General features: G+C 46.2%; 98 protein-coding genes (2 of these 98 cut by a window edge). 37 read left to right on the forward strand and 61 right to left on the reverse strand.

All coding sequences use genetic code 11. From position 1 onward, the window contains the following. Together RIF36_RS06225 and RIF36_RS06230 are read left to right on the forward strand one after the other, a co-directional pair. Positions 1 to 1,022, forward strand: partial view of a helix-turn-helix domain-containing protein gene (locus RIF36_RS06225; protein WP_350126382.1) — the 3' portion only. Its footprint begins 124 nt before the window's first position; only the last 1,022 of its 1,146 coding nucleotides appear in the window; its start codon lies beyond the left edge, outside the window; it ends in the stop codon at positions 1,020 to 1,022. Between the two features lie 158 nt (positions 1,023 to 1,180). Then, positions 1,181 to 2,788: a nitrilase-related carbon-nitrogen hydrolase gene (locus tag RIF36_RS06230; RefSeq protein ID WP_350126385.1), complete on the forward strand. Its 1,608-nt coding sequence runs from the start codon at positions 1,181 to 1,183 to the stop codon at positions 2,786 to 2,788. Here the strand turns inward: RIF36_RS06230 and RIF36_RS06235 are convergent. The 8 genes from RIF36_RS06235 to RIF36_RS06270 all read right to left on the reverse strand — a co-directional run bounded on the left by RIF36_RS06235 (position 2,756) and on the right by RIF36_RS06270 (position 16,695). Then, positions 2,756 to 3,421 (reverse strand): hypothetical protein, encoded by a 666-nt coding sequence (locus tag RIF36_RS06235; RefSeq protein ID WP_350126388.1) that lies wholly within the window; start codon positions 3,419 to 3,421, stop codon positions 2,756 to 2,758. The genes RIF36_RS06230 and RIF36_RS06235 overlap by 33 nt on opposite strands. Positions 3,422 to 3,501: 80 nt before the next feature. Further along, positions 3,502 to 4,071 (reverse strand): Crp/Fnr family transcriptional regulator, encoded by a 570-nt coding sequence (locus RIF36_RS06240; RefSeq protein WP_350126391.1) that lies wholly within the window; start codon positions 4,069 to 4,071, stop codon positions 3,502 to 3,504. A 501-nt stretch (positions 4,072 to 4,572) separates the two neighbouring features. Continuing rightward, complete coding sequence (locus RIF36_RS06245; RefSeq protein ID WP_350126394.1) at positions 4,573 to 7,404, reverse strand: M16 family metallopeptidase; 2,832 nt, start codon at positions 7,402 to 7,404, stop codon at positions 4,573 to 4,575. Between the two features lie 98 nt (positions 7,405 to 7,502). Continuing rightward, entirely contained in the window at positions 7,503 to 8,537 is a 1,035-nt protein-coding gene (locus RIF36_RS06250) for a DUF697 domain-containing protein (protein ID WP_350126397.1), read from the reverse strand. Positions 8,538 to 8,735: 198 nt separating this feature from the next. Continuing rightward, complete coding sequence (locus tag RIF36_RS06255) at positions 8,736 to 9,410, reverse strand: lipoprotein signal peptidase (RefSeq protein ID WP_350126400.1); 675 nt, start codon at positions 9,408 to 9,410, stop codon at positions 8,736 to 8,738. 48 nt (positions 9,411 to 9,458) lie between these two features. Beyond that, positions 9,459 to 12,827 (reverse strand): isoleucine--tRNA ligase, encoded by a 3,369-nt coding sequence (gene ileS / locus RIF36_RS06260; protein WP_350126403.1) that lies wholly within the window; start codon positions 12,825 to 12,827, stop codon positions 9,459 to 9,461. Between the two features lie 31 nt (positions 12,828 to 12,858). Continuing rightward, positions 12,859 to 15,282 carry an efflux RND transporter permease subunit gene (locus RIF36_RS06265; protein ID WP_350126406.1) on the reverse strand — a complete coding sequence of 808 codons (2,424 nt, stop codon included), beginning with the start codon at positions 15,280 to 15,282 and terminating at the stop codon, positions 12,859 to 12,861. Between the two features lie 72 nt (positions 15,283 to 15,354). Next, on the reverse strand, positions 15,355 to 16,695 hold the full coding sequence (locus tag RIF36_RS06270; protein ID WP_350126409.1) for a deoxyguanosinetriphosphate triphosphohydrolase: 1,341 nt from the start codon (positions 16,693 to 16,695) through the stop codon (positions 15,355 to 15,357). Positions 16,696 to 16,783: 88 nt separating this feature from the next. On the opposite strand from RIF36_RS06270, the gene RIF36_RS06275 reads away from it, so the two are divergent. Further along, positions 16,784 to 17,686, forward strand: a complete 903-nt coding sequence (locus RIF36_RS06275; protein WP_350126412.1) for a dioxygenase family protein — start codon at positions 16,784 to 16,786, stop codon at positions 17,684 to 17,686. A gap of 124 nt (positions 17,687 to 17,810) precedes the next feature. Here the strand turns inward: RIF36_RS06275 and RIF36_RS06280 are convergent, their stop codons facing one another. Further along, the gene (locus RIF36_RS06280; protein ID WP_350126415.1) at positions 17,811 to 18,608 is read right to left on the reverse strand and encodes a zinc-dependent peptidase; all 798 of its coding nucleotides are present in this window, start codon (positions 18,606 to 18,608) and stop codon (positions 17,811 to 17,813) included. A 60-nt stretch (positions 18,609 to 18,668) separates the two neighbouring features. Between RIF36_RS06280 and RIF36_RS06285 the strand changes: the two genes are divergently transcribed. Continuing rightward, entirely contained in the window at positions 18,669 to 20,027 is a 1,359-nt protein-coding gene (locus RIF36_RS06285; RefSeq protein WP_350126418.1) for a Fic family protein, read from the forward strand. Positions 20,028 to 20,044: 17 nt separating this feature from the next. Here RIF36_RS06285 and RIF36_RS06290 read toward each other — a convergent pair whose 3' ends face one another. Both RIF36_RS06290 and RIF36_RS06295 read right to left on the reverse strand, forming a co-directional pair. Next, the gene (locus RIF36_RS06290) at positions 20,045 to 21,526 is read right to left on the reverse strand and encodes a glycine--tRNA ligase (protein ID WP_350126421.1); all 1,482 of its coding nucleotides are present in this window, start codon (positions 21,524 to 21,526) and stop codon (positions 20,045 to 20,047) included. A 135-nt stretch (positions 21,527 to 21,661) separates the two neighbouring features. Continuing rightward, positions 21,662 to 23,569 carry a cation:proton antiporter domain-containing protein gene (locus RIF36_RS06295; protein ID WP_350126424.1) on the reverse strand — a complete coding sequence of 636 codons (1,908 nt, stop codon included), beginning with the start codon at positions 23,567 to 23,569 and terminating at the stop codon, positions 21,662 to 21,664. Positions 23,570 to 23,832: 263 nt separating this feature from the next. Here RIF36_RS06295 and RIF36_RS06300 point away from each other — a divergent pair, with 263 nt between their 5' ends. Then, entirely contained in the window at positions 23,833 to 24,600 is a 768-nt protein-coding gene (locus RIF36_RS06300) for a DUF547 domain-containing protein (RefSeq protein WP_350126427.1), read from the forward strand. 31 nt (positions 24,601 to 24,631) lie between these two features. On the opposite strand, the gene RIF36_RS06305 is transcribed toward RIF36_RS06300, so the two are convergent. Beyond that, positions 24,632 to 29,776 (reverse strand): PKD domain-containing protein, encoded by a 5,145-nt coding sequence (locus tag RIF36_RS06305; protein WP_350126430.1) that lies wholly within the window; start codon positions 29,774 to 29,776, stop codon positions 24,632 to 24,634. A 119-nt stretch (positions 29,777 to 29,895) separates the two neighbouring features. Here RIF36_RS06305 and RIF36_RS06310 point away from each other — a divergent pair, with 119 nt between their 5' ends. Continuing rightward, entirely contained in the window at positions 29,896 to 30,480 is a 585-nt protein-coding gene (locus RIF36_RS06310; protein ID WP_350126433.1) for an LOG family protein, read from the forward strand. Positions 30,481 to 30,484: 4 nt separating this feature from the next. Here RIF36_RS06310 and thrC read toward each other — a convergent pair whose 3' ends face one another. The 3 genes from thrC to thrA are packed head-to-tail and all read right to left on the reverse strand — an operon-like array spanning position 30,485 to position 35,200. Beyond that, positions 30,485 to 31,780, reverse strand: coding sequence for a threonine synthase (thrC, locus tag RIF36_RS06315; protein ID WP_350126436.1), 1,296 nt, complete (start codon positions 31,778 to 31,780; stop codon positions 30,485 to 30,487). Between the two features lie 2 nt (positions 31,781 to 31,782). Then, positions 31,783 to 32,718: a homoserine kinase gene (locus RIF36_RS06320; protein ID WP_350126439.1), complete on the reverse strand. Its 936-nt coding sequence runs from the start codon at positions 32,716 to 32,718 to the stop codon at positions 31,783 to 31,785. Then, positions 32,708 to 35,200, reverse strand: coding sequence for a bifunctional aspartate kinase/homoserine dehydrogenase I (thrA, locus tag RIF36_RS06325; protein WP_350126442.1), 2,493 nt, complete (start codon positions 35,198 to 35,200; stop codon positions 32,708 to 32,710). Before thrA ends, RIF36_RS06320 begins: the two co-directional genes overlap by 11 nt. Before the next feature lie 332 nt (positions 35,201 to 35,532). On the opposite strand from thrA, the gene RIF36_RS06330 reads away from it, so the two are divergent. From RIF36_RS06330 to RIF36_RS06340, 3 genes are read left to right on the forward strand one after another with little or no spacing between them, the layout of a single operon-like run. Continuing rightward, the gene (locus RIF36_RS06330; RefSeq protein WP_350126445.1) at positions 35,533 to 36,636 is read left to right on the forward strand and encodes a DUF4249 domain-containing protein; all 1,104 of its coding nucleotides are present in this window, start codon (positions 35,533 to 35,535) and stop codon (positions 36,634 to 36,636) included. Between the two features lie 59 nt (positions 36,637 to 36,695). Next, complete coding sequence (locus RIF36_RS06335; RefSeq protein WP_350126448.1) at positions 36,696 to 37,877, forward strand: DUF4249 domain-containing protein; 1,182 nt, start codon at positions 36,696 to 36,698, stop codon at positions 37,875 to 37,877. A gap of 30 nt (positions 37,878 to 37,907) precedes the next feature. Then, entirely contained in the window at positions 37,908 to 38,621 is a 714-nt protein-coding gene (locus tag RIF36_RS06340; RefSeq protein ID WP_350126451.1) for a DUF6503 family protein, read from the forward strand. Positions 38,622 to 38,637: 16 nt separating this feature from the next. Here the strand turns inward: RIF36_RS06340 and RIF36_RS06345 are convergent, their stop codons facing one another. The 7 genes from RIF36_RS06345 to RIF36_RS06375 all read right to left on the reverse strand — a co-directional run bounded on the left by RIF36_RS06345 (position 38,638) and on the right by RIF36_RS06375 (position 45,609). Then, the gene (locus RIF36_RS06345; protein WP_350126454.1) at positions 38,638 to 39,225 is read right to left on the reverse strand and encodes an LURP-one-related family protein; all 588 of its coding nucleotides are present in this window, start codon (positions 39,223 to 39,225) and stop codon (positions 38,638 to 38,640) included. A 75-nt stretch (positions 39,226 to 39,300) separates the two neighbouring features. Beyond that, on the reverse strand, positions 39,301 to 39,567 hold the full coding sequence (locus RIF36_RS06350; protein WP_152001696.1) for a Txe/YoeB family addiction module toxin: 267 nt from the start codon (positions 39,565 to 39,567) through the stop codon (positions 39,301 to 39,303). Further along, positions 39,564 to 39,806: a type II toxin-antitoxin system Phd/YefM family antitoxin gene (locus RIF36_RS06355; protein ID WP_152001695.1), complete on the reverse strand. Its 243-nt coding sequence runs from the start codon at positions 39,804 to 39,806 to the stop codon at positions 39,564 to 39,566. The genes RIF36_RS06350 and RIF36_RS06355 overlap by 4 nt, the downstream gene beginning before the upstream one ends. Positions 39,807 to 40,023: 217 nt before the next feature. Next, positions 40,024 to 42,120: a T9SS type A sorting domain-containing protein gene (locus RIF36_RS06360; protein ID WP_350126457.1), complete on the reverse strand. Its 2,097-nt coding sequence runs from the start codon at positions 42,118 to 42,120 to the stop codon at positions 40,024 to 40,026. 90 nt (positions 42,121 to 42,210) lie between these two features. Next, positions 42,211 to 43,401 carry a sodium ion-translocating decarboxylase subunit beta gene (locus RIF36_RS06365; RefSeq protein WP_350126460.1) on the reverse strand — a complete coding sequence of 397 codons (1,191 nt, stop codon included), beginning with the start codon at positions 43,399 to 43,401 and terminating at the stop codon, positions 42,211 to 42,213. A gap of 54 nt (positions 43,402 to 43,455) precedes the next feature. Beyond that, positions 43,456 to 45,330: a biotin/lipoyl-containing protein gene (locus RIF36_RS06370; RefSeq protein ID WP_350126463.1), complete on the reverse strand. Its 1,875-nt coding sequence runs from the start codon at positions 45,328 to 45,330 to the stop codon at positions 43,456 to 43,458. 18 nt (positions 45,331 to 45,348) lie between these two features. Then, positions 45,349 to 45,609 (reverse strand): OadG family transporter subunit, encoded by a 261-nt coding sequence (locus tag RIF36_RS06375; protein ID WP_350126466.1) that lies wholly within the window; start codon positions 45,607 to 45,609, stop codon positions 45,349 to 45,351. Positions 45,610 to 45,791: 182 nt separating this feature from the next. On the opposite strand from RIF36_RS06375, the gene RIF36_RS06380 reads away from it, so the two are divergent. From RIF36_RS06380 to RIF36_RS06390, 3 genes are all read left to right on the forward strand, one after another. Then, positions 45,792 to 47,297, forward strand: coding sequence for an ATP-binding cassette domain-containing protein (locus RIF36_RS06380; protein ID WP_350126469.1), 1,506 nt, complete (start codon positions 45,792 to 45,794; stop codon positions 47,295 to 47,297). 174 nt (positions 47,298 to 47,471) lie between these two features. Next, on the forward strand, positions 47,472 to 48,536 hold the full coding sequence (gene rsgA / locus RIF36_RS06385) for a ribosome small subunit-dependent GTPase A (RefSeq protein WP_350126472.1): 1,065 nt from the start codon (positions 47,472 to 47,474) through the stop codon (positions 48,534 to 48,536). A 135-nt stretch (positions 48,537 to 48,671) separates the two neighbouring features. Next, complete coding sequence (locus RIF36_RS06390) at positions 48,672 to 49,556, forward strand: gluconolaconase (RefSeq protein ID WP_350086985.1); 885 nt, start codon at positions 48,672 to 48,674, stop codon at positions 49,554 to 49,556. Between the two features lie 311 nt (positions 49,557 to 49,867). Here RIF36_RS06390 and RIF36_RS06395 read toward each other — a convergent pair whose 3' ends face one another. From RIF36_RS06395 to RIF36_RS06425, 7 genes are all read right to left on the reverse strand, one after another. After that, complete coding sequence (locus RIF36_RS06395; protein ID WP_350126475.1) at positions 49,868 to 50,494, reverse strand: hypothetical protein; 627 nt, start codon at positions 50,492 to 50,494, stop codon at positions 49,868 to 49,870. Between the two features lie 9 nt (positions 50,495 to 50,503). Beyond that, a complete protein-coding gene (locus RIF36_RS06400) occupies positions 50,504 to 51,043 on the reverse strand; it encodes a hypothetical protein (RefSeq protein WP_350119522.1) in 540 nt (179 codons plus the stop codon). 8 nt (positions 51,044 to 51,051) lie between these two features. Beyond that, entirely contained in the window at positions 51,052 to 52,200 is a 1,149-nt protein-coding gene (locus RIF36_RS06405; RefSeq protein ID WP_350126478.1) for a hypothetical protein, read from the reverse strand. Further along, positions 52,169 to 52,720, reverse strand: a complete 552-nt coding sequence (locus RIF36_RS06410; protein WP_350126481.1) for a hypothetical protein — start codon at positions 52,718 to 52,720, stop codon at positions 52,169 to 52,171. Before RIF36_RS06410 ends, RIF36_RS06405 begins: the two co-directional genes overlap by 32 nt. Next, entirely contained in the window at positions 52,717 to 53,280 is a 564-nt protein-coding gene (locus tag RIF36_RS06415) for an RNA polymerase sigma factor (RefSeq protein WP_350126484.1), read from the reverse strand. The genes RIF36_RS06410 and RIF36_RS06415 overlap by 4 nt, the downstream gene beginning before the upstream one ends. Positions 53,281 to 53,358: 78 nt before the next feature. After that, the gene (locus tag RIF36_RS06420; protein ID WP_350126487.1) at positions 53,359 to 53,979 is read right to left on the reverse strand and encodes a methyltransferase domain-containing protein; all 621 of its coding nucleotides are present in this window, start codon (positions 53,977 to 53,979) and stop codon (positions 53,359 to 53,361) included. A 1-nt stretch (position 53,980) separates the two neighbouring features. Beyond that, a complete protein-coding gene (locus tag RIF36_RS06425) occupies positions 53,981 to 54,787 on the reverse strand; it encodes a UbiA prenyltransferase family protein (RefSeq protein WP_350126490.1) in 807 nt (268 codons plus the stop codon). A 272-nt stretch (positions 54,788 to 55,059) separates the two neighbouring features. Between RIF36_RS06425 and RIF36_RS06430 the strand changes: the two genes are divergently transcribed. Together RIF36_RS06430 and RIF36_RS06435 are read left to right on the forward strand one after the other, a co-directional pair. Beyond that, the gene (locus RIF36_RS06430; RefSeq protein WP_350126493.1) at positions 55,060 to 55,875 is read left to right on the forward strand and encodes a hypothetical protein; all 816 of its coding nucleotides are present in this window, start codon (positions 55,060 to 55,062) and stop codon (positions 55,873 to 55,875) included. Beyond that, the gene (locus tag RIF36_RS06435) at positions 55,875 to 57,695 is read left to right on the forward strand and encodes a hypothetical protein (protein WP_350126495.1); all 1,821 of its coding nucleotides are present in this window, start codon (positions 55,875 to 55,877) and stop codon (positions 57,693 to 57,695) included. The genes RIF36_RS06430 and RIF36_RS06435 overlap by 1 nt, the downstream gene beginning before the upstream one ends. Positions 57,696 to 57,799: 104 nt before the next feature. Here the strand turns inward: RIF36_RS06435 and atpG are convergent, their stop codons facing one another. From atpG to RIF36_RS06485, 10 genes are all read right to left on the reverse strand, one after another. Then, on the reverse strand, positions 57,800 to 58,693 hold the full coding sequence (gene atpG / locus RIF36_RS06440; protein ID WP_350078585.1) for an ATP synthase F1 subunit gamma: 894 nt from the start codon (positions 58,691 to 58,693) through the stop codon (positions 57,800 to 57,802). Positions 58,694 to 58,741: 48 nt separating this feature from the next. After that, positions 58,742 to 60,322, reverse strand: a complete 1,581-nt coding sequence (atpA, locus tag RIF36_RS06445; protein ID WP_152001674.1) for a F0F1 ATP synthase subunit alpha — start codon at positions 60,320 to 60,322, stop codon at positions 58,742 to 58,744. Positions 60,323 to 60,343: 21 nt separating this feature from the next. Continuing rightward, entirely contained in the window at positions 60,344 to 60,901 is a 558-nt protein-coding gene (atpH, locus tag RIF36_RS06450; RefSeq protein WP_350078587.1) for an ATP synthase F1 subunit delta, read from the reverse strand. 1 nt (position 60,902) lies between these two features. Then, positions 60,903 to 61,397, reverse strand: a complete 495-nt coding sequence (gene atpF, locus RIF36_RS06455) for a F0F1 ATP synthase subunit B (RefSeq protein WP_350078589.1) — start codon at positions 61,395 to 61,397, stop codon at positions 60,903 to 60,905. Between the two features lie 66 nt (positions 61,398 to 61,463). Beyond that, positions 61,464 to 61,709 (reverse strand): ATP synthase F0 subunit C, encoded by a 246-nt coding sequence (gene atpE / locus RIF36_RS06460; RefSeq protein WP_152001671.1) that lies wholly within the window; start codon positions 61,707 to 61,709, stop codon positions 61,464 to 61,466. Between the two features lie 35 nt (positions 61,710 to 61,744). Next, entirely contained in the window at positions 61,745 to 62,782 is a 1,038-nt protein-coding gene (gene atpB, locus RIF36_RS06465; protein WP_350086952.1) for a F0F1 ATP synthase subunit A, read from the reverse strand. After that, positions 62,775 to 63,167: a hypothetical protein gene (locus RIF36_RS06470; RefSeq protein WP_350086949.1), complete on the reverse strand. Its 393-nt coding sequence runs from the start codon at positions 63,165 to 63,167 to the stop codon at positions 62,775 to 62,777. Before RIF36_RS06470 ends, atpB begins: the two co-directional genes overlap by 8 nt. Next, entirely contained in the window at positions 63,167 to 63,442 is a 276-nt protein-coding gene (locus RIF36_RS06475) for an AtpZ/AtpI family protein (RefSeq protein WP_350126498.1), read from the reverse strand. The genes RIF36_RS06470 and RIF36_RS06475 overlap by 1 nt, the downstream gene beginning before the upstream one ends. After that, complete coding sequence (locus RIF36_RS06480; protein ID WP_226940635.1) at positions 63,393 to 63,821, reverse strand: bactofilin family protein; 429 nt, start codon at positions 63,819 to 63,821, stop codon at positions 63,393 to 63,395. Before RIF36_RS06480 ends, RIF36_RS06475 begins: the two co-directional genes overlap by 50 nt. A gap of 10 nt (positions 63,822 to 63,831) precedes the next feature. Continuing rightward, positions 63,832 to 64,707 (reverse strand): M23 family metallopeptidase, encoded by an 876-nt coding sequence (locus tag RIF36_RS06485; RefSeq protein ID WP_152001667.1) that lies wholly within the window; start codon positions 64,705 to 64,707, stop codon positions 63,832 to 63,834. A 107-nt stretch (positions 64,708 to 64,814) separates the two neighbouring features. Between RIF36_RS06485 and porW the strand changes: the two genes are divergently transcribed. From porW to uvrC, 3 genes are read left to right on the forward strand one after another with little or no spacing between them, the layout of a single operon-like run. Next, positions 64,815 to 67,385, forward strand: coding sequence for a type IX secretion system periplasmic lipoprotein PorW/SprE (gene porW / locus RIF36_RS06490; RefSeq protein ID WP_350149323.1), 2,571 nt, complete (start codon positions 64,815 to 64,817; stop codon positions 67,383 to 67,385). Next, entirely contained in the window at positions 67,385 to 69,661 is a 2,277-nt protein-coding gene (locus RIF36_RS06495) for a penicillin-binding protein 1A (protein ID WP_350126503.1), read from the forward strand. Before porW ends, RIF36_RS06495 begins: the two co-directional genes overlap by 1 nt. 3 nt (positions 69,662 to 69,664) lie before the next feature. Further along, the gene (uvrC, locus tag RIF36_RS06500) at positions 69,665 to 71,497 is read left to right on the forward strand and encodes an excinuclease ABC subunit UvrC (protein ID WP_350126506.1); all 1,833 of its coding nucleotides are present in this window, start codon (positions 69,665 to 69,667) and stop codon (positions 71,495 to 71,497) included. A 27-nt stretch (positions 71,498 to 71,524) separates the two neighbouring features. On the opposite strand, the gene porN is transcribed toward uvrC, so the two are convergent. The 8 genes from porN to RIF36_RS06540 all read right to left on the reverse strand — a co-directional run bounded on the left by porN (position 71,525) and on the right by RIF36_RS06540 (position 80,896). Next, entirely contained in the window at positions 71,525 to 72,412 is an 888-nt protein-coding gene (gene porN / locus RIF36_RS06505) for a type IX secretion system ring subunit PorN/GldN (protein ID WP_350078600.1), read from the reverse strand. 11 nt (positions 72,413 to 72,423) lie between these two features. Then, complete coding sequence (gene porM / locus RIF36_RS06510) at positions 72,424 to 74,007, reverse strand: type IX secretion system motor protein PorM/GldM (protein ID WP_350126509.1); 1,584 nt, start codon at positions 74,005 to 74,007, stop codon at positions 72,424 to 72,426. A 32-nt stretch (positions 74,008 to 74,039) separates the two neighbouring features. Beyond that, positions 74,040 to 74,846, reverse strand: coding sequence for a type IX secretion system motor protein PorL/GldL (gene porL, locus RIF36_RS06515; protein ID WP_226940634.1), 807 nt, complete (start codon positions 74,844 to 74,846; stop codon positions 74,040 to 74,042). A gap of 43 nt (positions 74,847 to 74,889) precedes the next feature. Continuing rightward, positions 74,890 to 75,930 carry a T9SS ring complex lipoprotein PorK/GldK gene (porK, locus tag RIF36_RS06520; protein WP_152001661.1) on the reverse strand — a complete coding sequence of 347 codons (1,041 nt, stop codon included), beginning with the start codon at positions 75,928 to 75,930 and terminating at the stop codon, positions 74,890 to 74,892. 191 nt (positions 75,931 to 76,121) lie between these two features. Then, the gene (locus RIF36_RS06525; protein WP_350126511.1) at positions 76,122 to 77,078 is read right to left on the reverse strand and encodes a PorP/SprF family type IX secretion system membrane protein; all 957 of its coding nucleotides are present in this window, start codon (positions 77,076 to 77,078) and stop codon (positions 76,122 to 76,124) included. A gap of 93 nt (positions 77,079 to 77,171) precedes the next feature. Then, positions 77,172 to 77,948, reverse strand: coding sequence for a uroporphyrinogen-III synthase (locus RIF36_RS06530; protein WP_152001659.1), 777 nt, complete (start codon positions 77,946 to 77,948; stop codon positions 77,172 to 77,174). 42 nt (positions 77,949 to 77,990) lie between these two features. Beyond that, entirely contained in the window at positions 77,991 to 79,109 is a 1,119-nt protein-coding gene (locus RIF36_RS06535) for a DUF4271 domain-containing protein (protein WP_350126514.1), read from the reverse strand. An 89-nt stretch (positions 79,110 to 79,198) separates the two neighbouring features. After that, positions 79,199 to 80,896 (reverse strand): BamA/TamA family outer membrane protein, encoded by a 1,698-nt coding sequence (locus RIF36_RS06540; protein WP_350126517.1) that lies wholly within the window; start codon positions 80,894 to 80,896, stop codon positions 79,199 to 79,201. A 36-nt stretch (positions 80,897 to 80,932) separates the two neighbouring features. On the opposite strand from RIF36_RS06540, the gene hemW reads away from it, so the two are divergent. Together hemW and RIF36_RS06550 are read left to right on the forward strand one after the other, a co-directional pair. After that, a complete protein-coding gene (gene hemW / locus RIF36_RS06545; RefSeq protein ID WP_350078611.1) occupies positions 80,933 to 82,057 on the forward strand; it encodes a radical SAM family heme chaperone HemW in 1,125 nt (374 codons plus the stop codon). A 42-nt stretch (positions 82,058 to 82,099) separates the two neighbouring features. Beyond that, entirely contained in the window at positions 82,100 to 82,465 is a 366-nt protein-coding gene (locus RIF36_RS06550; protein WP_152001655.1) for a hypothetical protein, read from the forward strand. A gap of 1 nt (position 82,466) precedes the next feature. Here the strand turns inward: RIF36_RS06550 and RIF36_RS06555 are convergent, their stop codons facing one another. From RIF36_RS06555 to RIF36_RS06565, 3 genes are all read right to left on the reverse strand, one after another. Continuing rightward, positions 82,467 to 83,195, reverse strand: coding sequence for a LytR/AlgR family response regulator transcription factor (locus RIF36_RS06555; RefSeq protein ID WP_350086907.1), 729 nt, complete (start codon positions 83,193 to 83,195; stop codon positions 82,467 to 82,469). A 21-nt stretch (positions 83,196 to 83,216) separates the two neighbouring features. After that, a complete protein-coding gene (locus tag RIF36_RS06560; protein ID WP_350126520.1) occupies positions 83,217 to 84,245 on the reverse strand; it encodes a sensor histidine kinase in 1,029 nt (342 codons plus the stop codon). 93 nt (positions 84,246 to 84,338) lie between these two features. Beyond that, on the reverse strand, positions 84,339 to 85,688 hold the full coding sequence (locus RIF36_RS06565) for an NAD(P)/FAD-dependent oxidoreductase (RefSeq protein WP_350126523.1): 1,350 nt from the start codon (positions 85,686 to 85,688) through the stop codon (positions 84,339 to 84,341). A 385-nt stretch (positions 85,689 to 86,073) separates the two neighbouring features. Between RIF36_RS06565 and RIF36_RS06570 the strand changes: the two genes are divergently transcribed. Continuing rightward, the gene (locus tag RIF36_RS06570; protein WP_350078617.1) at positions 86,074 to 86,400 is read left to right on the forward strand and encodes a hypothetical protein; all 327 of its coding nucleotides are present in this window, start codon (positions 86,074 to 86,076) and stop codon (positions 86,398 to 86,400) included. A 112-nt stretch (positions 86,401 to 86,512) separates the two neighbouring features. Here the strand turns inward: RIF36_RS06570 and uvrA are convergent, their stop codons facing one another. From uvrA to RIF36_RS06585, 3 genes are all read right to left on the reverse strand, one after another. Further along, a complete protein-coding gene (gene uvrA, locus RIF36_RS06575) occupies positions 86,513 to 89,404 on the reverse strand; it encodes an excinuclease ABC subunit UvrA (RefSeq protein ID WP_350086901.1) in 2,892 nt (963 codons plus the stop codon). Positions 89,405 to 89,437: 33 nt separating this feature from the next. Further along, positions 89,438 to 90,430 (reverse strand): lytic transglycosylase domain-containing protein, encoded by a 993-nt coding sequence (locus RIF36_RS06580; protein ID WP_350086898.1) that lies wholly within the window; start codon positions 90,428 to 90,430, stop codon positions 89,438 to 89,440. Positions 90,431 to 90,542: 112 nt separating this feature from the next. Next, positions 90,543 to 91,466: a TIGR01777 family oxidoreductase gene (locus tag RIF36_RS06585; RefSeq protein WP_350126526.1), complete on the reverse strand. Its 924-nt coding sequence runs from the start codon at positions 91,464 to 91,466 to the stop codon at positions 90,543 to 90,545. Positions 91,467 to 91,573: 107 nt separating this feature from the next. On the opposite strand from RIF36_RS06585, the gene RIF36_RS06590 reads away from it, so the two are divergent. The 4 genes from RIF36_RS06590 (at position 91,574) to RIF36_RS06605 (ending at position 94,704) form a co-directional block, all read left to right on the forward strand. Then, positions 91,574 to 92,317 (forward strand): hypothetical protein, encoded by a 744-nt coding sequence (locus RIF36_RS06590; RefSeq protein ID WP_350126528.1) that lies wholly within the window; start codon positions 91,574 to 91,576, stop codon positions 92,315 to 92,317. 129 nt (positions 92,318 to 92,446) lie between these two features. Continuing rightward, positions 92,447 to 94,048 carry a peptide chain release factor 3 gene (locus RIF36_RS06595; protein WP_350078625.1) on the forward strand — a complete coding sequence of 534 codons (1,602 nt, stop codon included), beginning with the start codon at positions 92,447 to 92,449 and terminating at the stop codon, positions 94,046 to 94,048. 100 nt (positions 94,049 to 94,148) lie between these two features. Then, entirely contained in the window at positions 94,149 to 94,403 is a 255-nt protein-coding gene (locus RIF36_RS06600) for a DUF6922 domain-containing protein (RefSeq protein WP_350126531.1), read from the forward strand. Next, complete coding sequence (locus RIF36_RS06605; protein WP_350126534.1) at positions 94,393 to 94,704, forward strand: hypothetical protein; 312 nt, start codon at positions 94,393 to 94,395, stop codon at positions 94,702 to 94,704. Before RIF36_RS06600 ends, RIF36_RS06605 begins: the two co-directional genes overlap by 11 nt. 536 nt (positions 94,705 to 95,240) lie before the next feature. On the opposite strand, the gene sigZ is transcribed toward RIF36_RS06605, so the two are convergent. The 4 genes from sigZ to RIF36_RS06625 form a co-directional block, all read right to left on the reverse strand. Continuing rightward, a complete protein-coding gene (gene sigZ / locus RIF36_RS06610) occupies positions 95,241 to 95,792 on the reverse strand; it encodes an RNA polymerase sigma factor SigZ (protein ID WP_350078631.1) in 552 nt (183 codons plus the stop codon). Next, positions 95,783 to 96,919, reverse strand: coding sequence for an MFS transporter (locus RIF36_RS06615; RefSeq protein ID WP_350126537.1), 1,137 nt, complete (start codon positions 96,917 to 96,919; stop codon positions 95,783 to 95,785). Before RIF36_RS06615 ends, sigZ begins: the two co-directional genes overlap by 10 nt. Beyond that, a complete protein-coding gene (locus tag RIF36_RS06620) occupies positions 96,916 to 98,265 on the reverse strand; it encodes an NAD(P)-binding domain-containing protein (RefSeq protein WP_350126540.1) in 1,350 nt (449 codons plus the stop codon). Before RIF36_RS06620 ends, RIF36_RS06615 begins: the two co-directional genes overlap by 4 nt. Positions 98,266 to 98,509: 244 nt before the next feature. Beyond that, entirely contained in the window at positions 98,510 to 98,965 is a 456-nt protein-coding gene (locus RIF36_RS06625; protein ID WP_350126543.1) for a DinB family protein, read from the reverse strand. Between the two features lie 100 nt (positions 98,966 to 99,065). On the opposite strand from RIF36_RS06625, the gene RIF36_RS06630 reads away from it, so the two are divergent. The 5 genes from RIF36_RS06630 to RIF36_RS06650 all read left to right on the forward strand — a co-directional run bounded on the left by RIF36_RS06630 (position 99,066) and on the right by RIF36_RS06650 (position 102,559). Next, complete coding sequence (locus RIF36_RS06630; RefSeq protein WP_350078639.1) at positions 99,066 to 99,386, forward strand: ArsR/SmtB family transcription factor; 321 nt, start codon at positions 99,066 to 99,068, stop codon at positions 99,384 to 99,386. A gap of 48 nt (positions 99,387 to 99,434) precedes the next feature. Then, positions 99,435 to 100,319: an arsenite methyltransferase gene (locus RIF36_RS06635; protein WP_350126546.1), complete on the forward strand. Its 885-nt coding sequence runs from the start codon at positions 99,435 to 99,437 to the stop codon at positions 100,317 to 100,319. 24 nt (positions 100,320 to 100,343) lie between these two features. Beyond that, a complete protein-coding gene (locus RIF36_RS06640; RefSeq protein ID WP_350119608.1) occupies positions 100,344 to 100,955 on the forward strand; it encodes a low molecular weight phosphatase family protein in 612 nt (203 codons plus the stop codon). A 4-nt stretch (positions 100,956 to 100,959) separates the two neighbouring features. Then, the gene (gene arsB, locus RIF36_RS06645) at positions 100,960 to 102,021 is read left to right on the forward strand and encodes an ACR3 family arsenite efflux transporter (RefSeq protein WP_350149324.1); all 1,062 of its coding nucleotides are present in this window, start codon (positions 100,960 to 100,962) and stop codon (positions 102,019 to 102,021) included. Between the two features lie 85 nt (positions 102,022 to 102,106). Next, on the forward strand, positions 102,107 to 102,559 hold the full coding sequence (locus tag RIF36_RS06650) for a hypothetical protein (RefSeq protein ID WP_350126553.1): 453 nt from the start codon (positions 102,107 to 102,109) through the stop codon (positions 102,557 to 102,559). A gap of 124 nt (positions 102,560 to 102,683) precedes the next feature. Here RIF36_RS06650 and RIF36_RS06655 read toward each other — a convergent pair whose 3' ends face one another. The 3 genes from RIF36_RS06655 to RIF36_RS06665 form a co-directional block, all read right to left on the reverse strand. Beyond that, positions 102,684 to 105,494: a TonB-dependent receptor domain-containing protein gene (locus RIF36_RS06655; RefSeq protein WP_350078647.1), complete on the reverse strand. Its 2,811-nt coding sequence runs from the start codon at positions 105,492 to 105,494 to the stop codon at positions 102,684 to 102,686. A gap of 246 nt (positions 105,495 to 105,740) precedes the next feature. Then, a complete protein-coding gene (locus RIF36_RS06660; protein ID WP_350126556.1) occupies positions 105,741 to 107,012 on the reverse strand; it encodes a beta-helix domain-containing protein in 1,272 nt (423 codons plus the stop codon). A gap of 195 nt (positions 107,013 to 107,207) precedes the next feature. Continuing rightward, positions 107,208 to 108,194, reverse strand: a complete 987-nt coding sequence (locus tag RIF36_RS06665; RefSeq protein WP_350078651.1) for an AAA family ATPase — start codon at positions 108,192 to 108,194, stop codon at positions 107,208 to 107,210. 275 nt (positions 108,195 to 108,469) lie between these two features. Between RIF36_RS06665 and RIF36_RS06670 the strand changes: the two genes are divergently transcribed. From RIF36_RS06670 to RIF36_RS06680, 3 genes are all read left to right on the forward strand, one after another. Further along, positions 108,470 to 108,757: a hypothetical protein gene (locus RIF36_RS06670; RefSeq protein WP_350078653.1), complete on the forward strand. Its 288-nt coding sequence runs from the start codon at positions 108,470 to 108,472 to the stop codon at positions 108,755 to 108,757. A 2-nt stretch (positions 108,758 to 108,759) separates the two neighbouring features. Continuing rightward, complete coding sequence (locus RIF36_RS06675) at positions 108,760 to 109,284, forward strand: GNAT family N-acetyltransferase (RefSeq protein ID WP_350126559.1); 525 nt, start codon at positions 108,760 to 108,762, stop codon at positions 109,282 to 109,284. An 88-nt stretch (positions 109,285 to 109,372) separates the two neighbouring features. Beyond that, a complete protein-coding gene (locus tag RIF36_RS06680) occupies positions 109,373 to 109,897 on the forward strand; it encodes a DinB family protein (RefSeq protein WP_152001633.1) in 525 nt (174 codons plus the stop codon). A gap of 43 nt (positions 109,898 to 109,940) precedes the next feature. Here RIF36_RS06680 and RIF36_RS06685 read toward each other — a convergent pair whose 3' ends face one another. Further along, complete coding sequence (locus tag RIF36_RS06685) at positions 109,941 to 110,696, reverse strand: NUDIX hydrolase (RefSeq protein ID WP_350126562.1); 756 nt, start codon at positions 110,694 to 110,696, stop codon at positions 109,941 to 109,943. A gap of 109 nt (positions 110,697 to 110,805) precedes the next feature. On the opposite strand from RIF36_RS06685, the gene RIF36_RS06690 reads away from it, so the two are divergent. From RIF36_RS06690 to RIF36_RS06710, 5 genes are all read left to right on the forward strand, one after another. Further along, a complete protein-coding gene (locus tag RIF36_RS06690; RefSeq protein ID WP_350126565.1) occupies positions 110,806 to 112,695 on the forward strand; it encodes a glycoside hydrolase family 3 protein in 1,890 nt (629 codons plus the stop codon). A 3-nt stretch (positions 112,696 to 112,698) separates the two neighbouring features. Further along, on the forward strand, positions 112,699 to 113,478 hold the full coding sequence (locus tag RIF36_RS06695) for a carboxylesterase family protein (RefSeq protein WP_350126568.1): 780 nt from the start codon (positions 112,699 to 112,701) through the stop codon (positions 113,476 to 113,478). Between the two features lie 95 nt (positions 113,479 to 113,573). Beyond that, complete coding sequence (locus tag RIF36_RS06700; protein WP_350126571.1) at positions 113,574 to 115,058, forward strand: acyl-CoA synthetase; 1,485 nt, start codon at positions 113,574 to 113,576, stop codon at positions 115,056 to 115,058. 9 nt (positions 115,059 to 115,067) lie between these two features. Beyond that, positions 115,068 to 115,193 carry a hypothetical protein gene (locus RIF36_RS06705; RefSeq protein ID WP_339785459.1) on the forward strand — a complete coding sequence of 42 codons (126 nt, stop codon included), beginning with the start codon at positions 115,068 to 115,070 and terminating at the stop codon, positions 115,191 to 115,193. Between the two features lie 5 nt (positions 115,194 to 115,198). Then, positions 115,199 to 115,343: the beginning of a sodium:solute symporter family protein gene (locus tag RIF36_RS06710; RefSeq protein ID WP_350126574.1), read on the forward strand. 1,373 nt of this gene lie beyond the right edge of the window; 145 of the gene's 1,518 nt are visible here — the first part of the coding sequence; the start codon lies at positions 115,199 to 115,201; its stop codon lies beyond the right edge, outside the window.

The raw sequence follows: 115,343 nt of genomic DNA on the forward strand, positions 1-115,343 counted from the left end.
TGTTTTTGGGGATCAACTTTTCAGATGGGCTTATCGGACTGACCGGCTTTTACCAGCAATACCCAGCCATTGCCCACCTCGAAGACGGTTTTGCCTTATTACTTGGTCCCTTGCTGTTATTTTACACCAGATCAGTGGTTTATGAAGGATTTCAACTAAAAACTTCCCACCTGCTTCATCTCCTTCCTTTTATAATTATCACAATTACTTTTCAGGTCTTTTATCATTCCTACAGCCAGGAAGAGCAACTTTTCATACAAAAATCTATCACCGACCGGCAGCTGCCTCCGGGTTTCTATTTTTCGGTGGCTTTGGTTTATGGTCATGTTTTAACCTACTTTTTTCTGGCGCTGAAAGAAATCAGGTTCTATCAGCAGCGAATCAAAGACCTTTTTTCATCAACTGAAAAAATCAGCCTTGCCTGGCTACGCTTCCTAATATTGACCATGACAGGCATTCTCCTGTTTTCCCTCGTGAATGTGATGGCTCCCTATGCTGGCCTCGATGCCTGGTTTCAACCCACCTTTGCCATTGTAGTTGGGCTCTTTTTTCTTTTCGTGAATGCTATCGTTTTCAAAGGCTTACAACAACCTGAAATATTTACAGGGCTCGAGCAAAAGGACTCTGCCAAATACACAAGCTCATCTCTTGGAAGCGAAGAAAAGCAAGCGCTGAAGGATAAACTGACTCAGCTAATGGAAAATGAAAAGCCATACCTGGATCCCGAAATAAGCCTTGAGCAGCTATGCGCAAAACTGGAAGTGGCACCCAAAAAGCTTTCTCAGGTACTCAATGAGCAGCTAGGTCAGAACTACTACGACTTCATCAATTCATACCGGATCAATGAGGCGATGACCATCCTGTCCAATTCACCCGACTCAAAGCTTACTGTGCTGGAAGTTCTCTACGAGGTCGGTTTCAATTCCAAGTCGTCGTTCAACACCATCTTCAAAGAAAAGACTGGAACCACTCCTTCTGCCTTTAGGAAAGAAGCTCTTCAGAAACTGGCCGCTTCAACCTGAATAAAAAAGCTTCGGATTTATGTCCCGGTAGAAAAACATTTAGTAGCCTGGCAGTGGGAGTAACCTTTTGCAATTTTTTTGAAAAAGCGTTCGACTTCCGGCAGTCGGTCGTGGGAGTGAGTACAATATGTCTCCTTTGTTCAAAAAACAGAGACACTATGAAAACTTTCACGAACACAAAAACTACCACACTTTGGCTGTTGGCAACTATCAGCTTCTCACTACTATCAGTTAAATGGATGTTTGCTCCGGCTGCCTGGGTGGCTCCGGCTTTCCTTATTTTGTTGATGAAAGAATACAAGCCGTGGAAAAGCTTGCTTGTGGGGTTGTCGGTCCTTTACGTTTCGTCGTTGATTGGCAGTTACAAAGTAATGCCTTTCCCAACCATCGTATTTGTGGTGATCGCACTGATTGGTGCCTTGAAGCACGTGATTCCCTTCTTTCTTTTCCGCTTGCTTTCAAAAAGAGTTGCGGGATGGTATGCTACCCTGCTGTTTCCTTGCCTCTATGTTGCCTACGACTACCTCAATGGTTTCGATGGCGGCGGCACCTGGGGGTCGATGGGTTATACCCAGGTGAACAATGATGCGCTGATGCAGCTGGTTGCCGTCACTGGCTTATGGGGAGTTACCTTTCTCATCGCCTGGGCTTCGGCACTTTTGGCGGCAGGGTATTCTAATGGTCTTAGTTTTTTCTCAATAAAAAAGCCAGCCATTGTATTCTCATCGATATATGCAGTTATCCTAATTGGCGGAAACATAAGAATCAACTCGCTGTGGCAGGAAGAAACAACTACAGTAAGGGTGGCCGGCATCACGGGGCAAAATCTTGAGCTGCTTCAGGTAACCTATGAAGCTGTGTTTGGAAGTAGACTGGATATTGATCTATCGAAGCTTACCCAAACCTCGCCAGCACTTCAGGAGTTAAACAAAGGTTTGGTGAAGTTTATTGAAAACCCAGGTGACCCAATTTTCGGCGCTTCTCATCGACAAATGGAAGCCTTTCAGGACAGCATGCTCTCTGTCGCTAAAAAGGAAGCAATTGCCGGGGCCAGGATTGTCTCTTTTTCGGAAGGGCTCCTTTTCACCACCAAAGCCACGGAAGGCAAGCTTATTGCCAAAGCCAGGAGTCTGGCCAATGAAAACCAATTCTATCTGCTGTTAACAATGGCCTCTATTATCCCGGGCGAAGTCACCATGGGCTCGAAGTACCTGGAGAACAAGGCTTTGCTTATTGGCCCTGATGGGCAAGTGCTCAACACCTTTTTCAAAAATAAGCCTGTGCCGCTGGTAGAGCCCAGTATACAAGGCGACGGCAAGATTCCAGTCATTGAGACACCTTTTGGACGCATTGCTATTTCCATTTGCTACGACGCCGACTTCCCCTACCTGATGAGGCAGGCAGGGCAGCAAAATGCTGACATAATGCTGCTGCCTTCAGGTGACTGGAAAGAAATTGCCCCTTACCACGCTTATATGGCCAAAGTGAGGGCGATAGAAAACGGCTTTTCACTGCTGCGGCCCGTGAGCAATGCTACATCCATTGCCTCAGACTACCATGGAAAGGTGCTGGGCTCTAATGACTTTAGCTCAGCTGGCGAGCATGTGGTGGTGAGTCATCTGGCAACAAAAGGAGTTACAACTATCTATTCGAAGATGGGAGATTGGTTGGCTTGGGCGTGTTTGGTTACTGTGGTTGCTTTTCTTGGAGACTTCCTTGTTGCCGCACGAAGATCAAACAGAGTCAGCATTTTTCCTGGCAAATAACATCATGAGCAAAGGCATAAATATGGAAAACGCAAGCAATCCAAATTTCAGTGTCGTGATCAACCCTAAATAATTGCCAAGGAATTCACTTTGATTAGGGAGAGCATCTAAGATTTTGAATATGACCGCATTTTCAATTAAGTCAGAGGCAAACCAAAAAAAAGGAAATCCAATTAAGATGTTTCTTACAGGCTTCGAGATTTTTCGACGTTCCGAAACGAAGGAGGCGAAGGTCCAAAGAAAGGCAAAAAATGAAGCGGGAAACAGAACATCAATAGTGTAGGTGAAGCGCTTGTAGGCAACGACTCCTGCCCGGCTGAAGAGGTTTATGCGTTCGTATACTTCGGTACTCGAAAAAACAGGTCGCTTGTCAAATATTTCATGCCCCCCAAGCAGTTGGCTTACCACTTTCGACCCAAACGGAATTGGAAACATGTGTGTGATGACAAATACAATCAGAAATATTGAAAAAGTTTGAAGTAACCTTTTTCCGGAAGTCTGGTAGCAAAAAGGCGCATTTGAGTCAATTATTGCATTTGACATCTTGCCTTTTGCCCTTTCATTGATCATGGTGCCAAACACTAGCCCAAGCAAGAAGATTGTGGGAATGTACAGTAGGTGTTGAATTGTCATATGGAAGTCCCTTTTTAAGTGATACTGAAGGCCACAAAATTCAGAAATCACATGGAAAGGAATCTTGGTCTAGACCAACACTAAAATTTCACCGAATTAAACAGTTTACTAAAGTTAGTGGGGTCTATGGCCAGGTAAGCGGCAATGTATTTGTGAGGGACAAGCTGTAATAAATGCGGGCTCCTTTGGCAAAACGATTTAAATCTTTCCTCGATGGTTGTGGATCGCAATTCGATTTGTCGATTGATTAACCCAACTGTGACTGCTTCGGATAGTTTTCTGAACAGTCTCTCAATCTGCTGAGATTTATCAAATAGGTGCTGTAGTTTTTCGAAGGACAAATAATCTAACTCGCTATCTATTAAGCAGGTGAGGTAATACCTGGCCGGCTTCTGTAAAAGGAAAGATTCCGGAATGGCACAAAAGTTTGGTGGGTAGGCAAACCCCAGAATATTGAGTTTCTCAAAAGCCTCAAAGTGATACATTTGAACACCACTCCTAACGAAAAATATCCGCCTCTCAATCTGACCTGGTTGCGTGATATGCTCCCCTTTTTTAAACTGCCTGGTTTTGAGGTCTTTGGTTAGTAGCTGGTAATCGCCCTCATTGATGCTGTGAATTGATTTAATAAAGTCGAATAGCTCAGTCATTCCAATAATTTGATGCCTGGTTTGTCCAATCTTTTTGATGGCAAAACAGGGCGTTGTGTTTTGGTGTAGGAGTTTTATGCATTTCCGTTGCAGTCCCCTAGCCATGTCTGCCAACGGGCTGTGGTATGCTGATGGTAAATTTAAGTTTTGCGGAGGGGATTCCAAGAGGGCCTCAGTCTGGTTACATGCAAGCCCAGTGCATGGTTGCCATCATCAAAATTCGCTCCTTCGAGATCAGGTTATAGCCCTGATCTCAGTATTTGGCAGTGCAGATGTACTCACAGCAGGGTTTGAAAACATGCTGGATGTTGTCGTTGGTGCTTATTCGGTTAGTATCTCAAAGAACAGATTCGAATTCCTTTTATGGCTTCGCACAACTCAGTAGCATACGACTACGTGGCCAAGGGAGCACATACTTCATAAAAATTTGGGCAATTCTAAAAAATGAAGACAAAAGCGGGGGCATAACTAAGCCATGCCCCACAATGGTTTTTCCACAGCTTACTCCCCCTCCGGCATCAACACCAACTTGATGAACTTCTCAGGATCGATATATTTCTTAGCCGCTTCCTGCATGTCCTTAGAAGTAAGGGTTTCGATCCTTTCTTTCGCTTTCAGGATACCTTCAGAATCCCAGCCCTGATAGTAATAACTGCGCAGAGTATTTGCCCAGAAACTATTGTCTTTCAAACTAACCTCCAGTTGCCGACGTTGGCCTTCCTTAATTTTTTTCAAGTCTTCAGCACTCACGCCTTCCTTCTGGAGCTTCTTCAGCTCATCCAGGGTAGCCGTCACCAGCTCCTCAACATTTTCTGGTCCGCAAGGGAAGCTTACCTGGAAGGTATAGTGGTCGTAAGGCATGTTCTCAGCATTGGCATTGGCCCCTACGCCGTACACACCACCTTTTTCCTCACGAAGTAACTCAACCAGCTTAATGGTCATTACCTCCCCAAAGCTTGACAGATAATATGACTGTTTCCTATCAAACTCCTGCTCTGTATCCCAATACATGATTACCTGGCTCTTTTGATCGACTCCTTTCTTCACTATTTTCTCCAAAGGCGCCTTTGGCGGGCGGGGACTAACGTCCTTCCATTCATCTTTTCTTCCCGAAGCAGGTAGGCTGGCAATGTACTGCTCCAGCATGGGCTTGATCTCGTCTACTTTAAATGCTCCGACAAAGAAGAAAGTGAAGTCGCTCACATCGCTAAACCTGTCCTGGTAAAAGGCGAACGCTTTGTCCAGATCGATTTTATCCAGATCGGCCTCTGTCGGGAAGCCGCCTCCTCTGATGCTGTTGTTGGAAAGCGTACGTTGCACCTGATCCACAAAATAGTACTGTGGATTGGCCATCACATTCGACAAAATGGACTTGTTCTTTGTGATAAATGACTGGAACGCTTTTTCGTCCTTTCTTGGGGCTGTGAAATACATATTCGTCAGCTGGAAGAACGTTTCCATGTCGGCTGGGGTGGTACTGCCCTGCACGCCTTCGCTCAACTCTCTGATGAACGGCGTAACTCCAAAGCTCTTGCCTGAGAGTACTTTTTGCAGAGTGGTAATGTCATAGTCGGCAATGCCGCCCTGATCCACCAAAGAGGCCGCATTGGAAGCAGACTGGTAGTCGGCATCGGAAGCAAGACTGTGTCCGCCCGGACTCCAGGTGGTCATTACAATTTCGTCGTTTTTAAAATCCGTTTGTTTCAGAAACACTTTTACCCCGTTCGAAAGATCAAGCTCTGTAATCCCCAGTGCTTCATTCTTTTTCTCTGATACGATGCTGCCTGGCTTGGGCAAAGTAGTCATCAGACTCTCACCAAAATCCTCGTCCTCGTAAGCATCCACCTTGAGTATCCTAATCTTGTTGAGCACGCCTTTCACTTCATCCTCAGTCGGCAGCACCACGCCCTCCTTGTCAGGTGCGGTGATCACCACTACCCTATTTTCCTTGGTGATCCATTTTTCGATCAGGGCATTTACCTCATCAAGACCTATTCCTTCAACATACTCTTTTGCGAAGTTGTATTCCCACTCAATGCCTGGTATTGGCTCCTTTTCGAGGAAGTTGTTGACATATTCGTCTACATAGTTCTCCGACTCCGACTTGTCTCTTTCATTGTACGCTACCTCGTACGATTTCAAAAGGTCGAGTTTATAGCGCTTTAACTCGCCTGGAGTAAACCCATGCCGACGAACCCGCTCCAGCTCGGTAATCATGGCCTGTAGTCCACCTTTTATGTCTTTTTCGTTTGCCACCGCAAATGCCTGAAACGCATCTTTCGTTCTTGCCCAGGTGCCACCATGGCTGGTGCTTGCGTATACAAATGGTGGCTCAGCTTCCCTGGTCAATTCCTGTAGCCGCTTATTCAACATGCCGGTGAAAGCTCTTTCCACCAGGAAATCCCTGTAGTCACTGGCTTTTGTTTCCTCTTCCGGGTCGGTTTTGAAATATAGGCGAACCTGAGCGAATGTAGCTTCTTTGTCAGCCAGCACCGAAACATAGGTGTCGGAATGGTCTGGCACCTTAAACTCTTCTCTCTTCTTTGGGCTTTTAGCAGCAGGTATCCTTCCGAAGTACTTTTGAATCTTGGCTTCCATCTCTGCCACATCGATATCGCCCACGGCTACCACAGCCATCAGGTCAGGACGGTACCAGTCTTTGTAAAACCGCTTGATCGCTTCATGCGGGAAGGTCTCCAGGTTCTCTTTGGTGCCTATTGGAAGACGCTCCGCATACCTCGAATCCTTATAAATAACCGGCAGGTATTTGTCGAGCATGCGCCGCTCACCACTTTGGCCAAGCCTCCACTCCTCAATCACCACCCCCCTCTCTTTGTCTATTTCTTCGCCCTCAAAAGTGAGATTGTGTGCCCAGTCTTCCAGAATTTGAAGACCCTGATTGACAATTTTTTCATCGTCGGTGGGTATCGGCAGGATATAGACCGTTTCATCAAAGCTGGTGTAAGCGTTGAGGTCAGCACCGAACTGCACACCTATAGATTGCAGGTAATTGACGATTTCGTTTTTCTTGAAATTCTTTGTGCCATTGAAGGCCATGTGCTCCGTGAAATGCGCAAGGCCGAGTTGGCTTGGGTCTTCCAAAATAGATCCGGCATTTACCACCAACCTCAACTCCACCCGGTCTTCGGGACGGTCGTTGTGGCGGATGTAGTATTTCATCCCATTTTTCAGCGTGCCGATTTTCACATTTTTATCAACAGGAATCTGGGAGGTTAAATCAACTGATGGGTCTTGCGCCAGAAGTGAGGGCAATACCCCTAAAAGCAAGAAAAAGATAGCCTTTATAGCCCTTTTTTTTAAAGATGTTTTCATGGATTAAGTTCCTGGTTTATTGAATAGGTTGAATCAACTGAAAATAGGCCTTCAAAATACATCGAAGCTATGTGCCGTCCAAAGCATGCTAGCTATTTCTATTGATCCACTTCTTCGCTTTCGAACTTTCCTTTTCCGAAAGGATTTACCTTTCTGGCAGCGGAAGAAACTCCTTCAGTGATTTTAACGCCGGCTTTCACTATGGCCTGGCCACCCGATTTAATGGATTGAAATCCAGCATTTTTGGCTGCCTTCAGAATCCCGCCCACAACTTTTGTCGATCCCTGAGTCACAATTTGGCTCAACATTTTTCCGGCATCAAGAGTAGCGTTTTTTCTGGCCTTTTTGCTGTCCCAGGTGGTCACACAGCTACAGTATTGCCTGGCGATCATGCCCACCCGCAGGGTAAGAAAGGCATTGGTGGAGCCTTCGAAAAGTGAATCCATCACCAGCGTGGCTGTGGGGCCTACCACCGGAATAGACGAGAATGAGGTGCTTTTTGTCACGCCCGACAGCAGCGACTCAAGCTGTAGACTGATGTCGAGGTCTTCGATTTCGGATACGAGAAAAGTGGTGGCACCAATGTTTGCGTACAGGTGCATCAAGTCTCTTATACCCGGCCGCTGGTGGTACAAATGGCAAATTTTCCATACCATGCGTGAGTGGGTAAAAAGGATGGTGAAGGCATCAAGTCGACCGTTTTGAGAGATGGACGTGGTGAGAAAAACCGACAGCGCCGTTTGCTTGATGATCTTATCTGCTTCCTCGTTGAGTCGGGTCAGCGAAGCCTCCAATTGATCCTCAGAGGCGGGAACAAGACCTTCGGCGATCAACAATTTATTCTTTCTAAGCCGCTTGAACACCCTCCTTTTATGAGATGGAATTTGTTCTTCCGCCTGCGGCGGAGTAAGCGTTTGTGGTAGCCTTAAAAAGAGGAAAACAGGCAACAGCAGAATGCCAGCGGAAATGGCTATCAGTGCAACAAGTACCACCCTTCCGAAAGTCTCGTTTACACCAAGCGCCAGGTGATAAATCTGATAAACCTGGTTGACCAGAAAAAGGGCTGTGAGGAAAACGATAATGGCAGAAAGCCAGACCGCAATAAGTTTGATCTCTTTTGAAAAGCTCGACATACCTGTATTAACGTTACGTTGCTTTGACAGGTTGGGGAAGACTGAAGTTACAGATTTCTGAAATATGATTAACTAAAAAAACAAAAAATCCAAGCCTAACCCGGCTGGGCGAAACACATTGAACCAGTTTTTTGCCACCTATTTCGAGTAATAAAGTGCCTATCTGCAAGCAGCAAGCAGTGCGATTTTTAGAAACAACTACCCGACCGACTGGGCATTTCTTGTTTCGTCGTCATCGGAAGGGATATGTTCTGCAATGGAAGGGGAAGCCTCGATGGCATCATCCTCTTCATGCTCGGCTTCTTTGAAAAATGACTTTTGGAATATGATAATAATCGCCACACCAACAAAAATTGAAGCATCTGCCACATTGAAAACGGGCCAAAGCGCTGTGTAGTCTCCACCGAACAAAGGCACCCACTCAGGGATCCTGCCTTCCCAGATGTCGATGTAAAACATGTCAATTACCTGGCCGTGAAACCATGGGTTGGGGGCATCGTAAGGAGCGTTGTTAAGAAAAACGCCGTAGAAAATACTATCAATCAGGTTGCCAATGGCACCACCAAGTATCAGCGCACCGCACCACAAAAGGCCTGTGTGTACTTCCTTTTTAGCTAATCTATAGAGATAAACAGCAATCACAACCATGGCTATCAGCCTGATAACAGTAAGGATAAGCTTACCGTTTTCGCTGCCCAGCTGCATGCCAAAGGCCATACCAGGGTTGGTGAGATAGTGAAGCTTAAATACGTCGCCAAGGAGATAAATTTGCCCGGCCACGCCCATTTCCATATTGAAGTGTACTGCCAACTTAACTACCTGATCCAAAATGATCATTGCAATGGCCAGTAGGTAATATTTGAAATACTTCACTTTGTCCTTAGTTTACAATGTTAGTGTTGGCTTCGGCGATTGATCTCTTTAAACGGTTACTTTGACTTCGAGGTTAAACTCATCCATATCCAAAACAACTGCGTCAGTCAAATCTCCAACCATTTCAAGCGAAAGAGCCTGAGTCTCGCTGCAAATATAGTCTTTGAAACTAATCAAAGCCTCATTTACCATTTTTTCACTTTCTTTAACAGACAGCCTGATTTTGTCCTGTACCTCAAGCCCCATGTCTTTCCTCAGGTTTTGCACCCTGTTCACAAGGTCACGGGCGATCCCTTCCTTCTTCAGATCATCGGTAATTGTGATGTCGAGGGCTACAGTTAGCCCATTTTCACTCGCCACCAACCAGCCGGGGATATCCTCTGAAGAAATCTCAAAGTCTTCCGGAGAAAGCTCTATGTCTCCCTTGGCAGTTTTCAGCAAGAATTTGCCGGAAGCCTCCAGGCTAACAATATCCTCCTGTGTCATTTGCTTTACCGCAGCGGTAATGTCCTTCATGATCGGGCCATGGTGCTGACCCAGCTTTCTGAAGTTCGGCTTGATACTCTTTACCAGGATACCAGATGTATCGTCGATGTACTCTATCGCCTTCACATTGACTTCTGACAAAATAAGGTCTTCCACGGCTTCGATATAATGCCTGGTAGAAGCATTCAGTACAGGAATAAGAATTCTCGACAATGGCTGACGCACCTTGATCATCTGCTTCTTGCGTAATGAGTGTATCAACGACGATACCTCCTGCGCCAGGGCCATCTTCGTTTCCAACTCTTTGTCAATGGCCGACTCGTCTGCCATAGGGAAAGCTGCCAGGTGCACCGACTCTTCGGTTTCCTTTCCGGATACCTTGTTGAGGTCAGCGAAAATGCGCTCCATATAAAACGGAGCAATGGGCGCTGCGAGGCGAGCTACCGTCTCCAGGCAGTCGTACAACGTTTGGTAAGCGGCTTTCTTGTCTTCGTTGTACTCACCTTTCCAGAAACGCTTCCTGTTCAGGCGCACATACCAGTTGGACATATCGTCCACAACAAAATTCTGAATCAACCGACCGGCCTTCGTTGGCTCGTACTCGTCATAGGCTTCTGCTACCTGCTTTTTCACTGTATTCAGGCGTGAGGTAATCCATCGGTCGCTCTCTGTTCTCCTACTCAAAGGAACAGCCGCCTCACTATAGTTGAAGCCATCCAAATTGGCGTAAAGCGCAAAGAAATTGTAGGTATTGTACAGGGTTCCAAAGAAACGGCGCTGTACTTCTACTATTCCATCGATATCAAATTTCAGGTTGTCCCATGGGTTGGCATTGGTGATCATGTACCAACGGGTGGGGTCGGCGCCGTACTTCTCCAATGTAACGAAGGGGTCGGCGGCATTGCCCAGACGCTTCGACATTTTATTGCCGTTTTTGTCCAGCACCAAGCCGTTGGCAATTACATTTTTGAAAGCCACACTATCGAACAACATCCCTGCTATAGCGTGAAGTGTGAAAAACCAGCCACGGGTTTGGTCTACACCTTCGGCGATATAATCCGCAGGATAGTTGGCTTCAAATACCTCCTTGTTTTCAAATGGGTAGTGCCACTGTGCGTAAGGCATAGCGCCTGAGTCAAACCAAACGTCGATCAGGTCAGTCTCCCGGCGCATGGGACGGCCGCTGTCGCTTACCAAAACCACATCATCCACGAAAGGCCTGTGCAGATCCATGTCATCAGCGACAGGCGCTTTCATTAGTCCTGCCTTTACAGCCTTTTCTGATTCGGCTTTTAGCTCAGCAAATGAGCCAATGCATTTCATTTCCGACCTGTCGTCTGTTGCCCAGATAGGCAAAGGCGTGCCCCAGAAACGGCTGCGGCTCAGGTTCCAGTCCACCAGGTTCTCCAGCCAGTTGCCAAAGCGGCCGGTTCCGGTCGACTGAGGCTTCCAGTTGATGGTGTTGTTCAGGGCCACCAGCTTGTCTTTGTAAGCCGTGGTTTTGATGAACCAGGAGTCCATCGGATAGTAAAGCACCGGCTTATCCGTTCTCCAGCAATGAGGGTAGGTGTGCTCGTATTTCTCTACCTTAAACGCTTTATTCTCCTGCTTGAGGATGATGGAAATGATGACGTCCGTCGATTTGAAATTTGGATTGCTTTCATCCTCCTCTTTATAATTCTTTACATAAAATCCGTCTTCCTCATATTCCTTGTGGGCAGTGATGTCCCACTCCTTCATCTTGGCTTTCAGGTAGGCGCCCACTTCATTGACAAACTTTCCTTTCTTGTCAACGATAGGCACTTCAAAGCCACCCTCATCTTTCACAAAGACTCCGGGCAGATTGTTCTGCACAGAAGTTCGAAAGTCATCCGCTCCAAAGGTCTTGGAAATGTGCACAATGCCTGTGCCGTCTTCGGTCGTCACAAAATCGCCAATCACCACGGTGAAGGCAGGTTTTTCCAGCTTCACCACCGGAACTAGCTGCTCGTAGGACATACCTGCCAGGTCTTTGCCTTTGTATTCCTGCACCACTTTGAAAGGTATCAGTTTATCGCCAGGTTTATAGTCTTCAAGCTTTAGGTCGGCGGCCTTCTGATTGAAGTAGGCGCTGACTCTATCTTTTGCCAGGATTACATTTACAGGCGCAAAAGTATACTGATTGAAAGTGGCAACCTTCACGTAGGCAATCTCTTTGCCTACAGCCAGACCATTGTTGGCTGGCAAAGTCCATGGGGTGGTGGTCCAGGCCAGGAAGTAGTCACTTTCCGTCCCTTCAATCTTAAACTGCGCCGCAATGGTAGTGTCCTTCACCATTTTGTAGGTGCCGGGCTGGTTCAGCTCATGAGAGCTAAGGCCGGTGCCCGCTGCGGGCGAATATGGTTGAATGGTGTAGCCCTTGTAGAGAAGGCCCTTGTCGTAAAACTTCTGCAACAAATTCCAGACAGACTCAATATAATCTTTCTCGAAGGTGATGTAAGGATCATCCAAATCGACCCAATAGCCCATTTTTTCAGTAAGGTCGTCCCACTGGCCTTTGAACTTCATCACCGCCTCACGGCACTTCTGGTTGTACTCTTCAACTGATATTTTCTTGCCGATATCGTCTTTGGTGATGCCCAGCTCTTTCTCGACCTGAAGCTCCACTGGCAAACCATGGGTATCCCAACCGCCTTTTCTTTTTACCTGAAAGCCTTGCTGCGTTTTGTAACGACAAAAAATATCCTTCACCGTCCTCGCCATCACGTGGTGAATACCCGGTGTGCCATTGGCCGATGGGGGACCCTCGTAGAAAGTAAAAGTCGGGCGGCCCTCTCTTGAGCTTACAGATTTTTCAAATATTTTCTTCTGCTTCCAGTCTTCCAGCACTTCGGAAGCTACCTTGGCCAAGTCTATAGATTTATACTCTCTGTATTTCACAGCTTTCGTCATGATCTTCTCCTGAAAATTCAATCTTTAAGTACTACGATTGTGATTCTTTGCTATTGAGCTCTTCCAGCTTAATTCGGTCAATGTCAATTTCTTCGTCGTCATTTTCCGTGTAAAAATCGCTATAGCTATCAATAAGCAAATGCTCGTTTTTGTTTCTCTTGCCGCTGTCGAATCGCAGCAATAAAGACGGCAGCAAGATGGTGTTCGTAAACATGGCAAAGAACAAAGTGGTAGAGGTAAGTGTTCCGAGCGCCACAGTTCCGCCGAATTCTGAAAACGCAAATATTACGAAGCCAAAGAAAAGAATGATCGAAGTATAGATCATGCTCGACCCCACTTCTTTAATGCTTTTGCTCACAGCCACAGGCACAAAGAAATCGTTCGCAAACAATTCCAGCCTGTATTTAGCCAGGAAGTGGATGGAGTTATCAACCGATATTCCGAAAGCAATACTAAAAATAAGAGCGGTGCTCGGCTTCAGCGGTATTCCGAAATAACCCATGATTCCAGCAGTAATAACCAACGGAATGAAGTTGGGTATCAGGGAAACGATGATCATCCGCAGGTTTCTGAAAAGCAGCCCCATTACAATAGCGATAACAAAAAAGGCCAGCACCATGCTACTGATAAGGTTTTGTATCAGGAATTTGTTGCCTTTTATAAAGAGCAACGTTGTGCCGGTGATCGTTGCCGACATTTTTGTTCCTTCAAAAAGATCGGTAATCTTTGGCTCTATTACCTGAGTGACCAGGCTGTCCATTTTATCAGACCCTACATCGGCGATGCGCACTGACACACGGACGATCTGACCTGTTGAGTCTATAAAGTTACTGGCCAGGCCTGAGCTCATTCCAGCCTCACCCTGCAGATAGCGAAGCACAAAAGCCTGATCTCTGCTGGTTGGCAGCGAATAAAACGCAGGGTTTTCGTTATAAAACGCCTGCCGGGCAGCTTTCACAAAACTTACTATCGAAACAGGCTGAGAGATGTAAGGTATGCTGTCGAGAAAATTGACCAACTGATCAATTTTCCTGAGGTTATTCAGGTTGAGTACTCCCTTTTTGTTGCCAGTGTCAATCAAGAGTTCCAGTGGCATCACACCACTAAAGTTCTCCTCAAAGAAAGCGAGGTCATACCTAACGGGGCTATCGTCCGGCAGGTCATCGATCATATGTGAAACTGCTCTGATACGAGTCATTCCAAATATCGACACCGCTACCAATACTATTGAGAACAAAAACACTTTGTATTTGTGCCTGTGCACCAAAAGGTCTATCCCGTAAAGAAGCTTAGCCAGCGGCTTCATGTCGAGGTGCTTCAGGTGCCGCTTTTTAGGTGGGGGCAAATAAGAGAAGACAGTCGGGATGAATATGATGCTCACTATGAAAGTGGACATGATATTGATGCCTGCGATAGTTCCAAATTCACGAAGCACCACAATATCAACGATAAGAAGCACCAGAAATCCAATGGCTGTGGTGAAGTTGGTCATCAACGTCACAATACCAATCCGCCTGATCATGTTCGACAGGGCCATCATTTTGTCGCCATGCAGGGCATATTCCTGGTGGTATTTGTTGAGCAAATACACGCAGTTGGGTATGCCTATGACGACAATAATCGGCGGAATGAGCCCAGTAAGGAGTGTGATTTTATAGCCAAAGAGAGACAGTGTCCCCATCACCCATACGATCATGGTGCCAATGAGAATGAGCGGGAAAAGCACAGCCTGGAATGACCGGAAGAAAAAGAAAAGGATGATGCCCGTAACAATGACTGAAAGCACCAGAAATAGCTGGAGCTCGGCCTTTACCTTACTTGTGTTGATAAAGCGGATGTAGGGCAAGCCAGCATAGTGTAGCTTGATGCCCGTTTCCTCTTCAAATAGCTGAGCCACCATTAGCACATCGCCCACCACACCATCACGGTTTTTTGTACTCAGAATCTCCTTGTTGATGGACACCATGATAAGCGTGGCTCCATTGTCAGGGTTGATTAGCTGACCACTATAAACTTTGATTTGGTTAGCCTCCCGCAACATAGAGTCGAGCGCCGGTTGCGTGTCAGGAATGCTCGTGAAAAACGGCTTCATTTCAAGCCGCTTTTTTTCATCGTTCTTCACCAGGTGCTGTAGGCTGGGAAGGGAAAGTACGTTTGTGATATTGTTGATGCGAGCCAGCTCGTCGGCCAGATACCTGAACTTTTGGAAGTTCTCTACCTTGTAAATGGCGCTGTCTTTTACGCCGATAGCCAGCATGTTTCCATCTTCACCAAACAGCTTTTTGAATTCCTGAAAATAGACCATGTCGGGGTCTGTATCCGGAACTGTTTTGGCAAGATCGAACGACCACTCAACTTTCCGGGCCTGATAGCCAAAAAAGGCTGTAAGGAGAACCAGAATGATAAGAAGGGGAAGCCTGAATTTCAGGATGATATGTGCTAACTGGGTCCACATTTCCAAACGGAGCACAAATGTAATGAAATAATCTTTCTAAGGTAGTTGGGGGTCATTATTCCTTTGCTATTTCTACGATCTTATTCCTGGCAGCGAGATGCCGGTAAGATTTCTGTACAAAGAAAGTGCATGACCATCGGTGAGGCCGGAAATAAAGTCAAGCACCGTTCGTAAGAGTTGATAGGTCGTTTCTGACTTTTGAACGCCCAAAAGAATGTCTGACGGCATGAGTTTGTATACGAGCTGGTCTCTATAGCCTGGCTTGTCATCAAAATGAACCTTGTAGGCAGCGCTACAGAAAGCCTCCATCAAACCTGAGATTACCTGAAACCCTGCCGCTTCTTTTTCGATTACTTGCCTCGACTGATAAATTTGCGCCACAGATAGTTTGCTGATTTTTTCCAAAGTGTCACAGCAAGGTACCAGCGAAAACAAGTCAGCGTTTAATGTCCCGTCAAGGATTTCCCTTTCGTTCTCCAAAAAAGCTTTTGTTAACTGCCCCACCAGAATGTTGATGGCCAGGGCTCTGAGCGTCGCCATCTTTTCTTCTACGGTTTCCAGCTCATCAAGCTTCTCCGCTTTGTAGGCATCGCCTATTATTTCGGCCAGCAAGTCTCTTGCCACCTCGTAGCGCACCCAGCCAAGTCGGCACCCATCCTCCAGATCGATGATATGGTAGCAGGTGTCGTCAGCAGCTTCCACCAGGAAAACCAACGGGTGCCTGGCCCAGGCTATGTTTTTTATTTCTTCTTTCAGGCTGGTGGCTATTGCTACTTCCTGAAAGATGTTTGCCTCTGTCTGATAAAAACCAAACTTCTTCTGGCTCTTTTTCTCTTTACTCTTCCCGTCAAATGATGACTGACAGGGGTACTTTGTAAATGCCGCCAGCGTAGCATGCGTAAGCCGCAGCCCTTTGTTCTGAGCATGACAAAGCAGCCGAAGCCCCTGGGCATTGCCCTCAAATGAAACAAGATCAGCCCATTCCGCTTTTGTTACTTTCGACTCGAATATCCTTCCTTCGACGTGGTTGAGAAAAAACTCTGAAATGGCCTTTTCGCCAGAATGGCCAAACGGTGGGTTGCCAATATCGTGTGCCAGGCAGGCAGCAGCCACTATAGAGCCAAAGTCTGAGGAAGTTAGCTCAAGATCCTTTTCTCTCTCCAATATTTTCTCACCTACCATTTTTCCAAGCGACCTGCCTACGCTCGACACCTCGAGGCTGTGAGTGAGCCGGTTATGCACAAAGTCGTGATCCGGCAGAGGAAAGACCTGCGTTTTGTCCTGCAGCCTGCGAAAAGGATAGGAGAAAATAATGCGGTCGTAGTCCATTTCGAAAGGACTGCGGGCAGGGTCGAAGTTGATGCTTTTGGTGGCGCCGTATCGTTGGCTGTTGAGGAGTTCTTTCCAGATCATTGAGCCAAAGTTAGCGACAATTCATAGCTTGATAAATTTCATCTCAAGAAATGTTTCGCTAACTTAAGTTATCCGAAAACCAAAATATATGAAAAGAAGACAATTTATAGTGCAGTCTGGTTTTGTGGCAATGAGTATGTCGGCCTTTGGAAGCATTAGCTGGAATGGGAAAGAATTCATGGGTTCTACTCCTACCACCAGTGACATTCTTGGTCCATTTTATCGTCCCGGATCTCCGCTAAGAACCAACCTTATTCCGCCCGATAGCAATATGCCAATTATGGAACTTTCAGGAACAGTTTACGATGAGGATGGTGTCACTGCGTTACCTGATGTTTTGATCGAATCATGGCAATGCGATGAAAATGAAAAATATGATAATATTTCAAACGAATACATTTTAAGAGGTGCACAAAAAACAAATGAGAATGGGCAGTATAATTTTCGAACTATAATCCCTATTCCGTATCAAGATGAAGTAGTGGGCTGGAGACCTGCTCATATTCACCTACGAATTTCCAGTCCTGATCGGCAAGATTTAATTACTCAGATATATTTCAAAAATGACCCCTATATATCCTCTGATCCCCCCGCAAATTCTAGCGAATCTCAGAACAGGATATTAGAATTAGAACAAACTGCAACAGGCGAAACACAAGTAGAATTCAATATTGTACTCGGACAAAGTTATTCACTTGATGACACGGGATATCAAAAGATTACTGGATTATACCAAGTAGAACAAGGCTTGGTTGAATATTATCGAGAGGATGACTTGCTTTTTGCAAAGTTAAATGGTCAAATCCTTGAGGGTTTTGTATATCAGGGAAACAACACCTTTGTAGGTGGTAATAAAATGAACAGTGTGAGATTTGAATTTTCCCTCGATGGTTCGACAAAAGCACATATTACATATTGGGAAAACTGGCCAGGAGTTGAAGGGTTTCCAATGAAAATGGAAGGTATAAAAGCTTTTAATTATGGTCATTGATAAATTCTGGGCAATAGTAAAAAGTCGCTAACAAATGCTTCCATGAATATGCAAGCTGAGGACTTAGAAAGGTCTCTGCAAACATCGAACTTAATCAAGTTGAGCAACTGCATCCATACTCATTTTAGCTTGACGATAATAACCGGATGGGATCCTGCCTTAATAAAAGGACTGTAAACTTATAGAGCCTGGGATGCTCCAGGTGAAACTCGGTCGGCCTCTCGAAGAAATTCTCTATGGCCACGGCAAAAAACTCGTCTATGGAAACGCCTCCATAGCTTCTGAAGAAGGTTTCAGTTCCTTCTCGTATTTCGCCGATAGTATTACGGGCAATAGTAGTCCACTCCTGGAGCACGCCTTCATCGAAGAAGTTATACTCTTCATTAAATATTCCATTCTCCAGCTTCAGGGCGTGAGCCATTTCGTGCAGGCCAAGATTGCGTCCATCAGACCCATCGGCATAGCCACTCACAAAGCTTTTCCAGGACAGGACAATAATGCCGCCTCCCAGGTTCACTTCACCCCGATGGTAGCGTTTGAAAATGGTGCTGTAGTAGTCATCAGGGTAGACCAGTATTCTGCTGAAGTTCTCGAGATAGATATCAGGCAGGCCAAAAGTGAGCTGGGTAGCCGCTGCCGAGATCAGCACCTTCATTTCTTCCGTTACCGACTGCATTTGGCGAGGTGTGAAATCTTTGCGGTCGATAAATTCTATGAGCTTATTTTCGAATTCGATTTTATATACAGCGGGAAGGCGCCTGTAGTAGTCAAAATGCTTTTCTATATGGGGGCGAACCCGGTCGGGAGTCAATGATGAGCTTTCCCAACGCATCCATCGCCAGTAACTTTCTGAGCGGGCGCTTCTTCTTACGACAACCCACAAAAATGCAAATACTACACCAGCAGATAGAAAATAAGCCATTCAGGTTGGAATGAGGTAACTAATACTTGGTATCTTTAAACCATAAGAATAACGAAAAGGATGGATTCCGTTGCAAAAGCGCTTCAATTAAAAAAGGAACTAGACCAGCTCAGGCCCATTAAACCTGAAGACGAAAGAAGGATTATGGACAAGTTCCGACTGGACTGGAACTACCATTCCAATAACCTTGAAGGCAACTCACTCACCTACGGAGAAACGAAGGCATTGATACTTTTTGGCATTACAGCTCAGGGCAAACCTCTGAAGGATCACTTTGAGATTACAGGCCACAATGAAGCCATCAACCTGGTACTGGATGTAGTAAGAGAAGAAAGACCTCTTTCCGAGAATTTCATTCGAGAGCTTCACAAGCTCCTTCTGAAGGAATCCTACGAAGCCGATGCCATTACACCCGATGGCAAGCCCACAAAAAAGAGAATCACGATTGGTGCCTATAAAACTCAGCCCAATCATGTGAAAACGAAAACCGGGGAAATATTTCGCTTTTCTACGCCTGAAGAAACTCCCGCACTGATGCACGACCTCATGGAGTGGTTGCGGGAAAAGAAAGGAGAAAAAGACATCAACCCGGTTTTAGTGGCGGCTGAATATCACTACAGGTTTATCAGAATACACCCCTTCGACGATGGCAATGGAAGAGTGGCAAGAATCCTGATGAATTTCATTTTGATGCAGTATGGCTTCCCGCCGGTTATCATCAAGACTGAGGACAAAGAAAATTACTTTTCAGTGCTGCGACTTGCAGATGCAGGTCAGATAGAGCCATTTATTGAGTACATCGGGGATAACCTTGTCAGGTCTTTGGAGATTATGATCAAGGGAGCAAACGGAGAAAGTGTTGAAGAGCCGGATGATTTGGACAAGGAGATAGCACTGCTTGACAAGAAACTTGAAAGTCTAATAAATTTGTCTGGAGTCGTAAAATCAAAGGGCTACCTTACAAATTTTCTAAATCCTTTCATTTATTCCTTACAAGAGGAGCTGCGGAAATCATGGAGAGTCTTCGAAAAACATTATGACAAAAGTGTAAGCAGAATTCTTTTAAACGGAAGTAAAACCAACTTGTTATTCAAACATAGTTTACATCTCCTAGTTGATGAAGTATTGGGTAAGACGGAAACAGAGATAACTATTATCAATTCATTTTCAGGCTTTAAGGCTGCTGCTGTCGGAAGTTTTGACTTTACATCTCAAGTCTCTGTAGTTTTCCATGAAGACCAAGTAATAATAAGTCTGCCAGAAGATTACCTAGTAATTTCATCTACTTACAATAAACCGCTTGAGCAAGATGATATTAGAAAAATTGTAAATGCAGACAAAAGACGACACAAAGAGTTGATTGAGAATAAAATTAGAGAAGCGGAGAGCAAAAACGTCACTCCCGCCAGGAAGCCCTAAAATTTAAAACAAACCTTTTAAAGCTTCTCAAATATCCTCTTAATAGAAACCGCCTCCCCTATTTTATCCTTCAATTCCGAGATATGCACTCTTTCCTGGGCCATGGTGTCACGGTGGCGGATGGTCACTGTATCGTTTTCCATGGTTTCGTAATCCACTGCGATGCAGAAAGGCGTTCCAATCAAGTCCTGGCGGGTGTAGCGCTTGCCGATCGACTGTTGCTCTTCGTAGATCAGGTTGAAGTCGTATTTCAGCATGTCGAAAATCTGGCGGCCCTTCTCAGGCAACCCATCTTTCTTCACCAACGGAAAAATGGCTGCCTTGATAGGTGCCAAAGCCGGGTGCAGCTTCAGGTATGTTCTTTCTTTCTTGTCTTCTCCTTCTCCCACAGTTTCCTCTGTGTAAGCATTGCTCAACACCATCAAAAATGCCCTGTCGGCACCAATGGAGGTTTCCACCACATACGGGATGTAATTCTGGTTGATCTCCGTATCGAAGTATTGCTGTTTCTTTTTAGAGAACTCCTGGTGGTTTTTCAGGTCAAAGTCAGTCCGGCTATGGATGCCCTCTACTTCTTTGAAGCCAAACGAGAATTGGTATTCAATATCCACGGCGGCGTTGGCGTAGTGCGCCAGCTTATCGTGGTTGTGGAACTTGAGCTTTTCAGCCGGCGTACCCAGCGCCAGGTGCCATTTCATACGAGCCTCTTTCCAGTACTCGTACCACTTCATTTCTTCGCCAGGACGGACGAAGAACTGCATTTCCATCTGCTCAAATTCCCTCATGCGGAAAATAAACTGGCGAGCGACGATCTCATTTCTAAAAGCCTTACCAATCTGCGCAATACCAAAAGGCACCTTCATTCTGGCGGTCTTCTGCACATTCAAAAAGTTGACGAAGATACCCTGCGCAGTTTCAGGCCTCAGATAAACAACGTCGGCCTCCTCAGATACCGAACCAATTTTGGTGGAAAACATCAGGTTGAACTGACGCACCTCGGTCCAATTGGCTGTTCCCGAAATAGGACACACTATTTTGTGAGCTTCAATCAGCTCCTTCACGCCCCTCAAGTCTTCTGCGGTCAGCAACCTGTTCATATCGGCGAGCAACTGCTCGGCTTTTTTTGCTTCGCCGTTGTTCTCATATTCCGTCGCTTTATCCTCAATGAGATTGTCGGCCCGGTAGCGCTTTTTCGAGTCTTTGTTGTCGATCATCGGGTCGTTGAACCCGTCGACGTGGCCAGATGCCTTCCAGGTAGTTGGATGCATGAAAATGGCCGCATCGATACCCACTATGTTCTCATTGAGGCGGGTCATACTTTCCCACCAAACTTTTTTGATATTATTCTTCAGCTCCACACCATAAGCACCATAATCATACACTGCCTGAAGGCCGTCATATATTTCACTTGACGGGTATATGAATCCATACTCCTTGGCATGAGCAATGAGGGTACGAAGCAAGTTGGTTTCTTCTTTAGGTGTGTTTTGAGAATTCATCAGTTCGTCTTATTCGGTTCCAAAAGAAAGAGAACCAGCCGTCGGCTGATTTCTTTTCAGGCCGCAAAGATATAGGATTAATGCTTGCAGAATAAAGAATTGAGAAGCAAAAATGGCTTATTCTGTGAAGACACGTTAGTTGCCAAATTTCAGCTCTATCTCGTCGAGGCTGCTGTTAGATCCAACCATGGTAACGATGTCACCCACCCGCAGCCGGGTGTAGCCGTGTGAAATGATCATTTGTCCGGCACGGCGCATAGAAAGAATGATGACCTCGGGGGGCAGACGAAGGCTCCGAAGTGGGAGTCCGTGAAGATCCGGGTTGCGAATAACAATGTCCCTAGTGTCCTGTCCATGCTCCATTCCAAGCAGTAAGCTCGTTGCCTGGGGTGAGCGCACAAAATGGTCAAGCAAGCTTACCATGGCTGTGGACGGGTCGATCACTTTCACTCCCAGGTGAACAAATTTGTCGAGGTTGACCCTTTCATTCAGGCGCACAACCACCTGTTTTGTCCCTATTTCTTCGTAGACTATCTCACATATTCTATAGTTCTCCTCGTCAGACAGTAGGGTTACTATGGCGTCAAATTTTTTAGCATCGATCCCCTCAAATAGCTTTTTGTCAATCTGAGTAACAAAATGAAGTTTAATGCCGTCAGGCACTTCCACATCCTTTTGATCACTCAACGTAATCATCTCTACTTTCCAGCCTTTTTCCATTAGCTGTCGTGAAAGGGCCAATGATTGGCTTTCGTAGCCAAAAATAAGGGCGTCCATTACGCCATCAAACCTGGGAACATCCGCTCTGCTTTTGTTTTCACCTACCAGGTCGATGGCCCAGCGCACGAATGGCGGGCCCACAAGTTGGTTGATAACTATGATGGCAATAATGAGTACTGCAAAATCTTCCCCCCACCCGGGAAACTGGTTGGCGATAACGGTTGCCAGACCAAGCGCTACCCCAGCCTGAGCAATGTATGGCATCCAAACCACCTTCAGAAACCTGTGCGGGTCTCCGGCCAGCATATTCCCCGCAAGGGCTCCCACCGTGGTTGCGAGCAGTCGGATAACAAAAAAAAGCAGCGCAATTCCCCAAACCTCCGCCAGTACAGGCAAGTCCATGGAAGCTCCCGTGAGTGTGAAAAATGCCACGTATACAGGCGTTCCTACTTCGTGGAGAATTTTAAGAAACTCTGGTCTGTAGTTGGAGTAATTGGCTACGTAAAAACTCCCAACGAGGCAAATAAGCAGCGGCTCCAGGTACAACCCGTGCCCTGTAAGCTCTTCGCTCCATACCAAAATGTGATGCGACAAAAAGTAAACCAGGTATCCCAGGGCTAAAATGAGAATGGTTTTGACCAGGTGCTTGATTCTCAGCTTTAAAAATGCCTCAAGTCCCTTGCCCACAAGAAAGCCCCCGACAAATGAAACGATCAGTTCAATAACAATAACCAGCAAGCTTGTGAGCTCAAAGCTATCACCATGCGCAAGTGTTTTTGCCACGGCCAAAATAATGGCAAACATCACAACCACTACAAAGTCCTTCACAATAGTGACACCAAGAACGACCTGAGTAAAAGGCCCCTTCGCTCTCAATTCATTAACGATAGCTATTACTGAAGCCGGAGAGGGCGTAACAAATATGACCCCCGTAAGCAACGAAACCGATAATTTGTCACCTAGTGAGAGCTCCTTCATAAAGGGGATCATCTCGGCGAGAAAAAACACAAGACCCCCACTTGCCAGAAAAGTGATGGCCGTTTGGGCAAAAGATTGAATCTTAATGCTCCGCAGCTTGCTCCGCATTTCGTTGAGATAAAGCTCTGAACCTGCGGCAAATGCGATATAAGCCAGGGCCGTCTCACTGATGAAGCTTAGTTGTACTTTGGCTATCTCTGGGATGAGGTTGAGCACGTAGGGCCCGGCCAAAACGCCAGTGATCATGAGCCCGGAAATCAAGGGCAAATGAATTTTTTGGAATTGGCGGGCTATTTGATTGGAGGACACGGCAACCAGGGCAAAACCCGCAATCAAAATGAGCATTTGTATCATTGTCGATTCCTCAATCAAACCTAGTCTTTAATATCAATCGAATACTTAAATAGAAGGTGTTGGAACCAAAAATTAGTCAAAAAAAGAGCATAAACCGTAATGAGATTTTTATTTTACACCAACTTTTGGTTAACCAATTTACCGTGAACAGGTTATCCTTCAGGAAAAACGATAGTGTCTTTTTCAAGACACATCTCATTTTGCCGCCAACAAGCGTTGGTTTCACTCGTTTGATCCTTAAAACACCTCTGGACATGAAGCATATCCTGTACACTTTTCTATTGCTGACCATCGTGAGCTGTGGTGCCGCCTCACCAGAGCAGGAAAACAGCAAGCCCATCAGTCATGCAAGTTTTGATGTGTTGCTAAAGAAGCACGTAAATAAAGACGGCTGGGTGAATTACGAAGGCTTCAAAGAAGACAGAGCGGATCTAAAGAAATACCTGGAACTGATTCAGAACAACGCTCCCAATGATAAGACCTGGAGCAAGAACGACAAGCTGGCATACTGGATCAATGCCTACAATGCTTTTACCATCGAGTTAATCCTACAATACTATCCCCTGGAAAGCATCAAAGACATCGGCAGCAAAATTCAAATACCTTTTGTGAATACTCCCTGGGATATCAAGTTCATCAAAATTGGAGGAAAGGAGATGGATTTGAATAATATTGAACACGGCATTCTCAGAAAGGAATTCAACGAGCCCAGGATACATTTTGCCGTCAATTGTGCTTCCTATTCATGCCCAGTGCTAAGGGCCGAGGCCTACATCGGCGCAAAGATTGACCAGCAGCTAAAAGAGCAGGCCATTAGCTTTGTCAACGACGAGAGACGTAACAAAATCACCAGTACAAGCGCTCAGTTGTCAAAACTCTTCGATTGGTACAGCGGTGATTTCACTAAAGACAAGAACCTGAAAGATTTTATCAATCAGTTTGCCAAAGTAAAGATCGCAGATAAAACCAAAGTCAGCTACATTGACTATGACTGGCGACTGAATGACTCAAAGGACTTTTAGAAATGAGGTCGGCTCACCGCCGACCTCATTTTTATCGCTTCAGAATCCGGGTTGAATACTGCCCCCCTTCCTTTTGGATAGTAAGGAGATAAACACCACTTGGCAGGTCTGCCATATCAATCCTTGCGGCTCCTATCACCTCCGTTTGTGCCTTCAAAAGCTTTCCCGACAAGTCTGTTAACCGAATATTGAATGGCCCAATTTTGCCTGCCTCCGACGTAACATTAACCACCGCCGTAGTTGGGTTGGGGTAAACTTTAACATTTTGTTTCAAATCATCGGCTACAGAAAGCACTTCTGTGAGAATAATGGCGGTGCTTTGCTTGTTGTTGGTTTCATCTTTCTCTTCGATCAAGCTCTCTTCATCAACCACGGCAATTATAAAATACTCCCCGGCTGGCATAATCACCATGTCAAATGTGCCCGAGGCAGTTTGCTCTGCTCCATCCTCCATCTCTTCAAAAGCTACCGCACCTAAAAACTCATCCACGAACGAAAGATTTTCGTCCTCTGAAAGGTAAAAACTTACCTCAAAAGCACCTTCAGTGGGATCGTCGGAATCGTTAGAAACGGTGGCCCCAACGGTAATTTCTTTAGCGCTCTGAGAAGCAGGGACATTCAGGTCAGTAATGGTAAGGTCTGCAAAGCCCTTTTCTGGCGTTGATACTGCAAGCGAGGTTGTTTTTGAGGAAACTTCAAGCACATCGTTCACTGCATACAAGCGGTATTTATAGTCTGTCAATTCAAGCACGGCATCATCTGTAAATTCCGTGACATCGGCTTCCAACTCCGTCAGTGTAGTAAACGCTCCGGCTCCTACCGCCCTTTCCACAACAAAGGCAGTTTCCCTCGAAGAGTTGTCTGTCCATGAAAGTACCACTTTGCGGCCCGTTGCCTTATCGAGTGTGAGCACCGAGGGTGCCTCAAGAGGATCAAGCGTTTTGATTTCCACAACCTCGGTGTAGTCCGATTCACCTTCGGCATTAATACCTTTTACTTTATAGAAATAAGTTGTCGATGGAATTAAACCTACGTCATCAAAGGAAACTGTGTCGGCACCAATTGAACCAAGTGTGATAAACTGGTCGTTGTCGTCCGATCTTTGAATTTCAAAACTCTCTTCATCATCCGAATTGTCGATCCAATCGAGTGCTATTGACACTGAAGAGTTAGCTACCACGTTAAGTCCGGTGGGCGCTTCAACCGTAAACTCCGTCGTTGTTATTTCCACCACATTGCTATAATCGGAATCGCCATTTTTGTTGGTGGCTGCCACCCGGAAGAAATATTTGGTTGCTTCGGTGAGTCCTCCGCTGGTGTAACTAGAGGCATTGACCGGCAAGTCTTTAATCTTAGTGAAAGTGGTGCCATTAGTTGACCTTTCGACAAAAAATCCAGATTCATCGATCGCATTGTCTTCCCAGCTCAGTTTTACTTCTGAGGGTCTGGCCTCGGCGGTAAGAAGTGTGGGGGCTACTGGCGGATCTTTGCCAATAATAGCGCCGGCGATTCCACTTACGCTCAGTAAATCAAAGCCAGGAGAGGCCCCTCCTAAATCCAGTCCAACCACTTTTATGGCTATCACAGGCTCCTGAAAATTTATCGTTTCCAGGTCGAAAGTAGTTGTGACATTGCTGCTGTTAGTACCTATCGCTGTGCCAATAAAAGAGAAATCAACCCCATTGGCACTGACATACACATTGGCATATTCGTTGACTCCCTCACATTCCCTGATGAATATATCGTCCTGACCAGGGGCATTGATAATCACGTTGTCGGTAAACTCAACTGTGACGTACGACCCCAGGGGCAAGCTCACAAAGGTGTCGGTATTTCCATTGACATTGGTCGGAGCCAAAAGCCTCCTGTTGGTGAAAAAAGCATCACACTCTCCGCCATACAAGCCTGTGAAATCAGGGTTGGTATTGCTGTAATAGGAGTCTATCACGCCGTCAGAGAACTCAATGCCTGTGCTTACATAAACCCCTACATGGTCTTCAATCGTTAGGGTGTTTGCTTCAGCTCCTTTTGTCACCTTGAGGGTCACATTGAACTTACCGGAAGTATTATAAACAACAACTGGATTCTGACTGCTCGAAGTCGAAGGTGTTCCTCCTTCGAAAGTCCACGCCCAAGAGGTAGCACCTCCTGTTGATATGTCTGTGAACTTGATTTGATTGCCTACAAAAACAGTGGGCGTGTTGACCTTGAACTTCGCCTTCAAAGTTGAGTTGTCAGCGGTAACCGTCACATAGTTGGCTTTCAATATTTTATTCTGCTCCCCTTCTTTAAACACCACCAACTCTACATCAAATGAGCCAGTCGTTTCATATTTTACTGTCGGATTCAGTTCCGTTGAAGCGGAAGGCGTGCCCCCTTCGAAAAACCAGATAACCGACTCCGGCATCCCTTTGGAGGTGTTTGTAAACTTCACGGTGTTGCCTTGCACCACTGTTTGGATATCGGAGGTAAACAGCGCTTCAATTGGCCCATCATCTACCGGCCCCACCTGCACGTAGCCCTCAATCGTTTTGGTTGACGTTGCTCCGCTGGCATTTTTTGAAATAAGGGTCACTGTGTAGGCACCGTCGGTAGCATAGGTTACTGATGGGTTTTGAGAAGTTGAGGTCGCCGGTGTTCCCCCGTCGAAAGTCCAGGCCCAGGAGGTTGCTCCCTTCGACCTGTCAAAAAACTCCACAGCAGTGTTTTTCTCAGTAGCTCTGTTCTTAGCTACAAAGTTTGCTGAAAGTGCCGACTGTCCGGCAAAAATTGAGCTTGAGTAGAGGCCTCTGCCGTGAGTGGCTGCGATGACTTCAAAGTCTGAGTCCCTCATCTGAAGCATATCCACCCTCACATTGGCAAGGCCATTACTGAACTGCGCCCACGTTGGTGAGGCAGCTGAAACGCTTTTGGTACCCCAAATTCCCATATCAGTGGCGAGGATGACCTCGTCAAAGTTAGTCGGATTGAACAATGCCCAACGAACGGGCATATCGGGCAGGTTGCCTTCCCGGGCTGCCCAGGTAGTGCCACCATCGGCGGAATACCATATGGATGTTACTCCGTAGTTAGAAAATGTAACCAGTAGTTGGTTTTCGCTCCCTCCTATTTCAATACAGGAAATCCACCCGTTAGGGAAGTTTGGCCCGGTGATTTCGGTGACCACAGGTGCCGACGTATTGGCCTTGGCAACCTTAAAAACCCGGCCGCCGGCCGTACCAACGAATAAGGTAGTGGATGTGCGTGTGTGGGGCGACACCTTAAGATTGGATGCTTTTGTGCCAAGCGCAATCGTCAAGTCGCTTCGTATAAACCCTGTGGCTCCTTTAATGAACCTCGCTATTGTACCATCGGTCGCTGCCGAATAAAGGATATTGTTCTCATCGTCGTAGTCGGCCGGATTGATAAAGTGGCCTGTGGCCTCATCGCTGGCAATGGATGATGTAGTGCCCCAACTGTCGTTTGTAAACGTGTAGTCGTTGAACACGTAGGCAGCTATCTGGTTGGAACCATCGGTTTGATCGATAAAACAATAGGCACCGTCGCCCCCGCTCACTTCATCCGTAGCATTGATGCCAGCAGCCTGAAAACGCTGCGTGCCGTTGTCCTGGGCTCCTGCCAAAAAGTAGCTTTTGGCTTTGTCGGGGTGGATGGCACCTGCATAAAACTGCGTGACATTGTAGTTGTTGTTGCGTGCCACAATCTTATCGGTATTTGCCGGATCCGAGAAGTCGTTGGTCCAGAAAACCCCACCATCAGTGCCAAAAACTATTTCTGTGGAGCTGCCGGGTTTGAAGTGAATGGCGTGCTGGTCGGCATGTACATAAGAATAAGGCTTACTGCCCATATTGGCGTTGTTCGACCATTTAGAAATCTGCTTCCAGGTTTGCCCGGCATCGGTACTCCTGAAAAGGTTGATGGCACCAATCACTACTGTGCTATCTTTGGCCGGATCCACCGCTGAAATAAGGTCGTACCAAGCCTGACCTCTTGTGAAGTCAGCCGGTTCAATGCCGTTATCGTCGTCATCTGGCAAAGCCATATTCACCCAGGTTACGCCTGCATCGGCCGTGCGCTTCATCTGAAATATTTTGTTGTCGCTTTCGATGAGGGCATATACTACACCGCTGGCTGACGGAGCTACGCCCAGCTCAACCCTGCCGTCGCCTCCTGACGTATAAGCTGTTGTCCAGGTAGTTCCATTTGTCGATTTCAGGATCCTCCCTCCCCCTTCTCCAAAGCTGGCCGATGTAGTACCAACCCACAAACCTCCATCAGCTGCAATTTCTATGTCGGCCACCCCCGGAGGATAGCTTTGACCCGGCACATTGGTTAATACCTGGGTAAATGACGTGCCGCCATCAGTCGACCGGTAAAGCCCCTCGCTACTTCCCGCAAAGACTCCTTCGTGGAACCTTTTCACCACGCCCACATATAACTCGCTGAGCCCGTTGGCGTTTCTCACCACCAAATCATTCACATAATAAAAATCTTTAGATTGCTCCAGCTGTGTCCAGGTAGTGCCACCATTGGTTGATTTCCATATCCCGTGCCCTCTTACGCTACTAGATCCTCCGGCAGTAAAGCCTTCTCCGGTTCCTACATAAAATACCTGTTTGTTATTTGGGTCATAGGCAATTGAACTCACTGCCAGGTTGCTCCAGAAGTCATTCACCTTAGTCCACGATGACGAGGCGCTTGAGATATCATTGTTGAACCAAAGACCACCAGAAATGCCAGCAGCCCACACTTTCTTACCTGTGGCGTCGTTGGGGTCCCACATAAGTGCCCGGGTGCGTCCGCCTACATTGTTTGGCCCACGTTCTACCCACGGAGCCGTGGACTCTCCCGGCAGGGTGCCGTAAGTCCTGGCATTTTTAGTTGCATCCATTATACCGGGCAATTTTTCAGGAGTAGGCCTTTTCAACTCCGGATCCATCGTCATCAAGAACTCCTGCTGCATCCTAAGGTCTGGCCTGTCTCGCTTCTTTTCTTCCCCAACACCCTCGCATGCCTGGTCAGATTTGCTGATCATTGAATAAGGATGCTCCCTTATGAACGCTTCATATGTGATCCGTGAATCAATTGGCCGATTTTCCTCTTGAACAAAAAGGACGGTTGAGCCTACAAAAAATAAAAATAACAGGCCATTGAGATAGTGCTTCCTCTTTATCATAAGGGGTCGGGTTAGTAAAATTCCAGTTTACAGTAAAAATCAATGCAACAAATTACTAGGTTTAAGGCCAATAAGAAATACTCCAAAAAAAGTATTTACGAAACTCTAATTTGTACGAAATGAAGTCACTTTGTGTGTTTTGTGGTTCTGCTGAAGGAAAAGACCCTCAGTTTGTGGCCCAGGCCGAAATTTTCGGAAAACTAATGGCCAGCCAAAACATTGAACTCATTTATGGCGGGTCGCAAATTGGCATCATGGGCGCTGTAGCCAATAGCTGTATGAAAGCAAGTGGAAAGGTCACAGGAGTCATCCCAAATTTTCTGGCCAGCAACGAGATCGCCCACACGGGGGTTACCAAACTTGTTAGGGTGGAGTCGATGCATGAGAGGAAGACCATCATGTCGCAACTTTCAGAAGGATTTGTCGCATTGCCTGGCGGATTTGGTACGCTGGAAGAGCTTTGCGAAATACTCACCTGGCGTCAACTGGGGCTCATTCATGCCCCTATTGGCATCCTCAATGCTAACGGATACTACGACTATCTGCACCAGCTCTTCGCTCACATGACGGTGAATGGTCTGCTTAAAAAAGTGAATTTCGACTTTGTGATCTGGGAAAGTGACCCAGCCCGTCTGCTCGATAAAATGGTTGCAGCAGCCGGTGAAATCTCTGCCCGGAAGCCGTCAGGCCTCAATAAGTCTTGAAAGCTTAGTTCATCAAGAAGCTTTTCAAAGCATCGAGGCTGGCTTCCATTTTCACTGACTTTTTGGGTTTTGCCATCGTCTCCTTCAACACTTCGGGGATTTCCACTTTTCCACCAAGCACTTTGTCAACCACGTCGTAGAACTTAGCGGGGTGGGCTGTCGCTATAAATACTCCCGTCTTGCCTGAGTGGTTTTTCAGATAGTCTCTCGCTCCCAAATAGCCAATGGCACTATGTGGGCAAAGCAGGTATTCCTCTTTTTCAAAGACCTCCTTCATGGCCTGCGACGTTTGAGCATCAGTATACCAAGCTCCTGAAATGTCCCGGTTGATCTTATCGTAACTTCCTCCATACAATGCCTGTACCCTCGGGAAGTTGCTTGGGTTGCCCACATCCATGGCATTGCTGATGGTTTTCACAGAAGGCTTTGGCTGAAACTTTTCCGTTAGCAAGTAATCGGGCACGATATGATTGGCATTGGTAGCAGCTACAAAGTGGTCGATAGGCAATCCCATTTTCTTTGCAATAAGGCCTCCACACAAATTGCCGAAATTGCCTGATGGCGTGCAGAAGAAGACTGGCTTGCCATCGCTGTGCAACATCGAACAGGCGTAGTGGTAATAGAACGATTGAGGGATCAGCCTCGCTATGTTGATAGAATTGGCTGACGTGAAGTGGCGCACGTTGTTCAGCTCTTTGTCGAGGAAAGCCTGCTTCACCATACGCTGGCAGTCGTCGAACGTGCCATCAACCTCCAGCGCCTTCACATTTTGGCCTATAGTTGTCAGCTGCTTTTCCTGAATTTCACTCACCTTTCCGCTTGGGTACAAGATCACCACATTAATGCCAGGAACACCCAAAAAGCCATGAGCCACTGCACTACCTGTATCGCCAGAGGTAGCGACAAGGATGGTGATTTCCTTTTGCTTTTTCTCCAAAAAATGGCCCATTACCCGGCTCATGAACCTGGCACCAAAGTCTTTGAAAGCCAGCGTAGGCCCATGAAAAAGCTCCAACCCAAAAATATTGTCTTCTACCTGATGAAGCTCTATCGGAAAATTCATGGCGTCATAAATGATCTTCTCCAGGTCTTTTCTTCCTATTTCATCACCAATCAAGGTATCCGTTACATCCAAGGCCATCTCCTGAAAAGACATATCCTCCAGCCCTTCGAAAAACTTGGCAGAAAGTGCCGGAATGGCTTTTGGCATATAAAGCCCATTGTCGTCGGGCAGGCCCTTAAAAACCGCCTCTTCAAAACTTACTTCGGGAGATTGCTTGTTAGTGCTGTATAACTTCATTTTCAATCTAAAATTTTAGGGCCTACCGTATTCACTTCGGAAATGTAAAGATTGGCAGATATGCCTCGCTTTTTAAGAATGCTTTCCATGACTTGTCCGGCTTTTGTTATTGCATCCAATCCATCAGCCAGGGCAAACATGGCCGGGCCGGAGCCTGAAATACCAAAACCAATAATGCCTTCTGAAGACAATGCGGCTTCTTTGATTTCATAAAAATGCGGGATCAAAGTAGCTCTTTTCGGCTCCACAATCTCATCCATCAGGGCTCTGCGCATTAAACCAAGGTCGTTGGTGTAAAGTGCTGACACAAAACCGGCTAAATTACCGGCGTACTTTACCGAGGCTTTCATTGCCACCTCTTTTGGCAAAAGAGCACGGGCGTCACCCGTAGACACTTCCACGGCCGGGTGCAAAACCGCCACATACATATTCGTCGGCACCGGCAAAGAAAGCACCTCCAGAGGCTCGTAGCTTTTTACCAGCGTGATACCTCCAAGAAGCGACGGTGCCACATTGTCGGCGTGGCCACTGCCACAGGCTATTCGCTCACCCTCTACAGCAAAGGGCAGCAAGTCCCTTTGGCTCATGGGCCTTCCCAGCAATTCGTTGACAGCAAAAACACCTGCCACCGCACTGGCAGCGCTGGAGCCCATTCCACTTCCAAAAGGCATCCTCTTGTGAAGAGACATTTCGATACCCCCTTTATAGTCAATTGCCTGCAAAAACTGGTTGGCTGAAATGCCTGCGGTGTTCTTCGCTGCATCTTTCGACAGCCGTCCCTCGTCCCCTTCGATGGAGGTGATAGTTACTCCTCTTCCGTTTGTTTTTTTAGCCACTAATTCATCGCCCGGGCCGTTAATGGCCAGTCCGAGAATGTCGAAGCCACAGGTTAAATTAGCTACAGTTGCAGGAGCAAACACTTTGATACTATCCGCCATAACCACCTGCAAATTTGTAATTGTCCTGAATAAAGTGATTGCTGATGCTGATGATCTCTGCGAAAACGCCCGCCGAGGTGACTTCCGCTCCGGCTCCCGGCCCTTTTACCACCAAAGGCCTTTCAAAATACCTTTGGGTGGTGAAGGAAATAATGTTGTCGCTGCCGGAAAGGCTGTAAAACGGATGTTCGGCATCGACAGCTTGGAGCGAAATGGACGCTTTCCCTTCCTCTACCTTCGCAATAAAACGAAGCTTTTTCCCCTCATCCATCGCCTTCTTTCTCATGGCTTCCAGTCTGCCATCTTCTTTTTTTAGTTCTTCAAAAAAAGCATCAATGTTGGGCGCCTTGAAACAGGCCTCCGACAAGATTGGCTCCAGCTTCACGTCTTTTATGTCGAGCTTCTGGCCAGCCTCTCTGCCCAAAATCAATATCTTTCTTGCCACGTCCATCCCGTTCAGGTCGTCTCTTGGGTCGGGTTCCGTCAGCCCTTTGCTGCGTGCCTCGGTCACCACCTGACTGAATGGCACACCTTCTTTGAAGCTGTTGAATATATAGGAAAGTGTGCCAGACAAAATCCCTTCTATTTTGATGATCTTATCGCCACTGTACTTCAAATCATTGAGCGTGTTGATGACGGGTAGCCCCGCACCGACATTCGTTTCGTACATGAATTTCACCCCATGCTTAGCTGCCAGCTTCTTTAGTTTTTCATAAAAAGCCAGCGGGCCGGAGTTAGCTAGCTTGTTAGGAGTGACGATAGAAATACTGGATTCCAAAATATCTTCGTAAAACTCGATCACTTTAGCGCTGGAAGTGCAATCGATAAACACAGAATTGGCGAGGTTCATAGCCTCCATTTTCTTTATGAACTCAGAAAGTTCAATGCCCTTTCCCGGCTTGTCCACCAATTTCCGCCATGTGTTAAGGTCAATGCCGCCTTCATCAAAAACCATGTGACGAGAGTTAGCAATACCCACAAGATTGATTTTCAGTGACCGCTCTTCCATGAGGTAGGCCGCCTGTGCTTTGATTTGCTCGATAAGGGTGCTGCCAATCAGCCCGGTACCCACAAGAAACACATTGAGCGATTTTCTGTCTGAAAGAAAGAAGGTTTCGTGCAACGAATTAAGTGCCTTGGAAATATTGGCTCTGTTGATCACCACCGACACATTGAGCTCGGAAGAGCCCTGGGCAATCGCTACTACGTTGATGCCGTTTCTGCCGAACGCCTGGAAAAGCTTGCCGGCAATGCCCGGCGTATTCTTCATGTTTTCCCCAATAACAGCGACAATAGACAAATCTTCCTCAGCCTGGATTCTATCTATCTCTCTGTTTTTGATCTCTTGGGCAAATTCCTCTTTCAATACGTCTCTGGCAATGGTGCCGTCTTTTGGGCTCACAGCAAAAGTGATTGAGTGCTCGGACGATGCCTGCGTGATGAGGACGATATTCACGTTCTTCCTGGCAAGGGCTCCAAAAAGCCTCGATGCCACCCCCGGCACACCTGCAATGCCACCACCTATCAGGCTAACAAGCGACATGTTTTCAATGGAGGAAATGCCTTTTACCGGGTACTTTTTTCCAGTGCTTTGCTGCGTAATTAAAGTGCCCTCAAAAGCAGGATTAAACGTGTTCCTTATTCGTAATGGAATCTTCTTTGAAATGGCTGGCTGCAGCGTGGGCGGATAAATGACCTTTGCACCAAAATGCGACATTTCCATCGCCTCCACATAGCTCAGGCTCGTCATTGAGTAGGCCTCTCTCACCTTGCGTGGGTCGGCAGTCATTACGCCGTCAACATCGGTCCAAATCTCTACCTCGTCGGCATCCAATGCAGCAGCTAGAATGGAGGCAGTGTAGTCGGAGCCTCCACGCCCAAGTGTGGTAGTTTCATTTTGTGCTGTGCTGGCAATAAACCCGGTAGCCACCACCATCGACTTGTTCCCTTCAAAGAACCCCTTTACCAAAGCATTGGTCTCCTTGAAATTAACCTTAGAGCTCCCAAAGTGATTGTCAGTCCTGATCACCCGGCGGGTATCAAGAAATGCAGCGTTTATGCCTGTTTTTTGCAGATACAGCGAAATTATATTGGCTGAAAGCCGCTCGCCAAAGCTCTGTATCAGATCCAGGGATCGAACGGAAAGCTCTTTGATAAGGAACACCCCGTGAAGCATGTCTTTCAACTCTGCAAACAGCTTGTCAATGGTGTCACGCCCTTCAGGATGGAGTTTGTTATCATTGAGGCGCTTCATGGTGTCGAGGTGCAGCAGGCGCAATCGCTCCAAATCCACCAGGTACGACTCATCGCCGGAAACTGCCACATCACCCAGCGCAATAAGCCGGTTGGTAACACCGCTCATGGCGGAGACCACCACTGCAACTTCAGTTCCCTGCTTTTGGTAATCCTGAAGAATTGCCGCCACCTTTCGGATGTTTTCCGAAGACCCCACTGAAGTGCCACCGAACTTTAAGACTTTCATTACTACTTCAAAGATTTAGTTCGCAGACAGCAAAAAAAATGACCAACATCTTTCGTTGCTTCGATGATTTATCACTGATTCTGACCGTCAAAAATAGGAATCGGCAAATTTGATAAAAGAATTACCAAAAAGAGAATGAAGTTGGGAAAAAACAGGCACAACGGTTTGATATTGCAAAATAATGAACCGAATGACGGGCACTACAGGCGTTTTTACAGATAGATGTTATCCTATACCGCTGGCAATGCCAACGAACGGGGTTAATAATACGTCTATTAGCTGATAGAAATAATGGATAATGCACCGGAAGTATGATCGACCTGCTTAAACGAATGATAACCAGACGACCCGTTACCCTTTTACTTACGTTAATTTTGGCCGGATGCATAGAGCCAATCGAGCCAGAACTGGGGGTTTTCGATTATCTCATGGTGGTTGAAGGCCATGTGTCCAACCTCGATGAGGTCAATACCGTCAGGCTTTCACGCACCAAACCTCTTGGTGTGGAATACGGCGGGGTTGAAGTTGGTGCACTGGTATATGTGGAAGACCAGGAGGGCGCTAAATTTTACTTTGAAGAATCCAGCCCGGGAATCTACCAGAGTGATCCCGCATGTTTCATTGGAGAAACAGGCAACTCGTATGCTTTGCATATAGAAACTCTTTACGGTGAGACCTACCAATCCAAGCCCATTTTGCTCAACGCTGCGCCAGACATCGATAGCTTGTACTTTGAAAGAGAACAGCGGCTAACTAATGAAGGGATCACCCAAGACGGTATCAAAATACTTCTCGACTCTCATGACCCTGAAGGACTCACGCAATACTTCCGCTATGAATGGGAAGAGACCTATCAAATCAAAGTTCCCTACCCGCAGGATATCAGTGTGTGGGTTTGCTACAACACCGAGACAAACTCCGATATTCTTACGGCAAACACCAGTCAGCTCAAAGAGTCAAGAGTCAGCCAACTTGAAATAAAGTATGTAAGCACAGACGGCTACCAGCTTCGCTCGTTGTACAGGTTGTTGGTTCGCCAATATGCACTCAGCAGCAGCGGTATAAAGTACTGGACTGAACTCAAAAAAATTTCTGAGAGTCAGGGTACACTATTCGATCCGCTACCGTACGATTTACCAAGTAATCTCTTCAATCCTAACAATCCCGACGAGCAGGTAATCGGTTTTTTTGATGTAGGCGCTGTAACCCAAAAAGAAATTTACATCGACAGAAGCCAGCTTTTGCACCTGGATTTCGCTTCCGATGGGTGCTCTTCCAAGCTTGTGGAGGTGTCTGGTGGTGGAAGTCCGCCGGCAGGCTATTGCCTCGCAAGTCAGGGGCCATATGGGTCGGGCATTAACTATTACGCCCCGGAGTACTGTTGCGACTGCCGGCTATATGGGGAGTTGGAGGTGCCGGATTTCTGGCCGAACTAATCCTGATAAAATCAGAAATTACTGCCTAACTTGGTGTAGTGCAATGTTATTAAAAGCTCATGTTGAAGTTAAATCACCTTCCTGGGTGCCCATGGGGCGTGTTATTTTTTGTATCCTTTTGCGCTTCCTGCGTAGAGCCATTTATCCCCGAACCAAATGAAACCCAGAGGCTGCTTGTAGTGGAGGGCCACATCTCGGACAGTCCTGAACCTTATATCATACGGTTATCGAGAGCGCAGCCGCTAAATAGTGAGGGCTCAAATCCCGAGTCAGGCGCAAAGGTCTCAGTGCAAAGCAGTGAAAATTCAGTTTACGATTTTCAAGAAAATGCTCCTGGCATTTATCAGAGCGATCCTGCCTGCTTCATCGGGCAGCCCGCCACAAGTTATCAGCTCCGTATTGAAACCGCAGATGGCGCTCAATACCAATCGGAAAAGGTGATTCTCAAGCTGACCCCGCCCATCGATAGCGTACATTTTGAACGGGAAAAACGTTTTACCGACATTACTGGAGAAGAACTTGATGGCATAAAAATTCTTGTTGACACACATGACACCGAAGGAAAGACACGGTTCTATAGATATGAATGGATAGCAACTTATCAAATAAAGGTGCCGTTTCCCTCACAATGGGAGCTGGGTTCAGATGGAAGCCTCACTTTAGTAGAATTTTACCATATCTGCTATGACTCTGACACAAGCCAAACAATTCTCACAACGAACACACTCCAACTCAATGAAGATCAGGTCACGGCTTTCGAACTAAATTACGTCAACACCATTAGCTACAGACTAAGAACCGTATACAGTATACTGGTCCGTCAGTATGCTTTGGATGAAAGCGGACATTCTTACTGGAGCCAGCTAAACAAGAATTCCGAAAACCTTGGCACTTTATTCGACCCAACCCCCTATCCAATTATTGGCAATCTGACCAGTGTTACCAACCCGGACGAGGTAGTGCTTGGCTACTTTGATGCCAGCACTGTGTCAGAAAAGAGACTATATATTACCAGAGAGGAGTTGGATAAACTGGCGTTGATGTACCCCACAAATCCATGCGTGCTGGAGGCAGATACGGTAAAAGGGGGCTATGACGAAATGCTGCTTCGGCTTAGCTGGGGACAGCGAATCATTACCATTCCAGGCTTTGGGAGCGGTGCTTTGATAATGGGGCCCCCTGAATGCAGCGACTGTAGGTTGTTGGGCGACGCTGAAGTTCCTGATTTTTGGGAAAACTGACACCTAAAATCCGTATCTTTCCCGTGAGATATGAGCTGCTTAAAAATATCTGTCCTGCTTCCTATTGCATTCTTTTGCTGTTGCGATCCTTCGCTCACTCCTGCTTCACTGATTGAAAAATCCATAGAAGCCCACGACTCCAGCAATTACTGGCCGCAGCTTAACAACCGCTTCCACATGTCCATCAAACGAGATGGCCAGGAGGATCGATACTTCTCTGTTCTGATCAATAATCCTGAAGGCATTTTTGAATATGCCCTGCAGCAAGGTGACAGCACAGTAACTCAAGGGGTAAAGCAAGGAAGTTACTACTACGCTATAAATGGCGATTCCAATTTAAGCAGCGAGGCAAAAGAAAAATACCAGCTCAACAACGGCCGTACGCTTTACATGAAGGAAGTGTATGAATACCTCTATGGCATACCGATGAAACTAAAGGATCCGGGTACCATTGTAGACCCTGTTTTGAATGAAGAGACATTCAACGGAAGGGCCTGTTGGGTAGTCAAAGTAACTTATGACCCCTCCACTGAAGGGGAAACCTGGTACTTCTACGTTGACAAGGAGACTTTTCTACTGGCCGGCTATCGTTTCTATTTTGACGAGAGCAAAGGTGACGGAGAGTTCATTTTTGTCGAGGGCTATGAATCGCTGAGCGGCTTAAAACTCCCCAAGCTCAAAAAATGGCATTGGAACAAAGACAGTGCGTACTTCAGAACAGATGAATTACTCAAAATAGAGTAGCCGCTCTGCTGGCTTCCTACTCCTTTAACACCATATCAATACACATTACCGCACCCAAAATCAGAATCCTCAAAGGATGGTCGGCAGGCACTTTGTCATTTATCTGAAGCATATAATTGTCTGCAGAGGTAAACATCTCCCGGCCCAAACCAGCCCATTGTTTGCTCACATGGGCAAATTCAACATTGTCTTTAACGAACTTGAAATCCCAACTTGTCCACCGGCCCTGAAGCGTACACATAAATGATTCATTGGCATCCAGCACGTCAAACTTCCCGCCAATTGAAAAGAACTTTTGTTTGAATTTACCCACCAATTGGTCGTTCGCATCGAGTACTTCCACATTTGACAGGATGATAGATACTCCCCGCTTCACTGTCAAAAGCTTTTCTCCCATGGGTGTCCTGATTTCAATGTGAAAGGGGGTCATCCTTTTGTAGTCGGTGAACCTGAGCATTTTCGAAAAGAAGCCCAGGTTCTCTTCCCGACAATGAAGGATCACCTCCTGCGAGTTTGGGTCATGGATGTCATAATTGTTGGCTGCTTTGAAAACGCCGGTGTGTTCTTTGACAAAGAATAAGTTGCGGTTGAGTGCTGCGTTCATAAATTACTTGGCGGATAACTATCAATAATATGTTCGGAGAAAAGTAATCAAAAATGAGCTTCCAGTACAGTCCCATTATTCATAATGAGTCCACATTCTCAGCACTTTTACTATTTTCTTCTCTTCCAGTACCTGGTAAACAAGTCGATGCTGAATATTAATCCTTCGGGAATATGCTCCAGATAAATCACCAAGAAGTTTTTCGTAAGGAGGATAGTCTTGAAATGGGTTGGCTTCCAGTATTTTTAGAAGCTCCTTCACTTTAGGCTTAAGCCCGCCAGATGTCACTTTTTTTGCATCCTTTTGAGCCTGCTTTGTATAAACCAACTTGTAATTGCTCACCAATCCAGCTTATCTGTGGTTTCTTCGAGGGGTGTTTTCATTCCTGTTATGATAGATTCTCTCATACCCGGAATTGAAATCAAATAAAGTGTCTCCTGAATAGCACGCCAGTCTTCCTCACTTACCAACACAGCGTTATTTCTCTTGCCAGTAATCTGAACGGGTTGGTGAGTCTCGGTAGCCTCGTCTATCAGCTTGTAGATATTCTTCCTGGCCTCTGTAATCGATAAGCTTTTCATAGAATGAACGTACGCTTTCCCGTACTTTTTAGCAAAGATTCATTAAAAAATATTACCCCAAAAACGAAATCAGCACCCCAGCCGCCACGGCAAATCCAATCATTCCTGAGATATTGCTGGCCATGGCGTACTATGACAGGGAGCATATTAATCCTCCAATTTGATTCCTGAACAGACCTAAAGTAATTATGAAAACATAAGCGTATCTGGCTTGCCACTATTCCATAATAATCCTTCGCATGATAATTTGACCACCAGCTAGCCTTATCTCCAATAGATAAAGTCCTGGATTTACAGCATAGGATTGAAGATCAATAGTTAGGGGGCTTTTTCCTTCTATTCCAACATTCTTGTAAATCACATTCCCTGACAAATCATAGAGGCGAATGGCTCCAATATTGATCAGGTTATTGACGGTTTCAATAGTTAAAAGATCAGTAGCAGGATTTGGGTATATCCTAACTTCGTTGATGTTTTCTACCAGGCCGTCCACAAGAAAGCTCCTATAAGAGCCAGCAGTGGCCGCCGAAATGATAAAACCGCCCAGTACTCCTATCTTTCGGCTGCTTGCATCATGTTTGTTAATAGAAAACAACGTCGACAACGCCAAGGGGTCCTCATCTCCGGAACAACAATACTCAGCTCCTCTCAACCCCAACAGCTCACCATCCTTGGTAAAAAATATAGAAAATGAATGCCACTCTTCCCCATCTACAAATCCAACAGTATCAAGCGCTTCAGTATTCCATCTATATAGTTCCCTTTCATTATACAATAAATAATACTGATCAGACAACCTGTCGATAGCTAAATCAAACCCACCTACCTTACTTTCACCAATAGTTGGGATGAACTCCACAACCACAAGCTCGCTGGTTTCAAAAGAATATTTGTTAATAGATGTGTTCGCAATTTCTTTTGAGCCAGGGTGGTATTGAATGGCTAGAATTAAATTGTCGGAACTGTCAAAATCCATCGCTATAACTTGTCTTTGTCCTGCTCCGGGTAGATTGACTAACTCAAACAACTCAGTCACTTGCTCTAAGGCTCCGCTTTTTGGATCCATTTGATACAAAGTTGAGGCGATGGCCATGAATAATTCTCCCTTTGAGTTAATCGCCGTTGGGGATTTCGTTTGGCCAAAATAGACGTTCCCTAAAGTGCTCTCTGTCCCCAGAGCCATGTCAAAGCTTTTTAGTTTATTTCCTTTATAAAATGAGTAGTCAATCATCAATATGCCATCCTCTGCTGAAACAGTATTCATTTGATATCCTACACCGCTTAATCTCACACTGTCAGTCAATCTGAGTTGATCGTTAGTGACGAACGTCAAAAAGCTCTCGAATTCTTTCGATTGATTTGGTTCAAAACTCACCTGGAAGGTAAGATATCCGGAGGGTTCTATCTCTACAACTTCTGGCAGGTTGGTTGAAAAAGGAGCATCTACATTTACATCCGATATTCTTAATGCCGCATCCCCATGGTTGTAAAAAGTGAAGTTTGTTGTTGCCGTAGAGCCTTGTGTGGTCTTTTCAAAGAGAACATTCTTACTGGTTAAACCCAACATTGGCCCTGTTTGCGAGCGCTCCCTGAAGTATGGCATAATATCAAAAAGGTCATCTTTAGAAACTGCTACGGACTCAGTTGCGGGATCAAAACAATATCTATTGTTTAAGTACAAAGAACCATATGAATCTATCTGAGGAGCAGCAGCGTAACCATATGAATACTCTCTAGTTTCTCCACTCTCGAGGAAATGCGCCAGGAGCTTCAAACATTCCGAACCGACACCGCAAAAGGATCTGTCTTGTTCTACCATCCACAGTATTCGTTGATAAGGATCATAAGAAAAATCATAAAATGAGTTTTCGTACTGATATACCTGCTTTTCCTGGCCGGTTCTTAAATCAAAATGAAAAATTTTAGCATCAACATTACTATTGTAAAAAAAGGAACTATCGGTCTCGAATCTAAATATGCTGCTTGTGTTGAAGAAATCCTTTTTGATAAGTAAATACTCCTTCTCCCCAGTTGTTACATCCAGCAAGTAGATTCCTTGATCATCCGAGCTGGCTAATCTTCCGCTGGGCGAAAAAACCAGCGGAAAAAGATCCTTTTCCTCAATGTGCGACAGATCAATATGCACAGGCGAAACAATCTGAAAAAATGCGTCATACTTTACTAGAGAATCTCCGCCTTGGTATTTGTAATACCACCCTTCGCTAAGGGTGTCTTGGGCATGGGCGGGAAAAAAAAGCAATAGGCCTAGAAGAACTGCCGCTATTAGTTTATAAATAGTTCTCGCTAAAGACATAAAAAATATTAAAATAGCTGATTAAAATGGCTCTAATTTACCTTAAAAATACTGTGCCAAAAAGCTTACAAAAAATATATAGTTGTGTTTTCATCCCAAAAACGAAATCAGCACGCCAGCAGCCACGGCAGAGCCAATCACGCCGGAAATATTGCTGGCCATGGCGTACTGTAGCAAGTGGTTACTGGGATCGTGCTTGATAGCTATTTCATTGGCTACCCTGGCAGCCATCGGCACGGCACTCAGGCCAGTAGCGCCAATCAGCGGATTGATCTTCTTTTTGGCAAACAGGTTATACACTTTCACTGCCATGATGCCACCTAAAATAGAGATAGCAAAGGCGATAAAGCCGCCTACCACAATCATCAGCGTTTGCGTGTTCAGGAAGGCTTTGGTAGTCATGGTGGCGCCGACAGATAAGCCGAGAAATACGGTAGCAGAATTAAGTATGGTTTCTGACGTCGCCTGATACAAACGACCCGTGGCCACGCCAATCTCCTTTACCAGGTTGCCAAACATCAGAAAGCCGACCAACGGCACAGAAGAAGGAACCAAAATAGCCACAATAGAGCCCAGGGCGATGGGAAACATGATTTTCAACGCCTGCAAATTCTTGATAGGCTTCGTGGACGGAAACAGTTTGTCCTGCTCCTTCATATTGATGAGCAACTCTTTTTTAGTCATGGAAAGCCGGACTACAAAAGGAATAATAACCGGCACTAGTGCCATGTAAGAGTAAGCCGCAATGGCAATTGGGCCCAAAAGATGGGGTGCCAGCTTGATCGTGGTGTAAATAGCCGTTGGCCCATCAGCACCACCGATAATTCCTAATGAAGCCGCTTCCTTCAAAGTAAACCCCATCGCCACTGCCGCCATCAGCACGCAGAAGATCCCGATTTGCGCAGCGGCACCGAAAAAGGCCAGCCTGAGGTTGCGCAGCATAGGGCCGAAATCCGTCAGCGCCCCTACTCCCATGAAAATGATTGGAGGCAGAAAGCCCGTTTTGATCAAGGCGTAGTATACAAAGTTCATGATGCCGTACTGCTCGGCAATCTGCGGCAGGGTGAGTCCTTCTGGAATTTTCTCCACCCCCATCCCTCCTCCGGGAAAGTTGGCCAGCAACACCCCAAAAGCAATGGGCACCAGTAGCAAAGGCTCATATTTTTTGGCAATGCCCAGGTAGAGCAAACCAAACCCGATGAGGATCATCAGGATATAAGACGGATGAGCAAACAAGTCGCCCAGGGCGGTCATTCTGTATACTTTTTCGAGTAGTTCCATGGTAGGGAGGTAAGTGGTAATTGGTAAGAAGTAAATAGTGAGCTGGTTATGGCCTTAACTTTTCACTCTCACCAGCACGTCGTCGTCGTATACTTCTTGTCCGTCTTTGAAGCAAACCTCCACTACCGTTCCTTCTTTATCTGCGGAAATAGCGTTAATGACCTTCATGGCTTCTATGTAGCCAACAGTATCACCTTTTTTGATGATGTCACCCGGCTTGATGGCCTTTTCGCCGGCGTCCTTCGTTGCAAAAAATTTGCCTTCAAGCGGCGCTAGTATTTCCAGTGTATGTCCGTTGCTGGATAACAGAGGCACGGCGGCGTTTTCCTGTTTCGGCGCAGCCTGGCCTTCGCCATCGTAGGATACTGTCACCCGAAAAGCCTCACCGTTCACATCCACCATTAATGTTTGAGGCAGTGCCGCCATGGCAGGCGTTTGGCTTGTAGCCTGAGCAGCAGGCGCCGACGCAACCGTTTTTCTTTGTGTCAAATCCTCATCAAAAGCTTTCTTGGCTTTACCCGACTTGTAATCGATATATTGCTTGGGGTGCATGGCGTATTCCAGCAGCTCCTCTTCATCCTCTCCCACGTCCCAACCTTTTTCTTTCATCTCGCCCCTGATTTTCTCGAGTTCATTTGGGTACAGACTGTGTGGGTCGCCTTCAAAAAACTCCCTGTTTTGTGCTTTGGCCAGGGCTTTCAATTCATCGGCTACGGGGCCTGGCAGCTGACCAGAATTACCCAGCATCATGTCCCAGGTGTTGTCGTCGAGCATGCTCCAACGCTCCTTGCCCTTGTTCATCTGCATCACATTCATGAGTGCAGCATTTTTCACATACTGGCTATAGGGAGTCACCAGCGGGGGGTAGCCCATCTTTGGCCAGATATGCTCCACTTCTTCAAAAAGCTTGATCAGCAGGTCGTCCTGCGACATGGCGGCTTCCCCGTTCTTTTCTCTCGCCTTGTTCACCGAAACCAGGTTTTTTTCAAGGTCAGCCATCAGGCTGCCCATCATGCCTCCTGGCAAGCCCGGGCCAATCAACAGCGAGTTCATCAATCGGTTTTTAGGGTCGATATAGTAGCCCAGAAAATCATCAATAAATTCCTGCGTCAGCGACCTCACCTGCATGTACGCCTTCATGTTGATGTCGGGCAGCGAAAAACCAGCATCCCGCAGCATAGCATGAACAGTGAGCAAATCTGCATGCCCCGTACCCCACGACAGTGGCTCCATGCCCACGTCGATGATATCTGCACCGGCCCTGGCGGCTTCCAGCGAAGAAACGACCGAAAAGCCTGGCCCAGAATGGCCATGGTATTGCACCAGAATGTCTTTTTTGATGGCTTTGATGCCAGCGACTATTTTGCCAATAGACGCCGGACGGCCAATGCCTGCCATGTCTTTCACCGCTATTTCATCGGCACCGGCCTCTATCAATGTACCCGCCATGTTTACAAAATAGTCGACGGTATGAATTGGACTATGTGTGATACTCAGTGCAGCCTGGGCAATCATGCCTCCCTTTTTTGCCAGCTTTATCGAATTAATGATGCTTCTTGTGTCATTGAGACCATCGAAAGAGCGGGAAATATCGGTGCCTTGCTTCTTCTTCACTCGGAACATCAGCTCCCGCACATCCACAGGCACTGGGTACATCCGAAGTCCGTTCAGCCCTCTTTCAAGCATCTGCGTTTGAATACCGGCATCATTGAACGGCTGAGTCCACTCCCGAACCGAGCGGTTGGGGTTTTCGCCATAAAGCAAATTAATTTGTTCAAAACCGCCGCCGTTGGTCTCCACTCTCCTCCAGCAGCCCATGTCTACAATAGGGCCTGCCACCTTCACCAATTGATCTTTCCTGGGCATATACTTGCCCGACGACTGCCACATGTCTCTGTATACAAGACAAAGTCCTATTTCCTTATTCATTTCCGGGTTGTTTAAACACTACAATTTCTCAATCTTTTGGATGTTGGCCTTACCTCCTGAGAGCTGATGAACTGCCGAGGTAATGGCTGCTACTTTTTTGGAAGCTACCTGGGATGTTGGTGTGGAAGGGGATTTGGGGGAAGCCAATAAGGTTTCCGGAACAAAGGTGTTGACAAATTTGATGAGTGCGTTTCCTGTAAGCACCACCAGGGCCAATACCAGAAACACTGTGATCATACCTACTCCCATCAGGGAAACTGCTCTTTCTATGTCTTCCATCACACTTGGGTTAGCGACAAATTAGAAATTTTAGATCGATTAAAAAATGACATTTAGACGAAGTAATACAGACTAAATGAAGGCTACCCTGAATCGGCACATTAAAAAAACCGTCAGTGAAAGAATTTTATTAAACTTGCCGGGAGCTCGACAAAATCCCGGCTTTAAATACTCTCAGCGTTATGCACGATCAGCTTCTTCTTAAGCTCGACAACCTAACCGCTCGCTACGGTGAAAAATTCGTTTTCAAGGACTTATCCTTTGAGGTGAGAAGCGGTGAATGCTGGGCTCTCCTGGGGCATAGTGGCTCCGGTAAAAGTGCCTTGCTGGAGGCCATTGCAGGTAATTTCAATGTGGTAAAGGGGCTAGTCATCAGGCCTTTTTACGATGAATATGTAAAGGCTCATCCCACAAAAGACCCCTACTTTAACTACCGGCAGCTTGTCAGCTATCTGCCAGTAAGGTACCAGTTCAAGAATCTTTCCAACACTTCGGAGTTCTTTTACCAGCAGCGCTTTAATGCTGCCTTCTCTGAGGATGCGCCAACTGTCCAAGATTTTCTTAATGATGAGGCACAGAAAAGCTTGGCGGAAGGGCCCTGGGATGTCAACAAAGTTATCTCGCTTTTCCAGCTTGAGCGACTGCGTCAAAAGCAGCTTATCAAGCTAAGCAATGGAGAAACCAAAAGGCTCAGGCTGGCAGCCTCACTGCTAAAAAACCCCAGGCTCCTACTTCTGGATAGTCCACTCGTTGGCTTAGATGTGAAAACCAGAACAGCGTTCAATGCCATCCTTTCGCAAATCATTGCTTCTGGCACCACCGTTGTGCTTACCTGCACCGTTAGTGAAATACCACCGGCAGTCACTCATGCAGCCGTTCTGCACAACTGCCAGATTCAACAAGTCGTCGCCCGGGAAAGATTTAGTTTAATTAAGCCGCCCAAGCCTCCTTCTTACTCCCTTGATGCACGCAAGGTGAGCACACTTACTGAGGGTCGAGGGCCATCTCAATACAAATTGATCGTGGGCATGAAAGAGGTGACTGTCAAATATGGCGACAGCACTATCCTCAATGGAGTTAACTGGGTAATCAAACCCGGAGAGCGTTGGGCACTGAGGGGGCCAAACGGTGCAGGAAAGTCAACACTATTAAGCCTGATCAATGGCGACAATCCCCAGGCCTATGCCAATGATATCACTCTTTTTGACCACAAGCGAGGAAGCGGAGAAAGCATTTGGGACATCAAGAAAAAAATAGGTTTTGTGTCGCCAGAGTTGCTTCAGTACTTTCACTCAACAGCCACCTGCTGGGAAATTGTGGCCTCGGGCCTTCATGATACGCTGGGCTATTTAAGGTCAGTGGAAAAGGAGCAGGCGTCTTTGGTGGATCAATGGCTTGACTTACTGGAGTTGCAGAGTTCGGGCACGCTAATCTTCGAAACTACCTCGCCCACTATCCAGCGAATCATCCTCCTTGCCAGAGCCTTGATAAAAAATCCTCCGCTCCTTATCCTCGACGAGCCATGTCAGGGCCTTGATCATGCGCAACAAACGAGGGTGCGAATGGTAGTAGACGCCATTTGCAGCGCATCCGCCATGGCACTCATTTATGTCACACATTATGAGGAAGAATTGCCTGCATGTGTTGACCACGTGCTTCAGATAGAAAACGGGAAAAGTATAAAATGAGGAATTTAAAAGGCAAATCATTATCTTCGATAAAATAATTTTTCGTTTCTGACACTTTCTAGAATTTCCACTTCAGGGCTTGATATAGCCTAAGGCGCTCCTTCGGGCAGCGCTTCTTTAAAATCCACCTCCCCACGGTGGAGTAGATTTTTATTGACTAAATCAAACACGGAAATGGAATACAATCACTTAAGCCCGTTGGGCTGGAATACCTATTTTGAAAATCAAATTACCGAAGACGAACAAGATTTTATCGTTGGTAGGGTAGCCATAGAAAACAAAACCAACTACCAGGTACTCACCGTCGGGGAAACATATATTGCGGAAGCCACTGGCCGCCTTTTTTACATGGCGGAAACAGATGCTGAGTTGCCAAAAGTGGGCGACTGGGTGCTGATGATGGAAATTGACAAGGGTAAAGCCATCATTCAAAGGGTACTGAAACGGCATTCTGTCATCTCACGAAAAGTACCAGGAAAGAAGGTGGAAGAACAAATCATAGCTACCAACATCGACAAGCTTTTTATTGTGCAGGGGTTGGATGGCAACTTCAACCTCGCCCGACTTGAGCGCTACCTCACACTCGCACAAAACGTAGAGCCAATCATTGTTTTGAACAAAGCTGACCTTTGCCCCAACCCAGAAGACATCGCTCGACAGGTGAAAGAGCGAGTAAAAAATGTGGAAGTGGTGGTGACAACAGCCTTACAAAACCAGGTAGATGCCCTGCGTCCCTTCATCCAGCCCGGGTCAACCATTGCGATAGTAGGCTCCTCCGGCGTTGGCAAATCGACAATCATCAATAGCCTGATTGGTGAGCCCTTCATGGAAACAGGTGAGGTCAGGCAGCTGGACTCAAAAGGCAGGCATACCACCACAAGCCGACATCTGATGCTGCTGGAAAGTGGGGGCGTGTTGATAGACACTCCCGGCATGCGTGAACTGCAGCTCTGGGGTGACCAGTCCAGCTTAGGTACTTCTTTCGAAGACATTGAAGCCTTGAGCGAGCATTGCAAATTCAAGAACTGCACACACATCGATGAAAAAGGCTGCGCTATCACCCAGGCGCTGGACGAAGGTTCGCTGGACGAAGCACACTGGATCAACTATGCCAAAATGAAAAAGGAGCTGGCGTACCTGGAAACCAGGCAGGATGTAAATGCGATGCTGGAAAAGAAGAAAAAATGGAAGAAGATTCAAAAGGACTACAAGGCTATCCAGAAAAACAGAAACTTGTAATGCTTCTGCCTTGTTAATCTTAACGTGGTTTACTCAAATCACCTTCCTGGCAATTAATTACCTTTTGGTAATCCTGCCAATTTTACAATAATCATATATGCTGTTAACTTTGAAAACAATAAACCTAGATCAACAATGAAAAAACTTAGCTATTTATTGGCCGCTGCCGTTTTGGTGGCCTGCCAAAGTGGAAAGAAGACAGAGGAAGCTGTGGTGGAGGAAACACCAGCGACCACCGTTTCACTTGTGAAAAAATGGGAGACTGACACAACGCTGACTACGCCTGAGTCTGTTTACTACGATGTAACCAATGGCGTGCTGTACGTTGCCTGCATCGGAGCGGTGCCACCGGATGCGAAAGATGGCGACGGATTTATAGCCAAAGTAGGGCTTGACGGAGCCATCATCGATACCCAATGGGTGGTAGGGTTGGACGGCCCTAAAGGTATGGGCATGGTAGGCAACCTGCTTTACGTAAGCAACATCGACGAAGTGGTGGAGATAGATGTCAACACCGGTGAGATCACTAATAGGTTTCCGGTAGAAGGAGCCTCCTTCCTCAACGATATTACTGTTGACGCTTCAGGAACTGTTTATATCAGCGATTCGGGCGTGAGCAAAATCTTTGCGCTGTCCAACGGTGCTGTGGCACTGTGGACAGAAGGCGAGGTCCTTGGCGGCCCCAATGGCCTTTTGGCTGAAGACGGCAGGCTAATGGTGGCTTCTTTCGGCGCTGGCAAATTCAGCACTATAAATGTTGCCGATAAGGACGTCAAAATGGTGGTCGACTCAATACCCGGCGGCGACGGCGTGGTGGCGCTCGACGGAGACTACTTTGTGTCTAACTGGAACGGCGAGGTGTACTACGTGACAGAAGACTGGAAGAAAACAAAACTGCTTGACACCAAGGCAGCCGGAGCCAATGCGGCGGATATTGAAATTGCGGCGGATCAAAGTTTATTGTTTGTTCCTACGTTTTTCGCCAACACAGTGGTCGCTTATGACATCGTGAAAGAGTAGTCTTCTGTTTTAGAAAATCCGTAGCCACTCGAAAAGACAGAATTTTATGGTTCTCCGTCGTTTCAATAATTCACTTTATTGGCGGAGTGGTGGTCATCGGATGGAATAGAGAATACCTGGTGCCCAAAGATTGGTGGTTTTCAGCGACAGATGCCGTATTGGCCGGTGCAGGCTCGGCTTATTTTGGCCCCAGGCTGTCGACGTCGTTAAAGCCATAAGATCTAACAAAAATGCCTGACTCAAAAAAAACAGGCTGGTTTCTCCAGTCTGTTTTTTTAGTATAAACCATTCATAAACCTCAGGCTATTGGCTTAAAACCTGCCTAGCCTGATCGAAAACGTTCCTCCCCAGCTGGTCAAATCATCGTCCGAAATGTTTCTCAGGTCCGACCCTTTTATGAGGCGATAGGTAGCTCCCACCCCCACCCGCAAAAATTGCGTGATATTGACTTCCAGCTGAGCACTAGGCTTCACTACGAAAAACGCTGTTGACTCAAGCACATACTCCTTATCGAAGGAAGTAGGGAAATACTGCTTGTCGACAATGTGAAAAGCACCGGCACCAAATAGTACCGGAATCGTTAAGTGCACCACTTCGTTAGGAAACAAGATGCCCCCAAGGTACAGACCTCCATAGCCACCTTCGATATTGAACATAGCGCCTGTCTCACTTCTGAATTGATTCTCGGTAGAGATTCCGTAGCCCGCCAGCCCGAACATCACGTGCTTGTTGATGATAGCACCCCCGTAGACTCCCAGCAGAAGGCTTCTTTCCTGATACACATCGGTGATGTTGATATCCACACCGCCGAAACCCTTTATTTCATTTTCCTTGCTAAAAAGAGACTTGATCTCCTCGGGGTTCTCAATACCCTGTGCAGCACTACTGAGCCAGCCACAGCTGATAGAAAGTATAAAAACAATTTTGACAGCTCTCATCGATCTTTATTAAAAAATGTACTTAAATGAAATGGCTGAGTCCCAGAACCTCGAATCCGTTTTCCTGAAACCGATGTAGTCGAAATACGGCTTTACATCAAAAGAAACCGTAATTGGAGCCGCCAGCCACCGGTATTCCACACCAATAAGAAAGTCAGCGCCCATTGTAAAAAACGTAGCTCCGTTTTCGTAGTTAAACGCACTCCCGTCTGTCCCTACCAATATCTTGGTCAAGTTGTTTCGCTCCTCAAATCCGAAATGGCCACCAGCACCGTAGTAGGCGTAGAAGTTTGGAGAAAAAGCCAAATCCATTGGCACATGAAAAACATACATAGTAGTGAGCTGCAAGCCTTCGTGCCTGCCACTTACCATGATTTCCAGTGCCTCTTCGGTCACCAGAAATTTCTTGTACGTCAACGCCGACGTAGCACCAAACCGAACACCCGCTGACTGTGAATATTCCTGCGTCGTTTGCGCATTGGCCAATTGACATGCACCAAGACTAAGGGCAGCTACCAACAGCTGCACACCAAAAAATAATCTCTTCATTGTTAGTATTAGTTCTTCGTAAACGGCAACGCCTCCATATAGCGCAGGGTTACCGAGGCACCTTGCAAGTCCAGTTGCATGATGCCTTGTTTGTCATTTGTTCTACCCACCTGGCCAGTCAACTGGATGTAACCCTCCTTGCCGTCCACTGGGCTATTATTAAGCGTGGGAATCCAGTTTCCCGGGATATAAATCTTATCCTGCTCCGCCTTGATATCAAGATTTACCCAACTGGCAGGATCCATGGTCACATCCAGGTCCGTGTACTTGCTTGCCAGCCGCACCTTTGCAAAGTCTTTATTAAGGTTGTGAAGTATCACCTGCCCGTAGTTCACCTCCAAATCAAGGATCTCCTGAATTTCTCCCAGTGTCCAATCAGTAAACATCCCTTTGCCGCTGATCCAACCAACCTTCTGAAAACTAAGCTTATCGTTTCTGGAATCCACCCTGGCAGAAAGCGCACTCTCTACCCTCAGTTCGGAAGTCATCGATTGTAGAATGATACCCTTTGCCTGCTGAATGTCGACCTGAGCAGCCTTAAGCGTCAGCTCCACATCATGCACCCGTCTTATATTCGCCTTACCAAAACTCAAGTCAACGATCGACTTACCCTTCAACTCATTCGCCTTCAAATCACCATGCGCAAGGGTAAGTCTGATGGGGCCCCCATGATCGGCAATGAAAACATTCCCAAAGCGATTGTCCAAAAATAGGCTTGCTCCCTCCGGCAAGGTTATCTCGTAATCTATGGTCAGCTTGTTGCTGCTCAAAACCGTCTTCGACACATCGCCAACCGTGTTAAGCAATTCCTTAAAGGTTCCGCTGCCCCTGTCCAGCACAGTTTCAACGGTTAAAAAAGAGCCAAGATTGCTAAAGTCAATTTCTACCCTCTCCATCAGCTTTTGAGTGGACCTGGAATCCTTGGCATAGGCGGTTATCTCCACCGAGATAAGCACAGAATCTTTTGCCCACGACTTTATTGCCACCCGTCCGTATTTATTGCTCACGTCAACAGTAACGTCCTTCGGAACCTTGTACGCTTTGTTAATGCTCTTGGTCAGTCTCGTATCGCTCTGCGCTTGTGCGTGGTTTCCCGCCAACACAAGCAACAGCATGATCAACCACCTAAAGAGACGATTCTTTCCTGCCTGCTCCATTTTTTGCCTCCTTTATCTGTGCCAGTATCCTGTCGAGGATGTCCAGCTTAATTTTATAATTGACGATCATTGCATGAATGACCTCCTCATTGTCTACGTTGTCAGCCAGGTCAGTCTGCAGCTCTGTATAGGCCTGATCGAGGGCCAGCATGTCCTCTACTACTTCCTTGTCTACCCACTGCCCATTGGCTTCTATTTCGTTCATTTTTTCAGAAATCATCATAGCATAATACTGCTCAGTCTCTGCCATTTCTGGCGACACCATAGAAAGTGTCGGTTGCGACTTTGATGATCCCGCACCGTTCCACATGAATGTGATGGATGCTGCCAACAACAATGTAACAGCAGCGGCCGCCCGGGCTACCTTACCGCTCCAGCCCCACATGGGCACCACCTTTCTTGATTTCTTACCGCCATTGAGTCGCTTGTCAATGTTTTCCCAGGCCAAGTCAAGGTCTGTATCGAAAACATCGAAGCTGTCCCGGCGCTCGTCAATGTTCTTTTTTAGAAAATCTGTCATTGGTTGGCTACTTTCAATTTTTCCATTCCTAACAAGTCTCTCACTTTTGCTTTGCCTTTACAGTACTGGGCCTTCGAAGCCGACTCCGTTATACCCAATATTTGCCCGATCTCTCCATGATCATACCCTTCAAAGAGGTACAGGTTCATCACTGTTTTACAACCCACCGAAATCTGATCCATGGCCTGTAGTATTTTACCAGCCTCCATTCGGACATAGTAGTTATCGTGATCGTCCTCATAGGCCAGGTCAAACTTTTCCTCAATGCTGATGGTGAAAAGTCGCCTTTTTCTAAGCGTATTGATGCAATGATTCACCACCACCCGCTTGATCCACGCAGGGAAAGTCTTGGGCTGCTGGAGCTTCTTCAGGCTGGCAAAGGCATCGACAAAGGCATCCTGAAGCACATCTCTGGCTTCTTCCTCATCCCCTATCATCCGGCGACAGATATTGTACATAGCCTTTGAGTATAGCTTGTACAACTCATTGATCGCCCGACGATCACCCTCCTGGCTCCTCACCACAAGGTATTCCTGTAAACTCGCACTTTCTGAATCCAATTTCTAATTAGGTTGCAAGGTAAAAGACATCCAAAAAATGAATAGGTTTCGATTGAGTCGGTTGGAGCAAAAAAATATTTAGCTTCTCGCTAAAAGGTAAGTACCTATCATTCCTTTACAATACGTGGCACTCTGCTTAATGTTCCACCCACTTCTGGCAAATGCCTCCTGCCACTTGGGAAGCCTATATGCCTCAATATCACAAGTTAAGCGAAAAAATAAGTACATGCATCGGATAAGCAGAGATTTGAGCCCACCCTTTGCCTGTTCCACAAAATCAGTCACGATCAACAGTGTGTTGGGACTACTAATTTGAGTTAGTGACTTCACAATACTTTCCACCGACTCGTCGGAGAACATGTCCAGAAAAAAAGGCAGTAACACCAGCTCATAAGAGCCAGTTTCGTGGCGGGTCGTAAAGTCCGCCTCCACAAAGAAAATGTCCATGTCAGGCGTCGTTCTCGACCGGGCCTTTGCGATCATGGTCGGCGACTTCTCAATAAAAACAAGCTGGCTATCCGGATGCTGCCTGAAGTATTCTTCAAAAAACCGGCCAGTACCACCCCCTGCTACCAGTGTAGACTTAACATTCACTGCCGTTCCGAAGAAGTGGCATTGGCTCTTATCAATACACTTTCCAAAGACGAGCCGTGCCAGCAAGTCATACACAGGAGCCAAAAGGTTAAATCCATTGGCCATGTTAAATCAAAAGAAATATCGGCATCAGAAAAATGCCATCGCCAATGAGCCGATAGGTAAGAGAGGTTTCAAAATCAGCCATTCGCTGATAAAGTATCCAAAGAACTCCCAGCATCAACATCAGCAACCCTTGCAAAGGAAGTAGGCTGCCACTAAACCAGGAGAGGCCAGCTATCCCAATAACCGCTACAGTAAAAGCAGCCCGCAACAGCAAACGTATTTTTTCAGGTTTCCACCGGGTTATGAGTGATTCCTGACTATCGGCCATGTCGTACTGCCGCTCTTGCCGGGAGAATAGAACCAGGTTGATAAAAGCAATGAGGAATATCACTATAAGAATCAGCAGATCTACAGGCCGCACACCGCTGTTCGCTAAGGCCCTGGGTGCCAGCGAAATTCCGGCGGTATAAAGCGCCGCCACAACTACCTCTTTAGGCAGGCTCCGGGTCGACAAAAATACCCACAGCAAATAAAGCAGGCAGCTTCCCATCACCAGCACCCCATAAAGCAACACCGGCGCTGGCAAATAAATCAGCGAACTGAGGCCGGCGCAGCCCACCATCACAAGGACTGTAAGCAACTGAGAGAAGTGCTCCTGGTAGAAATGATGCCGGGGGTTACTGGCCAATGCGGGTATTTTTCTGGCATCAAAAAGCCGGTCGAGAATATAGATAAACCAAACAGCCAAAAACAGGGAGACATAAACGGAGGCTGGCACATGGGCACCGCAGGTAGAGGCAACAACCATCGACATGACAACAGCACCCAGAGCTACCTCCAGGCTGCCGTGTTTAAGCAGTCCTATCATGAAAGACCTGCCCATCAACAAAAAAGCCCATGAATTTTCACGGGATCAATTTATCTTCTAAATTTCACTTTAGCTACTGTTCTGGGCTTCCGTGCTGCCAACAACTCAAAGCATCCGCCAGGGATTTGGTGAGCCCATGCCCAGCATTTGAAATGCAGGGCCCTATTCTTGTTGACAACTAATGACATTCGGGTCAAGGCACCATCGTCGACTGATATGACGGACATTGACGGCTCACAAAGCGGAATTCCACCGAAAAGCATAGAAAGTTATTGAAGGCATCAGAAATGGTAATATATTTAGAAATGTTATATTCTGTAACCAGAGGAACAACCATAATTTCTGTCGTCTATTTTTTCCTTTTTACGCAAGAAGTGCGCTCACAATCGGTGTCACTAAGCTTTGAATCTACCTATGGCACCTACAATATGGAAGATTTTAAGACGGCGCAAGATAACATTCCTTTCATTTTCCTTGGTTACGGAAGAATCAACCTGCCTTACAAGATATATAGCAACTTTGAACCATACTATGGCTACAATGGAATGCTGACTCTTCATCTTGAGAAGCTAGAAGTGTCAATTGAAAATGGGGCCAATTCAACTGGTTCCAGAATGAGCTATAAAGATTATTCGGGGACGTTTAAAAGTGATCAACTAGTGTCCAACAAGTACTGGGGCGCAGGAATATCAACATTTAAGATGTCGCTCACCGACGCCCTTTTTATTAGACCTCGCCTGGTATGTGGGGTTTCCCTATCCAGTTACAGCATGCGGAACCTCGCTGAATTGACTAATACCAATTCTTATATCAACCAGTCAATCGCTGTGAAATCAAATCAACTTTTTTTTGAGCCGCAAGCTTCGATAGGCTTTACGAAGTATCGTTTCATAGTAAGTGCTAGTGTCGGCTACCATCTGCAGGTTGTGTCCCTAAAAGAAAAGGTTATTGAGGGTAGCGAGGCGGAATGGCAGGCTTATTTCCCTTCAGGCGAGCCGAAGCCCCAATGGAATGGTGTTAGACTTAAAGCTGGTCTTGGCTTCATTCTCTTAAAAAAGAAGAGCAAAGCTATTATAACAAAAGCCTGATGAAAAATAACATCATTTTCGCTGTTCTACTGATTCTGCTTCCGTCAGTCTTTGCATGTGAGTTTCAATTAGATGGAGAAAATTATGTAGAAATAGAACAAGAGGTTAATTCAAGCTTATCAGAGTACGAGCTGACTGCAATAGCCGATGATGAGTTTATCGTCCGTCCAAAGCAAATCACCTACAGTTTTAAGGTTACGGATGGGCTCTTTTATTTAGTCGTAGCGACCCTGGATGAAAAGGAGATTTATGTTTCTGACCTACCATCAGGTAGTTTCATACTTAGACCTGGTATGGCTGTAGCCGATTATGGTTTTGCTGAACTTGTTGTGAATGTTTACACAAGCACAAATACTAACAGCCTGGCCGATCAGGTGCAGGCCGAGGCCGCCATTTATCAATTTAAAAAGCGAATCCGAATTGATAAACGACCGGCTGAAGCCATCCCCTTTACCATTACAAGCACCACAAATGCACTCACATTCAATTTTCAGCAATATCCTAACAACAACTTGTGGAGAGTAAACATATACGGAGGCCCCGATCCTGACCAGTTGTTCAACAATGAAAATCAGCTGTCGTCGGTTTTCGAAGTTCCCTCTCAATATATCGATCTTGGCTACGTAGGCGGAACGATGTATTACGGGGTAGAAACACAGGTATTTCGGGGTGATATAATGGAAAGTGAAAGATCAAATATTACGACTATCAACTTATCGGATGGACCTAAAATTGTCAAGTATGAATCAACGGCAGATGGACACCTCAAAGTATATTGGTCGAGGGCCCCATTTGAAAGCAGTTTTTCAACTTATACCCTGAAATGGTTATTCAACGGAGTAAAGACCCTTACCAGTACTAATTTCAATGATACAACAGCGTCGATCAGTGGGTTGCCGATGGGTGACACTATCAGCTTTGAACTGGTGACTACCAGTGCCAATCAAGTGAATAAAGTAATCAACTCAAGCCTTGGTGCGTTAGGTGACCGAGCTTTCCAGTTTGATGAATTGTATGTCGACCGAAATACACCATCCAGAAAACTAAGTTACGACGCTAGTTCACAACTACTCCGAAATACCGAAAATGAGCAAATTTCTATTTCACTACCAATTTCTGGATTATCTTTTTCAAATAACGGAAGCACAATTGCTGCTTACAGTCGGGACATCATTAGTCTCTTAAATTCTTCGACGCTAACCTTAATCAGGCAAATTGAATTGAACGGTTTGGCAAATAATTCATTCCCAAGACCAGTAGCTCGCTTGCAAGTCATCGATGATAGGTACATCGCCTACACTGACAGAGTTTTTAAGTTGTTGGATTATGTAGAGGACGCAATAGTTTATCAAGGCAATTTTAATAACGATGTGATTTACTATGAGGAATCGAAAAACCTGGTACTTATTGGAAGGGATTTCTCCGGAAACTCAAGGGCATATAAAGCAGAGCACTTCGTGGTTGAAAATGGTAGGCTGACAGAACTTCCCAACGAGTTCAAATTCATGAATTATACCAACTCTATTGGCTTCGGAAACTACGTAGCAATAGTGACCACCTCCGAAAACAAAGTTAATGTGCTAAAAATACCAGAAATGGAGAGTATTGCCGAGTATACGCTAGGCACTCGGTATTTTTTAAAGAGTGCGGATCCCACCACTAACTGGGGGCTATTCTTTATTGAAAGCTCCGTGCAAGTAAGGGACATGTTGACCGGAACTATTATCTACTCCGGCCCTAACAAAATTGAGCAAAATTATGCTCTTGTCGATGGTATCTTGTATAGCGGCAATGGCTTTTCTCTTAATTTAAACAGATGAGAATTCCTCTGAACCTGAACCATTAGCCTGACCTGTCAATGCCCGGATAAACCACAAAAAAAGCCCATGATTTCTCACGGGCTCAATTTATCTTCAATTATTGATTAACTACTCTTTAGCGCCTCAGCACCACCAACGATCTCCAGAATCTCTTTGGTGATCGCTGCCTGACGGGTTCTGTTATACATCAGCTTCAGCTCCTTCAACAGTTCACCTGCATTGTCGGTCGCTTTGTCCATGGCTGTCATCCTGGCACCTTGCTCGGAAGCGTTGGATTCCAAAGTAGCCTTGTACACCTGTATCTTCAGAGACTTGGGGATTAGCTCCTTTACAATAAATTCCTTAGATGGCTCATAAATGTAGTCGATGGCGTTTGAGTTTGATGTACTCCCCTCCGCTATCTCAGACGGCTCTATTGGAAGAAACTTTTCTACTTTCAATACCTGAGTGGCCACATTTTTAAACTCGTTGTATACAAGCTCTACAGCGTCAAAATCTCCAGCCTTATAGGCTTCCATCAGGTGCTCGGCTACCGGGCGAACTTCATCAAACGAGAGGTTGGAGAAAATGTCCCAGTATTTCGTATCGACCTTGTAGTTTCTCTTTTTGAAAAACTCCATGGCCTTCTTTCCCAGAGGAATAATGGTAACTCCACCAAACTCATTCTGCTCCTTGTATTTTGTCTTCAGAAGGTTGACAGCCGCTTTAAAAACTGAGCTATTGAATGCACCACACAAGCCCTTGTCAGAAGAAACAACAACCAAAGCTACCCGATTCACCTCCCTTACAACGGCATATTCATTCTCCAAATTGTCGCTAACAGATGAAGTAACATTTCTAAGTATACCTGTCAGCTTCTCAGAGTATGGGCGCATTTGGGTAATACGGTCTTGTGCCCTTCTCAGCTTCGCAGCCGCCACCATTTTCATGGCCTTGGTGATCTGCTGAGTAGAAGTAACCGACTGAATTCTGCCCTTAACCTCTTTTAGGTTCGCCATATACTTTCTATTTGAAAAGTCCGCCAGTGGGCGGACTCACCATTCTATTTAGGATACGTAACTTTTTTGAAGACTCTTAGCCGTCTCTGCAAGTGTATTTATCACACTGTCTTCCAGCTTACCCGCACGAAGCAAATCCAGGGCATCCTGATGCTGCGCTGATAATAGTGTCAAAAACTCCTTCTCAAAGGCTTTCACCTTGTCCAAAGGCACCTTATCAAGGAAGCCTTTTGTTGACACGTAAATGATAGCAATCTGATGCTCAACCGACATAGGGCTGAACTGAGGCTGCTTCAATATTTCCTGGTTTCTTCTACCCCTGTCAATAGTCAGCTTGGTAGACGCATCGAGGTCAGAACCGAACTTGGCAAAAGCCTCAAGTTCACGAAACTGAGCCTGATCCAGCTTCAGTGTACCTGCCACTTTCTTCATCGACTTGATCTGGGCATTACCACCCACCCTTGATACAGAAATACCAACGTTGATCGCAGGGCGCACCCCTGAGTTAAACAGGTTGGTTTCAAGGAAAATCTGTCCGTCAGTAATTGAGATTACGTTAGTCGGAATGTATGCAGAAACGTCGCCAGCTTGTGTCTCAATAATCGGAAGGGCTGTCAACGACCCTCCTCCTTTTACTTTGCCTTTCAATGACTCCGGAAGGTCATTCATTTGGCTGGCAATTTCATCGTTGTCGTTGATTTTGGCAGCACGCTCAAGCAAACGAGAGTGGAGATAGAATACGTCACCCGGGTAGGCCTCACGTCCCGGCGGGCGACGAAGAAGAAGTGACACCTCACGGTAAGAAACCGCCTGCTTGGAAAGGTCATCATAGATAACCAAAGCAGGGCGTCCGGTATCACGGAAGTACTCCCCTATAGATGCACCTGTAAATGGTGAGAAGAACTGCATTGGCGCAGGGTCAGATGCAGCAGCCGACACGATAACAGTATAAGGCATCGCTCCTGCTTTTTCAAGAGAAGCAACAATACCTGCTACGGTAGAAGCCTTCTGGCCTACCGCCACATATATACAGTAAACAGGCTCGCCCTTTTCGTAGAACTCTTTCTGGTTGATAATGGTATCGATGGCCACAGCGGTCTTACCAGTCTGACGGTCACCAATGATCAACTCCCTTTGACCACGACCAATTGGAATCATCGCATCAATTGCCTTTACCCCAGTTTGCAGCGGCTCATTTACTGGCTGACGATAGATAACACCAGGCGCTTTTCTTTCAAGTGGCATTTCATACAAGTCCCCGGTCAAAGGCCCTTTACCGTCAATAGGATTGCCAAGCGTATCTACTACTCTGCCGCACATGCTATCGCCTACTTTAATAGAGGCGATTGTTTTTGTGCGCTTCACAGTAGCACCTTCTTTAATTCCCTTAGGGTCGCCCAGCAATACCGCACCTACGTTGTCTTCTTCCAGGTTAAGTACCAATGCCTTCAAGCCATTTTCGAACTCTAATAGTTCACCAGCTTGTGCCTGAGTAAGTCCGTAAATACGGGCTACTCCATCACCTACCTGAAGAACTGTTCCTACTTCTTCGAGCTCAGCTTCAGTTCTGAAGTTTGAGAGTTGCTCTCTCAAAATCGCTGATACCTCGTCAGGTCTTACGTCTGCCATTAGTGTATTATTATGGTGTTTTTAAAACTTCTTAATGTATGAACTTGAAATCAATTTCGTCTTCAAATCTTTGAGACGAGAATCGACGCTGTCGTCTAATTGAAGGTCGCCCACTTTAATGATGTAGCCTCCCAACATCTCCTTATCTACCTTCTCTGTCAGCTCGATTTCCTTCTTGGTAATCTCTTTCAAAAGCCTGGTAAATTCTTTCCGCAAGTCAGGCGTCAGTGCAAAATTAGTTATTACTGTTGCCTCTGAAATTCCCTTCCGTACATTGTATTGGTGGGTAAATTCGCTTGCGAGCATTGGCAAAATGAACTCCCTGTTCTTTCTTGTGATGATATCAAAAATGGACAGGGTCAGGTCATGCACCTTGCCGGCGAAAATCTTTTTAAGAATGGCCAGCTTGCGGTGGTGCTGAATAATTGGATTTTTCAGCATCAAAGTAAAATCCCTGTTAGCCTTGCACAAGTGATCAAATGAGATCATGTCTTCGTTGACCTTATCAAGCACTCCTTTCTCCTCTGCCAATTCCAGCAACGACTTGGCGTATCTTGTGGCTATCCTGAATTCTGACATCTTAGTTGACTTTTAGGTCTTTGATGTATTCGTCTACAAGTGCCTTCTGCGCTTTGTCGCCGCTAAGGTTCTTCCTCAAAACCTTCTCAGCTACGCTCAAGGAAATTTCAGCTACAAGGTTTTGTACCTCTGCCAGAGCAGCCTTCTTCTCGTTTTCGATAGAAGCCCTGGCATCGGCTACCATTTTTTCGGCAATTTTTGAGGTGTCAGCTTTTGCCTCTTCCTTAATTCTATTGGCAGCAGCAAGAGCCTCTTTCAGTATGTGGTCTCTTTCTTTTCTGGCATCTTCCAAAAGAAGCTCATTGTCTTCTTTCAATTGCGCCATTTCCTCTTTGGCCAGCTCAGCTGACTTCAAGGCATCGTTGATAAAGCCCTCTCTCGCTTTGAGAGCGTCAGCAATCGGCCTCCAGGCAAATGTAAGCAGAACAATAAAGACGATTATGAAAATAACCGTTTGCCAAAATATAAGGCCTATCCCGGGTGTTAAGAGTTCCATTATTTTATCACGTTTACAGTCAAAAACAAACGGAGGCTGCACATAGCAGCCTCCGTGAAGCCATTTTTAGGCTTTGAATGAGATAAGCAAACATACTACCACACCAAAGAGGGCAATTACCTCAATAAGTGCAGCAATAATAAGCATACCGGTTTGGATTCTGCCGGCAGCTTCTGGCTGACGAGCCATTGCTTCCATTGCAGAGCCACCGATGCGACCGATACCAATACCTGCGCCTATCGCAACAAGTCCGGCACCGATACCAGCGCCCATAATTGCTAAACTCATGTCAAGCAAAATAGATAACCACATAGTTTTATTATTTAATAGTGAAAATGGTTTCTTAATTAATGGTGTTCCTCATGATGCTCCTCAATGGCAAGGCCAATATAGAGCGAAGAGAACATCGTGAACACATAAGCCTGAATAGTTGCCACAAGCAACTCGATAAAGGTAATGAAAACCACTATCAAAGTAGAGGCGAACCCTACCATGTAGCTTTCAAATATGAATATCAAACTAATCAAGCTCAGAATTACAATGTGGCCTGCCGTGATCGCCACAAACAAACGTATCATGAGAGAAATCGGCTTAGTGAAAACGCCAATGATCTCAACGGGCACAATGATAAACTTCAATGCAAACGGAACTCCAGGGGTGTTAAAAACGTGCCCCCAATAAGTCTTGTTGCCACTAAAATTTGTGAAAAGGAAAGTAATAATGGCCATTACGCCAGTCACTGCAATATTGCCAGTGAGGTTAGCAGCGCCCGGCATCAACCCCAGCAGGTTGCCAAACCAGATGAAGAAAAACAGCGTCAACAGATAAGGTAGATACCGCTCGTACTTGGGGCCAATATTAGGCTTAACAATGTCGTCTCTTACAAAAACGATGATTGGCTCGAACAAAGACTGAATACCTTTCGGCGCTTCTTTCGGCCGCTTTTTGTATCCTCTTGCCACCGCAAGAAAGATTACTATCATCAAAGTGGCATTCAGGAAAAGAAAGGCAACATTTTTCGTGATCGAGAAGTCGATAACTGTACGGCCTTCTGTTAAAGGAAGAATGTGTCCGTGCTCGTATTTGTAACCATTAAATTCAACGATATTATGATGCTCGTCGTAGAAATTGCTGCTGGAAAACACCTCCAGCCCATTGTCTGACGAATACAAAATAACAGGAAGGAAAAGTGTGCCATAGTGGCCGTCGAAGAAATGCCACTCATGGGCATCCAAAATGTGATGATTGATCAATTCTGAAGGATTAAAGGCTCCCCCTGTTTCCTCTGCAGCTACCGCCAACGGGCTATTAAATAAAATAATCACCAGTGATAACACGGTGATTTTTAATAGGTTGGCCCTCTTATGATTTACACCTTCATCCATCAATTTGAACGCTTTTCGAATTTGAGCGCAAGTTAGTCATATGCGTAAATAATTCAAACCCAAGAAATAATAAATACAGAGCAAAGAAAGTCATGATGAAACTGGTGTTTTCTTCGCCAATTGCTACAAGGTAGGTGATTGCCACCAATAAACTTGTTAGAAGACGAAAGGAAATACTGCCAATGACAAAAAGCACGAAATTTTGACCATCGTTGTTTACAAAATTACCCTCGGCCCAAAGTAGCAGCAGGGACTGGAGCGAGTAGAAAATAATAGCTGCTATCGCCGTGGAATGGATGTATTGACCAAAGTCGGAAGCCATTAATGCGAAATGTGCCCCAACGACAACTGCTGAAAAAATAAACAGCTTGAGATAGTTATTCATTATTCTTTAGGAAGGCGCTTATAAAGCAGATAAAGAGAGCCAAAAAGCGAAATGAACGAGAGCGACAACAAAAATACTGGGAACTGTAGCTGGAAGTATTTGTCAGCATAGTATCCGGCAGTCACTCCCACGCCTATGGTGGCCAACATCTCAAAACCGACACCAGTAAACTTCAGAAAGGTTGAACCGGTGCCAGCGTCTTTGAGTTTTCCTGCCTCAGGTTGGTCAGGACTGGGCTTTAAGGAGCGGCCGTTCTTCCGAATTTTTTTCTCCAATTTTTATTTCCTTAACAGTTACACCCATCTGGCATTTTCCATTGAAAGAAGCACCCGATTCAATAACCAGTTTGTTGGTGACGATATCCCCGTTAATAACCGCCGAAGGTTTTAACACAAGCATTTCCGTTACTTCCACTTTGCCGTCCACCGTGCCGGCGATTTCAGCGTTTTGTGCCAACACATTTCCCTCAATGTAAGAGGAATGACCAAACGCTGCTTTTGACTTAGTGATAATATCGCCAATAACTTTCCCTTCTACCCGAATGTTACCGAAGGTTTCGATACCTCCTCGAAGGATAGTTCCCTTTCCAATAATGTTGCTGGAGTTGCTGAGCTCTTCGGCTTCCTTAATTTCCTTGTTATTAAACATGGTCATGATAAATAAATTAAAAAGCTACGAATTCTTCAGGATCCACCGGCATTCCATTGTGCCAAAGCTCAAAATGCAAGTGAGGCCCGGTTGTCAATTCGCCTGTGTTGCCTATAATAGATATAATCTCGCCGGCGCTGACAAAGCTACCAACGTTTTTCAATAATTCCGAATTGTGCTTGTATACTGAAATCAAATTACTTCTGTGCTGAATACCAATCACATAGCCGTCATTTTGTGTCCAGTCGGCAAGTATAACAGTACCGTCAGCCACACACTTGACCGGCTCATCTTTTTTTGCCACCACATCAGTCCCATAGTGGTTGTTCTTAGGGTTGAATTTGTCAGAAATGATGCCTGAAATGGGCTGAAAAAGGTAGATGTCCTGAAGATCGGAGCCAATAGAAGAGCTTACAGGCAATATCTCAGAATCAGCGCTTTCGAACCTTTGTCTGAAAATAGAATCGATAGGGGCCAGTCTTTCGCTGTTGATCTCAGAAGCCGACAGCACCCTTTCCTGTTGCTCGGAGGCCCTAAGGTCTGACTCGGTTTCCAACATGCTTGTGTCGCCCGAAAGCACCAATTTCAGGTTATCGATGTATAAGTCTTTGTTATCCATCTCAACGAGCATAGAATCTACTTTGAGTGAAAGACTCACTAATTTCCGATTGGTTTCCATTTGCTGATGGCGTGGATCGTACCATTTAGCTAAAATGGTGGTAGCCAGGTAAAAGCAAATCGCAAAAAAAACAGATACTACTACAAAGGCTAAAAGCAGGAGCCTTGCGTAGTTGAACCTGATGGTGCTTTTTTCCGCAAAATTCTCCTCACTCCGTATGATCAGCAGATAGCCAGTGGTAAGCCAGCTGGATAATGTTTTCTTATTTTTCAAATCCTTTTAGGTTCTGGGAGCCACAAAATTATAGAATAAAATAAGACCTTCTTATTTTTATGTATTATTGAGACATTTTTGAGCGTTAGCAATTCAAATCGATTCAGTTGGCCCAACGTATTTTAACATACCATTTCCTCAGTTTTCTTCTTTTCTCCTATTTCCTCATTGGCTGCAAAGGAAGCAAAATAACTCCGGTGGGCGACGTGTATCATAATACGACTGCTCACTACAATGCCTATTTCTACGCCAGAGAACGAATCCTCGAAGTTGAACAAAATCTACTTAATTACGGCGAAAGAAATTACAACAGGATTTTACCTATCTATCCTCTCATGGATTCGTCTTTTTCCAAGGCTAACGAGGAGCTGATAGAGGATGTTGTCAAGAAGGCTTCCATCGCTATTCAACGGCATGAAAACAGTAAGTGGGTTGATGACAGCTACATCACAGTGGGTAAGGCACGGCTTTTTAGTCTCGATTTTCCGAATGCTGTAGAAACGTTCAAGTATGTGAATGTGAAGAGCAAAGACAAGGACACACGCCACCTGGCGCTGGTTTGGCTTTTTCGCACATTTGTTGACGCCGGGGAGTACAACAACGCCACCGCTGTGATCGACTACCTGCAAAGAGAAAAACTCAGTAAGGATAACAAAAGACTATTCGCTCTTTTTAAGGCCCGTTATTATCAGTTGACCGACGACCTCGACAACATGGTGAAAAACCTGGTCGAAGCGGTTCCTCTCGAAACCAATCACGACGAGAGGGCAAAAATCTATTTCATTATCGGTCAGGTGTATCAGCAATTGACATTTGATGCACTGGCTTATGAAAACTATCAGTCCTGCCTACAGAACAACCCTCCCTATGAGCTGTCCTTTTATGCCAAGCTCAACATGGCGTCGGTTACCCAGCTCACCAATTCGGATGACCTCAAAACTGTGAGAAGGTATTTTCGGAAGCTCTTGAAGGACGAGAAAAACATTGACTTCAAAGACAAGATCTACTACGAGCTTGCCAACTTTGAGCTAAAGCAGGGAAATTATGATGAAGCCATTGAAAACTACAACAACTCCATCAAGTCAAGTACGTCTAACCCTCGCCAGAAGGGCTACTCGTACCTTCAGCTAGCCGAAGTGTACTACAAGCATTTCAAAAAATACAAGACCGCTCAAAGCTACTACGACAGCACCCTGAGTGTGCTACCAAAAGATGAACCCAACTACGAAGCGCTGAGTCAACGGCTCGAAATCCTTACCGCTTTTGTTGAGCAGGTGACGATCATTGAAACCCAGGACAGCCTGCTAACGCTTGCAAAAATGCCTAAAGATGAGCTCGACAAGTACCTCGATGATTACATCGCTGCCAAGGCCAAGGAAGCAGAAGACAAAGAGAAAGCCATTGCTGAGAGTAAGAAAGGACGACGTGGAAACCAAGCCGTTAACTTCCAAACACAGGGTAGGGAAATTAATGTGCAACAGCAGGGCACTTGGTATTTTTACAGCGCTTCGGCCGTCAGCCAGGGCAGGCAGGAATTTGCAAGAGTATGGGGCAACAGGCCCCTGGCCGACAACTGGAGGAGATCAGTGAAGCAGGGAGAGATTGCAGCAACAGTAAGGGATGCCGAGGCACCAAAACAAACAGCGCAGGCCAATCCTGACGAAGCGATTGCGTCCATTTCCAAGGAAGATTTAGTAAAAACACTTCCATTGACTGACGAGGCGCAAAATGAAGCACTTGCGAAAGTGGAGGAAGCCCATTTCCAGCTCGGCAACATCTACAACTTCCAGTTATTGGAAAAGGATAATGCCGGCATCACGTTCAACACCCTCATTGTAAGGTTTCCGGATTCAGAGCATGCCCCAGAAGCACTGTATGAACTGTATCTTATCTACAAAGAGCTCGACAGTGCTATTTACTCTGATTATGAAAGACAGCTAATCAGCCGTTTTCCAGAATCCATTTTTGCCAAACTTATTGTAAATCCACGGTACCGGGAAGAGAGCTCCTTAGCGTCAGCCAAGCTCCAGAAGATGTACGCAGAGGCATATAGCTATTATCAGCGGGGAGAGTACAAAAAAGCCAGAGAAATTACGTCTGAGGGGCTTTTGGCTTACGATGACAACGATTTTACGGACAACATGAAGCTACTGGACGTGATGCTGATTGCAAAGCTGGACGACGTGTACAGATACCAGTTTGAGCTGAACAACTTTATCACCACCTACTCCGAGAGCGAGCTAATTCCTTATGCGAAAACACTCGTGAAAGCTTACGATGACTTCCAGCTAAACCTGGTCAATAGCGCAAAGGCAAAATTCAAACAAGAGTTCGATCAACTCCACTTCTTCGTTATTATTTATCCGCCTGACGGAAAACTGCCTGACGAACTCCCTGGGAAAGTTGACACTTATATCAAAACCAATCTGCAAATTCAGGGACTAACACTCGGTAATTTGATTCTTGACGCCAGAAGATCGATGATTTTAGTTAACTCGTTTCCCGGTAAAAAAGAGGCGGCTGAGTTTTATCAAAATTTCAATAGCAACAATAGCCTGTTTAACGAATATGGCACCATAAAATTTTATAATTTCGTAATCACTAGAGAAAACTTCAACGTTTTCTATCAAACCAAAGACCTGGAAGCTTACTTAACCTTCTTTAACAATAACTATTAATGAAGAGCAATAAAATCAAATGGCTATTGATCACTCTCTGGGTGGTTTTCATTTGCACAATGGTTGGTGTTCCTGTGTTCTTTAACATGATTGGAAACAATTCCTTTGGTCTTTTCGGTGAACTCCCCGGCCTTCAAAGCCTTGAAAACCCTGAAGAAGAAACTGCCTCGCAGCTATTTTCAGCCGACAATGTGCTGCTTGGCAAATACTTTAGAGAAAACAGAACTCCGGTAACTTACGATGAGCTTTCCAGAGAACTTACAGAAACGCTTCTTGTAACTGAAGATCTCAGATTCAGTAAGCACTCCGGCATCGACTTGCGGGCACTCGTAAGAGCGGTCGTTGGAAAACTCACTTTCAGCTTTGCGGGCGGCGGCAGCACCATAACGATGCAGCTAGCAGAGAACCTTTATAAAACTGAGCAAGAGAACAAAGGGAAGTTGCACAACGTGCCCGGTCTTGGGCAAATCATCACCAAGTTCAAAGAATGGATCATTGCAGTGCAGTTGGAAAAAAACTACACGAAAGAAGAAATCCTGGCGATGTACCTTAACACCGTTCCTTTTGGCAGCAACGCCTTCGGAATTAAAGCGGCCGCCAAAACATTTTTCAACAAAGAACCGAAGCAAATCACCTACCACGAGGCTGCCCTCCTCGTTGGCCTGGTCAATGCGCCAACGAGGTACAGCCCGATCCTCAATCCAGAAACCTCCATGCGCAAAAGGAATGAGGTGCTATACAACCTCCGCAAGTACAACCGAATCGATCAGGTAGCCTACGATTCTCTCAGAGTGAAAGATTTTGACTTACAATACAAGGTTGATGGGCACAATGAGGGCCTCGCTACCTACTTCAGAACAGTCATCAGAAACTTCCTGATGGACTGGACCACGCAGCACGGCTATGACCTTTTCGAGGATGGTCTCAAGATTTATACAACTATCGACAGCCGCATGCAAGCCTACGCTGAGGAGTCGATGAGGGAGCACATGGACACCCTTCAGTCGGTCTTTGTAAAACACCTGGAAGGAAGAAGCCCCTGGATCAATGAAGATGGAACAGAAATGGAAAACTTCATTGAAACGACTATGCAAAGAACCAGTTACTACAAAAGCCTCGTGAAAGAATACGGCAAAAATGCTGACTCTGTCGATATATTGCTCAACCTGAAAAGGCCAATGAGAGTGTTTAGCTGGAATGGTGAAATTGATACCCTTATGTCGGCCTATGACTCGCTGAAGTACTATAAGCACTTTCTTCAAGCTGGTTTCATGGCCATGGATCCGCATTCAGGTCACATAAAAGCATGGGTTGGCGGAATTGATCACAAGTATTTTCAGTTTGACCACGTGATGCAGGGAAAAAGGCAACCTGGTTCGACTATCAAGCCCTTTGTTTATTCAGCTGTCATAGATAATGGCTATTCCCCTTGCTATGAAGTTGCCGATGCGCCCATCACCTTTTCCTTCCCGGGGCAGGATCCACCCACCTGGACACCCAGCAACGCCGTGGGAAACCCTACCGGAAATATGATGACCATCAGAAGTGCCCTGGCACAAAGTGTCAATACCATTACCGCCTACTGGATGAAAAAACTTGGGCCGCAGACCGTCGTCGACTATGCGCATCGCATCGGCATTCAAAGCGAATTGGCAGCTGTTCCTGCATTGTGCCTGGGAGCCGGAGGCGAAGTTTCAGTTTATGAAATGGTGGGTGCCTACTCCACTTTCGTGAACCAGGGGGTATGGACAGAACCCATCTTTATTACCCGTATTGAAGATGAGAACGGTAGAGTGCTACAAGACTTTGTTCCGCAAACACGGGAGGCCCTTAGTGAGGAAACTGCCTACACCATGCTCTACATGTTGAGAGGAGCCACGGAAGAACCTCATGGAAGCGGCGGTGGGCTCTCAAGGGAAATTAAAGCCAACAACCAGGTAGGGGCAAAAACAGGCACTACGCAAAACGCCTCCGATGGCTGGTTTATGGGAGTGACCAAGGACCTGGTGGCCGGTGGCTGGGTTGGTGGAGATGACAGGAGCATTCACTTTCGCAACTGGGCTATGGGGCAAGGTGCCAGAACAGCCATGCCAATCTGGAATAAATTTATGCTAAAGGTGTACGCCGACCCCGATCTTGGAATCGAAAAGGGGGCCTTTCCAAAACCTGTTAACGGCCTTTCAGTGGAGCTTGACTGTTCAAAACATGATCTCACGCAAGAGGCCGATTCCCTGGGGCTTGATATTGAAAAGGTATCAGAAGACGACATCTTTTAAGGCATGCCATCCAGTGAAATTTCGCTGACTTCTTACAAGACGGAAGATGTTCTATTGCTTCCGCATAACCCCGGTGTTTACAGGTTCAAGAACAAACACGGCAAGCTCATTTATGTAGGTAAAGCGAAAGACCTGAAAAAACGGGTAGCTAGCTATTTCAACCGATCCAATCAGCTTAGTCGCAAAACCATCAAGATGGTCAGTGAGGTTGCCGAAATAGAATTCACTATCGTCAATTCTGAGTTCGATGCGCTACTTCTTGAAAATAACCTGATTAAGGAAAATCAGCCAAAATACAATATCCTGCTCAAGGACGACAAAACCTTCCCTTACATCGTCATCCTAAAAGAGCAATTTCCGAGGATTATCTCTACCAGAAAAGTAGACAGGTCCAAGGGCGAGTATTTCGGCCCCTACACCAGTGTGAAGGCCATGAAGAATGTGCTACAGCTCCTTCGTCAGCTTTACAAAATAAGAACCTGTAATTTCGACCTCTCTCCTCAAAACATAAGAAAAAAGAAATTCAAAGTCTGCCTTGAATACCATTTAGGGAACTGCCTGGGACCCTGCGAGGGGCTACAGGATCACAATGACTACCTGGAAGAAATCAATCAATCAAAAGAGGCCCTGAAAGGCAATCTATCTGTTGTGAGAAACTACTTCAAAGAGCGAATGCAAACCGCTGCAGACCAGCTAGCGTTTGAAGAAGCCCAGAAGTTTAAGAACAAATTAGATCTGCTCGAAAAATTCCAGTCAAAGTCATTGATTGTCAGCAACAAGATTACCAATACAGATGTATTTACGTTGGTCTCAGATGAGTCCTCAGCGTTTGTCAACTACATGAGGGTGGACGGTGGCATTATCAATATTTCCGACACGCTGGAGATAAAAAGAAAGCTGGACGAAACCGATGAGGAAATACTACAATTGCTAATGGTAAGCCTCCGCAGCAAGTACGAGAGCAGCAACAAGGAAATCCTCACCAACAAACAGGTCAGTCTTTACGACGAGTCATTAAGCATAACGCAACCTGCAATAGGGGACAAAAAGAAACTGGTTGACCTGTCTGTAAAAAATGCCCTTTTCTTCAAAAAGGAACGCTTCAATCAAAAGCTCCAAAGCCAAACCAAGGAGAACCGGGTTCTCCTTCAAATGAAGGAGGATTTAAAGCTGACGCAAACACCTATGAGAATAGAGTGTTTCGACAACTCCAACATTCAGGGTACACACCCGGTGGCCTCTATGGTCTGCTTTATCAATGGCAAGGCGGCCAAAAAGGAATACCGTCATTTCAACATTAAAACCGTGGAAGGTCCCGACGACTTTGGATCCATGCGTGAAATTGTCTACCGAAGGTACAAGAGAGTTATTGACGAAGATCTTCCTCTCGCCAACCTGATCATCATCGACGGCGGCAAAGGGCAACTAAGCGCTGCTGTCAGCTCTCTTAAAGAACTGGGTATCTATGGCAAGGTTCCCATCATCGGCATAGCCAAAAAACTGGAAGAGCTCTATTACCCGGAAGACTCAATTCCAATCCACCTGGCAAAAAAATCAGAGTCTCTCAAAATCATCCAGCAACTACGTGATGAGGCCCATAGGTTTGCCATCACGTTCCACAGAGCCAAGAGATCCAAAACTCAAACCAAATCTGCTCTCGACGACATTGACGGTATCGGAGAAAAAACAAGAAGCCTTCTATTGAGTGAGTTGAAGTCAGTAGAGAAAATTAAGCGGGCTTCTATTACTGAGCTCTCAAACCTAATCGGCCAAAAAAAGGCATTGCTCGTTAAGGATCACTTTACGTCAACAGACACAAACAAAAAAGGGGCCTGAAGCCCCTTTTTTATATACCGAAAGTAATTAATACTCCCACAATTCATTTTCGAAATCTACTAGCTCATACTCCAGTCTCTGGGAAGCAAGAACTCCCTCTTTTTGCGACTTTGAATACACATCGATAATCCGCTGATCCTGAGGGTTCGAATATTTCACCAGCGTAGCACTAAAGAGCCTTAGCAAAAAAGCATCTGACATCTTTCTATGCTCTGCCATGTTCTGAGCGTTGTACCAGACAGCTTCGTCAGGCATGGTTGCAAACAAATCCACTATATCCTTGTATCTAAACGAAGCAATTGGCTTCTCATACAAAGCAGGGTTCTTATCAGCAGGCAAAAACATGCTTATAGACTGAATATCATGGTACATTCTTGAGCGGTTCCTGTCGAAATACCAATCCTCACGCAATTCAAAAATGGAGAAATCACGTGGACTGAATTCCAAGGCAGCTGGAGCCGCAGCAGCTGCGCCACCACCAGCGGGAGCTGCACCACCTCCACCCCAGTCACTGGCACCCCAGTCACTAGCGCCGGAATCGGCTCCGAAGCCCATCGCTTTTTCCTCCTCAGTCAACCCACCACCCTCTTCTGGCATCTTCAGATTTTCCAGGAACATTTCCTTTCCCATCCTATTCGTAAGGGAATCATTCATATAGGGAAATAGCAACCCTGCCTTTACGGCCTTTATCAAAAGAGTTGGCAATTCGCCGTTAATAGCGTAGAAAGGCTGGTTTTGCTTTTCACGCAAATCCATTCTCCACCACAACTCCTTCTTGAACATGATCTGAGATTCATGTACCGGAAATTCCGAGTTTGGGTTATACCCCGGTTTTGCCTCCTGTGCCTGCAATTCTCCCATAGAGAGGACTGCGATAAACAGAACAAAACCAATTACATAAACAAACTTTTTCATACCTGTATAATTTATTGTATTCGAACTGTAAGAATCCTGGGGCCATAGTTGTTAAAGTCCTCTGTGGCGCCTTTGAAATTCATACGTTGTACTTGTTTAATGTCAATCACTATTGCATCGCCGCTCCTTGCCTGCCCAGCTATATCAGCCAGGTTGATGTCTGGCCCCTGGAATCGACGAACCACAACGGCTCTCGCACCTCTTACTAATGCAATTTCCGAGTCGGTAACTCTGAATCTGGCATCGTTCGGAAGCAAAGAAGCAAATGACTCATCAGGCTCCGCTCTCAATTGAAGCGCTCTCGGCGGTTGAGCCACGCCCATTTTCATGTCAACCGCTCTGCCACGGTCATACACAACTATTTCAGGCTTGGGTATTCTCTTTACAGTGAACGTTTCGGTTCCAATCAAGTTCCCGCCACTCGACACTGCTATATCTACTTTTGCTGCCTGAGGAACAACTGTAACAAAGCCCTTCTTTGAAGGATCTTTTGTAGCAGTACCACCTGTTACATTAAATGAAGGATCATAGGCTTCTCCCATTGCGGGCACCTGAATATTCAGTTCGTTACCGCAATTCAAGTACAAAGCTGACAATGAAGCAGACTGCACCTGTATTACTGGCTTTGAAACGAAGTACTTAACAGTATTTACGAAAGTCGTATCCTTTCCTCTTGAGTTTACTGTGATAGCAGCTTCAAACGACTTCTCAGCACGTCCGTTCACATAGTTTCCAGGTGTAGCAGTAAATTCTACCTGACCCATTCCACCCACTACCGGAATCTCTCTCCCATCAATTGTCATTGTTGGGTTAGCAGACGAGGATGATGCCGCAATAAATAATTCAGCCCGGAACTTAGTCCCGGCAGCCACAATATTGGACTCTGGCCGAACCATCGCAACAATCTGATCAAACTTAAGATCCGCTGCACCGACTTGTCTTGCAAGTGTCTCAAGTGCCCTTGCCTCAGAGTCAATCAATTCCATTTGAAGTTGACTAAGTGTGGCAAGTGCGCCTACCATTGGGGTGTTAGATCCAAAGTTCAACTCAGCAAAACCCTTGGTATTCTGATTGGGATCGTTAGCGAATACCGGCACGTCTTTGGCATCCAAAGCAATGTCCTTGAATGAATCATCACCAGTAGTTTGACGAAGGTATTCAGAGAATTTATTCAATTTCTCTTTCAACACATCTCCTTCACCCGCATTAATGAATAGGGCCGGGGCAGCATCAATATCCTTTTGGCCAACAAGCTGACCATGCTCGTCTTTGTTTCCGGTAATTTCGATGAGTCGATTCTTATATGCCTCAACTTCCTGAACCGTTTTCTCGGTCTCTTCCCGAAGTGCCTTGGCTTTCTCGAGCACCGCCACGTCGTCAGCTCTTTCGCCTGATTCTGTGACAGCAGCTTCTATCCTGCCGATTGTGCTTACATTCCCCGCAACCTTCTCTACGACAGTCGCCTCAAGGCTCATATTAATCAGAACAAATTTCTCCAGTACACTATTACTTACCTGCAGTGCCAGAAGCGCAGTCAGTACCAGGTACATCATACCGATCATCTTATCTCTCGGCGATTGTTTCCCTCCAGCCATAGTTTTACTTTTTGGTGGTTAGTAGAAATAAATTAACCCTTCATGGCAGTAAGCATGTTGCCATAAACTTTGTTCAGTTGCGTAATATTCGTTGTAAGTTTAGACAATTCGCCTTTGAACTGCTCTGTGTCCTTACCGGCCTGCGCAATGCTTTCCATGGCAGTACCTATGTTTGAATAAAACTTCTGCATCGCCTTCAGGTGAGTATTAGCATCCTGAAGTTCCATCTCATACACTGCATTCAGTGCACTAAGGTTCTTAGTCACGCTTTGAACCTGAGAATGATATTCCTTAGCATCTTTTGAAGCGTTGGCCATCTCTGTCATAGCTGTAGCTGTAGTAGCATAGGCTTTGTTCATATCTGTCAACGACTTAGAAGCGGCTTTCACATTGTTTGCGTACTCGTTGGTCGCAACTGATGCTTCCCCTAATGCAGCCATCTTATTAGACGTGTCTGCAAGACCTCTCATGCCTTTACCCAAACTATCCAATAACTCGGGGCCAATCTTAGCTTCTGCCAAAATTTTATCCATTTTCTGGCTTGTTCCGTCACCCACAGCAACAGCTGCTGGTCTGGGTCTTGCCGGGCCACCGTCGAAGTCGTCAGCCAACTCTGGATAAACTTTTGACCAGTCTACCTCCTTGTGCTTCGGTTCGAATGCACTAAGAAAGAAAATAATTGCTTCTGTGGTAAGTCCAATACCCAACATCTCACTTGCACCGGGAAGGTGAAGGATTTTGAACATGGCGCCGACAATTACGACAGCAGCGCCAATACCATAAACTTTGGGCATTATTGTTGAAAAGAGAAGCTCCTGAAATCCGCCTTTTTTGCTCATCTGTTTAAAAATTTAAGTTCTTAGAATGGGTTTAGGTTAGTGTTTAGAATTCACTGCCAGCTGACCTTCCGAGGTAAGTCATCGCACAACGGAAGCCTATACTTGCTCTGGAAGTGTCCTTATATTCAAATGTTCTTGTACCTGTCTCAAGATAGTAGGCGATGTCTTTCCACGATCCTCCTCTTATTACTTTTCTAGGTTCATTGTCATCGTTATAAGTTGGGTTCAGATCCCACACTAACGGAACTGAAGCCTCATCAAATGCATCCTCGCACCACTCGGCTACGTTGCCTGACATGTCGTAAAGACCGAAATCATTGGCAAAAAACGTTGCTACGGGCGCTGTGTAAGCGAATCCATCATCGAAATAGTTACCTCTGCCTGGCTTAAAGTTGGCTAACAAACATCCTTTCGTATTTCTAATGTATGGGTTACCCCACGGATACTTAGCCATATCTCTGCCACCTCTTGAGGCATATTCCCACTCAGCTTCAGAAGGGAGCCTGAAGTTAGGCATCCTGAATAAGCCCTGGTCTGCCCGATAGGAATTTAGATGCTCTGTTCTCCAGTCGCAAAATGCTTGCGCAGATTCCCAATCGACTCCTACCACAGGATAGTTATCAAAGGCTGGGTGAGACCAATAGTACACCATCATAGGGTCGCCCATATGGTGTGTGTAATCTCTTACCCAAACAGCAGTATCGGGATAGATATCTTCCAGCGTAATACCCTCTGGCATGTCTACTTCTGATCCCTCAGACATTGCTACAACAAACTGACGATACTCATTATTGGTAATCTCAGTATCGTCCATGTAAAAACCACCGATTGTGATTTGCTTGTTGAAGTTGATCTGCGTAGCAGCCACATCTTCATCCGCCTGGCCCATGTGAAAAGTACCCGGAGGTACTGACACCATTCCAAATGGTATCGTCATCTCCCAACCTTCCCGGTCAGGAACACCCACAAGCTCTCCTCTGTCGTCATACCCACCACCGCCAAGGCCAAGTAGCCCACACGATTGTGAAACGACAGCAAAAATAATCAGAAGAGCTAAGTTTTTTACAACACTCTTTTTATTCATAACACCTAGTTTATAAAAAATCCTGCAACTATAAAACAACACAAAGTTTACAAATATTATCATTAAGGTCTTTTATACCAATTTTTTTAGAGTCGGTTAACGCAATTTTAACAAAAAAAAGAATAATTCCGTTAATTACCCCTGTTTTGTTTCACAAATAATCCACTTCGGGCAGTAAAAAGCTTCCGCTATCAGAACCTAAACCTCGGTGTGCGGATGATTTTCTTTCCGCCGCCGCCTGTGAGCCCACCTAATTTGTATCTGACAAAAACTTCGTGAGAGGTCGACTGTTTTGCCTCTCTGCTTTCAATTACATAGTCAAAAGAATAACCGACTTTCAAGATGCCGTCTTTGAGGAAGTTATACCCCAGAAGTACAATCATAGCTTCAGACTCCCTGAAGCCCAAGCCTCCCCAAAGTTTATTTTGGTAGGTAGCAATGGCGCTTGCATCAAAAGTAAATGTTTTGAAGGTAGACCTGACAAGAACGCTTGGACTCACTTCCAGATTGTAAGTGGGGTTAAAGGAGTACCCGGCCATCAGGTTAACTGATCTTTCAAGCCTGTTTTCTATTTGTGCGATTCCAAAATCAAAAGAAGGCGACAAAATATGGTTGATGCCTACTCCAAGATAAAAATCGGTGTTGGAATACATGGCTCCGAAGCTAAGGTCTGGCCTAAGCTGAGACTCTCGACCTCCCTTGTTAAGTGGGTCATTCGGATCAACAAATCTCCACTGATCAAAGTCTATGGTTTGCATGACCAATGAAGGTCGAAGACCTATGCTGACCCTTCCCCGATTAAAGTTTTTGTAGTACGCTCCCAGAAACTGCAGATGCACGTTGGTCAACGGCCCCAGCTGATCGTGAATGGCTGTTACGCCAACTGCGCCGGGCACGGTTGCCAGCGGCATACCGAAGTTAAACTGCTGTGTGGTAGGAGCACCGCCGGATCCGTCGAAAGAAGTTGCGTAACCGGCCCACTGCGTTCGGTGCAGGGCAGACACATAGCCACTTTTCTCCTGCGTCAGCCAGGCTGGGTTGTAAAGGGCCTGGTTGAACATGTAGTGGCTAAAATGAGCATCTTGTTGTGCGGAAGCCGTGTAACCAGCACCCGCCAGAAGAATAATAAAAAACAATTTGTTTCTCATGCAGCTTATTCGTTGCCGTTAAGGTAGTTAAACTAGCGTAAAAGCTAAAGTACTTTCTACAACAACCTGAAAGCCTGCCAACCTTAGCTGAAGCTACGCTAATCCGTTTGCCATTTTAATATAGAGCTCAATGGCGCCGGTCATAGAAGGGGCATTGGGAAGAGGCGCTTCAATGTCGAGCACCAGGTTCGCATCTCTGGCAGCTTTTGCTGTCGTAGGACCAAACACTGCAATTCGTGTATCGTTTTGCTTAAAATCCTTAAAGTTGACAAACAGTGAGTTGATCCCCGATGGGCTAAAGAAGGCCAATATGTCGTAGTAAACATCCTCAAGATCGGAGAGGTCGCTTGCCACAGTTTTGTATATGATAGCCTCAGAAAACTTGTAACCATTTTCCTCAAGAAAAACGGGGATGTCTTCCTTCCTTATGTCGGAACATGGGAAAAGGTATTTTTCGTTTTTGTGCTTTTTAATAATCTCTATCAGGTCAGTTGCTGTTCGAAGACCTGTAAAGATTTTTCTCTTCCTGATGACGATGTATTTCTGAAGATAGTTTGCTGTTTGTTCTGAAATACAAAAATATTTCATGTCAGCTGGAATCTCAATCTTGCTTTCAGCAGCGAGTCTGAAAAAGTGATCCACCGCATTTCGGCTGGTAAATATCACGGCTGTGTGCGCCAAAATATCCACTTTCTGCTGCCTGAACTCTTTAATATTGGTTGGCTCAATTTTTATAAATGGCCTGAAGTCAACCTTAATATTATATTGCTCTGCAAGTTTGAAGTATGGGGAATTTGGGTCAGAAGGTTTTGGCTGAGAAACTAAGATACTTGATACCTTTTTAAGCCTACTCTTATCTTCCAAGATCATATCTGCGCTATTTCCTGTTTTGAGTGACTGCTACACTTTGGATCAAAAAAACATCCATTTGATCAAAAGAATGGCTGGTAATATTTCGGTGGCGCAAAGATATGAAAATAAATGAAGTTTTTGATAGCGGGTTTCAAAAGCTAATTTATAAAACATTAAAAGCATGACGGAAATTAGGAAGGCAATAGCAAAACCGGCCATATTACTAATAAGCCACTGCGATGCTGTTCCGAAAAGATAGAAAAAGAGCACATAGACGAAAAGTGCGATACTAAGCAGTATGAAAATGGTGCGGAGGTATTCAAAAACCTGTAGGTAGATGGCTCCCCTCATTTGGAAGACCTCTCCAAAAATTTGGATGAGGAACCTCTTCGACAATAGGAATGCCAATATAAGCAATGCATAAACAGCCCATTCGCTGATATAGTTTGATAGCGTTGGGGCACTGAGGACCTCCGGCGACAGGTAAGACTGGCCGATAGTCAAAAAGAATGCGGCCAGCATACTAACCAGAATGTGTATAGTGATGGAAGGGGTAGAAAGAAGCCGGAAGCCGCTTACCATTTCATCCCTTACCCTGAAGCTTAGCACCCGGTTGAGGTCGATAAAAGATCGGAAAATACGGGAGAATTGAAGGCGGAAGAACCCCGTGGTGACGAAGAAAGCTATTGTGAACAAAAGTATAAAGTGCTCTCTTTTGTCAACCGAGCGCTTGACCGGAACAATTACTTTGTCACTGGTAACACCGCTTGCTCCATGAGCAATAGCTGTTATGTCAGACGAAGAGAGCAAACCCGTTTGTTTATGCAGCACAACAAAAACAGAATCCTTAGCAAACTTGCTTCGCCATTCGGCCAAATCAAGCTGAAAGCAGTCTTCCTGTGTTTCGCCAAGTGTAAGCTGACTATCCACCCAAACGGCAGTGCCAATCGGAGCACATATTCTCAAAAAATGGAGGTAATCTCCGTTTAGCTGGATATAAAATCCGACAAGTGCCGGATCGGGTGAGGTCACCTTGAAAGAAGGCTCAAAACTATTAGATTCAGTGCTGTAAAACCACCTTTCCTCCTGAATTCGCCGGGTAGCACCGCCGTCCTGTGCAGTGGCTTCGCACAAAACAAAAAAAGAGAAAAGAAGTAGCAGATAGCGGTAGTTACTCATGGGCGAACATATCGGCACAAAAATGATAGCTTAAATTGTATAAGCAAAACACTTCGGTTTTTTAACTGAAACTTGCCGCACCGCACTTGCTAAAACCGATTGACAAAGCCGAAATGAACTTTGGGCTGAGTTATGTCCATCGGCTGCCCTTTGGTGCCCCCCACAGCCAGCATCAGCCTGAAAATTCCGTTGTTGACTTTCAGAGCCATGCCCCCGCCTACCCCAGCTGCATACACCCAGTTACCCGCTCCTCCATCGACAATCCCCTGGTCGGCAAATGTGACGAAATAGCTCTCCTCCTGAAACAAAAACCTGAGCTCCGCCACTCCCACGCCATAGTGCTGGCTATAAAATTGATTTTCGTTGAAGCCCCGAAGCCTTCTCAAACCACCAAACCTGAAGAGGTCATTCCTGAAAACCTGATCGTTGAGAATGACGCCCACATACACCTGCTGGGCGAAAACAATAGCCTTCGTCGGCTTCAAATAATTTTCGAAGTAACCTTCCATGGTCGTTTGGATTGATTTGAGCTTGATGTCATTGTATAGTTCAGGATCAACTATACTGTTTCTAACAATCTCTTTTTGGCCAATACCCACTCTTAAGCCGGAGGACATGCCCTTTGAAGGCAGAAGTATGTCATCAAGACAGGTGTATGTCATACCCACCTGGTACTGGTTCAAGCGGCTATCGGCATCGACCAATTTCTCGGTACTACTTATTCGATTGGCTGATAACAGGCTGTTTTGTCTGAAGTCTAGCCCAAACCCAAACTTCAGGAAATAGCCAATTGGGAGCTTAAAGCCAGCCTGGGCCGATCTGGTGACAAAAGAGGAATCTTGTTTGAGCTGCTGAAAACCACCATGAAAATCGAGCGGCGAGCCAAGCAGCACGGGATGATCGTAGGCCACGTCCAGCTTTTGAGAAGCCACATTGAAGTTCTGCCAGTTTAAATACACATGTTTGCCAGTTCCAAACAGGTTATGCAAGTCGGTTTCAACCTGACCAGTTAACAGCAGCTTGCCCGTTTCGGAATTTTGATCGGGTAAAAACCCGATGACTCCATCAATTTGGTTGACATGCAATTCGTCGAGAGCAAGACTAACTCTCGCCTTACCAGCATAAAACTCCACCTGGGGGCTTGACGTGGTTCTTAAATATCCGCTGTTGTTAATTCTTGAAGCGATGCCCTGAAAGGCCCTCTCCGAGTAAGGGGTGCCCTCAGCTATGAAAAGGTACTTTTGAAGGAAGTTGGTCTTTGTTCTGCCCTTCTGAATCACGACAAGTGAATCAAAAACAATCTGCGGCCCCTTTTCAACATCAAGCGTGGCGCTAAGGGTGTCATACGAAAATGTAGCCTCTTTAAAGTAAAGCCTGGCAAATGGATAGCCATTGTTGAGGTAAGACTCAAGGTCTTTGTTGAATGTTGCGTTGCTTTGAAGGTTGCTCCAGGAGGAATATTGTTTGCCGTCGCTGGCATTTCGGAGAGACAGGTATTGCTTTTTACCTGCTGACAGGAATCCATTGACAGAATCATGGCTCCAGTGCATATCATGAAAATCAGCGAAGATGTATCCGTCGAGCCTGAGCTTCGAGGTGATTTGGTTGAGAGTTGAAATTACGTGAAGAGAATCGTTAAATTTTCTGTTGTCCAATGCGCCTAGGGCACTACTTGCCACCGTGTCAGAAGGCTCAATGTTTATTACGTAAGCCTGCGACATCGCTTCGATGGTGCAGAAAAGAGTTATTGTCCACCATGCCAAAAGGTAGCTTGCGAGTCTCCCCAATGTTTTGCTTAGTTTTGCTGTATAAAGTAAACGCTCTTGGCCGGAATTTACATTCATATTCCTTTTTGTTCGCAGGCATGTCACTATTGCGATTTTCATTTCAGCACGTCGCTGAAGTTAAAAAGTGACCTCATTGCATCAATCTGCCATGAAATTACACTTCAAAAAGGGTATTTAAATAATGAGGCCATAGAAACCGTCTATTTAGGTGGTGGAACACCGTCGCTGCTTGATGAGGGCGACTTGCAGCAGGTTTTTGGCGCATTGAAAGAAAGCTTTGAGTGGACGAAGGTGGCGGAAGTGACGCTGGAAGCTAATCCGGAGGATTTGACAACAGCTAAGCTTGACACCTTCAAGAAACTTGGGGTCAACAGGCTGAGTATCGGAATTCAATCGTTTTGGGATGAACACCTGAGATTTATGAACCGGTCGCACAGCAGTGGCCAGGCGTTGAAATGTGTGGAGCTTGCACAAAAGGCCGGTTTCGAAAACATCAGTATTGACCTGATTTATGGTGTGCCTTTTAAAGATCACTCGGTATGGCAAAACGATTTGCAAAAGGCTATTGAGCTGAATGTGCCTCATATGTCGGCGTACTGCCTGACCATTGAAGAAAAAACCGCTTTCGGTAAATGGCAAAAGACAGGCAAGCTGGCTCCGATAGACGATCATTTTTCTGCCGAGCAGTTTGAAACGCTGGTTTCAGTGTTGGAAGGGGCTGGCTATGAACAATACGAGATCTCTAATTTTGCGAAACCCGGGAGGTACTCGAAACATAACACTGCCTATTGGCAACAAAAACCCTATCTGGGCATTGGTCCAAGTGCCCACTCCTACAATAGCTCAACCAGACAATACAATATTGTCAACAATGCTTTGTATATCAAGGCCATTAGCGATAGTAAAATTCCATATACAGTGGAGGTGCTTGAAGCCAGTCAGGCCTTCAACGAGTACCTGCTGACCACTCTTCGCACCATGTGGGGCACCAGCCTTGAGCTGGCCGACACAAAGTTCGGGGTTAACCTTTTGAAGGAAAAAGAGAAGGAGCTTTCTCTTCTTCGTAAGGAAGAGTTATTATTTACAACCGATAGTACACTATATTTAACAAAAAAAGGCAAACTTTTTGCAGATGAAATCACTTCTCAACTTATGCTGTAACTACCGAAGACAGCAGGCTGATTGTTGGACACGTTAAGAACAATGGAAAAAGAAGAGAAAAAGGCCTTTATGCTTCTTAAATCGCTTATCTTCCACTACCATGGATTAGATGAAGATGAGCAAAACATGCTGAACGACTCAGCGGAATCACTCGATGCGTTTGACGAGTTGCAATGGGCCAATACTTTTATTGCTGAGGACTATCTTTCTGCCTTTGACCGCTCCAGGGAATACCTGAACAAGGTAATAAGCAAGCTTGAGAAAGAGAAAAGAATAAAATACCTCCTTTCCGTGTGGCAGGACAATGACAAAAAAGGCTACCTCACTGAAATGGAGGCAACCGCTATGTTAAACCTTGCCAAGGACTGGCACATCGAAAAGGAGATTATCAATATTGTGAAGCAGTAGCTTACAAAGACATCATGTCTTTGAACTTGGCAGCCTGCCTTCTGCTTACCTCCACCTTCTCACCACCTTTTAGCTGCACCATTAGGCCACCATTGAACCAGGGCTCTATGGATTCCACCCAATCAAGGTTGACGATGTGCTTGCGGCTTGCCCTGAAGAAAGTTCTGTCATCCAATCGTTCATCAAGAGCGTTGAGCGACTTATGAATCATGGGTTTGAAGTTGTCGAAATAGACCTTTATATAGTTGCCATCCGATTCAAACAACCTGATGTTTGAAAGTCTGACAAACCAACATTTGTCGCCATCCTTTACAAATACCTGATCGCTAGCGCCAAGCTTTTTCTGAGGCATGCCTGACAAATCTTCCTCGTCCTGTGCTACTCCTTCGTTGAATAGTTTCTTGACGGTTTCGTTTAATCTTTCCGGCTGTATTGGCTTTAGCAGGTAATCGAGCGCATTATACTGAAACGCCTTGATGGCAAATTCATCATACGCCGTTGTGAATATAACTTTTGGCACTCTTTCAAGGCTCTCAAGAAGTTCAAACCCAGTTTTGCCCGGCATTTGGATATCCAGGAAAATCAGGTCTGGCTGCATGGTGTTGATTTTTTCAAACGCATCATCAGCATTGACGGCTTCTCCTATCAGTTCAATGTCTTTGTGTACGCTTAGCAAAGTTGTTAGCTCTTTCCGTGCCAACCTCTCGTCGTCGATTATCAGTGCTCTCATGTCTAGATCTATTATCAGTAATTAAATTGTTTCGGGAAATTTTAGTTCAGTCAACACCATGTTTGTGCCTTCGTTGGCAATTTTAAATGAGGCACCACTACCATATATAAGCTTCAACCGGCGCTTGGTGTTTTGAAGTCCAAACCCTCCGTTGGGACTCACCACACCGTTCTTGTACGAACCACTGTTTCTGATCTGCACCATCAGTGTATTATTTTTGACTTCTGTGGTCACCCTTATATGCCCGCCATGTTTTAGGTTGGACACGCCATGCTTGATTCCGTTCTCAACCAGGGTTTGAATCATCATAGGCGGCACCATGTAAAGGTAAGAATCGGGATGGATTTGAAATTCTGTCTTAAGTCTTTCCTCAAATCGGATGGTTTCCAGGGCAAGATAATCCTTTACCGTTTGGAGCTCGTCCTGAAAGGGGATAAGCTTCTTTTTGTCGAGAATCAGGGAATACCTAAGTATGTTCGAAAGCTGCGTAATGGCTATTTTGGATTTCGACGGGTTTTCATCGACCAGCGCCCTTATGCTGTTGAGCGCATTGAAAATGAAGTGCGGATTTAGCTGCGACTTCAGGTTGTTAAGCTCAATTTCGTTGATGGTCGCCTCAAACTGAAGAGACTTGTTGTATCTCTCAAAATAATGAAAGGTAAAATAAATCAATGCCCATATAAAAGTGAGCGTCCAGGAGATGAGAACGTTCGCACTCATTGTCTCAAAGCTCAAATCGCTTTTCATCAAAGTGCCCAGACTATACTGAAGGGCCAACAGAAAGAAGTAGTCGATGATACCCACCAGAAAGGTGGAAAATATCACCTTAGGAATGAGAATTGGCCATGAATTACCAAGCCAATTTCTTTTAATAACCAATAACCTTAAGAAGTGTGTGATGAGAATATAGAAAGCCGTCGAAATGATTTGCCCCGTAATGTCGGACAGCGTCAACGTTTTCGCAGTCGACAGCAGGAACAAATTGCTGAAGCCGTAAATCGACCACCCACCAATCTGACAAATCCAATATATCCGCCTCTTATTGATCATCTTATGGGCGAAATATAAATAAAATCCACACTTGGTCTAATACATTCCGGTTAAGTGGAGTGTTTCTCAATTTCAAACCGTTAGTGAGCTCTTTCAACGGGAGGTAACTTCCTCCCTCTCGGGTTCTTTTTCTTGCCTGGCAGGTTTCTTCACGTAAGGCCTTATAATAAGCCTCGTGCTTCGGTCAAAAGTGAAATAATTCCATATCCAGTTGCTAAGCACGATCCATTTGTTGCGGAAGCCAATAATGGACAGCAGGTGAATGAACATCCAAACCCACCAGGCAATGAAACCCTTCATTCTTATGTTACCAGGTAAATCGACAACGGCTTTATTCCTTCCAATGGTGGCCATGCTGCCTTTATCAAGGTACTCGAATTTCTTCATTTCCTTTCCCTTGTCCAGGTTGACGAGGTTCTTCGCCAACAGGGTTCCCTGCTGAATGGCAACAGGTGCAAGCATGGGCAGGCCATTAGGGTATGCTTCAGTCGGAAAATATGCCACATCCCCGATAGCATACACATTGTCGGTACCAAACACCTTGCAGTACTCATCTACTTTGATGCGGCTCTTGAAAACAGAGGCATCTGCCACGCCAGGCAAAACGTTTCCTTTTACACCGGCCGCCCAAATCAGCGTACTAGCCGGAATGCTCATGCCATCATCCAGAATGACAGTTTTCCCATCGTACGATTTCAGCTTCTTGTCGACCAACACCTGCACATCGAATCGCTTAAGGTAATTGAAAGCGTTTTCGCCCGCCTCATGGCTCATGCCATTGAGCAGTCTTGGCAAGCCTTCCACCAGATAGATCATCATCTTTTTGAAGTTGATCTCAGGGTAGTCTTTCGGCAGCACATGTAATTTCAATTCTCCAAGTGCCCCTGCCAACTCAACTCCCGTTGGGCCGCCCCCTACGATCACAAAGTTCATCAGGCTTTGCTTTTCCTCAGTGTCAGATTGAAGCACTGCCTTTTCAAATGACTGCAAAAGCTGGCTTCTCAGGTTGAGAGCATGTGGTATCTGCTTAAGGGGAAAAACATTTCTCTCCAGCTCACTATTGCCAAAATAGTTAGTGAGCGACCCATTGGCGATGACGAGGTAATCATAGGTCAGTTCTCCGATCTCCGTAATTATACAATTCCTAGATGTGTCGACTGACTCAACCGTGGCCATTCGAAAGTAGAAGTCTTTGAAATTCTTTAGTCGCTTTCTCAAAGGCCCGGCAATAGAGTCAGGCTCAAGGCCCGCCGTAGCCACCTGATAAAGGAGAGGTTGAAAAGTATGGTAGTTGTGTCGGTCAAAAAGAACTACCTGAAAGTTTTTTTTCCTCAAACCTTTCGCTATTTTTAAGCCTCCGAATCCTCCACCAATGATTACTACTCTTTTTCTGGAGGTCTGAGGGATCATGATATCGCCCGATTTTTTCATTTGGTCTGACATAATAGGAGATAAAGTTACATTGATTGGATTCTTATAATTGTTCTATTTTTTTGGTAAATTATACCAGAATTATGTTCTGCTTTTTTCCAGTATAAGCAATTATTATTTTGATATTGCTGCTGCCTTAGCTCATAAAAGATTCCCCTCTTCCGCCCCTCTTCATAGCTAATTTGGCAAGGTTCATCAGCTCATAAATTGTACTTTTTGAATAAAACTAGTGTGAACCTGTGTCATTTTCTGGAGTTCGCTCACTTTTCTTACCTCAGAACGCACCTCTTCATTAATATGTTCTGTAAAAATAAGAAACAAAGAATATAATTTTGCGTTCATTTTGGTCAGGACCAAGAAACAGAACATTATTAAAGAATTGGAAAAGACCAAAATTATGAAAAGTATTTTTTTGAGCATTGCAGGTATAGTCTTGATAGGAAGCACCTTCACGAGCGACCTTGTAGCTAAAAATCCCTACAAGCTTTCGCAGGCGGAAATTGCTGAAATCATCAACAGCCTCAATAACGAATTAAGTGTCAAAGACATTCCTGTGTTGCAGGATAAAATTGTAGTGTTTGACGAAAGCTGGAATGTGTTGCTGGAGCAGCCACTTCAGGAGGTGTTGGAAAAAGATCCTTCCTCACAAGAAAGATCGTTGATAAAGAAAAGTGAATTCCTGATGGAGTACGCTGGAAACAGCTACTACATGTTGGAAGATTAAAACATAAAGGTTAGTAGTTAGTTTAAGTAGGTGGTTTACCCCGATGAATCGGGGTAACACATGGTAGGTTTAGGTGTGGAAATCCCGCTGTTTTTTCAGCGGGATTTTTTATTTATGCCCGTTCGAGTTCTTCCTTCAGAAACTTCGAAGTATACCCTACCTGCTTTCTTGCCACTTCTTCAGGTGTGCCTTCCGCAAGTATCTGCCCCCCTTTGTCGCCACCTTCAAGTCCCAGGTCAATGACGTGATCAGCTACTTTAATTACGTCGAGGTTGTGCTCAATGATCAGGACTGTGTTGCCTTTGTTCACAAGCTTGTTCAGCACGTCAATCAGGTGCTGGATGTCTTTGAAGTGCAGACCGGTAGTGGGCTCGTCAAGAATGTACAGCGTCTTGCCTGTGTCTTTCTTCGAAAGCTCCGTTGCCAGCTTCACCCGCTGTGCCTCTCCACCCGAAAGCGTTGTGGCATGCTGGCCCAACGTGATGTAGTCCAAGCCGACTTCGTGTAAGGTCTGAATCCGTCTGAGTATTTTGGGTTGGAATTCGAAAAACTCTACGGCTTGCTCCACCGTCATGTCAAGTACGTCTGAAATTGACTTGCCTTTGAACCTCACCTCCAGCGTCTCCCTGTTGTAGCGCTTGCCTTTACATGTTTCACACGGCACATGCACGTCGGGCAGGAAATCCATTTCGATGACTTTCATCCCCGCCCCTTCGCAAGTTTCGCAACGACCACCCTTTACGTTGAACGAGAAGCGACCAGGCTTGTAGCCTCTTATCTTCGCCTCAGGAAGGTTCGAAAACAACAGACGAATATCTGAGAAGGCACCGGTATAAGTGGCTGGGTTAGATCGTGGCGTTCTGCCAATAGGCGCCTGATCCACTTCTATCACTTTGTCGATATGTTCAACTCCCTTGATCTCAGTATAAGGGAGCGGTTCGGATCTGCTGCCGTAAAAGTGCTTCCTGAGAATAGGGAAAAGTGTTTCGTGGATCAGCGAAGACTTGCCACTGCCCGACACCCCGGTGATGCAGAGCATCTTGCCAATTGGCAAAGTGAGGGTGACATTTTTCAGGTTGTGGCCTGTTGCTCCTTTCAGCACAATGCTTTCGCCCTTTCCCTTTCTTCTTTCCTTCGGCACAGCGATCTTATTAATTCCATTAAGATAGCCTGCAGTCAGCGAATTGCTTTCTAAAACCTCCTGCGGTGTGCCAGCAGCTACCACCTGGCCACCGTGCCTGCCTGCACCTGGCCCAATGTCAATGAGGAAGTCGCTTTCCATCATCATATCACGGTCATGCTCCACTACAATCACTGTGTTGCCAAGATCCCTCAGGTCTTTCAGCGCCTTGATCAGCTTCACGTTGTCACGCTGGTGCAGGCCAATGCTTGGTTCATCAAGGATATAGAGCACACCAACTAGCTGGGTGCCTATTTGTGTGGCTAAACGAATACGTTGAGCTTCTCCCCCGGAAAGCGTTCTCAGGGGCCGATCCAGATTCAGGTAATCCAGGCCAACGTCCAACAAAAACCCGATTCGCTTCCTGATTTCCTTCAATACCTCGGCTGCTATGATGTTCTGTCGCTCGTCCAGCCGGGTCTCCAGTCCTTCGAACCACTCCGAAAGCTGGGTGATGTTCATGAAAGACAGCTCGGAAATGTTCTTTTTGTCGATTTTGTAGTGCAGTGCTTCTTTTTTAAGTCGGGCACCATGGCAGGATGGGCAGATGGTACTAACTGTAAATTCATCCACCCATTGCTGCATTTTGTCGGAGCCGCCGTCCTTTTGCTTTTCAAGGAAATTGATGATGCCTTCAAACTTGGTGTTCCACTCTGTGCCTGGGTATTTAACAGAGGCAACTGCTACAGGTTCATCGTCGCCAAACAGTATTATCTTCAACGCCTCTTCAGGGATGTTTTTAATGGGCGTGGCCAAACTTAGCCTGTGTCTTTTGAGAATAACCTCCAGCTTCTTGAAAATCCATATATCCCGGTACTCCCCCAGCGGTGCTATCCCTCCCCGGCTAATGCTGATATTGGGATCGGGCATGACCGACTCTCTCGATATTTCCTGAATGACCCCCAGGCCATTGCAGTCCGGGCAGGCACCATAGGGTGAATTGAAGGAGAAGGTATTTGGAGCCGGGTCGTCGTATGCAAGCCCCGTCTCAGGATCCATCAACGTTTTCGAAAAGTGGGCCACGCTTCCATCTTCCAGCAAAATCATCATGACACCCTTGCCCTGGGTCATCGCCGTTTTGGTGGACTGGGTAATGCGATTGCTGTCTTTCTCGCTTACCACCACCCTGTCAATCACAATTTCGATATCGTGGGTTTTGTAGCGATCCAATTGCATCTTGGGGGTGATCTCTTCCAAAACGCCATCTACCCTTGCCCTTGAAAAGCCCAATTTTCTTATCTGCTGAAAAAGTTCTCTATAGTGCCCCTTTCGGCCTTTAACCACCGGAGCAAGGATAGCCAATTTTTGGCCATCGTATTGCTTAAGAATCTGCCTGATGATCTGATCCTCACTCTGCTTGGTCATCTTCTTCCCCGTGAGGTAAGAATAGGCGTCACCAGCTCTGGCGTAAAGCAGACGCAGAAAGTCATAAATTTCAGTGACCGTGCCTACAGTAGAACGAGGGTTTTTAGAAGTGGTCTTCTGTTCAATAGAAATAACCGGGCTAAGTCCATTAATTTTATCCACATCGGGTCGCTCAAGCTCGCCAATGAACGAGCGGGCGTAAGCGCTGAAGCTCTCCATGTAACGACGCTGCCCCTCAGCATAGATGGTGTCAAATGCTAAAGATGACTTACCGCTACCACTGATCCCCGTAATGACCACCAATTGATTGCGCTTGAATCTGAGATCAATATTTTTCAGGTTATGCTCCCTGGCCCCGAAAATCTCGAGAAACTCAATACCATCTGCAGCACCATTTACCAATTCATTCCCATTACTCTCCGTTGTTGGTTGCGGTGCTTTTAAAGTATCTTTTGGCATGCTGTTGATGGATACAAAACGTTCTAAATTAAATCAATTTCCTGAGTTAAGGGCATCTGCTTTGTTGTTGGTGGGCAGTACTTCAAGATGCCCTTCGGGAAGCCTGAGTAAGTAGCTTTTTCCTTTCCTAACATTCAAAGCACCCCTCCTTAACCATGGGTTGTGCAGTCTGAGTTCCTTGTATGACAAGCCTCTTGCCTGGGCAAAGTCGACCAAACTGGGTATGTCTTCGGTAACTCGCAGCGTGTCTAGCGGAATAACAGGGTACAATAGCTCTTGCGGAATATCATATCCATATTTTTTCGGGTGTTCGAGAATCTCTTTGATGGCAAGCAGGCGGAACATGTACCTGGAAGTTTCTTCGTTCAAGAGCAGGTCGTAGTAGGAGTTTGTTTTCTGCTCCTCGAGCTCGTCTGCCAGCCCTTTCATTCCCATGTTGTAGGATGCTGCCACGTTGGTCCAGTTCCCAAACTTTTCCTTTGCCTTGAGCATGTATCTGGCCGCCGCCGCTGTAGAAGCAATCGGGTCGTAGCGCTGATCAACCTCCCGATTGATCTCCAGGCCAAAATCGTTGCCAGTACCTTCTCGTATTTGCCAAAAACCTACTGCCTGCCTTGGAGAAACAACATTCTCAAGGCCACTTTCAATCACTGACAAATACTTAAAATCTGTAGGAATGCCATTTTCTTTGAGCAGCTCTTCAAGCAAAGGCAACCAGCGGTTGGATCGTTTGATAAGGAAGATCGTGCTGCTGTGCCAGTAGGAGTTGACATGTATTTCCCTGTCAAGTCGTTCCCTCACATCTGTCATATGTAAGGGCACCGGCTCTCCTGCAAAACTCAGGGTATCTGGCAACTCGAACACTTTGACGTAATTATCTGGCAGAGTGACCTCCAGAGGCACTGTTTCCATGGAAGCGGGGGGCGGCGTCAGGTATTCATCTTTGCCCGTGGTGCGCTTGTAAACAAAATAACCGCCGATGATAAGGATGCCGAGCCAAAGCTGCAACATGATGAATTTACGCATACTCTTATTTTCTTGGGGGCAGTACAGATTTGCCAAAACGCAAAAATACGTTTAAATCGAGACAATTAAAACGAAGGTGAAAACATGATTTGCTGATTGGCAGTGGCAAAGACTATTTCAGCAAAATGCTTTCCAAAGCACCTTTGAGGTGGGGACAATCAAACTTGAATCCCATACTCTCAGCTTTTTTGGAGGAAATCTTGCTACCACCCAGGACAATCTGCGCCATTTCACCAAGCGCCACTTTCAGAACGAAGCCAGGAACGGGTGGCAGCCAAAGCAGCTTCTTCAATACTTTTGCAGCCTCTTTTGTGATTTCTTTGTTAGTGACTGGCGATGGACTTACGCCGTTGTAAACTCCTTCATAGGCAGTATTCTGAATGGCTTCAACAAACAAGCTGCAGAGATCATCGATATGAATCCAGCTCATCCACTGCTTGCCGGTTCCTAAAGGGGCACCGAACCCAAATTTAAGTGGGGCTAGTAGTTGTGGCAGTGCGCCACCTTTGTCACTCAACACAACTCCTACCCGGATAAGCACCCTGCGCATTTCCATGTCTTCAACGGGAGCGGATGATGCCTCCCAGGACTTTACCACCTGGGCAAGAAAATCGTCTCCAGCTGGTGACTTTTCATCAATCATAGCATCGCCAGTATCGGCGCCGTAGTACCCAATCGCAGAAGCGCCAATAAATACTTTAGGTTTCCGCTTAAGAGCCGAGAGCTTTTCCATGAGCAGTGCTGTCGACTTCGTTCTGCTTTCAAGTATCAGCTTTTTTCTTGCTTCCGTCCAGCGCTTATCGGCGACTCCTGCACCTGCCAAATGCACAACTGCTTCAAGGCCTTCCAGGGCACCATCTTGTATCGCCCCCTTTTCAATATCCCATTTATAGGTTTTATACTTGTCGGCCTTTCCGGAAGACCTGCTCAGCCAAGCCACTTCGTACCCAGCCTCGGTCAGCAACTCGCTCAGGCGGCTTCCAATTAAACCGCTTCCTCCCGTTACCAGTATTTTGCCTTTCGTTGTCTCTCTCATACCAGATGCTTTTGCTGCTTGTTACCTCTGTATAATTCACTTTTCAACTTCCGTATTAATTACGCATTTTTAGCCAACATTTGCGTTAAATAAGAAATGGTGTTTGAATGAAAAACTGCATATTCCTGCTTTCTGTTTTAATTATCTTGACTTCAGCAGCAGGCGTGTCGGCTCAAAGCAAAAATGCCGGGGCCAGTTCAACAGCTGTGCCAGATTTCGGCCCGGCAGTGGCGTCGGCTTCCCTTACGATTGGCAGCGACAAGCACTCTGGTTATACGGCTCAGTTCGACTTCCCTCCAAAAAACCTGAAAAAGGGTTGGTGGCGGTACCTTAAAACCGTAGCCAGGGTAAAAAACCGCAAAACTTACTGGAAACTTTCAGTGCCCCCTAAAAAAGGTTCGTCGAATGTGCCAATAGAAATGTTTTCCGAAATAAAGGTCGATGGTAATTCTTCCAGGTTAACGCTTGTGCTGAATAGTGTGAATATGGATGCGCCGACAAGGAAAGAGTATATGCAGCAGACAAAGAATTTCCTTCAGGAATTCAAGTCAAAATTCTATGGTGACTACATTCAACAGCTGATAGTTGTTGCCGAAAAGCAAGCCAAAAAAACCAGCGCCGATCACCAAAAAGCTGTAGCAAAAAGACAGAAGTTGATGGCAAAACTGGAAAAGTCCAAGGCCCGAAGTACCGATAAAGACACCGCCTTTGAGGATGAAGAGCTGGTGGCCGCCATCAACACGCTGGGACAACTGATAGCAGAGAAAGCGGCGGCAGTAGACGCTTCCCAAAAGGAAATTGACTCATTGAAAAAGACCCTCCTGAACTATATTCAAAAAAGCGGGGGCTAGTGTAAGTTCCTATTTCTCACACTGCATGTCGATCCCTTGTCTTTAAAGACTTATATTTGCAAAATCTTTGTGAATGAGGCCCTTTTATCCACCAAATCCAGAGTAAATCACGAATAGTTAAGGAGTTGTATGAAGAACACTGCAGAATTAGATCGCCGCAGAACATTTGCCATTATCAGTCACCCCGATGCGGGAAAAACAACGTTGACGGAAAAACTACTTCTTTTCGGCGGTGCTATTCAATCAGCCGGAGCCGTTAAGAACAACAAAATCAAGAAGACTGCTACCTCCGACTTTATGGAGATAGAAAAGCAGCGTGGCATTTCCGTGGCTACATCCGTGATGGGTTTCGAATACAAAGGCATCAAGATCAATCTGCTGGACACTCCTGGTCACAAAGACTTTGCAGAAGATACCTACCGGACGCTTACCGCTGTTGACAGCGTTATACTTGTGGTAGACTCTGTGAAGGGTGTGGAAGAGCAAACCGAAAAACTCATGAGCGTATGCCGGATGCGGGACACGCCTGTGATTGTGTTTGTGAATAAAATGGACCGGCCGGGCAAAGACCCATTCGAGCTTATGGACGAGCTGGAGGACAAGCTGAGCATTAAAGTGCGTCCGCTGAGCTGGCCTATCAACAATGGTTCGGATTTTAAAGGAGTCTACAACCTGTATAAAAAGCACCTCAATCTCTTCAATGCCAACAAGACCGCCGTTGAGAGAGATATTGTTTCATTTTCGGATCTCCAAAGTCCCAAGCTGGAAGAAATCATAGGCAAAGATGCCGATACGTTGAGAGAAGACGCCGAGCTTGTTGAAATGGCTTATGAACCTTTTGATAAGGAGAACTACCTGGACGGGCTTTTGGCTCCGGTGTTTTTTGGCAGTGCCTTGAACAACTTTGGTGTACAGGAACTACTTGACACTTTCATAGAAATTGCCCCAACGCCCTTGCCACGGAACACCAACCTTCGTGAGGTGCTTCCTACCGAAAAGAACTTCTCGGGCTTTGTTTTCAAGATACACGCCAACCTTGACCCACGCCACCGCGACAGGATCGCCTTCCTCAGGGTGTGCAGCGGAGTGTTTGAGCGGAACAAATTTTATCACCATGTGAGGCTCAACAAGAATGTTCGGTTTGCCAACCCTACAAGCTTCATGGCCCAGGACAAAGAAACGATTGACTCGGCATTTCCTGGTGATGTAGTAGGTTTATATGACACCGGGAACTTCAAAATTGGTGACACATTGAGTGAAGGTGAGATGATCACTTACAAAGGGATTCCGAGTTTTTCCCCGGAGATTTTCAGAGAGTTGGAAAATGCTGACCCCATGAAATCGAAGCAGATGGAAAAGGGTATTCACCAGTTGACTGACGAAGGAGTTGCACAGCTTTTCATCAAGCAACCAGGCAACAGAAAAATAGTGGGCACCGTGGGTGAACTACAGTTCGACGTGATTCAATACAGACTGCTGCATGAATATGGAGCCAGTTGCCGGTTCAGACCAATGCCCATGTACAAAGCCTGCTGGGTAAGCTCCGACAACCCTGCCAAGCTTAAGGACTTCCTCGACTTTAAGGCCAACTCTATCGCACTGGATAAAGATGGTTTACCCGTTTATCTGGCTGAATCCAAAGGCATGCTTGACGTGATGATTTCCAAATACCCCGAAATCGACTTTGCGTTCCAGTCGGAGCACAACAGGATGGCGGATAGTGAGGCTTAAACTTGCTTCTCACAACCTAACCGTATAATTATCAACCGAGTTTTGTAAATTAGTGTTGCATTGGCTTTTCATTTAAAGCCAGGAACAGACTGCTACGTTAATGGATAAAAAACCCAATTTGCCTGGCCATTTGCTTTGGGAGTACGATCTGGAGACTTTCAACTATGACAAGTCATACAAGATTGTCATTGAGAGAGTGCTTCAATTGGGAAACCTTGACGAATGGAAGGAGATTATTAGGTACTACGGAGAACCTAAGATTCTTGAAACGATAGACTGGAGTGCTCAGCTGGGCAGAAGGGAAAAGGAGTGGTCGAAATTTTTCCTTAAATCTGATTTTTTGGATGTTGCATAACGAGTCATTGGAAGACTTTGCCGCCATGAAGCTCAATGCTATTTCCAACTCCGGCAAACAGCTCAAGGACTTTATAGACGTCTACTACCTCCTGGAGCATTTCTCGATGAACGAAATGATCGCCTTCTACACTACTAAGTACCCTAATTTCAACCCGCTCATTGCTTTGCGGTCAGTCAACTACTTTGATGATATCGACCCCGCCATTGACCCTCCCAAATTGAAGGAAAAATTGCCTCTTGCTGAAATTAAAAAGCGAATTAACGACGCTGTGCTGCATTCGAAGAAGCGGTTTGGGTAATCTTCCTTTTCAGGAGTTCAACGAAGAATTGGCGATCTGAAGGAGGCGATAATCTCCTGGCCAGGGGAAGTGAGGAAATAAAGCCAGGCGCTCCGGTAAACATAAATATCCGGCAGGCAGATGGTTTTCTCCATCTGCCGGTTTGGATTGCTTCAATCAGCTGGTCACTTGTCACAACAGGCCGTCCCATCTGCGGGCTGGGCGCAGCAGGCTCCGCCGTTATCTTCGGGGGCCGTGCTCGGTGTGCAACAGGCTCCGCCTGACGACGGCTTGCTACAGCATGAAGCCGGCTCCTGGGCTACTGCCCGAGTGATAGTGCTCTTTTGTAATGCGGGAATGTTCAACGTTTGAGTTTCCATGTAGTATTGTTTTAATTGCCACCTGTAAAGACGATGAGAGGAGATTTTGACGCAGTTTAAGCAAAAATTTTAGCGAGTAGCCGACCTATCGGGAGCATCAAAAAAGCCCCGCCTGCAAGGATGTAGAAATTCCGGCCGGAAGATTCATTTACCTGCTGTGTGTTGTGTCATAGCCTCTCAACAGCCGTCACCGCACTTACGGGGGGTCACTTCCAAAATGCCACCACGGGTGTCACTTTCCACTTTGCAACATTCAAGAATAATCTGCTTCAGCCGCTCCCTGCCTCGCTGCACCCTGCTTCGAAGGGAGGAGTAGGCCATCCCGTATTTCTCCGCCAGGTCCTTCTGTTTCAGGCCATTTAGCTCCGACTCAATCACTACCTGTCTGTAGTCTTCCGGTAGTTGATCGATCATGTTGTGCAGGCAGCAGGCTAGCTCTTCTATGGCCCTTTGCTCCTCTTCTTCCGGTGTTGTGTCGAGCGAAAGGAGGTCGGGCTGTAGCTGTGCAGATTTCGCTTTCATACGATAATAATCGATGATGGCGTTGCGGGTGACAATGAAAACCCAGTTTTTGATACTTTGCTTATTATCCAGTGCGTGGCTGTCGGCCGCTATTTTCAAAAAGACATTTTGGAGGATATCCTCAGCATCTTCTTTTGAGCTGATTTTCCCTTTGATGTAGGAGAACAGGGTGCGACGGAAGTCGGTATACAAAGTAGCTATTTCCATGCTATCAACGTTTTGAAAGTATAGTGCAGCGACCTAAGGTAGGCTAGCAGTGCGATTGCAATCCCTATCGCTAAAACGATAAAAGATAGGGAAAGGTGGCCGGAGGTAAGCAAAAGGCCGCCGGTAAGTGTGCCAAACGCCGCCCCGGCATCTCTCCAGGTGGCGTTGGCCGACACCGCCGACACTCTGCCAGCTGCAACCACCCCGGGGCCCAGCGCCGCCTGAATACTGCCAAAAAGAAAAGCCACCGCAAACCCGGCCATTGGCCAGCCAATGGTAACCATGACGAGGCCGACGCAAATAAACAGAGTAGCAGCAATCAGCACCCTGGCCAAACCCAGCCGATCAGCCAACCAACCACCAAGTGGGGAAAGAAAGATAAGGCAAAATCGGCGGTAGGCCAGATAGGCTGCCGCAGTAGCTGCCGCCGAGGCCGGGGTAAGCTGAAAGTCACTTTTGATGAGCGCAGCTCCCAGCACGACAACCATCACGCCCTCCACCGCAAACGTAATAAAGAACGTAAGCATGTTGAAGGGTGTGGGAATAGCAATCGCTCTACCGGTGGCAGGAATTTCCGGTGTGAGATCCGGCAACCTGAAAGCAAAATAGACAGCCGGCAGTGAGGCCAGCCCAAGACAAATGAAAGCCCATGAATGGCCCAGCCAGGCGATCAGCAACGGGCCCAGCAGCAATGCCGCCATTGGCCCCAGTTCGTACACCGACCGGCTAATACCAAGCGAGAGTCCCTGGCTGTGGTGCCCCAGCGCATAGGTAAGGGACGAAATGCGCATGGCCGAAAAAGCCACTCCCCAAATGACCCGCATCAGGAGCCAACCCACAAGGCCCAATCCGGCCCCGTACCCCAGCGTTGACAGTGCTGCCAGCCCGGCCGCCACGATGGTGATGAGCCTGAAACCATATTTGGCCAGTATCACCAGCAGCCACTGGTTGGCAAAGAGGCGAATGAAGCGATTGATTGACAGCAAAAGGCCCACTGAGGCCAGCGACAGGCCAATACCAGTGGCATTTACAGGTAGAAAGGCATATAAATACGCATCCCCGAAGCTGGCAAAAGCCAACACCAGGGACGCATACACCGGTGGACCAAATCCTTTTTCTTTCATCATCCGCAGCAAGCCGAAGCTACTACCTTTTCCTCAGTTTTGGCAGCCGGAGCCGGACCGCAACAGGCCGCTCCGTCACTTTCCCCTCCCGAGCTAACACTGCAAACCCCTGTTTCGGGCAGGTCAAGTTCTACGTTGCTGGCAGCCTCCCAGTCTCCCGCCAGCGCCGCCACTACTGATCGCACCTGCTCGTAACCTGTAGCCATCAGGAAAGTGGGCGCTCTGCCGTAGCTCTTGGATCCCACTACATAAAAGTCTTTGTCAGGTTGCCTCAGCTCCCTTTCGCCGTGAGGCCGCACAGTACCGCAGCTATGAATGTTGGGGTCGATCAGTTCGGCTATTTCAGCCACGCTCTCCAGAGCCGGGTCGGCACTCAGCCGCACCTCTCTGAGAAAGGAGAAGTCGGGCCGTGAGCCTGTATTGCTGATGATCTCGTCAATGCCACCCAGCATGCCGAGCTCGTCGTGCTGGTGGCCAACCACTGCCAGCTGCCTGCCCTGCTTCACCACCTGATGAATTTGGAAAGGGGTGTAGACATTTACCCTGTCGTCATTTACCAGTTGTTCAATCCTGATACCGAGTGCACCCCTGGCGGGCAGGGCGTCGGCTTCCTGGCCTCCGTATACCTCGCTTACATATTTTTTGCGCAGCACCCAGTTGATCTGCGTTCCGGGATGCTCGTCTTTGAGCTTGTCGAGCTCCAGAATAGTATTGATGGCTGAGTGCCCTGCTCCCACCACCAATATATTCTTGTTTTTATAGCGCTCCCTGTGCTCGCCGAGGACATCGGGGATGCCGTAAAAAATCTGGCGGCTGTTTTCCAGCTCACCAACGGCAAAAATGCCCCCCGAGCCTATCGGATTTGGCGAATTCCAGGTACCGGAGGCATCTATCACCGCCCTGGCTTCATACTGGCTTATTCGGTTATCTTCATGAAGTACATGGAGCACATAGGGCAGCGTGTCCCGCCCCTTTGTCTTCAGCTTGTCCTGGTTTTTTCTTCCCACAGCCAGCACTTTTGACTTTACCCTGATAGATGGCCCGATGGCATCCAGCGCTGCGAACGGTTCAAAATAATTCAGATACAATTCCTCCCCCGTGGGCAGCGCATCCTCATCGGGGTGCTGCCAACCCGAGGTTTCCAGAAGCTGCCTGGCGGCCTTGTCCACATTGTAACGCCAGGGCGAAAACACCCGCACATGCCGCCACAACAAAACATTGGCCCCAACAGCGTTGCCCGACTCAAAAAGCATAAAGGGCATGCCCCGGACTGTGAGATGGGCCGCAGCGGCCAGTCCCACCGGACCGCCTCCTATGATAGCTACTGGAAGTGATTGAATGGTCTGCATATCTTTTTCTTTTTTGCCATGAAGACGGGTAGTTGAGAAAAAAGACGCAGGGAGCCACTATTTTTTTACTGCGGGGCGAAAGAACCCGGGAAGTGCATTGGTGACAGCGGCGAGACGCCGAAATAAGAAGCTCACAAGGGAGACCCTTGCGAGATGTAAAGGAAAAATTGCCTTTTGCTGAAATAAAAAAGAGAATTAACGACGCTGTGCTGCACTCGAAGAAGCGGTTTGGTTAGTGCCAGTTTTATCCGGCAGCAGCATATTTTTTAATAATCGCCATTTGACCCGCATGCCATGCGGTGTGCGTGGTAATGCGTGACAGTGCCTCTGCCTTAGTGATCGTTCCAAATTCCCGGGTAGTAACCTCAGTAGCCCAGCTTTCATCTTCCTGATCCAAAATGGCAGCCCCCAGCTCCGTGGCCGATTCGTCAAGCATGGCTTTGAGTTCCCCGAGGTCTGTGAAGTTCCCATGATCCTTAATGCCAGGCCCAACAGTGGCTAACTTCACTTGTAGCGGCCTTCCAAATACGTTTTTGGCAAAAAGGAGCTCCACCTCCGCTATGTGGCGGAGTAGCCAACCTATCGAATTGCTGTCGGGGTGGATTCTGCGGGAAAGGCTTTCGGGTGTAATGGCTGCCAGCTGGTTGGTGAGCCTGGTTCGGCCCATTTTCCAAATTGGAAGCATGATCTCGGTAGTCATATGTTTCTGTTTAGAGTGTTCACAAATGTAAAGGGTATAATTTACAGGAGTGTTTGACAAATCAATTTATTAATCGTAATATTGCAATGTAATCAAAGTTATGGGTGTAACAAAAACCGATCTCTTTACCGCTGAACAAAATGACCTGGCCCTTATTGCCAAGGCATTCGCTCATCCTGCCCGTGTAGCCATCATTGACTATTTGCTAAAAACCAACGCCTGTATCAATGGGGATCTGGTGGAAGAGTTGGGTTTGGCACAAGCCACCATCAGTCAGCATTTGAGAGAGCTCAAAGACATGGGTATTATCAAAGGCACTATCGAAGGAGTCTCGGTGAGCTACTGCATTGACCCCGTTCGGTGGGCGGAGATCAAGGGAGTTTTCAACAAAATGTTTGACAGACACCCCTTTTGCTGCTAAAAAAATTTGCCAACAGGCATCGTAATATTGCAATTAAACAAGGAGAACATGAAAACCTCTGAAGAGCTTAAGTCAATAGTTCGTGACAAATACAGCAGGATTGCCGAACAGGACATCGCTGTGAACCAATCGTCGTGCTGCGGTGCAGGTGGAACCTCTAACGAGGTATACAATATCATGACCGACGACTACACCGGACTGGATGGCTACCACGAAGGTGCCGACCTTGGCCTCGGGTGCGGGCTTCCGACACAGTTCGCTAAAATCCAAAAAGGAGATACCGTAATTGATTTAGGGTCGGGTGCTGGAAACGACTGTTTCCTGGCCCGGCATGAAACCGGCGAAACTGGCAAAGTAATCGGTGTTGATTTTACGGACGCTATGATCAAAAAGGCCCGAGCCAACGCAGAAAAGCTTGGGTATAACAACGTAGAATTCCGCCAGGGCGACATAGAAGAAATGCCCGTATCGGACAATGGGGCCGATGTGATTGTCAGCAATTGTGTGCTCAATCTGGTGCCCAACAAACAGAACGTTATCAAAGAAATATACCGGGTGCTCAAGCCCGGAGGTCATTTCAGCATTTCAGACATTGTGCTTGTGGGCGACCTCCCAAAAGCGCTGCAGGAAGACGCCGAAATGTACGCCGGCTGCGTGGCTGGTGCCATTCAAAAAGACGAATACTTGAAATATATCAGTGAAATTGGATTTGAGAACATCACCATTCAGAAGGAAAAGGCAATTCTCATTCCGAACGATATTTTGAGCAAATATCTCTCGGCAGTCGAAACAGATGCATTTAACCATGGCGAAACCGGCATTTTCAGCATCACCGTTTTTGCACAAAAGCCCGGCAACAAAACTGAAAAAATCAAACTCAGCCTGAACGAACTCAACAGCAATGCCTGTGCCCCGGGATCGGGCTGCTGCTAGCAACCAAACAACTATCTCAACACTATGCAACTATTACCTAAGCTGGAGGCCTACCGACAGGCGCTTCCGCTCACTCAAATCCCAGAGCAAAGAAAAGCGGTGCTGCAAACCCTGATCGATTACGTGCAGACCAAAAAGGAAGGGCAGCAGGAAGCAAAGCTTAACTTTATCTGCACGCACAACTCCCGTCGCAGTCAGTTTTCGCAGATATGGGCACAAACAGCCGCCGACTATTACGGCGTTGACGTGCAAACCTACTCGGGCGGAGTAGAGGTAACAGCCTTCAACGAACGGGCTGTGGCAGCCATAGAGCGGGCAGGCTTTCAGGTCACCAGAAAGGAAAAAGGCGGTAACCCGGTCTTTTTTATTTTTTACTCCGAAGATGGGGAACCCATCACCGCCTTTTCAAAGCTGTACGACGATCCGGCCAATGCCACGTCCGATTTTTCGGCTGTCATGACCTGCTCTCATGCCGAGGAAAACTGTCCATATATCCCTGGCACCGAAGCCCGCATACCTGTGATGTATGACGATCCGAAGGCGTTCGACGGCACAGCTCTGGAAACAGCGAAATACGATGAGCGCTGTCAGCAAATTGCTGCCGAAATGTTCTATGTCTTTTCTCAGATAAAATAAGGCAGTGAACGCACAAAAAAAGAAGCTCAGTTTTCTCGACAACTACCTTACAATCTGGATTTTCCTGGCCATGGCAGTGGGAGTGGCCCTTGGATTCTTCCTTCCTGAAAGTCCGGGCTTCATCAGCTCGTTCAGCAGCGGATCCACCAATATCCCCATTGCCATCGGGCTGATCCTGATGATGTATCCACCCCTGGCCAAAGTTGACTACAAGCTGCTGCCGCAAGTGTTTCGCAATGTCAGGATTCTTTCCATATCACTTATACTAAACTGGGTGATTGGGCCTGTACTGATGTTTGTGCTGGCCATTTTGTTTTTGCGGGGCTACCCGGAATACATGGTGGGGCTGATCCTGATCGGCCTGGCCCGCTGCATTGCCATGGTGCTGGTGTGGAACGACCTGGCTGAGGGCAGTGCTGAGTACGGAGCTGGCCTGGTAGCCCTCAACAGCATCTTTCAGATGTTTGCCTACAGCTTTTATGCGTGGATCTTCATCACCGTGCTCCCTCCTTACTTCGGCTTCCAGGGTGCTATTGTCGACATATCCATTGCCACCATCGCCGAAAGCGTAGCCATTTATCTGGGCATACCCTTTCTCGCAGGGCTGCTCAGCCGCACCGTTTTGGTAAAGGCAAAGGGAGAAGCCTGGTACAAACACACATTTATCCCTACCCTGGCCCCCATGACGCTCATTGCGTTGCTTTTCACCATTGTGGTGATGTTCAGCCTCAAAGGGGAGATGATTGTGGAGATACCATTGGATGTGCTGCGCATTGCCCTGCCGCTGCTGGTGTACTTTGCCCTGATGTTTATCATCGGCTTTTTCTTCAGCAAGGCCATGGGTGCGGAATACGACAAGAACGCATCGATTGCCTTCACCGCTGCCGGCAACAACTTTGAGCTGGCCATTGCAGTTGCCATTGCGGTGTTTGGGCTCAATAGCGGCCAGGCCTTTGCCGGAGTGGTAGGTCCGCTGGTGGAAGTGCCTGCGCTGATTCTTTTGGTGAAGGTGGCGTTTTGGCTGAAAAAGAAATATTACCCGGCTGCCCCCTCTAAAGGCTCGTGAAAAACAACCATCGGTTATTCATAAAACGGACAAATATTGGGCGGGCCAGGTCGATTAGTTATTTTCGCAGCAAAGCAAACATAACATGAACAAGACTATTCTTTTTTCCGGGTTGCTATTTTTTACCCTGATTGGTTGCAAACATAGGGTAGTTGTAGACGCCCCGGCTATTTTAAGACACTCTCCTGAGGAAGTGGAGGCCATTTTGGGCAAACCGGACAGCACCTATGCTACTGAAACGCTCGCAGGCCCCGCTCTTGCGCAGCATTTTAAGATGTATAATGTGGAGGTGGAGTATGTTGACAACAAAGCCAGCTACATTTCTGTAAAAGGCCCTCATGGACTCCCATTTTCAGAAGAAGCACTAGAGGCTTTCAATGCAAAAGCTTTGGGTGAACCCACCAAATCGCCGGACGAGAAGGTAATGCGGTGGATAAAAATGCAAGCCCCTATTGAAGCCATTAGCTTCGCAGCCACTCACTACGACAGTCTGCAAAATGTAGACAACTTTACTGTCACTATCATCGGAAGAAAATAAGCAGGCCTGCTGTTAGAAAGAGCCTTAAACGAAAGAAGGTAGCACATGCTCCCTTCTTTCGTTTTCTTTTGCCCCTATTTTACCATTGCCGGTTTAGCAGAAAATCGCTGTACTCGATATGGAATTAGAATGTATAAGTATATTTCAAAGAGAAAAGCCTTTGAGGCATATACAGAGAGAACAACTCCTCCTCGTCACCAAACTTATACACTTGCTGATCTTTTGCGTTGAGAAGGTTCTTCGCTGACAGGCTCAATGCTGACTGACGGCTTCCTCCAAACTGCTGCGTCACATTCAGGTTTAAGCTATTGAATGGCTTTTGGTAAACGTCTGGGATATTAGATATTCCTATGAAAGTGATCGTTTCGCCCTGGACGTTGTATGACAAGTTTGTAGAAAAACCAATTTCATCATTCTGATACAAGAGGTAGGCGTTTACGACATAAGGCGATTGGCCGGTCATTTCTCTGTAAAGTTTTACAGAAGATGCATCACCACCTTTGTAGCTCACTTCACTGTCGTATTCAGTTTGCCCTTGCTCACTTACAGTTACTGTTTTTCTGTTAACTCGTGAGGCGACTATCGACACGTTGGAGCCTACTGAAAAGTTCTGCAAAGCAGGAGTGATAAAGCTCAGGTCTTTTCTTACTTCAAACTCAGCACCATACACCCGGGCTTCGCCCACATTCCTTGGCTTTAGCTGACCGGGATTGTTAGGGAAGAAAACCAGTGCGATGTGATCAGTAAAGTCTTTATAGAACACCGATGCAGACACTATTTCGCCTGGAGTGAAGAAATACTCCCACCTCAAGTCATAGTTGAGTATTTGTGCTTGCTTCAGATCCAAATTACCAGAGAATTGTATTCTGGTGATAGGGTCTTCGATAAAGGCTGAAGACTTCTCCTTGAAAGATGGCCGTGCCAGTGTTTTATTGAATGACGCTCTCAGGTTCATATTCTCTTGAAGCGCATAAACAAGGTTCAGAGAGGGCAGCAAGTTGGTTTTGTCTAAAGTTTTGGTATTGTCCTCAAGCTGGCTGGAGTTGTCCTCGTTTAGCCTGACCCCCGTATAAAACATCTTAACGTTTTCAACCCTCACGCCATATATCGACTTCAGTTTGCTCGTGATGTTCATTTCGTTCATCACATAGGCTGCATAAATCGACTGGAAGCCGTCGTAGTTATTGTATGCATTGCTATTGTTCTGAATGTAGAGTCCACCCGGGTTTTCTGCGGAATAGAGGTTCGGTTCTGTTAGCAACCAATTTGGATCATTCTGTTCTACCCGAAAAGTAGAAATTGGAGCATAGTTAAAAGAATTAACTGTAAACTCTCTCCATTTGAAGGCAACCATTCCCCCAGCCTTCAGCTTATTGTTATCATTTAACTCGTAAGTCACATCAGCCTTAAAACTTTCATTCGTTTCCTTCAACTCCCTCCAAAACCTGTTTATGGTTCCGCCATTCTTGAATGCGAATTCTCCGTCGTCTTCATTGATTCTGGTATCACGATAGTCCGGATCGGTAATTCCTGAAAATAAAAGTGAGTTAGTCCAATCCACTCTTAGTCGGCCAAACTGATGCTTGCCATACAGGATGTTGTTGGTCATTTGGCGTTGTGTGTACGCCAGGATATCATTGTGGACAAGGGTTGGATTGTTCAACGTAGTAAAGTCTATTTCTCTATCCAGCGCTGTATTTACCCCATTCTGGGTGCGGAATATGTTGGTTCCAATAGTATGATTGTCCACTTTGGCAGCCAGCGTTCCCAAGGCACTCCAAAGAACACTATTGGTGCTCAAATCACCTCCAGCAGTGAAGTCCCTTTCAAGGCTTACATCAGCTGAAGTACGATCCTTTTCAAACCGTTTTCTTGTAAAACCTTCGTAGAAGGTATTAGTATTGGTGTAGTTGAATATCGCATTATAGCCCCAGGTCACTTTGTTTCTCTGCACCTGATTGCCATGCGACAGAGAAAAGTTGGTGTTCATGAAGTTGGTAGACCGGGATGTTCCCAGAAGAGGTGAGAACTTCTTTGTTGTTTCTTCTACAAAGGAATTAGGTAATGTTGGAATAGAAGCGCTGGCTGATATTGGAAGCGCTCTTGCTCCATTGTCCCAACCCAGCACATCTGTAGATGAGCCTTTGTAAGACACAGCGTTACTATTGAAGTGCATGGCTGGGTTGTAACCAAAGCTCAAAGATGCTGAACTGGTCTTCTCCTCAGGGAATGCCTTTGTCTGAATATTTACCAAACCACCTGCAAAGTCTCCAACAAGATTGGGGGTAAATGTTTTGTAAACAATCACATTCTCCAGGACACCAGTTGGGAATAAATCAACCTGAACGTCATTCCTATCTGGGTCGAGGCCAGGAATGATCATCCCGTTCAGCGATGTCTTTGTGTACCTGTCGCCCAGGCCACGTACGTACACATACTTATCGCCTTGAATAGTCACGCCGGTTACCCTGTTCATGGCCGAAGATAGGTTGCTATCGCCTACTCTTCTGAAAGATGCGGATGAGATGCCATCCATGGTGTTGATAGACTTCTTTTGAACAGCCAGCAAACCAACGTCATTGTTTCTGATTACTTCGGCAGTAACAACTACCGACTCAAGTTCCGTTACATCCTCGCTGATAGGAATGTCAAGCGTAGTAGTTTGTCCGGCAACGATTTCAACGCCCTCAATAGTTTTGGACTGATAAGAAACGAATTGCACTTCGATGGTATGGGTACCAGGCTCAAGGCTCAGTGAAAAGTTGCCATCAAAATCGGCGACTGCACCAGTAGTGGTGCCTTTCTTAATAACAGCCGCCCCAAACAATGCTTCACCGGAGATTTCATCGTAAACTTTCCCTCTTAAAAACCCGGTCTGAGCAAATGCCGACGAGGAGATACAAACCGCCAGCGCAACAATAAAAAACTTCTTCATAAATAGACTCAATGTTAATTCAGCCGCAAATTTAGGCACAAGGGGAGGCACAACTGGTTAGGGGAACTTTATCAGTTTTTTAATAAAAAGATCAAAACTTGTGAATTTGATAACACTGTGGTAACACTGGGTGGTTGGGGAATTCTCGTGGAAACAAAAAAGGTAGCCGTGGCAAACCACAACTACCATTTTCAGTACGAGTCTTATTTATGAATTAATCTTCAATAACGTTCGCTCCAATTGCTATCATTCGAAGCTGCTGGTATAAATCTCAAATGCCGCAGTCTTCACCTTCGAGAAAATCAACGATCCGTCCGCTGTATTCTTCGACGCATCTTCAGTTTGCTCGTAAGTTGCTACGTCAAACGCAGCCGCCAATTTCACTTTTCCATTTTCAAACACAACGTTAGTAATAGTTCCTTTGGCTTTAGCTTTGAAGTCACCAGTAGTAGTTTTGTCACCAAGCCCCTTGATAGTGCCATTTTTAATTGTGAATGACTTATCCAGGCTACCTTCTCTGCCGTCGATCTCAAGTCCTTCATCTGAACCACCGTCTACATATACAACGAAGTTATCGACAGTTCCGGCATAAGATTGATCAACGTCCAAGGCATCATCACCAACTGAGTAGATAAGCACGTTCTTTACATTAACAGTTCCGCCAAAAAACTCGATGCCGTCGTCAGAGTTGTTATATACTTCGATGTTCTCGATGGTAGTACCTGTACCAACGCCGCCCAGTGTCAGACCATTGATCTCACTTCCTTCAGCTATCTCTGCGCCGCCATGACGAATAGACACATATTTGATAACACCTGAATTATCATCAGCAGCAGTTCCCCCATATCTACCATTTGTATCAGCTGCATCCACTCCTTCTATCTGAGGATCTTCAGTTTTGGCACTTACAGGAGCCTTACCGAGAACAACCAATCCACCCCATTTTGTATCTTCGTCAGTCAAAGTAGTACCTGAAAGATCGCCAGGCTGAATGTCGTCGTCAGTTGACGTCATAATAATTGGCTCCTCCGCAGTTCCCTCTGCCATGATCTTACCACCTCTGGCGATCATAAGCACAGCAGCATTTGCACCACTCAATTCTGCGTTTCCTTTTATAATTGTGCCTGCTTCAATTGTTAGCGTTACTCCGTCAAGTACGGTAACACGGGTATCAAGCTGGTATACGTTCCCTTTTGTCCACTCTGTATCTTCTTCAATATTGGCCGCAACCTTTACAACTGGCGCAGCTGCTGAAGGAGAACTTGGTGTTTTGTCGGTTCCACCGAGAAGTCCCTTCACTGAGGATAACGTCCAATCGTCAAATACAGAATCGTCGGTAGCACCCGTTGCAGATGCGTCTGAAGTAGCTTTGGCATCAACTGCCGCCTGAGCAGTGGCAATTGCTTCTGCCTGAAGCTCTTCTACAGTTTTTTCTGGCTCTGGCTCATCGTCGCCGCCACATGATGAAGCGAACACTAAAATGCCCGCCATAAAAAGTAATGATAAGATCTTGTTCATGATTCAACTTTGTTTTTTGATTTCAAAAGTCTTTGAGCCGCAAAGTTGAGCACTTAATGTTAAAAGGGAGGAAAAGCGATGTTACGATATGATTAAACTAATTTTAAAAAAATTACCCCTGCGTGACGTTTGTTAACAATGTGTTACGACGCAGGGGTAAATCAATGTGGGCGCAGCAATAAGCTATTGAGTCGCTTATTTACCAATAGATACTTTGTTGAGCAATTCTTTAACGATCTGCTGGGTAGTAATTCCATCAGCCTCCGCCTCATAGTTAAGAAGAATACGATGGTTGAGCACGTCGCTGGCTATTTCCTTAATGTCTTCCGGCAATACGTAATCTCTCTCATCGAAGAACGCAATCGCCTTGGCTGCCAGGTTCAGGTTGATGGAAGCTCTCGGAGAAGCGCCGAACTGAATGTAGCCAGCAAAATCTTTTAGACCATTGTCGGCGGCAGTTCTTGTGGCAAAAACAAGTTCGACAATATATTTCTCAAGGGATTCTGAAATGGAAACCTGATTGATTTCGTCACGAATAGCGAAAATGTCCTCTTTGGAAAGCACGGTATCCACCTTAGCATTAAAGCTCATGTTGGCCATGCGGCGCATGATTTCAAGTTCTTCGGCCTTCGTAGGGTATTCAATATTTACTTTCAGCATAAACCTGTCGACCTGGGCCTCTGGTAGCGGGTAGGTGCCCTCTTGCTCCACCGGGTTCTGTGTGGCCAGCACCAAAAAAGGCCTGTCAAGGTAAAAGGTAGTTTCGCCAATGGTTACCTGCTTTTCCTGCATGGCTTCCAGCAGCGCTGATTGCACTTTAGCCGGCGAGCGATTCACCTCATCTGCGAGGATTATGTTGGCAAAAATGGGGCCTTTTTTCACTTCGAAGTTGGCCTTTTGCTGATTGTATATCATTGTACCTACCAAATCGGCAGGCAGCAAATCCGGAGTAAATTGTATCCTCTTAAAATCGAGATGCAACACATTTGCCAGTGTATTTACGGTAAGCGTTTTTGCCAGTCCGGGCACACCCTCCAGTAGAATGTGGCCGTTGGTAAATAGCCCTATCAAAAGCCTGTTGATCATATATTCCTGACCCACAACTACTTTTCCGACCTCACTTATTACCTTTTTTATTTTCTCCTGGTGCTCTCTCTTAAGATCTGTTGTCGATGTTTCCATTATGCACGAACTTTTCCTGGATGTAAACTACGTATTGTTGAACTTTTGGCTCTTTAACAAAAGGCTAAGTTACCTCAACCCTTGCTACATAAACAAACATGGTTTACGTGGAAGTGTTAATTAATGTTAAAAGCGGTTATAATATTGAAAGTGATCGCTTTGGCGAGTCGCTGTGACAACCAAGTGACTGGGTTTTCAGTATACCAGATTTGATTCATTTTTTTGTTGACAGCCAGTCAATGAACGTATACTTTCGAGGCAAATAAAATGACATTATGACTTTCGACGAATATAAGGTATCGATACAGGGAGAAGCTCCCCCAGTAAACCTGAATGAAGAATTAAAAGGGCTCTGGTGGGACGGAAAGGGCAGCTGGGACAAGTCGCACGAAACGGTTCAGGACTTGGAAAGCGAAAACGCCGCCTGGGTGCACGCCTATCTTCATCGCAAAGAAGGTGATATTTGGAACGCCGACTATTGGTACCGAAGAGCTGGTAAAGTAAGGCCAGCAACTACCCTTGACCAGGAATGGGAGCAAATCGTTAAAACTTTGCTGGACTGAACATGAGTAAAACTACCTCATTCAAAAGAGTCGAAACCGATCAGGCAGAGACCCTGCTTGACATAGCAGAGCTAACCTTTCGGGTGGGCTTCCAGCACCTCAACGACCCGGCCGATTTTGAAGCCTATATGGCAGAGGCGTTTTCATTGCAGCAAACGAAAAAGGAGTTGGACACCGAAGGTTCGGAGTTTTACTTTGCCATGATGGGCGAGGAAGTCGTCGGCTATATCAAGCTTAATCACGGCGCAGCGCAAACGGACATTGCTACAGAACCGGGCATCGAACTACAGCGCATTTATGTAATGCCGGAGCATCAGGGGAAAGGAATAGGGCAACAGCTGCTGGACTATGCCATCAGCATCGGCAAAGCGGGGCGGTTCCCATACCTTTGGCTGGGTGTGTGGGAGAAAAATGAGGCAGCCATTCGCTTTTACAAAAGACACGGTTTTGTACAATTCGATAGTCACACCTTTATGCTGGGAAACGATCCGCAAACGGATCTTCTGATGAAGCTGCCACTAGGTTGAACTGAATAGATAACTTTAAAATATTCAGGAGCTTACGTTAATAATTTGAAAAAGCGTATTTTCATCCTCTTACTAAAACCCTACAACCATGAAAAAGAATTTTTATCTAACGCTTGCGCTACTTGCATTGGTCAGTGGCAGCAAATGCTTAGCTGCAGACCCAGCCTACCTTGTTAAGGAATGGGAAAGGGCCAAGGCCTTCACTTTGGAATACCTGGAGGCCATGCCAGCCGACAAGTATGGCTATAAGCCTACGCCTGAAATCAGGTCGTTCGAACAGCAGCTGCTGCACCTGGCAGATGCGAACTTTGGATTTACAGCCGGGATCACCGGAACGGCCAGCCCCATTGAGCGTGGTGGAGCGGAAAAGTCTGCAGGCAAGTCGAAAGAAGTGACCGTAAAAATGGTTTCCGACAGCTACGACTTTGTGATTAATGCACTAAAGGGAATGACGGCGGCTCAGATGGCCGAAACGGTTAATCTCTTTGGTATGGACATGACCCGGGAGGTAGCCTTCGGCAAAGCCTTTGAGCACCAAACACACCACAGGGGTCAAACTACCCCATATATCAGGCTGGCTGGCGCCACTCCGCCGAACGAGAAGTTATTTTAATACTTTTTAAACCCTTACTAAGTCTTGCGGCTTAGTAAGGGTTTTACCAGCTCCCCTTCAGCCCAATTTTTAAGGCAGCGTTGTATTTTTTTACGTCAAAACTATAGAGATAAGGTGCCTTGTGAGCACCCCCTTTTCTTCTCTCGCCCAGGTCTTTTAAAATGCCATAGGCAAGCATTTTACGTTGGAAATTTCTTCGATCCAGTTCTTTCCCTAAAATAGTTTCATATAACTTCTGAAGTTCCGGCATTGTAAACTTGACCGGAAGCAACTTGTGACCAATAGGCTGGTAGTTTATTTGAAACCGTAAAGTGTCCAATGCCTTATCCGCTATCTCCCGGTGATCAAGTATCATGTCGGGCAGCTCATCTATGCTTTTCCACTCGCAGGCGTCGGAAATATCATCCGGCCGGGGACTCGCTTTCGAAAATTCTATCAGGGCATAGTACCCCACGGTAATGAAGCGCTGCAAGAACCAATGATCCTTCACCGGATCACGGCCACTTTGTTTGAAAAGCTCAAGATCCATTTCGTGATCGTGCCTGTCCGGATCACCAAATGTATAGAACTGCTTTAGGAAAATATCTTTCAGCCCAGTTCTGTTCTCCAGTACTCTAATAGCTCCCAGGTCAATATGCTCATCCTTCTCCACAAAACCTCCGGGCAAAGCCCATTTGGAGGTATGCTTCATTTTTAGAAGCAGCACCTTTAATTCATTTTCGTGAAACCCAAAAATTACACAATCCACGGAAAGCCCCGGGTGGTACTTTTCAGCAGCTTTATCCAGAAATTCCGACATCTTCTAAGGCGTTCTATCAATCCGGTAGTTAAGAAAAGGAATATTACATCATTCAATTCTAAAAAGAAAATCATACTTTGCGTCATTAATACACATTAATATCACAGCCATGAATACAACACCCCATTTCAGGCTAAGCACATCTGCTGTCCTGGCTTTCCTCTTCACAATCTCATCATGCAACACTCCCAAAAAAGAAACAGCCCAATTCCGTGATCTCAATAAGAATGGCAAAATGGATGTTTATGAGAATCCGTCGGCCAAGGTAGATGATAGGGTGGCTGACCTGCTCTCTCAAATGACTATAGAAGAAAAAGCAGGGCTGATGTTCATCAATGGCACATTTGTTAATGCTGATGGCTCGCTGGAAAAGCAACCCAATGCAGAGGGCTTTGCTGCGAGGCTTCCGTCTTCGTTGCAATCGATTAACGAAATGAAGATGAACCACTTCAATTTCTGGCAGATTCCCGACGTGCAAATGCTTGCAAAAGGCTACAATGCCATGCAAAAAGTGGCCGAGGGCTCCAGGTTAGGGATACCCGTAACCATCGCCTCCGATCCCCGCAATCACTTCAGCGCCAATATTTTTGCCATGGCAGCCAACTCATTCTCACAATGGTGCGAAACATTGGGCTTTGCGGCCATAGGTGACCCACAACTAGTCCGCCAATTTGCTGAAATTGCCAGGGACGAATACCTGGCTGTAGGCATGAAGGTGTCGCTTCACCCTCAGATTGACTTGGCCACTGAACCTCGCTGGCCTCGTATCAGCGGCACTTTCGGTGAGGACGCCGAATTGACTGCAAAGCTGGTCAAAGAATATATCAAAGGCTTCCAGGGAAATACTTTAGGGCCTAATAGTGTGGCGACCATGACCAAACATTTCCCCGGCGGCGGCCCGCAAAAAGAAGGGCTCGATCCGCACTTCGAGTTTCAAAAAGGGCAGGTATACCCTGGCAATAATTTCGACTACCACCTCATTCCTTTCGAAGCAGCTTTTGAGGCAGGAACTGCTTCTATCATGCCCTACTATGGCATTCCTACAGATCAGACAGACGAGAATGTAGCCATGGCATTCAACAAAATGATCATCACCGATCTGCTAAGAAACAAGTATAAATTTGATGGCGTGGTATGCACCGATTGGGGCTTGATTACTGATGCCAACATGGGCAATACCATTTGGCCAGCCCGTGCCTGGGGTGTTGAAGACCTCAGCGAAGAAGATAGAGTGAAAAAAGCTATTGACGCTGGTGTCGATCAGTTTGGGGGTGAAAGCGTTCCCTCTCTGGTAGTAAGCCTCGTTCAATCAGGGAAAATAACCGAGGCCAGGGTCGACGAGTCGGCCGGAAGACTACTCAGGCAAAAATTTCAGTTGGGGCTATTTGACAATCCGTTTGTGGACGAGGCCAATGTGACCAAAATTATAGGAAAACCTTCATCTATCGCAGCGGGAGAAGCTTCGCAGCGGAGAGCGATGACCTTATTAAAGAACGACGGAAAAGTACTGCCTCTTCAGGGAAAGCCTAAAATTTTTGTAAAAAACATTGCAGACTCCGTGGCGGCCAAATACGGAACCGTAGTGAAATCTCCTAAAGATGCTGATTTTGCTATCATTCGTATCAATGCCCCCTGGGTGCCGATCGAGTCAGAAAACTTTATGGCTCGTGGATTTCATCATGGAGACCTGGATTTCAAAAACCCGGAAAAGGAAGAGATTTTGGACTTATTAAACACCGTGCCGACGATAGTCAATATCTACCTTGACAGACCTGCGGTAATCCCAGAAATCAATGCCAAAGCAAAGGCATTAATTGCTGACTTTGGCGCCAGCGACGAAGCTGTATTGGATGTTATCTTTGGCAAAGCATCTCCTGGTGGCAAACTACCCTTCGAGTTGCCTTCTTCAATGGAGGCTGTGAGGAACCAGAAGGAAGATCTTCCTTATGATAGCAAAGATCCACTATATACATTTGGTTTTGGCTTATCTTATGAATAGACTATGAACAAACTACTCACCCTGCTAATCCTGACGGCCACATTCACAAGTCGTGCTCAGGACTTCTCACTTTTTGAGAAAAAGGAATTTATCAGTGAAAAAGGAGATGTGCTACCCTACCGAATCCTTTATCCGGAAAACTACGACAAGACAAAAAAGTACCCCTTGGTGCTGTTTCTACACGGTGGAGGCGAACGAGGTACGGACAATGAAAAACAGCTGGTGAATGGCGTGAAAGCTTTTCTGGAACCTGAAAACAGGAGCAAGTTCCCCTGTATCGTTATCGCCCCGCAGTGTCCTGAGGACTCATACTGGGCATCGGTCAAATTTGAAAGAACAAAGTACCCACTGGAGCTTGATTTTAACTATAGCTACGACATCACCAAAGGCTTGCAACTGGCCATTGACCTTACGAACAGCGTGGCGAAAAGTGAGTCCGTCGATAGCAAGCGGGTCTACATCACCGGCCTCTCCATGGGCGGCATGGGGTCGTTAGAGGCTGTGTATCGGTATCCGAAAATGTTCGCTGCCATTGCCGCCGTCTGTGGTGGTGCCGACCTCAATGCCTACTCAAAAAAGCAGGCAAAAATACCCTTTTGGCTCTTCCACGGCAGTGTGGATGGCGTGATTGCCGTCGACAATTCAAGGAAACTTAACGAAAAGCTGAAGGAGATAGGAGCCGATGTGCAGTATACGGAATATCCTGGCGTCAATCACAATAGCTGGGAAAATGCCTATGTGGAGCCTGACCTGCTTCCCTGGATGTTCTCAAAAAGCAGGTAGCGCTTACTTTGGTCAAACCAAGTCGTCGCCAACCAGGGGTAAACGCTTGTTGGTCGGGTCAATTTTGCTTATGTTGTTAGTTAGGAACCTACTCAATGCTACAACTCTTTCAAAAGGCTAAAATTTATGCTCAGAAAGCTGCCATTGTATCAAATGGCAGTTCGTACACTTACCAACAGCTTCTTTTTGCCTCTCAGCAGTTTGCCACGCTCCTACTAGATGGCGCTTCTGATTTAAAGGAACGACGAATTGCTTTTCTGGTAGAGCCAGGGTTTGACTACGTCAAGGTGCAATGGGGTATTTGGCAGGCTGGAGGTGTTGCGGTGCCGTTATGCACGAGCCACCCACTTCCATCGCTTCAGTATGTGATTGAGGATACCGAAGCCTCGGTGGTTGCAGTTTCACCGTCGTTCAGGGAAATACTACAGTCCTATGCTGAGACCAGGTCAATCACATTCATTGTGCTGGAACCTGAAAACGACAGCAAGCCAGCAGCACTGCCGCAGATTGAAAAGTCACGCCGGGCTATGATTCTATATACAAGCGGCACCACCAACCTGCCGAAGGGAGTGGTGACGACGCATGCTAACCTGGAGGCGCAAATTTCGACACTCGTCACCGCCTGGGGCTGGACATCTACAGATCACACTTTATGCATTTTGCCACTTCATCACGTGCACGGCATTATCAACGTGGTTAGCTGTGCCTTGTGGTCGGGAGCTGCTTGTGAGTTCTTGCCTTCCTTTTCAGCAGAAAAAGTATTCTCCATATTTGCAGCCGGTCGGCTCAATGTGTTCATGGCCGTGCCCACCATCTATTTCAAGCTCATTACCCATTTTGAAGCGCTTGAGGCAAAAGAACAACAAATGCTCACGGCCGCCATGAACAAGTTTCGGTTGATGGTGTCGGGTTCTGCTGCGCTGCCTGTGTCGGTGATGAAAAAATGGGAGAAAATAAGCGGACACCGACTGCTGGAGCGCTACGGCATGACTGAGATAGGCATGGCCATCAGCAATCCCTACGAGGGGGAACGAAAAGCTGGTTTTATTGGGCTACCGCTGCCAGAGGTCAGCATCAGGCTGGCGGATGAGGCAAATATTGAACTGAAAAACACTTCTGTGCCTGGCGAAATTCAGATAAAAGGAGCAAATGTCTTCAAAGAATATTGGCGAAAGCCTGAGGCAACGACCGCATCTTTCACTAGCGATGGTTGGTTCAAAACAGGTGATATTGCCGAGGTTGAAAATGGCTACTACAAAATTCTTGGCAGGAATTCAGTGGATATCATTAAATCGGGTGGATACAAAATATCGGCCCTGGAAATTGAAGAAGTGCTCAGAAGCCATCCGGCCGTCAGCGATTGCGCCGTAGTTGGCCTTCCCGATGAAGAATGGGGGGAAATAGTGGCCGCTGCCATTGTTGGTGACTCCTCGCTCGACACTGAAGAACTCACCCCCTGGCTCAAAGCCCGCATGCCGGGCTACCGGGTGCCGAGAAAATACCTGTCACTTTCAGAGCTTCCCCGAAATGCAATGGGCAAAGTGACAAAAAACGACGTGAAAAAGCTTTTCAACACCTAACCCAACACTATGAGCTTCTGGATCAGCTTTCCCTTTTGGATGATGCTTTTACTCCTTGTACTCAATAGCTTTCTGGTGTCCAGCTTCAGCGATCGTATCAAAGACGATGACACCAACAACCCCGTGGGACACTGATCAACATGGACTACTTATCACAACACGGGCTCACGCTCCTTTTAATTGCTGTTTATGTAGGACTTATTATCTACATCGGCTGGCATTTTCAAAAGAGGGCTTCTCAAAATGTAAATGAGTATTATCTGGCCAACCGAAAAATCCCAGGCT

The sequence above is a fragment of the Imperialibacter sp. genome, from assembly GCF_040222815.1.
In the GTDB taxonomy this organism is placed as follows: Bacteria; Bacteroidota; Bacteroidia; order Cytophagales; family Cyclobacteriaceae; genus Imperialibacter.

Bases quoted from the DNA above. Each gene is read 5' to 3' on its own strand.
- RIF36_RS06230 (WP_350126385.1), top strand. From the start codon at position 1,181: ATGAAAACTTTCACGAACACAAAAACTACCACACTTTGGCTGTTGGCA.
- RIF36_RS06235 (WP_350126388.1), bottom strand. From the start codon at position 3,421: ATGACAATTCAACACCTACTGTACATTCCCACAATCTTCTTGCTTGGG.
- RIF36_RS06240 (WP_350126391.1), bottom strand. From the start codon at position 4,071: ATGACTGAGCTATTCGACTTTATTAAATCAATTCACAGCATCAATGAG.
- RIF36_RS06245 (WP_350126394.1), bottom strand. From the start codon at position 7,404: ATGAAAACATCTTTAAAAAAAAGGGCTATAAAGGCTATCTTTTTCTTG.
- RIF36_RS06250 (WP_350126397.1), bottom strand. From the start codon at position 8,537: ATGTCGAGCTTTTCAAAAGAGATCAAACTTATTGCGGTCTGGCTTTCT.
- ileS (WP_350126403.1), bottom strand. From the start codon at position 12,827: ATGACGAAAGCTGTGAAATACAGAGAGTATAAATCTATAGACTTGGCC.
- RIF36_RS06265 (WP_350126406.1), bottom strand. From the start codon at position 15,282: ATGTGGACCCAGTTAGCACATATCATCCTGAAATTCAGGCTTCCCCTT.
- RIF36_RS06270 (WP_350126409.1), bottom strand. From the start codon at position 16,695: ATGATCTGGAAAGAACTCCTCAACAGCCAACGATACGGCGCCACCAAA.
- RIF36_RS06275 (WP_350126412.1), top strand. From the start codon at position 16,784: ATGAAAAGAAGACAATTTATAGTGCAGTCTGGTTTTGTGGCAATGAGT.
- RIF36_RS06280 (WP_350126415.1), bottom strand. From the start codon at position 18,608: ATGGCTTATTTTCTATCTGCTGGTGTAGTATTTGCATTTTTGTGGGTT.
- RIF36_RS06285 (WP_350126418.1), top strand. From the start codon at position 18,669: ATGGATTCCGTTGCAAAAGCGCTTCAATTAAAAAAGGAACTAGACCAG.
- RIF36_RS06290 (WP_350126421.1), bottom strand. From the start codon at position 21,526: ATGAATTCTCAAAACACACCTAAAGAAGAAACCAACTTGCTTCGTACC.
- RIF36_RS06295 (WP_350126424.1), bottom strand. From the start codon at position 23,569: ATGCTCATTTTGATTGCGGGTTTTGCCCTGGTTGCCGTGTCCTCCAAT.
- RIF36_RS06300 (WP_350126427.1), top strand. From the start codon at position 23,833: ATGAAGCATATCCTGTACACTTTTCTATTGCTGACCATCGTGAGCTGT.
- RIF36_RS06305 (WP_350126430.1), bottom strand. From the start codon at position 29,776: ATGATAAAGAGGAAGCACTATCTCAATGGCCTGTTATTTTTATTTTTT.
- RIF36_RS06310 (WP_350126433.1), top strand. From the start codon at position 29,896: ATGAAGTCACTTTGTGTGTTTTGTGGTTCTGCTGAAGGAAAAGACCCT.
- thrC (WP_350126436.1), bottom strand. From the start codon at position 31,780: ATGAAGTTATACAGCACTAACAAGCAATCTCCCGAAGTAAGTTTTGAA.
- RIF36_RS06320 (WP_350126439.1), bottom strand. From the start codon at position 32,718: ATGGCGGATAGTATCAAAGTGTTTGCTCCTGCAACTGTAGCTAATTTA.
- thrA (WP_350126442.1), bottom strand. From the start codon at position 35,200: ATGAAAGTCTTAAAGTTCGGTGGCACTTCAGTGGGGTCTTCGGAAAAC.
- RIF36_RS06330 (WP_350126445.1), top strand. From the start codon at position 35,533: ATGATAACCAGACGACCCGTTACCCTTTTACTTACGTTAATTTTGGCC.
- RIF36_RS06335 (WP_350126448.1), top strand. From the start codon at position 36,696: ATGTTGAAGTTAAATCACCTTCCTGGGTGCCCATGGGGCGTGTTATTT.
- RIF36_RS06340 (WP_350126451.1), top strand. From the start codon at position 37,908: ATGAGCTGCTTAAAAATATCTGTCCTGCTTCCTATTGCATTCTTTTGC.
- RIF36_RS06345 (WP_350126454.1), bottom strand. From the start codon at position 39,225: ATGAACGCAGCACTCAACCGCAACTTATTCTTTGTCAAAGAACACACC.
- RIF36_RS06355 (WP_152001695.1), bottom strand. From the start codon at position 39,806: ATGAAAAGCTTATCGATTACAGAGGCCAGGAAGAATATCTACAAGCTG.
- RIF36_RS06360 (WP_350126457.1), bottom strand. From the start codon at position 42,120: ATGTCTTTAGCGAGAACTATTTATAAACTAATAGCGGCAGTTCTTCTA.
- RIF36_RS06365 (WP_350126460.1), bottom strand. From the start codon at position 43,401: ATGGAACTACTCGAAAAAGTATACAGAATGACCGCCCTGGGCGACTTG.
- RIF36_RS06370 (WP_350126463.1), bottom strand. From the start codon at position 45,330: ATGAATAAGGAAATAGGACTTTGTCTTGTATACAGAGACATGTGGCAG.
- RIF36_RS06375 (WP_350126466.1), bottom strand. From the start codon at position 45,609: ATGGAAGACATAGAAAGAGCAGTTTCCCTGATGGGAGTAGGTATGATC.
- RIF36_RS06380 (WP_350126469.1), top strand. From the start codon at position 45,792: ATGCACGATCAGCTTCTTCTTAAGCTCGACAACCTAACCGCTCGCTAC.
- rsgA (WP_350126472.1), top strand. From the start codon at position 47,472: ATGGAATACAATCACTTAAGCCCGTTGGGCTGGAATACCTATTTTGAA.
- RIF36_RS06390 (WP_350086985.1), top strand. From the start codon at position 48,672: ATGAAAAAACTTAGCTATTTATTGGCCGCTGCCGTTTTGGTGGCCTGC.
- RIF36_RS06395 (WP_350126475.1), bottom strand. From the start codon at position 50,494: ATGAGAGCTGTCAAAATTGTTTTTATACTTTCTATCAGCTGTGGCTGG.
- RIF36_RS06400 (WP_350119522.1), bottom strand. From the start codon at position 51,043: ATGAAGAGATTATTTTTTGGTGTGCAGCTGTTGGTAGCTGCCCTTAGT.
- RIF36_RS06405 (WP_350126478.1), bottom strand. From the start codon at position 52,200: ATGGAGCAGGCAGGAAAGAATCGTCTCTTTAGGTGGTTGATCATGCTG.
- RIF36_RS06410 (WP_350126481.1), bottom strand. From the start codon at position 52,720: ATGACAGATTTTCTAAAAAAGAACATTGACGAGCGCCGGGACAGCTTC.
- RIF36_RS06420 (WP_350126487.1), bottom strand. From the start codon at position 53,979: ATGGCCAATGGATTTAACCTTTTGGCTCCTGTGTATGACTTGCTGGCA.
- RIF36_RS06425 (WP_350126490.1), bottom strand. From the start codon at position 54,787: ATGATAGGACTGCTTAAACACGGCAGCCTGGAGGTAGCTCTGGGTGCT.
- RIF36_RS06435 (WP_350126495.1), top strand. From the start codon at position 55,875: ATGAAAAATAACATCATTTTCGCTGTTCTACTGATTCTGCTTCCGTCA.
- atpG (WP_350078585.1), bottom strand. From the start codon at position 58,693: ATGGCGAACCTAAAAGAGGTTAAGGGCAGAATTCAGTCGGTTACTTCT.
- atpA (WP_152001674.1), bottom strand. From the start codon at position 60,322: ATGGCAGACGTAAGACCTGACGAGGTATCAGCGATTTTGAGAGAGCAA.
- atpH (WP_350078587.1), bottom strand. From the start codon at position 60,901: ATGTCAGAATTCAGGATAGCCACAAGATACGCCAAGTCGTTGCTGGAA.
- atpF (WP_350078589.1), bottom strand. From the start codon at position 61,397: ATGGAACTCTTAACACCCGGGATAGGCCTTATATTTTGGCAAACGGTT.
- atpE (WP_152001671.1), bottom strand. From the start codon at position 61,709: ATGTGGTTATCTATTTTGCTTGACATGAGTTTAGCAATTATGGGCGCT.
- atpB (WP_350086952.1), bottom strand. From the start codon at position 62,782: ATGGATGAAGGTGTAAATCATAAGAGGGCCAACCTATTAAAAATCACC.
- RIF36_RS06470 (WP_350086949.1), bottom strand. From the start codon at position 63,167: ATGAATAACTATCTCAAGCTGTTTATTTTTTCAGCAGTTGTCGTTGGG.
- RIF36_RS06480 (WP_226940635.1), bottom strand. From the start codon at position 63,821: ATGACCATGTTTAATAACAAGGAAATTAAGGAAGCCGAAGAGCTCAGC.
- RIF36_RS06495 (WP_350126503.1), top strand. From the start codon at position 67,385: ATGAAGAGCAATAAAATCAAATGGCTATTGATCACTCTCTGGGTGGTT.
- uvrC (WP_350126506.1), top strand. From the start codon at position 69,665: ATGCCATCCAGTGAAATTTCGCTGACTTCTTACAAGACGGAAGATGTT.
- porN (WP_350078600.1), bottom strand. From the start codon at position 72,412: ATGAAAAAGTTTGTTTATGTAATTGGTTTTGTTCTGTTTATCGCAGTC.
- porM (WP_350126509.1), bottom strand. From the start codon at position 74,007: ATGGCTGGAGGGAAACAATCGCCGAGAGATAAGATGATCGGTATGATG.
- porL (WP_226940634.1), bottom strand. From the start codon at position 74,846: ATGAGCAAAAAAGGCGGATTTCAGGAGCTTCTCTTTTCAACAATAATG.
- porK (WP_152001661.1), bottom strand. From the start codon at position 75,930: ATGAATAAAAAGAGTGTTGTAAAAAACTTAGCTCTTCTGATTATTTTT.
- RIF36_RS06525 (WP_350126511.1), bottom strand. From the start codon at position 77,078: ATGAGAAACAAATTGTTTTTTATTATTCTTCTGGCGGGTGCTGGTTAC.
- RIF36_RS06530 (WP_152001659.1), bottom strand. From the start codon at position 77,948: ATGATCTTGGAAGATAAGAGTAGGCTTAAAAAGGTATCAAGTATCTTA.
- RIF36_RS06535 (WP_350126514.1), bottom strand. From the start codon at position 79,109: ATGAGTAACTACCGCTATCTGCTACTTCTTTTCTCTTTTTTTGTTTTG.
- RIF36_RS06550 (WP_152001655.1), top strand. From the start codon at position 82,100: ATGGAAAAAGAAGAGAAAAAGGCCTTTATGCTTCTTAAATCGCTTATC.
- RIF36_RS06555 (WP_350086907.1), bottom strand. From the start codon at position 83,195: ATGAGAGCACTGATAATCGACGACGAGAGGTTGGCACGGAAAGAGCTA.
- RIF36_RS06560 (WP_350126520.1), bottom strand. From the start codon at position 84,245: ATGATCAATAAGAGGCGGATATATTGGATTTGTCAGATTGGTGGGTGG.
- RIF36_RS06565 (WP_350126523.1), bottom strand. From the start codon at position 85,688: ATGTCAGACCAAATGAAAAAATCGGGCGATATCATGATCCCTCAGACC.
- RIF36_RS06570 (WP_350078617.1), top strand. From the start codon at position 86,074: ATGAAAAGTATTTTTTTGAGCATTGCAGGTATAGTCTTGATAGGAAGC.
- uvrA (WP_350086901.1), bottom strand. From the start codon at position 89,404: ATGCCAAAAGATACTTTAAAAGCACCGCAACCAACAACGGAGAGTAAT.
- RIF36_RS06580 (WP_350086898.1), bottom strand. From the start codon at position 90,430: ATGCGTAAATTCATCATGTTGCAGCTTTGGCTCGGCATCCTTATCATC.
- RIF36_RS06585 (WP_350126526.1), bottom strand. From the start codon at position 91,466: ATGAGAGAGACAACGAAAGGCAAAATACTGGTAACGGGAGGAAGCGGT.
- RIF36_RS06590 (WP_350126528.1), top strand. From the start codon at position 91,574: ATGAAAAACTGCATATTCCTGCTTTCTGTTTTAATTATCTTGACTTCA.
- RIF36_RS06595 (WP_350078625.1), top strand. From the start codon at position 92,447: ATGAAGAACACTGCAGAATTAGATCGCCGCAGAACATTTGCCATTATC.
- RIF36_RS06600 (WP_350126531.1), top strand. From the start codon at position 94,149: ATGGATAAAAAACCCAATTTGCCTGGCCATTTGCTTTGGGAGTACGAT.
- RIF36_RS06605 (WP_350126534.1), top strand. From the start codon at position 94,393: ATGTTGCATAACGAGTCATTGGAAGACTTTGCCGCCATGAAGCTCAAT.
- sigZ (WP_350078631.1), bottom strand. From the start codon at position 95,792: ATGGAAATAGCTACTTTGTATACCGACTTCCGTCGCACCCTGTTCTCC.
- RIF36_RS06615 (WP_350126537.1), bottom strand. From the start codon at position 96,919: ATGATGAAAGAAAAAGGATTTGGTCCACCGGTGTATGCGTCCCTGGTG.
- RIF36_RS06620 (WP_350126540.1), bottom strand. From the start codon at position 98,265: ATGCAGACCATTCAATCACTTCCAGTAGCTATCATAGGAGGCGGTCCG.
- RIF36_RS06625 (WP_350126543.1), bottom strand. From the start codon at position 98,965: ATGACTACCGAGATCATGCTTCCAATTTGGAAAATGGGCCGAACCAGG.
- RIF36_RS06630 (WP_350078639.1), top strand. From the start codon at position 99,066: ATGGGTGTAACAAAAACCGATCTCTTTACCGCTGAACAAAATGACCTG.
- RIF36_RS06635 (WP_350126546.1), top strand. From the start codon at position 99,435: ATGAAAACCTCTGAAGAGCTTAAGTCAATAGTTCGTGACAAATACAGC.
- RIF36_RS06640 (WP_350119608.1), top strand. From the start codon at position 100,344: ATGCAACTATTACCTAAGCTGGAGGCCTACCGACAGGCGCTTCCGCTC.
- RIF36_RS06650 (WP_350126553.1), top strand. From the start codon at position 102,107: ATGAACAAGACTATTCTTTTTTCCGGGTTGCTATTTTTTACCCTGATT.
- RIF36_RS06655 (WP_350078647.1), bottom strand. From the start codon at position 105,494: ATGAAGAAGTTTTTTATTGTTGCGCTGGCGGTTTGTATCTCCTCGTCG.
- RIF36_RS06660 (WP_350126556.1), bottom strand. From the start codon at position 107,012: ATGAACAAGATCTTATCATTACTTTTTATGGCGGGCATTTTAGTGTTC.
- RIF36_RS06665 (WP_350078651.1), bottom strand. From the start codon at position 108,194: ATGGAAACATCGACAACAGATCTTAAGAGAGAGCACCAGGAGAAAATA.
- RIF36_RS06670 (WP_350078653.1), top strand. From the start codon at position 108,470: ATGACTTTCGACGAATATAAGGTATCGATACAGGGAGAAGCTCCCCCA.
- RIF36_RS06675 (WP_350126559.1), top strand. From the start codon at position 108,760: ATGAGTAAAACTACCTCATTCAAAAGAGTCGAAACCGATCAGGCAGAG.
- RIF36_RS06680 (WP_152001633.1), top strand. From the start codon at position 109,373: ATGAAAAAGAATTTTTATCTAACGCTTGCGCTACTTGCATTGGTCAGT.
- RIF36_RS06685 (WP_350126562.1), bottom strand. From the start codon at position 110,696: ATGTCGGAATTTCTGGATAAAGCTGCTGAAAAGTACCACCCGGGGCTT.
- RIF36_RS06690 (WP_350126565.1), top strand. From the start codon at position 110,806: ATGAATACAACACCCCATTTCAGGCTAAGCACATCTGCTGTCCTGGCT.
- RIF36_RS06695 (WP_350126568.1), top strand. From the start codon at position 112,699: ATGAACAAACTACTCACCCTGCTAATCCTGACGGCCACATTCACAAGT.
- RIF36_RS06700 (WP_350126571.1), top strand. From the start codon at position 113,574: ATGCTACAACTCTTTCAAAAGGCTAAAATTTATGCTCAGAAAGCTGCC.
- RIF36_RS06705 (WP_339785459.1), top strand. From the start codon at position 115,068: ATGAGCTTCTGGATCAGCTTTCCCTTTTGGATGATGCTTTTACTCCTT.